Consider the following 114882-nt stretch of genomic DNA (forward strand, 5'->3'; position numbering starts at 1 on the left):
CGACCGTCGAGGATGGCGGGCACTTCCTGCCGCTGGACAGGCCAGATGCGGTCATCGAGCATTTGTTCGCCTTTCAGGCGCCGCTTGTTGGAAAGGCTTCGTCGTGAAGACTTGCCTTTCGGCGCCGCCTTCGTCTGGGCTCGCTTCTCCGGGGCGCGCACGCCTGGGATTAGCAGTTGTATAAAAAGCAGCTCGGCTTGGGTGAGCCGCTTTTATTGGATGGTTCGGCGGGTTGATTGGGCTCGGGAAGTGAGGCGCCCTGCTCCCCTCGGCCTCTCGGCTCCTCCCGCCGCGAGCAGATCCGGCAATCGGACCGGATTATAGACGGTGAACGCCTTTGCACGGGGTCGGAACTGGAAAAAGAGCCGCAACAGTCTACCGATGACGTTCGGCACGGAAAGACCGATCCCTGCCCTCTTCTGCACTCTACAGCCGCCGTTTTTACTACCCCCTCACTCCCACTCGATCGTCCCCGGCGGCTTCGACGTCACGTCGTAGACAACCCTATTCACCCCCGTCACCTCATTGATGATCCGCGTCGCCGCACGGCCCAAAAACGCCATGTCGAAGGGGTAGAAATCCGCCGTCATGCCGTCGCTCGACGTCACGGCGCGCAACGCCAGCACGTAATCGTAAGTGCGGCCGTCGCCCATCACGCCGACGCTGCGCACAGGGAGCAGCGCGGCGAAGGCCTGCCAAATCTCGTCGTACAACCCCCCCTTGCGAATTTCGTCGAGATAGACGGCGTCGGCCTTGCGCAGAATATCGAGCTTCTCCCGCGTGATGAGGCCGGGGCAGCGGATCGCGAGGCCCGGACCCGGGAAGGGATGACGCCCCACGAAAGCTTCCGGCAGGCCGAGCTCGCGGCCGAGCGCCCGCACCTCGTCTTTGAAGAGCTCGCGCAGCGGCTCGACCAGCGCCATATTCATGCGCTCCGGCAAGCCGCCGACATTGTGATGGGATTTGATCGTCACCGACGGGCCGCCGGTGAAGGAGACGCTTTCGATCACATCCGGATAGAGCGTGCCCTGCGCCAGGAATTGCGGCGCGCCGCGGCCGTCCTGCGCGATCTTCTTGGCTTCCGCCTCGAAAGTCTCGATGAAGAGCCGGCCGATGGTCTTGCGCTTGACTTCCGGGTCATCGACGCCTTCCAGCGCGCCCAGAAACAGCTCCTCGGCCTCAACATGGTGCAGCGGGATGTTGTAATGGTCGCGGAAGAGGCTGACGACTTCCTCCGCCTCGCCGAGGCGCAGCAGGCCGTGGTCGACGAAGACGCAGGTGAGCCGGTCGCCGATCGCCTCGTGAATGAGCACCGCCGCGACGGCGCTGTCGACGCCGCCGGAAAGCCCGCAGAGCACGCGGCCGTCGCCAACCTGCTTGCGGATCGCCGCGATGGCTTCGCCGCGGAAGGCGGCCATGGTCCAGTCGGACCGAAGCCCCGCGACCTTATGCACGAAATTGGCGAGAAGCTTCGCGCCGTCCGGCGTATGCACGACCTCCGGGTGGAACTGCAGGCCGTAATAGCGGCGCGCCTCATTGGCGATCGCCGCCATGGGGGCGTTCTCGGAAGCGGCGATGACGCTGAAGCCCTCGGGGAGCCTCGTCACGCGGTCGCCGTGGCTCATCCAGACGGTGGCGGAGGCCCCCTTCTCCCAGACGCCATCGAGGAGCGCGCTCTGCGCCAAAGCGGTGATCTCGGCGCGGCCGAATTCGCGATGATGGCCGCCCTCGACGTGACCGCCGAGCTGCACGGCCATTGCCTGTTCGCCATAGCAGATGCCAAGAACGGGAACGCCGGAGTCGAAGATCGCCTGCGGCGCGCGCGGCGAGCCGTCGTCCGTCACCGAGCACGGGCCACCGGAGAGGATCACCGCCTTGGGGCGGATGTCGGCGAAGGCGCGCTCGGCGTTCTGGAACGGCGCGATCTCGCAATAGACCCCCGCCTCGCGCACGCGCCGCGCAATGAGCTGCGTGACCTGCGAGCCGAAGTCGACAATGAGCACCTTGTCGTGGCGGTCGGCGATGTCGTGGTGGAAGGTCTCGGTGGCGGTCATGGTTTCACTTTGTAAGGCCCCCTCCCCAACCCTCCCCCGCCTTAGCCCGTCGAAAGACGGGCGTCTTTCGACGCCCTATGGCGGGAGAGGGGGGTAGATCGTCGCCTCCATCGAGTTCGCTGATCGCGAGCGTCCCCTCTCCCGCTTTAGCGGGGGAGGGACAAGGAGGGGGCAAATTCTCCTCTGCGCGCCGGTAGATCTTCTCCAGCACGCCCTCGAACTCTGCGTAAACCTCCGCATCGGTCACGCGCAAGACTGAAAAGCCGTTATTCGCAAACCACACGTCGCGGAGGCTGTCGCGGTGGAGCTCTGCGGCGGAGCTCGGCGACGGAGCCTACCCCCGCCGCATCACGCAAACATAGAACCCATCCGTCCCGCTCGTCGCCGGCGAGAGGCGCAACCCCGCCCCAAGTGGCGAAGCAAAGCGGGCAAGGTCGGACAACCCCGCCCGCTCCGCCATCTCCTCCCCGGACAGCGCCGCAAACTCGGAGTGCGACGCCAGAAACGCCGCCGCCTGCCCCTCATTCTCATCCCGCAACAGCGAGCATGTCACATAAGCGAGCCGCCCCCCGAGCTTCACGAAGCGCATGGCCTGCTCCAGCAGAGCCGCCTGCTCTTTCAGCCGCAGCTCCAGCGCGCCGGGGGCGAGGCGCCATTTGGCGTCGGGGTGGCGCCGCCAGGTGCCCGTCCCCGTGCAGGGCGCGTCGATCAGCACGAGGTCGCAGCGCCCCTCGAGATCGGCGAGCACATCGGCCTGCCCCTTGGGCTGGCGCACCTGGATATTGCGCGCCCCCGCCCGCTCCAGCCGCTCGTGAATCGGCATGAGTCGGCGGCCGTCCGCGTCATAGGCGTAGAGCTGCCCCTTGTTGTGCATCTGCCCGGCGAGCGCCAGCGCCTTGCCGCCGCCGCCGGCGCAAAGGTCGAGAACCTGCTCGCCTGGCGCCGCCGCACAAAGAAGCGAGGCGAGCTGCGAGGCTTCGTCCTGCGGCTCGACGAAACCTTTCACATAAGCGGTTTCGGCGGAAAGCGCCGGCCCCCTGCCCTGACCCGCGTCGATGCGCAGGCCGATGGGCGACAGCAGCGTGGGCTGCGGATTCAAATGGGAGAGCTTCGCCAGCGCCTGCTCGCGCGAGCCCTTGAGGATGTTCACACGCAGATCGACCGGCGCGCGGGCGGCAAGAGCCGCGCCTTCTTCCGCCGCGCGGTCTCCGAAGGCGGCGGCAAAGCGCTCGGCGAGCCATTCGGGGTAATCCCCCCGCACATGGTCGGGCGCGCCGTCCAGCGTCGCCGTCTCCAGCCGCGCGCGCTCGTCGTCGGTAAGCGGGGGCGGCGCATGGCGTTCGCCCGTGCAGAGCGCAGCGATCGCCGCGGCGTCCATGCCGCGCGCCTCGCGTAGCGCGCCGAGCATGCGCGCGCGGGGGGAATCCGCGCCCATGATCCAGGCGGCGGAGGCGGCCTTGCGCAGCGCGTCGAAGACAAGGCTCGCGATCGCCGCGCGATCCTTCGAGCCGGCGAAGCGGTGCGACGCACCCCAATCCTTCAACGCCTCGGCGGCGGGGCGGCGGCGCTGCGCGAGATCGTCGAGAATCTCGATCGCGGCGGAAACATGGGCGGCAGGGATCATGGCGGAGGTTCGGCTTCCCGGGGATAAAGGAAATGGCGGCGCTTTTCGAGATAGGGCTTGCGCGCCATGGGGGCCTCTCCTCCCATGCGCGCCGGCCGATTGCAATGCGGCGAGCGCAAGCGCCACAATTCGGACTTTATGGCCAAGTTGACTTCGCTGCGGCGCAACATGCGCCTGTCATCGGATTGCAATCATGAAATCGCAAAAGAAAAGCGCCCTGCCGCTTCTGGCTTCGCTTCTTGCTTTGTCGCTCGCCGCCTGCGCGACGCAGCCGCCCCCGCCGCCGGATATTCCGCCGCCGCCCAAGCGCAAGCTGGACGCCAAGACGCAGCTCGAAACGGGCCGAACCTATTGAAGGCTTAAAAAGGCGCCCGGCCTCCGCCGGGCTCCGATCCGCCGGACGGTGCCGGTCGCCGAGCGGTAGACCAGCGTCTCGGTCTCGATCCCGCTTTTGTCTAAAACGACGCCGCCGACCAGCCTTCCGTCCGTGACGCCCGTGACGCAGACGACGACGTCGCCAGTGACCATGTCGGCCACGCCATATTTCTTGCGCAGGTCCGCCAGCCCATGGCGCAGCGCGCAGGCGCGTTGCTCGGCGGTCTCCAGCACGAGGCGCCCCTGCATCTGCCCGCCGGCGCAGCGCAGCGCCGCCGCCGCCAGCACACCCTGCGGCGCGCCGCCGGAGCCGAGATACATGTCGACGCCCGTCTCTTCCGGGTTTGTGACGAAGATGACCCCCGCCACGTCGCCGTCGGTGATCAGCCGCACGCAGGCGCCGGCCTTGCGGCATTTGGAGACGATCTGGGCGTGGCGCGGACGATCGAGCACGCAGACGGTGATCTCGCCCGTGGTCACGCCCTTGGCCTCGGCCAAGGCGCGGACATTCTCGGCCGGGTCGCGGTCGAGATCGACGACGCCCTCGGGATAGCCGGGGCCGATCGCGATCTTGTCCATATAGCAGTCGGGCGCATGGAGCAGGGCCCCGGACGAGGCGGCCGCGGCGATCGCAATCGCCCCCGCCTGGTCCTTGGCGCAGAGCGTCGCCCCTTCGAGCGGCGCCACGGCCAGCTCCACGCGCATGCCTGAGACGGCGCCAATCTCCAGACCGACGTGGAGCCCGGCGGAATCGCCGCTTTCCTCTTCGCCGATCACGACGCGGCCGCGCACAGGCAGGCGGGCCAGCTCTTCGCGCATCGCCGCGGCGGCGGCGCGGTCGGCGGCCATTTCATCGCCACGGCCGCGCCAACGCGCGGCGGCGACGGCGGCGCGCTCGGTGGCGCGCGCCAGCTCGATCGTCAGCAGACGCTCCACCGCCGCAGGGTCCAATCTGGAGGATTGTGACATTTGCGCTCTCCGCGCCGTGCTATTCCCGCTCGATGCGGATTACCTGGGCGCGCGACACGATCGTCCCGTCCTGGAAGATCAGGTCCAGCGCCTCGCGCACCAGATGTTCGCTCGTCGCATGGGTGATGAGGATGACGTCGACGCAGGCGCCGGGCGCGCCGCGGCTGCCACGCTGCATGATGCTGTCGAGCGAAATCTGCCGCTCGGCCATGCGCGTCGCGATCTTCGCGAAGGCGCCGGCGACATCCTTCACCGACATGCGGATGTAATAGCCGCCCTCGTGCCGGCGCATCGGCGTGCGTTTCAGCTCTGTGAGCTGGCTCGACGGCAGGCCGAAAGGCGCCGAGCGCACGCCCTTGGCGATGTCGGCGATGTCGGCGACCACGGCGGACGCAGTAGCGTCGCCGCCGGCGCCGGGACCGACAAGAGTGAGCTCATGTACGGCGTCGGCGTCGATGGTGACGGCGTTGAGCACGCCCATCACCTGGGCGATTGCGCTGTTCTTGCTCACCATTGTCGGATGCACGCGCTGCTCGATGCCCTCCGCCGTGCGCTGGGCGACGCCGAGAAGCTTGATGCGGAAGCCGAGCTCGTCCGCCGCCTCGATGTCGGCGAGCGTGACCCGCTCGATGCCCTCGATGTCGATCGACTGCGCCGAAATGCGCGTCCCGAAGGCGAGCGAGGTGAGGATCGCGAGTTTATGGGCGGTGTCGAAGCCGCCGATGTCGAAGGTCGGGTCCGCCTCGGCGTAGCCGAGCCTTTGCGCCTCGCTCAGGCACGCCTCGAAGGAAAGCTGCTCGCGCTCCATGCGCGATAATATGTAATTGCAAGTGCCGTTGAGAATGCCATAGACGCGCTCGATCGAATTGCCGGCGAGGCCCTCGCGCAGCGTCTTGACGATCGGAATGCCGCCAGCGACCGAGGCCTCGAAGGAGAGCGCGACGCGTTTCTCCTCGGCGAGCTGGGTCAGATGCAGCCCATGGGCGGCGAGCAGCGCCTTATTGGCGGTGACGACCGGCTTGCCATGGGCGAGCGCCGTCTCGACGCTGGCGCGCGCCGGGCCTTCCGAGCCGCCGATCAGCTCGACGAAAAGGTCGATCGTCTCCGAGGTTGCGAGCTTGACCGGATCGCTGAAAAATTCCGCGCCGGAGAAATCGGCGTCGCGCTTCTTGCCCGCGTCGCGCGCCGAAACGCCCGTGACGACGATGCGGCGGCCGGTGCGCGCCGTGAGCGCCTGCTCCTGACGCTGGAGAAGCCGCGCAACCGCCGCGCCGACGGTTCCGAGCCCCGCGATGCCGACGCGCAAAATCTCCGACATTTCGACCCTTCCGGGAAAGACTGAGCCGCCCGGAAAGACCGGGCCTTAGGGTGCAGCCTTGTGCACGATTCCGTAGAGGGGATCAAGGAAGCGCCGCAAAAAGGGCGCGCGAGCGCCCTAGCTTAAAGAGAAGCCAGCAAGCGGGATGACCACCGATGGCCGCCATCTACTGGAGCAACTTTCTAGCGGCTTTGGTAACGCTTGCGGTCGTCGTCGAGCCCGCCGGTCTCGCGCCCATCTTCCTCGCGGCGACGGCGCGTGAAACCCGGGCGGCGCGCGCACAAATCGCGCTGCGGGCCTGCCTTTACGCCTTTCTGATCCTCACGGGCGCGGCCTTGGGCGGCGAGGCGCTGCTGCGCGCGCTGGGCATCACCCTGCCCGCCTTCCGCATCGCCGGGGGGCTGCTGCTCTTTTCCATCGCCTCGGAGATGGTGATCGGCGTGCGGATCGGCCGCGACGCGGCGACGGCGGCCCAGGCGATCGATGAGAGCGCCCGCCACATCGCCGCCTTTCCACTGGCGATCCCGCTGATGGCTGGCCCCGGCGCGATTACCGCGACTCTGCTCATCGCTGGCGAAGCGCATGGCGACCCGCTCCAGCTCGCGACGCTCATCGGCGCGATTTCTGTGGTGTTGGCGCTGTGCTGGGCGGTCTGCCGCCTGGCGACGAGCGTGGAGCGCCTGATCGGCGCCTCGGTGAGCGTGGTGATGGAAAAGCTGATCGGCGTGCTTCTCGCATCGCTCGCCGTGCAATATGTCGTCGACGGGACCCGGAGTCTGTTGTCTTGATGGGCGCCCCGCGCCGTCATTGCGAGGCGCGAAGCGACGAAGCAATCCAGAGCCAGGATGACGCTCTGGATTGCTTCGCTTCGCTCGCAATGAACGGATGTCTTACGTGCTCAATGCGCCACGTTCGACCAGATCTTGCGCTTGGTGAAATAGAGCAGCACGGCGAATACGAACAGGAAGGCGAGCACTGCCTGCCCGATATGCTTGCGGGCGTCGAGATGCGGCTCGGCCACCCACATCATAAAGGCCGTGACGTCCTTGGCGTATTGGTCGACGGTCTGCGGCGCGCCGTCGTCATAGGTTACCGCGCCATCGGAGAGCGGCGGCGGCATGCCGATGCGGTTGCCGGGCATATAGGCGTTGTAGAATTGGCCGTCGGGGATTTTCATCCCATGCGGCGCCTCGCCATAGCCCTTCAGCAGCGAGGCGATGTAGTCGACGCCATGCTCCTGATAGGAGAAGCCCGGCAGCGCGTCGAAGAGGAAGGTCGGGAAGCCGCGCCCATATCCGCGCGCCTTGGCGAGGACCGACATATCCGGCGGATAGGCGCCCGACATCGCCGCGCGCGCCGCCTGCTCATTGGCGAAGGGCGGCGGGAAGCGGTCGCTCGGCCGCCCCGGGCGATCGAAATAATCCCCCGTGTCGTTCGGACCGTCCTTGACCTTGTAGGTCGCGGCGAGGTCGGCGACTTCCTTCTCGGAAAACTCTGGTCCGCCCGGCTGGCTCAGATTGCGGAAGGCCAGCATTTTGATCGAATGGCAGGTGGAGCAGACTTCCTTATAGACCTTGAAGCCGCGGCGCAGCTGCGCCTTGTCGTAGCTGCCGAAGACGCCCGCGAAGCTCCAGCTATGGACCTCCGGCTTCTTCTCGTGATGCCCGGACTCGGCGTAGGCAGGCGCGCCCGCCAGCGCCCCGGCAAGCAGGGCCGCGCCCGAAAGGAAAGACAGAAAACTGCGCTTCATCGAGGAGTCCTTGAGTGCAAAGAAGGATCGCGCGTCAAGCATGGGCGGTCTTCCCCGTGGCGACGGCGGCGTCGATCGACTCCGGCACGGGCTCGGTCGTTTCGACTTTGCCGAGCCAGGGCAGGATCACGATGAAATGCAGGAAATAGTAGAAGGAGAAGATGCGGGCGAGCCACAGATAGACGCCTTCCGCCGGCTGCGCGCCGAGATAGCCGAGTCCGACGCACACCGCGACGAAGACCCAGTAGAATTTGCGGAAGAGCGGCCGGAAGCTGCCCGACTTCACCTTCGACGTGTCGAGCCAGGGCAGAGCCATGGTGATCAGGATCGACAGGAACAGCGCAATGACGCCGAGGAGCTTGTTCGGGATGGCGCGCAGGATCGCGTAGAAGGGCAGGAAATACCACTCCGGCACGATATGCGGCGGCGTCACCAGCGGGTTAGCCTCGATGTAGTTGTCCGGATGGCCGAGATAATTCGGCACGAAGAACATCATCCAGGCGTACAGCACGAGGAAGGCGCCGATGGCGAAACCATCCTTCAGCGTCGCATAGGGCGTAAAGGGCACGGTGTCCTTCTTGAGGTCCTTCACCTCGACGCCGGTCGGATTGTTCTGTCCCGTCACATGCAGCGCCCAGACATGCAGCGCGACGATCGCCACGATGATGAAGGGCAAGAGATAATGCAGGGCGAAGAAGCGGTTCAGCGTCGGATTATCGACCGAATAGCCGCCGAGGAGCCAGGTGGTGATCGCGGTCCCCACCACCGGGATCGCCGAGAATAGGTTGGTGATCACCGTCGCGGCCCAGAAGGACATCTGGCCCCAGGGCAGGACATAGCCGAGGAAGCCCGTCGCCATCATCACCATGAAGATGAGGACGCCGAGGATCCACAGCACCTCGCGCGGCTCCTTGTAGGAGCCGTAATACATGCCGCGGAAGATGTGGAGATAGACGGCGAGGAAGAACATGGAGGCGCCATTGGCGTGCGCATAACGCAGCGCCCAGCCCCAGTTCACGTCGCGCATGATCTTTTCGACGGAGTCGAAGGCGAGCGTCGTCTCGCCCGTGTAGTGCATGGCGAGCACCACGCCCGTGACGATCTGCGCCACCAGCATGAAGGAGAGGATGGCGCCGAAGGTCCACATGTAGTTCAGGTTCTTCGGCGTCGGATAGGCGACGAAGGAGTCGTACATGAAGCTGATGATCGGCAGCCGGCGCTCCAGCCAACGGGCGAAGCCGCTTTTGGGCGTGTATTGGGAATGTCCGCTCATTGGAACTTTCTCGAATGGATCGATGGCGACGAAGGACGCGAGAAATGCGGAAAGGCGCTCGGCCTATCCGATCTTGATTTTCTTGTCGCTGACGAAAGCGTAGGGCGGCACCTCGAGGTTGGAGGGCGCCGGGCCGCTGCGGATACGGCCGGAGACGTCATAGGTCGAGCCGTGGCACGGGCAGAACCAGCCGTCGAATTCGCCGGCCTTGCCGGTCGGAATGCAGCCGAGATGGGTGCAGACGCCGATGACCACGAGCCATTCAGGCTTCTGGACGCGCTTGGAATCGGGCTGGGGATCGGGAAGTTCGGCGAGCGGCGTGTCCTCGGCGGCCTTGATTTCCTCCGGCGTGCGGCGACGCACGAAGACCGGCTTGCCGCGCCATTTGACGGTGACGATCTGGCCGACGGCGACGGAGGACAAATCCACTTCCGTGGAGGCCAGCGCCAGGGTCGAAGCGTCGGGATTCATCTGCGAGATCAGCGGCCAGACCATGCCGCCGGCGGCGACCGTCGCGGCCGCGCCCGTCGCGATATAGAGAATGTCTCGACGGCTCGGCTCGGCCGGCGTATTTTCGGTGACGTTCTTGCTGCTCACGCCCTGACCTCTTCCCAATCGCTGCGAATAAAGAGCGCTCGGCTGGCAAGCGCAAGCTCCACTCGCAGCAATCGTTCCACTTTTTCGCAGCTTGCGCTACCCCGTGGCGGCGGCGCCGGTGCGGCGCGCAACGGTTGAACCCCGTCCGCGCGCGGCTTATGTGGCGCCATTCCGCCATCATGTCCACAAGCGGAAGCCGGGATTTTTCGCCGTTTCCCTTCGCAGCGCACAATCGCGGCGATTTGCCGCAAAGCTTTGACTTTCCGCAGGATCGACCTTCATGCCGCCGCTCGCGCTCGCACTCTATCAACCGGATATCCCCCAAAACGCCGGAACGATGCTGCGCATGTGCGCCTGTCTGGGCGTCGAGGCCGCGATCATCGGCCCGCCGGGGTTTCCGGTGACGGACGCCGCCTTTCGGCGGGCCGGGATGGATTATCTCGACCTGGTGACAATTCTCCGGCACGCCTCCTTCGACGCCTTTCAGGCCTGGCGGGCCGCGCAGGCCGCCGAGGGTCGGCGCCGACGGCTCATTCTTCTCTCCACCCGCGCCGACCTGCCCTACACGGCCAGCAAATATGAGTCCGGCGACATTCTCATGGTCGGGCGCGAATCGGCCGGCGTGCCGGACGGCGTCTTCGCTGCGGCGGACCTTGCCGTCACGATCCCCATGAAGCCCCAGGCGAGGTCTCTCAATGTCGCGGTTTCCGCGGCCATGGTCGTCGGTGAGGCGCTGCGGCAGATCGGCGGCAACCAAACCGAGTGAACAGGCGTTATCTCCCTGTGCGCCGCCGCATGTCGGGCGGCGGCCCGCTGACCTAGATTGCCATCGACCGCCAATTTCAAAGCGACCTTCATGAGCGATCAGGGAGGAAAAAGTGATTGAAGAGAAAAAAGAAGAGGCTCCGAAGGTTCAGGCGACCCTGGATATTTTCGAGCGGCTGCTGAAATTTCTGAACGGCGTCCTCATGACGCTCCTTTTCGGCGCCGGCGTCGTGTTCCTCATCGTGGAGTTCCCCACGCTTAAATCGAGCGTGGACGACCTTTTGGGTCGCATCAATCAGGTTCAGTCCGTCGAATTCGTCAATCTGAAAGTCGTCTTCGGCGCGCCGGACGTGCTGGGCTCTTTATCGATCTACAAGACGCTCGAAAAAGACGACCGGGAGATGGCTGCGACGCTGAAAGCGGATCTGCGGGAATTGCGGCCCGAATGGTTCGCCCGGCTGCTCAACGTGGGCGCCCAGACCAAGCTTTGCGATTTCGAGCGCGCGACTGACGAGATGCAGGAGTCGCGGGTCATCGACAAGCAATTGGAGCGCATGGCCTTCGTCACGCTCTCCGCCTCTCCCGAGGACAAGGCCGCCGTCATGCGGGACATGGCGACGGCGAAGGCGGAAAAGAAGGAATGGACGATCGGCGCGCCGCGCTCCTGTTACCGGGCGACGCTCACCGGCCGCGGCTGGAACATTCGCACGGCGATCGTCGAATATCTGACGATCGGGCTGACGACCGTCGCCTTGCCTGCGGAAACTCCCGGCGGGCGCGCGAGGAATTTGAAAATCGCGACCGAGCAACCGCCTATTTGACAAGGCGCGGCGCGCGGCGTTTTTGAGCCTCAAAAAGGGAGAGGCCCATGAACGTCGCGCAAGATCAGCTCGAAACACGCAAGAAAGCCGCGCGCGAGTGGTTCGAGGCGTTGCAATTGCGCATTTGCGCGGCTTTCGAGGCGCTGGAAGAAGAGGCTACGGGCCCCTTCGCCGAGACGATCGCGCCAGGGCGCTTCCAGATCACCCCCTGGGAGCGGCAGAATCACGATGGCGCCCCTGGCGGCGGTGGTCGCATGGGCATGATCCGCGGGCGGGTGTTCGAAAAAGCCGGCGTCCATTGCTCGACGGTTTTCGGCACCTTCCAGCCGGAATTCGCCAAGCAGATTCCGGGCGCCGCCGAAGACCCGCGCTTCTACGCGACCGGCATTTCGCTCATCGCCCATCCCTGGAACCCGAATGTCCCCGCCGTGCATATGAACACGCGCTTTGTGGTGACGGCCAAAGCCTGGTTCGGCGGCGGGGCGGACCTCACCCCCGTGCTCGACGCGCGCCGTACGCAGGAAGACCCGGATTCGGTCGACTTCCACGCGGCCATGCGCGGGGCCTGCGAGCGCCACCCCATCGCCGACTACAAGCGCTTCAAGGAATGGTGCGACGACTATTTCTACCTCGCGCATCGCAAGGAGCCGCGCGGGATCGGCGGCATTTTCTATGATTATCTCAATAGCGCGGGCGATCCGGCCAACAGCGGCTGGGACAAGGATTTCGCTTTCACCCGGGACGTCGGCGAAAGCTTCCTGGCGATCTATCCCGAGCTGGTGCGGCGCAACTTCGCCTCGCCCTGGACGCCCGAGGAACGGGAAGAGCAGCTCATCCGGCGCGGCCGCTATGTGGAATACAACCTGCTCTACGACCGCGGGACGATTTTCGGACTGAAGACGGGGGGCAATGTGGATTCGATCCTCTCGTCCATGCCGCCGACCGTGAAGTGGCCCTGACCTAAGCCCTCACTCCGTCATGGCCGAGCTTGTCCCGGCCATCCACGCGGCAAACGCGCCGGCCTCGGTCAGTCGTCGTCATCGCCGCCCGGCGTGGATGCCCGGCACAAGGCCGGGCATGACGGCGTTGAGCCTGCCTCAGCTCACCCGAAACGTCCACGCCCGGTTGAGCGCATAGGTCACGAACATCGCCAGCACCGTCGTCACGGCCTGCGCCGGCAGATAGGGCGCGCCGAGCCGCTCCACGAAGAGGCTCATGAGCAGGTAAGTCACGCAGAACCCGACAAAGGCGACCAGCCCAAAGCGCCAGCCCGCCTCGGCATGGGGGCGGTCGCTCGCGAAAGTATGGCGGCGGTTCAGGACATAGGCCACGACCCCGCCGGCCACATAGCCGCACAGCGCCGCCGGCACCGGCGCCCAGCCGCCCGCCTCCACCAGCGCGATCAGGATCGCGTAATGAACGAGCGTCGCGCCGACGCCGACCGAAGCATAGGTTGCGAGCTGGCGGACCATCAGCGCGGAAGCTGGGAGTAATAGCGGGCGAGGTCCTGCATTTCGTCGTCCGTGAGATGGCGGCTTTCATAGCGCATCTCTTTGTGCGGCCGCCGGCCCGACTTGAAGTGCTGAAGCTGCAGGTAGAGATAGCGGTCGTGCTGACCCGCGAGATTGGGGATTTCCACGTCGTTGCCCACGCCGTCGGGGCCATGGCAGGCGGCGCATTCGGCGACGACCTTGGCGAGGTCGTATTTCTGCTCGGCGCGCGCCGGAGCGGCGAGAAGACATAAAAGCGCGGCGCAGACGGCGGTCGACCTCATGAAAACTTTCTCCGAATGGCTCTGCGCCGCTTATGAGCCGGAGGCGAGCGCCCGCGCAAGGCCCGCATAGCCGTCGGCGCCGACGCGGCCGCGCGGCGTCTGGCAGACGCTCAAGCCACACGACCAGGGTTTTCCACAGGCTTTGCGCTGAATAACCCGTCATTGCGAGGAGCAAAGCGACGAAGCAATCGAGAGCCGAGATGACGCTCTGGATTGCTTCGCTTCGCTCGCAATGACGGGCGTCCTTCCGGCCGCCGCGCCTTGCCTGCCCCTTCACACTCGCGTCATTCTCGTCTAGACAGACCTCGACTTTCGAGCCGGGCGCGCCCGCTCGCCGCCTGCAAGACAGGCATTCGGGACGCGTGCTGGTCCAAAAGGCCGGGAACGCGGCCTTTTTTTATGCGCGCCCTCTTCTGGCGCGAAGACGGGCGAAGGCTTGCTCAGCCTAAAGGCGGCCCCTTCAGGGGGCGTCCCGAGGGAGGAGGGAGCCGCAAGGACGAATCCCTCCCCGTCCGCATGTTTCGAGACGCCTGCGTCGCAGGCTCCTCAGCATGAGGGCGGGACTCGAGCGCGCGATCCCGCGCGAAACAAAGAAGCGACATGCCGAAAAGAACCGACATATCGACCATTCTGATCATCGGCGCCGGGCCCATCGTCATCGGCCAGGCCTGCGAATTCGACTATTCCGGCACGCAGGCTTGCAAGGCGTTGAAGGCCGAGGGCTACCGGATCGTGCTGGTCAATTCCAATCCGGCGACGATCATGACCGACCCGGATCTGGCCGATCGCACGTATGTCGAGCCGATCACGCCGGAGTTTGTCGCGAAGATCATCGAGAAGGAGCGCTACGCCGTTCCGGGCGGCTTCGCTCTGCTCCCCACAATGGGCGGCCAGACGGCCCTCAATTGCGCCCTCTCCCTCGAGAAGATGGGCGTGCTGGAAAAATTCGACGTCGAGATGGTCGGCGCCACGGCGCACGCCATCGACAAGGCGGAGGACCGCGAGCTCTTCCGCGAGGCCATGACCAAGATCGGCCTCGACACGCCGCGCTCGCACCACATCAAGACGCTCACCGCGGCGCTCGACGCGCTGGACGACATCGGCCTGCCCGCCATTATCCGCCCGTCCTTCACGCTGGGCGGCACAGGCGGCGGCATCGCTTATAACAAGGCGGAGTTCATCGAGATCGTCGAGCGCGGCATCGACGCCTCGCCAACCAATGAAGTGCTGATCGAGGAAAGCGTCCTCGGTTGGAAAGAATACGAGATGGAAGTTGTCCGCGACAAGGCGGACAATTGCATCATCGTCTGCTCGATCGAGAATATCGATCCGATGGGCGTGCATACCGGCGACTCCATCACAGTCGCCCCAGCGCTGACGCTCACCGACAAAGAATATCAGATCATGCGCGACGCCTCCCTCGCCGTTCTGCGCGAGATCGGTGTCGAGACCGGCGGATCGAACGTGCAATTCGCCGTCGATCCGCGCACCGGCCGTATGATCGTCATCGAGATGAATCCGCGCGTGTCGCGCTCCTCGGCGCTGGCCTCGAAAGCGACGGGCTTCCCCATCGCCAAGGTCGCCGCGCGGCTCGCCGTCGGCTACACGCTCGACGAAATCGCCAATGACATCACAGGGGGCGCGACGCCCGCCTCCTTCGAGCCGACGATCGATTATGTCGTCACCAAAATTCCGCGTTTCGCCTTCGAGAAATTCCCCGGCTCCGAGCCGATCCTCACGACCGCGATGAAGTCGGTCGGCGAAGCCATGGCGATCGGCCGCAACTTCGCCGAGTCGCTGCAAAAGGCGCTGCGCTCGCTGGAGACCGGCCTTTCGGGCCTCGACGAAATTGAGATCGACGCTCTCGGCAAGGGCGACGATATGAACGTCCTGCGCGGCGCGCTCGGCACGCCGACGCCGGATCGCCTGCTCGTCGTCGGCCAGGCGCTGCGTCTGGGCATGAGCCAGCTCGAAGTGCATGAGGCGAGCAAGATCGACCCCTGGTTCATCGCGCGCGTTGCAGAAATCGTGGCGCTCGAAGAGAAGGTAAAGAAATTCGGCCTGCCGAAGGACGCCGAGAATCTGCGCAAGCTGAAATTCGCCGGCTTCTCCGACACGCGCCTAGCGACGCTCACGAGGCTCGAAGAATCGGCCGTGCGCGCGGCGCGCCACGCGCTCGGCGTGCGGCCGGTCTATAAGCGCATCGATACTTGCGCGGCGGAATTCGCCTCGCCCACGGCCTATATGTATTCGACCTATGAGACGCCTTTCGCCGGCGTCCCGGCGAATGAGGCCAATCCCTCCGATCGCAAGAAGATCGTCATTCTCGGCGGCGGGCCGAACCGTATCGGCCAGGGCATCGAGTTCGACTATTGCTGCTGTCACGCCTGTTTCGCGCTGGCCGACGCCGGCTTCGAGACGATCATGATCAACTGCAATCCCGAGACGGTCTCGACCGACTACGACACCTCGGATCGCCTCTATTTCGAGCCGCTGACCAATGAGGACGTGTCGGAGATTCTCGACGTCGAGAAGTCGAACGGGACGCTGATCGGCCTCATCGTCCAATATGGCGGCCAGACGCCGCTGAAGCTTGCGCATGGCCTCGAAAAGACCGGTGCGCCCATCCTTGGCACGCCCGTTGACTCGATCGACCTCGCTGAGGACCGCGACCGCTTCAAGCGTCTGCTGGATAAGCTCGGCCTCAAACAGCCCAAGAACGGCATCGCTTATTCGGTCGAGCAGTCGCGCATCGTCGCGGGCGAACTCGGCCTGCCGCTCGTCGTGCGCCCGTCCTATGTGCTCGGCGGCCGCGCGATGGCGATCATCCGCGACAACAGCGATCTCGACGATTATCTGCTCGGCACGCTACCGAGCCTCGTGCCCTCCGAGATCAAGGCGCGTTACCCCAATGACAAGACCGGGCAGATCAATATGGTGCTCGGCAAGAATCCGCTGCTCTTCGACCGCTATCTGACCGACGCCATTGAAGTCGACGTCGATTGCATCGCCGACGGCGCGCAAGCGGCCATCGCCGGCGTCATGGAGCATATCGAGGAAGCCGGCATTCACTCGGGCGACTCGGCCTGCTCGCTGCCGCCGCGCTCGCTCACGCCGGAGACCATCGCTGCTCTTGAGGAGCAGACCAAGAGCCTCGCCATGGCGCTCGGCGTCGTGGGGCTCATGAATGTGCAATATGCGCTCAAGGACGGCGAGATCTATGTCCTCGAAGTGAACCCGCGCGCCTCGCGCACCGTGCCCTTCGTCGCCAAGGTCGTCGGCGCGCCCTTCGCCAAGATCGCCGCGCGCGTGATGGCGGGCGAAAAGCTTTCGGCCTTCACCCTGCCCTCCGCCCCGCCGAACCATATCGGCGTGAAGGAAGCGGTCTTCCCCTTCGCGCGCTTCCCCGGCGTCGACACGGTGCTCGGCCCGGAGATGCGCTCGACCGGCGAAGTCATCGGCCTCGACGTCTCCTTCGACGCGGCCTTTGTGAAGAGCCAGCTCGGCGGCGGCACCAAGGCGCCGCGCGGCGGCGTGCTGTTTGTCTCGGTGCGCGACGCCGACAAGCCACGCATCCTCCCGGCGATCCGCCTGCTGACGGACATCGGCTTCAGCGTGGTCGCGACCGGCGGCACCGCCCGCTACCTGCAGGAACAGGGCATCGCCGCGCAGAAGATCAACAAGGTCTCGGAAGGCCGGCCGCATATCGTCGACGCGATCAAGAACGGCGCGATCCAGCTCGTCTTCAACACGACGGAAGGCGCGCAGGCGCTCGCCGACTCGCGTTCCTTGCGCAGAGCGGCGCTTCTGCATAAGGTTCCCTATTATACGACTCTCGCCGGCGCGGTCGCGGCGGCGCAGGGCGTGAAGGCTTATGTGTCGGGAGACCTAGAGGCGCGGGCGCTGCAGGATTATTTCCGGCCCGTAACCGGCTGAAAACAAGGAAGATAAAAGGCGTGCGTCGCAAGCCGCCTTCGCGGGCGCTGGCGCGGCGGAAAGCCTGCCGAACCGCTCGGAAGGCATGGCGCGGCGACGCTTTCATGGCAAGACTATCGGACATATGATTCGGGGTTTCCCGCGCCGGCGCATTTGGCCCGCGGGGGCGAGAAGGACATTCCCCGACAATTGATCGGAAAGGCGAAGAGCGAGACCAATGGAGAAGGTGCCCATGACAGCCGCTGGCTATGCGGCGCTCGGAGAGGAATTGCGCCGTCGTCAGCAAGAAGAGCGCCCGCGCATCATCCAGCAGATTTCCGAGGCGCGCGCCCATGGCGACTTGTCGGAGAACGCGGAATATCACGCCGCGAAAGAGTCGCAGTCGCTGAACGAAGGCCGCATCGCGGAGCTCGAGGACAAGCTCTCCCGCGCCGAGGTCATCGACGTCTCCAAGCTCACGGGCTCGACGATTAAATTCGGCGCGACCGTCACGGTGGTCGACGAGGACACCGAAGAGGAGAAAGCCTATCAGATCGTCGGTGAGACCGAAGCCGACGTGAAGAGCGGCCGCGTCTCCATCTCGAGCCCGATCGCCCGCGCGCTGATCGGCAAGACGGTCGGCGACACCGTGGAAGTGAAGACCCCCGGCGGCGGCAAGAGCTACGAGATTCTGAAGGTCGCTTTCGGTTCGTAAAGCCTTCCTCGGGCCTCGTTCCTCGCGGCGTTTGGGACATAGTGGCGGGACCAGGAGAATTTGTGGCCGGCTTCGGCTCTCGCCCATCCCCTCTCGCCGCACCCGGAAAACTAGAAGCAGCGTCGACACAGCCGACGCTCCGCATCCTCGCGGACGGCCGCGCCGGACATGAGGCGCAGACGCTCGGCGTCGCCGAGGCGCTCGGCCTGACGCCCGACATCCGCCGCGTCGCTCCCCGCCGGCTCTATGAGCTCATTGCTCCTTTTGGCCCGCCGGACCCTTTGGATGCGGAAGCCTACGCGCCGCCCTACCCCGACATCGCCATCGCCGCCGGCCGGCGAACCATCCCTGCTCTGCGGCGCCTCAAGCGCTGCTCGGGCGGGCGAACCTTCACCGTCTATCTCAACGCGCCAGCCTCGGGCTTGAAGACGGCGGACCTCATCGTCGCCCCGCGTCACGACGGGCTCGCCGGTCCGAATGTCGTCGCGCCGATCACGCCCCCGAACCGGGTCACCCCGGAACGGCTCGCCGCAGCCCGCGCGGCGCCCGACCCGCGCATCGCCGCCTTGCCCCGCCCGCGCGTCGCCATGCTCGTCGGCAGCGCCGAGGGGCTTCTTTACGATCTCGATTTCATCGCAAGCACGCTTCTCGACGCCGGTTATGGCGTGATGGCGACCGCCTCCCGTCGGACGCCGCCAGAAATCGCCGCCGCGCTACGCCAAGCTCTCTCTGCGCCCGGCGGCTGGTTTTGGGACGGCGAGGGCGCTAATCCGTATTTTTCCATGCTGGCGAACGCCGACCGGATCGTCGTGACGGGCGACAGCGTGAATATGGTTGGAGAGTCGGCCGCGACCGGCGTTCCGGTCCACGTCCTCGAACCCTTTGTGATCCGGCGGAAAATCAAGGCCTATCTGACGGCGCTCGAAGGCGCGGGCGCGATCCGCATCTGGCGAGGGCCCTTCGAGAACTGGCCATATGCGCCCATCAATTCGACGCCGAGGATCGCGCGGCGGATCGCGGCGGACTATGCGGCGTTCAGGGCCTCATCCGCGTGAAGGAGCGCAGTTGCGGCGCGGCGCATAATCGCTAGATTGCCGCCCTCCCCTCTTTCCGCGACCGGGAAGAGAGAATTTGCTTCGCAACCCGAGAGTCCCCCATGTCCGCCCCCAACCATGCGCGCGTCATCATCATCGGCTCAGGGCCGGCCGGCTATACGGCGGCCATCTACACCGCGCGCGCCATGTTGGAGCCCCTGCTCATCGCCGGCTTCGAGCAGGGCGGCCAGCTCATGATCACGACGGAGGTCGAGAACTACCCCGGCTTCGCCGAGCCCATTCAGGGCCCCTGGCTGATGGAGCAGATGCGGCTGCAGGCCGAGCATGTCGGCACGAAGCTCATCTCCGACCATATCGTGGAAGCCCGCCTCGACAAGCGGCCCTTCACCCTCATCGGCGACAGCGGCGCGACCTACACTTGCGACGCGCTGATCATCGCGACGGGCGCCAAGGCGAAATGGCTTGGCATTCCGAGCGAAGAGAAATTCAAGGGCTTCGGCGTCTCTGCCTGCGCGACCTGCGACGGCTTCTTCTTCCGTGGCAAGAAGGTGATCGTCGTCGGCGGCGGCAATACGGCCGTCGAAGAGGCGCTCTACCTCTCCAACCTCGCTTCGCATGTCACCCTCGTGCATCGGCGCGATACACTGCGTTCCGAGCGGGTGCTGCAGGAACGGCTCCACAGGCAGGCGAATGTCACTGTGCTCTTCGATCATGTGATCGACGAGGTGGTCGGCACGGAGGGGCCGCTTTCCGTCACCGGCGCGCGCGTGAAACACGCCAAAACCGGTGAGACGCAGCTTCTCGAAGCCGACGGCCTTTTCGTCGCCATCGGCCATGCGCCGGCCTCTGAGCTCTTCAAGGGCCAGCTCGAATTGAAGCCCTCTGGCTATATCGCGGTCGAGCCGGGCTCGACCCGCACCAATATCCCGGGAGTCTTCGCGGCTGGCGACGTGGCCGATGAAGTCTATCGGCAGGCGGTGACCGCGGCGGGGCTCGGCTGCATGGCGGCGCTGGAGACGGAAAAGTTCCTGCTCGACGCCCCCGTCCTCGCCACAGAAGCCGTTTAGAGATCAAGCGAGAGACATGACCGAACGCGTCGTCTTCCAGAAGAAAGCCATGCCGGTCGAGGTCGAGGCCGGCAAGACCTACTACTGGTGCGCCTGCGGGCGCAGCGCCAAGCAGCCTTTCTGCGACGGCGCCCATCAGGGCACGGGGATCGAGCCCGTCTCCTACAAGGCCGAAGCGACCGGCAAGGCTTTCTTCTGTGGCTGCAAGGCCACGAAGAAGGAGCCGCTTTGCGACGGAACGCATAAAGAGTTGTGAGCATAAATCCCGCGCCGTGGCGCGAAGCGGCTTGCCGTCACCCATTCGTCCGCTACCTCCGGCCGCAACCGGCGGGAGTGAGACATGCGAACTGGGCGCGACTTCAAATATTTCGCACAGGCGGCGCTGATTGGTCTGATGCTCGTCGGCGCGGACGTCGCCTTCTACGAAGCGCTACGTCACATGATGCGCTGACCAGGGTCGACGCCATTTCAGTTTGAACAGCTCGCATCAGGGCTGTCATTCCCGTCATTGCGAGCAAAGCGAAGCAATCCACGGCCCCATCGCGGCGCTGGATTGCTTCGTCGCACGCTCCTCGCTATGACGGCGGGCGCTTCGGGCTGAAAGCCCGAGCGGGAATCCAGAGCCAAAGTAGCCTGAGTCTATTCTGGATTCCCGATCACTCAGTCTATTTCTGGGCGGCGATGTCGATCTTCTTCTCTTCGGACTTTGGCTGCGCGCTTTTCGGCAGCGTGACCCTCAGCACGCCCTTTTCGAAGTTCGCACAAATCTTATCCGGGTCGACATTGTCGGGCAGGCGGAAGCTACGCTTGAAGGCGCCGTAACGGCGTTCGGAGAAGAACCGGCCCTCGCCTTTCTCCTCGCGCTCCACCTTCTTTTCGCCGCTCATGACGAGGGCGCCGTTGACGAGCTTCACTTCGACGTCCTTCTCGTCGAGGCCGGGGAGCTCGGCGGTCATTTCATATTCATTGTCGTGCTCGACGAAGTCGACGGGGGGCGCGCCCCAGCCCATGAAGCGGTCGAAAGGCTCGACCTCGCCTGTCCGCCGCGCCAAGGGCGCCTCGTCGAAGAAGCGGTCGAGCTGGCGGCGCAGCGCCTCGATCGGGCGCCAGTCCCAAAAATCGGGAGAAACGAGAGAAGATCCGTCGTCTTTTTTCACGGGCGCGTTCTGCTCTTGAGCCATCACTGCCTCCGTAAGGTAAATGACCAATTCCAACGTTTTTGAGCGACGTTCGCACGTCTCGACGACAAAAAAATCGTGGGGTCGCCGACATCTTCAAGCGAAGCCGTAAGAACAAATTGTCGCGGGTCAAGGATGCGGGCCTGAAGGCCCGCGCGCCTTCGGGCGCGTAATTTAAAAGCGTCACTCTTCGAGTGACAAGAGACCCGCATCGCCGCCAAAGGAGGCCGTGTTGATGGTCACCGTCGTCTCCCGCAGGAAGCGGCGCAGATATTCCGGCCCGCCCGCCTTCGGCCCCGTGCCGGAAAGGCCAAAGCCGCCGAAAGGCTGGCTGCCGACGACGGCGCCGATCATATTGCGGTTCACATAGACGTTTCCCGCTGGCGCCCGCGTGGCCACGTGACGGATGCGCTCCTCGATGCGCGTCTCCAATCCGAAGGTCAGGCCATAGCCGCTCGCCTCGATCGCGCGCAGCAGCGCGTCGAAATCGCGCGCGCGCCAAGTAACGATATGCAGAACCGGGCCGAAGACCTCCTCGCGCAAATCCGCCACGCGATCGAGCCGCACAATATGCGGCGCGACATAGTATCCGGGCGTCGGCGCCTCGCCCGCATAAAGCAGGCGCCCGGCCTCCCTTTGAACCGCGAGATAGCGATCGAGCTTCTCCTTAGCCTCGGCGTCGATCACAGGGCCGACATGGACGCCGAGCCGGCGCGGATCGCCGACATGCAATTCCTTTGTTGCGCCGATGAGCGTCTCGATCGCCGTGGAGGCGATCTCCTCCTGAAGGCACAGCAATCTGAGCGCCGAGCAGCGCTGCCCTGCCGAACGAAAAGCGGAAGCGAGAACATCGTCGACCACCTGCTCGATCAGCGCCGTCGAGTCGACGATCATCGCATTGACGCCGCCCGTTTCGGCGATCAGCGGCGCAATGGCGCCCGCGCGCGCGGCGAGCGATTGGTTGATATGGCGCGCGACCTCCACTGAGCCTGTGAAGACGACGCCCGCCGTGCGCGGGTCGGCGACAAGCGCTGCGCCAACGTCTCCGGCGCCCGGCGCAAATTGCAGCGCGTCGCGCGGCACCCCCGCCTCGTAAAGAAGCGAGACGGCCAAAGCCGCGATAAGCTGCGTTTGCTCAGCGGGCTTGGCGACGACAGCGTTGCCTGTGACGAGCGCCGCCACAACCTGCCCCAGGAAGATCGCCAAAGGAAAGTTCCACGGCGAAATGCAGACGAAAACGCCGCGCCCGGAGTAACGTAGACGATTATCTTCGCCCGTCGGACCCGGAAGCCTGATCTCGCCGCTGATGCGCAGCGCCTCGGAAGCATAGTAGCGGCACATATCCGCCGCTTCGCGAATTTCGGCGAGCGCATCGTCGAGAGTCTTGCCGGCTTCACTTTGCAAAAGCGCGATTAAGGCGCCGCGCCGGGCCTCGATTAAATCCGCCGTGCGCTCCAGCTTTTGCGCGCGCTTCTCCACAGGCGTCGCATTCCATAGGGAAAACGCTTTCGTGGCGACGGCCATCATTGCGCGCGCGCCGTCGGCGTCCGTCTCGATCACTTGTCCGACTACAGCGCCGTCGATTGGAGACAGGACATCCCGAGGCGGATTTCTCCCTGCGACGCTCGGCCGCGCTTCCAGTGAAAGGCGCGCGGCGTCGCGCTCCTCGAACATAGCGGCGAGCGCCGCCCTGTCGCCGAATTCGACGCCCTTCGAATTGGCGCGCAAGGGCTCATATATTTGCGTCGGCAAGGGCAAGCGCGGATGGCGCGCCTGCGCGGCGTCGCCAATCCTCTCATGCGGATCTTCGATGAGCGCCGTTTCCGGCGTCTGCGGATCGGCCGCACGCGCGACGAAAGACGAATTGGCGCCGTTCTCGATCATTCGCCGCACGAGATAGGCCAGTAGATCGCGATGCGGACCGACAGGCGCATAAATGCGCACCGGCGCGTCGCTCATCTGCGCCAGCGCCGCATAGAGCGCGTCGCCCATGCCATGCAGGCGCTGAAATTCATAATCCTTGCGCGCGCCGGCGCGCACGAGGATCGCGGCGACGCTGCGGGCGTTGTGCGTGGCGAATTGCGGATAGAGGCGCGGCTGGGAGAGCAGCCCCGCTGCGAGCGCGTCGTAATTGAGGTCGGTCATCGCCTTGCGGGTGAAGACCGGATAATCGGCGAGGCCCCGCTCCTGCGCGCGTTTGATCTCGCTGTCCCAATAGGCGCCCTTCACCAAACGCAGCATGAAGCGTCGATCGTAGCTTTCCGCCAGCGCAGCAATGTAATCGATCACCGCGCCGGCGCGCTTTTGATAGGCCTGTACGGCAAGGCCGAACCCCTCCCAGCCGGCAAGAGAAGGATCAGCGACGATGCGCGCGATCACATCCAGCGATAGCTCGAGACGGTCGGCTTCTTCGGCGTCGATGGTGAAAGCAAGGTCGCGCGCTTTGGCGAGATTCGCGAGCGCCAGCACGCGTTGCGGCAATTCCTTCAGCACGCGCTCGCGCGAGATCGCCTCGTAACGCGGATGCAGCGCCGAGAGCTTGACCGATATGCCGGGGCGGTCAGGCAGCGCCCGATCGCCCGCGCGCGCGCCGATCGCATTGATGGCCGCCGCATAAGCCTCGAAATAGCGTTCCGCGTCTTTGGCGCTGCGCGCGCCTTCGCCCAGCATGTCGAAGGAAAATCTTTCGCGCCGCCCCTTCGCGCGCGACAGCGCATCGTCGATCGTCTCGCCGAAAACGAAATGCGCGCCCATGAGGCGCATCGCCTGCCGCGCGGCGACGCGTAGCGTGGGAAGGCCAAGGCGCCGCGCAAGATCGGCGACGAGGCTGCGCGGCTCGGCGCTCCCGTCTCTTCCAGGGCCCACGAGCCGCGCCGAGAAACCCAGCGCAAAGGCGCATGCCTGCACGAGCAACGTATCGGAAGCGGATTCGTGATGGGAGAAATCGCCGGCGGCGAGCTTATCGGCGAGGAGGCGATCTGCCGTGGCGTCGTCGGGCACGCGCAAGAGCGATTCGGCAAGCGCCATGACGGCGAGGCCCTCGCGCGAGGACAGCGAGAATTCATGGAGGAAATCCTCGACGCCGCCGAGCGCGCTATGCTCGGCGCGCATGCCGCGAACGAGAGCGAGCGCCTTGGTTCCGATCGCCGCGCGCAAAGCCGCATCCGGGCAATCTGCGAGAAAGGCGGCGGCGAAGGCTTCGTCCGGCGGCGCATAGGGCGCGGAGAAAGGCGGCGGCTCGACCATGGGCGGCTCCCTCATGCCTCTATCAGGGCATATGGGAGTCTCCCGCCGTCATTGCGAGAAGCGGAGCGTTGAAGCAACCCCGAGATAGCGGGACGGGCCTGGATTGCTTCGCTTCGCTCGCAATGACGGCCGGCTGCCTGGGTCATTCCCGGCAGCCCGAAGGCCCTGACCAGGAATCCAGAGCGACGGCGGCAATCGGGCCTAAATCTTATCCCCCTCGGCACCGGGCGTGACGCAGCGCCAGCGGGTGACTTGCACATTGGGATGCTCGCCCGACCACTGGGCGATGTACGGCATAGCCTGCATCATGCAATTACTGGTCGAACCAGTGGTGGATTCGAGCATCAGCCGACGCTCGTCGCACGCGTTCGGCTGCGCGAGCGTGCAGACAGTGAGGATGAGTTCGACGAAATTCATCGGCAACACCCCTTGCGTGAGCGCCGCCGAATTTGGCGGCGCACAATCTCAAAGCAAGGGTAATGCCGGTCAGGCGGGGGTCAAGATTTCGCCCTTGCCATAGACGGCCGTATCGCCGCCATAGCGCTGCAGCTTGGCCGACAGAACCGCCGCCGCCGCCTCGCTGTCCGCCTTCAGCCCGCGGGCGAAAAGCCGCGCGAAAGTAAGGACATGCGCGCCGCAGTCGATATAGGTCGGGCCAATCTCGGGGCGCTTGGCCAAAACCAGCGAGCCGCGCTTGTTGAGATAGCCGACGCGGCCCGAGGTCTTGCCCAGCGCCACGATCGTGCCGGCGATGAGGCGCGAGCCCAAATCCTCGCCGGCGTCCCCTTCGATGATCAGAATGCCCCGGCGAAGGCGGTCGCCCGCCCGCGCGCCGGCCTTGCCGCGCACCACCACGCGCCCGCCGGACATGCCGGCCAGCTCGCCGGCGAGCGGCGCCGCGAGCAGCTCGCCGACATCGCCCTTGATCTCGATATGGGCGCCCTCATTGCCCGAGGCCGCATAGGCGCCGGCGCTGCCCGAAACCGTGATCTTGCCGCCCTTGGCCAGCCGGCCGAGCTGAAGACCGACGTCGCCCTCGACGTGAATGCCGAACTCCGGCAGGAGCTTCGCGCCGATCAGATCGAAACGCGCCGAGCCGCCCTCGTAGCGGATGTTCTTGAGATCGCCCTCGGCGAGCTTGAACACGTCGCCAACCTTGGTCGAGGCGCGGGTGGTGCCGATCTCGATCTTCTCGATGTCGGCGAGCGATTTGCCGGCAAGGCGGTCGGGCGTGAGCGCCGAAAGGTCGACGCGCTGCGGCGGCTCCTGACGGAGCGTGAAGGTGAAGGGCTTCACGGCAGCAAATCCTTCAAATGATAGTGGAACGGACCGAGCTTGCCGCCATAGTTGCCGGCGCCGACGCGCTTGGCCCCATTCTCCGGGCCCATCTCGATGATGGCTTTCAACCCGGCGCGCATGGCGGCGGAAACCGCCGCGTCGGTCAGGCCGTCGATGACGATCTCGAGCACGCAACCGACGTCGGGATCGAGCGCGCTCTTGGTCACGCCGCGCAGCGTCGGGCAATAGGCGTCATTGGTGGAGGCGCCCATGCCCTTATATTGCGAGCCGACCTTGGAGCCCGACCGCACAATGCCGCCCGGGAAGGGCTGGATCACGTCCGGCACGGCGTCGATCGCGGCCACGGCGGCTTCCGTCGCGCGCATGGTCGATTCCCAGTCCGCGCCCATGACGAGCAGATTGCCGCCGCCGACGGACTTCTTCGTCAGCCCGACCTTGGACTCGCAGAAGAACTCGCCGTCCATCACCGGGATACGCCAGAAGCGGCGCCCGTCGATGGCCTTAGACATCTGCCATTTGTCGCCGAACTGGCGCACGGCGTCGCCGACCTTGATCTCGAACTCGCCCTTGACCGTCGAATAGACCGCCGAACCCGGACAGGTCAGCACGCATTGGCCGAGGCGGTTGACGAGCTGCTTCTCGGCGTCCTTCGACGACATGGCGAACAGCAGCGCGCGCACGCCGGGGCGCCCATCGGGCGTCTCTTCGGGCGAAACCTCGCAGTCGACGCCGGCCTCGCAGCCGCAGCCGATGACCGAGGTCGCGAAGCCCGTCATGGTCTTGGCGGCGGTCATGGCCCATTTGGCGTTCGGGCCGGTGATGAGAATGCCCGTCCCGCTCATCGGGAAGGCTTCGGCGAAACTCTCGTCGATGCGAACGCCGTTGCGAACTATTCCTTGCATGCGACCTCCGCAAAGGCGTCCTTGTGCGGCAAAGCGGCGGCCGGCACGTCGAAAATGCCGCGCGGCTGGCCGTAAAGCTCCTCGTAGTAGCTGTCGAGCCGCTTGTTGATGTTGTTGTCGAAGCGCGGGCTGATGTGCAGCGTCTTGCCGCGCTTGTAATGCGACACCTCGCCGTCCTTCACCACGAGGTCGCCGTCCTTGAAGACGTAAGCCGCGCGGCGGAACATGCCGGCCTTGTCGCGGCTCTCCTTATAGACCGCGACGTCGGCGACGGCGCCCGCCGCAAGCGTGCCGCGATCGGTAAAGCCGAACAGCTTTGCGGCGCCCGAGCGGCTCATCTGCGCGAGCTCATAATAAGTGTATTCGCGCTTGAGCGAAGGCAGAGTCGTGAACTGCAACGCCTCGGCGGGCAGCCGCGACATCACCTGCTCGCGCAGCTCGGCGCTCATCAGCAGCGCGAAAAGCTCCGGATACGCCGTGAAGGGGCCGCCGTTCGGATGGTCGGTGGTGAAGAAGACCTGCTCAGGGTTCTTGATGAGCAGGAACAGCTCGAGACCCGCCGCCCATTGAATGGCGTTGTAGTAGTTCGAGATCTTGTAGTTGTAGGGCACGATGCCGCCGCCATTGGCGTCGCCGTCGAAGATCGCGCCCTTCTTCGGGATCGCGCCCGACATGCTGTTGAACTGCTTCAGCACGTCGGAGGAGATCGTCACCGTCTGCGAGAACATCACCTGGCCGACGTCGACCGTGACGTTCGGATTGGCGTTGATCTTCTCGGCGAAAGTCGCGGCGGCGGAAGAGAAGGCGTTATTGCCCTCCTTGCCATAGGCGTAGAATTGAATATGGGCGAGATGCAGCGGCAGGCCCTGCGCCGCGTCGATCGTGTCGAGCGCCGTCTGGATATTGCCGGCGATGCCCAGATTGTTCATGTGCAGATGCAGCGGGTGGTGGATGCCCACCGCCTGCGTCGCCTTCTGCAACGACTGGAAGATCTTGCGCGAGGTGAGGCCGTAGAACGGCACCTCGTCGTCGAGCCCATAGGCCCGCATATTCTCCTTGAAGGCCTCGCAGCCGCCCGGATTGATGCATTTCAGGCCCAGCGACTTCGTGCCGGCGACCGTCGTCGCGACATAGTCGTTGATCGCGCTCTCGGGCTCGCCCGCGCGAATCTGGCGCAGCAGGAAGTCGTCGTTGCCGAGAACCGTCAGCGCGCCCTTGTCGAGGATCGGGACGTCGTTGAGCTCGAAATGCGTCTGCAGCGAGTGATGCGGCGCCATCGCCGGCTCGACGACCGTCGTGAAGCCCATCTGCGCATAGAGCCGGCCGGTCTCATAGGTCGACCATTTGGCGGTCGAGAGCGGCGTGTTGGCGAGACGCGCGCGAATGCCGCGATGCAGCTCGGGCAGCAGCAGGCGCGCAGTGTTCACATTGCCGCCGGCAATGTGCGAGTGAATGTCGATCGCGCCGGCCATGACGATATGGCCCGTGCAATCGATCTCCTGATCGGCCTTTCCCCCGGCCGGCGGCGCGACGATGCGGCCGTCTTGGAACCAGACGTCGCCGACGCCGTCCTTGCCCGTTGCCGGGTCGACGACATGGCCGCCACGCAAAACTGTCAGCAAGGCGCGACCTCCGAAACATTCGCCATGATGGCGTCGATGACGTGAGCGACCGTCGGCGCGTCGGACGACGCCGTGGCCGTGCGCAGCGTCAGGCCGCCGGTCTCCTGGGCCATGAGCACGGCGTCATGGGTGACGCCGGGCTGGCCGACTTCGATGTAAAGCCCGCGCGCCGGCGCCGCGCCAGCGGGGGCCAAAGTGACGAGCGGGATATCGGAGCGCGACCAGGACGGCGCCTCGCCGTCGAAAGCCGAGATCCACAGCGCGGCGTCGGCCTCGCCGCTGTCGACGAGACGGGACGCTTCGAAACGCCAGGGATCGTGCTCTGGATAGCCACGGCCGAAGCCCGTGCGGGGCGGGAAGCCGGTCATCCAGCCCGCCGCCTGCGTCACGCCGGAAGCGCCGGCGCGGGCGCCGATATGCACGCCCGTGAAGCGGGTCGTGACATTGAGGTCGGTGACGAGCGCCTGCATCATCTCGATCGTCAGCGCGTCGAGGCCAGCGGAGGCGGCCCAGACGAAGCAGCCGAACTTGGCGTTCTTCAACGTCTCGGCAAGACCATCCACCAATTCGAGCTTGGCGGCGTCGATCTTCTCGGCGTTGACCGGGCGGCCGCCGACGCGGGCGCGCCAGACGCCGAGGGCGCCGGGAATTTCCTGCAGAGTCGCCGGAATGACCGTTGCGCCGGCGATGGCGTTCGCCTCGCTTGCGTCCGGCCCCAGCCAGATGACCTTACGCGGCGTCCCGGCGTGCGAGCCATGGCACGGGGCCTGATCGAACGCGAGACGTTCCAGCATGCCGGGCCATTGTTTCGTCAGGCCGGGGCCGACGAGCACCACGACATCGGCGCGCACGCGCGCCTCATTGGCCGTGGTGGTGAACATGCCGAAAGAGCGCTTCACGTCGATGTCGGCCAGCAAGTCGCCCGAGGCCAGATGGTCAAACGCGCCGCGCAGCCGCTCGGCCAGGAGTATCGCCGCCCGCGCGCCGGGAACGTCCGCCCCGAGACCTGCGACGAGGGGAAAATTCGCGCGGCTCAATATGCGCGCAGCCTCTTTATAGGCGTCTTCGAGCGCAATCGCCTTGCCGTCGAGCGTCGCCTTGCTCATCCGATTCCCTGCCCCGTTCCGCTGGTCGCGGTTGTTGTCCTTGTCGCGCGGCCGGCGCCGCGCGGGCCCGAACGATTCACTCGTCGCCAATGGCGTGAGGAATGCTCTAAGGCTTATGAATGATGGCCCCCGGCCGGATTGCACGCGCCCGTTCCGAAAGCGCGCTATGCCTAGCAGCCGTCACGCGCCATGTCGAGACGCTTGGGCGTCACATCTCGGGAGAACCCAGCGACACGAGGCTTCCCGGCGCGCCGCGCCCTGCCGCAAGCAGAGCCATAAGGTCAATTGCACGACCCTATCGATCATGATAATGCTCTCGCCGAGCTCGAACCTGCCCCTCGCCCGGTCACCGGGCCCACAAGAGCAGGGAGCCGTCTGAGTTCCAATTCGGAGGATATCGACATGGCCTGGACCACCCCTGTGATCGTCGAAGTTTGCGTCGGCATGGAAGTCACCAGCTACTCTTCGGCTGAAATCTAAGATTTCGCGAGAATTGTCGCTTCGGCGACGATGCGCTCGATAAAAAAGCGAGCCGGTAGGATATACGTCGCGGTTGACGGCGTTTCTTACTCGGCTCGATTTTTTTGCCCAATTCGTTGAAACTGTAAAGTCTCTGAGGGCCATCATGCGCAAATCGGCGCTATTTATCGCTTCAACGGCAGCCATCCTGTCCCAGGCGGCGATCGCCGAAGCTCTCGACACGAAAAAGCTTCTCAGCGACGCGCATGCGTCCTTCCAGCCGCTTCCTTCGGTCCCTGTCGCCAAGGATTCGCTGCAGGCTGTCCGCGCCGATCTTGGCCGGCGGTTGTTCTTCGAGAATCGCGTCTCGATGGACGGCAACGTAAGCTGCTCTCACTGCCATTTGCCGGATAAGCAGGCGACCGATGGGCTTCCGAAGGCGGTTGGCGTGTTCGGCAAGGAAAATCCCCGCAACGCGCCGTCGATCTTCAACGCCGCGATGAATTTTAAGCAGCATTGGCGCGGCGACCGCGAATCGCTCGAGGAGCAGGCGGAAAAATCGCTGCTCGGCCCGGCGAGCTTCGGCAATCCCGACCAAGCGACCGCAATGGGCAAGCTGAAAGCCATTCCCGCCTATGCGGACGCTTTCACGAAAGCCTTTCCCGACGACAAGGATCCGATCAACTCCCGCAACTGGGGAATCGCCGTCGCCGCCTTCGAATGGACGCTGCTGACGCCGTCGCGATTCGACGCCTTCCTTTCCGGCGACGCCAAGGCGCTGTCCCCGCAGGAACAGGCGGGCCTGCGCAAATTCATCGATACCGGCTGCGCGACATGCCACAATGGCGTCGGCTTGGGCGGCAATTCTTTCCAGAAGTTCGGCGTCACTGAAGACTACTGGAAGGAAACCGGCTCCAAGACGCCCGACAAGGGCCGCGCGGACGTCACCAAAAACGACGACGATCTCTACGTCTTCAAGGTCCCGAGCCTGCGTAATGTCGCGAAGACCGCGCCTTATTTCCACGACGGATCGGTCGACGATCTGACCAAGGCCGTGAAGATCATGGGCAAGACGCAGCTCGACAAGACGCTTTCGGATAAGGACACCGCCGACATCGTCGCCTTTCTGGGAAGCCTGACGGGGCCCGTCCCGGCGAATTACTCGGCGCCGGAGCCTTATCCGGACGCGAAGTAAGCCCCTTCGCAGGGCGCACGCAACCGTCATGGCCGGGCTTGTCCCGGCCATCCACGCCGAGGGAAACGGCCCACGCCGGGACGCGCTATCCGACAAGGCTGGCTCTCGGCCGGCTGGTAAATTCGTCCGCCCCGCACGCTGTGGCATCTGCGCGGCGTGGATGGCCGGGACAAGCCCGGCCATGACGAGGCAGCGTCGGCTGGGTCGAGCAAAGCGCCACCACGGCCGTTGCGGCGCGAACCCCACCCGGCGGCCGTTGGCCCGCCGACCTCCCCGTAAAGGGGAGGTATGGGGATCGCTAAGCTACATTGCTATTCGCCCGATTGCCCTACCCCTCTCCCGCTCCGCCGGGGAGCCCAACTCACGCCAGCTTCTGCTCCAATGCGATTCGCATCAGCTCCATCGGCGTGCGGGCGCCGAGCTTGCGCTTCATGATCGAGCAGCTGTTGGCGATCGTCTTGTAGGAAACCTGCGTCGCCTCGGCGATCTCCGCCATGCCGAGGCCCGAGCCCAGCATGCGCAATATCTCCAGCTCCCGCGCCGTGAGCGCCGAGAGTGGACTGACCGCGCCAGCATTTTTCGCGAAAGCAAGCTGATTGGCGATCTTCGGCATTAAAAACACGCCGCCAGCGGCCACCTCGCGCACCGCTTTCAGCAACAAATAAGGGTCGTCGTTCTTTGTGACATAGCCCTTGGCCCCCGCCTCGATTGCGCGCGCCGCGAAGATCGGGTCGTCATTCATGCTGAACACGACGATGCGCGCTTGCGGATCCGCGTCGAGAATGCGACGCGTCAATTCGAGCCCGGAAACGCCTGGCATGGCGATGTCGACGACCGTCACATCCGGCTTGTTTGCGATAAAGGCGGCGAGGCCAGCCTCGGCGTCGCGCGCATCGAAGACCTCTATGTCGCCCTCGCCGGCGAGCATGGCCGAGCAACCCGCGACAATGATCGGATGATCGTCGACAATCAGAACCCGCATCTTTCCTCCCTTGAAACTGCTTCAAGATTGACCGGAAGCGGCGCCTTCGTAAAGTCACCGCTCCCGCGCTTGTCTCGACGCGCGGCCCTCGCTCGCCGCCGCGGGCGAGAGAGCGGGAGGAGAGAAGAAAGCCGCATGCTTCGAAAACTGACGTTACGCGCGCGGCTTTCGCTCCTGCTCGGCGCCGTCATGGTCGCCGGCCTAGCTTTTGGCATCGGCCTTTTGATCCTCCATGCGGGGACGCGCGTCAACGCGGAAGCCGAGGGCGCGACGCGACTTGCGCGCGAGCTCGTCCAAGCCACCCTGCCCCGCCTGTCGAGCGCGCAGAATCCACGAGCTGTCTTGGCGGAGCTGCTGGAAGACGCGCGGCGTCTCCGCCATGTGCGCGTGATTGTGGAGGGCGAAGCGCCATCATCCACGACGGCCGAAAAACATGCGCCCGGCTGGTTCAGCGCGTTGGTCTTTCACACTCCGGCGCCAACGCGCGTCGCAACGCCGCTCGGCTCCATCGAGATTGCGGCAAGCTCGGAAGACGAGATCGCGGAGGTCTGGGAAGAGATCGTCTGGCTCGCGATCGGCGCGGCCGCCGTCGCGACGATCGCTTTCACGCTCGTCTCCTATGCCGTTTCCCGCGCGCTCACCCCCATCGGCGCGCTTTCGGAAGCGCTGCGGCGGCTCGAGCAAGGCGATCACGCGGTCCGGGTTCCCGCCGACGGATCTCGGGAGTTCGTCGTGATCGCCGAACGTATCGACAGCCTCGCCGCCACTTTGCAGCGACTCGACGCGGAAAACCGCCGGCTTCTGCGCCACATGATCCACGTGCAGGACGAGGAACGCCGGGCCATCGCGCGCGACTTGCACGACGAGATCGGGCCTTTCCTTTTCGCCGTGCGTGCTGGCGTCGGAGCCCTGGCGCGCAAGGCGCAAACCCCCGACGCCGCCCCGGCGCGGCTGGCGGAAGACTGCACAAGAATCGACGGGCAGATCGCCGCCTTGCAGCAGGTGAACCGCCGCATTTTAGGAAGATTGCGGCCGGCAGCGCTGGAGGAGATGGGCCTCGCCGACGCCATCGAGGCGCTGGCGCGCGGCTGGCGCGAGACGCGGGCGGAAATCGCGATCGATCTCTCGCTCGAGGGCGCGCGGGGCAAGCTCGATGAAACGACCGCGATTACAGCCTATCGCGTCGTGCAGGAAGGGCTGACCAACGCCTTCAGACATTCGGGCGCGAGCCGAATCGCCGTCGCGATCGCGCGCGCCGGCCAGCGGCTGCGAGTCGAAGTCCGTGACGACGGAACGGGCCTTCCGGCTGCTTTCACGCCTGCGGGACTGGGGCTACGCGGCATGAGCGAGAGAGTGAGCGCGCTTGGCGGAACACTTTGGCTCGACAATGACGCGGCTGGCGGCGCGCGGCTTGTGGCCGAGCTGCCCATCGGCGCAACGCCCGTCAACAAAACTGGGGGCTGACGCCGCCGGCCCAAAGAGGCGCGCCGCCTGAGGCGCGCTCATGCCCAAAACGTCGGGAATTCTTCCCGGTTTCGACAGGATGAACTCCCTATAAAACCGTTATTTTTCAAACCTGTAGCGAAGGCGCAACAGATCGGGAATATTGTCGCGAAATTGTCTTGGCGACGGGACGGCGCGGCTCCCTCGACGATATAAACCCGCTCGACGAAAGCGCTCGGAAGAATCGGACTGGGGCCATGGTTTTGGATAAACGGATTTCCTTCATCGCTCTCACAGTGGCGCTCGCGCCGGGAGCGGCGTTGGCGCAGACCTCCTTGCCGACGATCGAGGTCGGCGGCGCGCCGTTGCGCTCGACCGCGCGTCTCGCCCCCGCGCAAGCGGCCCCGAGCCGCTCGACCGCCGCCCAGCCCGCGCGCGTCTCTTCCGCCCCAATCTCGCCAGCGCCCGCGGCTTCCCCGGTTGTCATCAAATACGCCGTTCCGGCCGCGACCTACACCTTCTCCTCCAAGGAACTGGCTCAGACCCGCCAGTTCGACGTCTCCGGCGCGCTTCAGCGCCAGGCGCCAGGCGTGATCATCAATGACGTCGCCGGCAATCCCTTTCAGCCGCAGATCGATTTTCGCGGCTTTGTCGCTTCGCCCATCTCCGGCACGCCGCAAGGGCTCGCGGTCTATCAGAACGGCATTCGCGTCAACGAGGCCTGGGGCGACGCGGTCAATTGGGACCTGATCCCGAGTATCGCCATGGATCGCCTGACGGTGGTCACCGGCAATCCGCTCTTCGGCCTCAACGCGATCGGCGGCGCGGTCACGGTCGATATGAAGAACGGCTTTACCTACCAAGGCTTCGAGCTCGACGCCCGCGCCGGCAGCTGGGCGCGGCGTCAGGCGGCGATGCAATACGGCATCCAGAAAGGCGCCTTCGCGAGCTACCTCGCCATGGAGGCCGCCGGCGACAATGGCTATCGCCATTTCTCGGGCTCGCACGTCAAGCGGCTCTACGGCGACGTCGGCTATCGCGGCGAGAGCGGCGAAATCCACGCCAATGTCACGGTGGCGCAGAACCGCTTCGGCGCCAGCGGCCCGGCGCCCGTCGAGCTGACGAACATCGATCCGGGCGCGGCCTATACGACGCCGCAAACCTATAAGAACACGCTGGCGATGTACGACATCAACGGCAATGTCGCGCCCAACGAGCATTGGAAACTCTTCGGCGACGTTCACTTCCGCGCCTTCGACCAAGCGCGCGTCGACGGCAACACCACCGAGTTCAATTCCTGCGGCGACGCCACGCTGTGCGACGGCAATGACAATCCGACGAGTCTTCCCGACTTCTTCGGCGGCGCCGCCTCGCTCGGCGTCGTCGACAAGACCTGGACTCGCTCGCGCACTATCGGCGGCACCGTCCAGGCCACGAACGACGACGTTTATTTCGGCTTCCACAACAAGATCACCTTCGGCGTCAGCTATGATCACGGCTGGACGGCCTTTTCGGCGAATGAGACGCTCGGCGTCATTCAGCCGAACCTCGTCGTCGGGATCACCGGCCCGATTGTGGAAGAGCCTGCGGGCAGCATTTCGAGCGTCTCGGTGCGCGCCGCGAACGACTATCTCGGCGTCTATGCGCTGGATACGCTCGACATCACCGACAAGCTCTCGGCGACCGCGGGGGCGCGCTTCAATCGCGCCGGCATTTCGCTTTATGATATGCGCGGAACGCAGATCAACGGCTCGGGCGTCTATACGCGCATCAATCCGGTCGCCGGCCTCACCTATAAAATCCTGCCGAATGTCTCGGCCTACGCCAGCTATTCGGAGGCCAATCGCGCGCCGACACCGCTCGAGCTCGCCTGCGCGGACCCGAGCCGTCCCTGCCTCATCGATAACTTCCTGGTCTCCGACCCGGCGCTGAAACAAGTGGTGTCGCATACGATCGAGACGGGCCTGCGCGGCAATGTGGCGGTCCCCTCGCTCGTTCCGGCGGCCGCGGATTACCTCCCCGGCGAAATCACCTGGAGCGCGGGCCTGTATCGCACCTATAATTTCAACGACATTCTGAGCGTCCCGAGCCAGGTCGGCGGTCGCGGCTATTTCACCAATGCCGGGACGACATTGCGTCAGGGCGTCGAAGCGTCGCTGCGCTACGCCGACGAAAGGCTCAGCGCCTGGCTCAGCTATACGCTGACCGACGCGACCTTCCAGTCGGCGATCCTGCTCGGCGCGCCGAACAATCCCCTGGCGATGGCATTCGGCAATGGCAACGAGCTGATTACGCCCGGCGCCAATCTGCCCTCCACCCCGCGCCACCGGCTGAAAGCCGGCGCGGATTACGCCGTGACGCCGCAATGGAAAGTCGGGGCGGATCTCGTCTATGCGTCAGGGGTTTGGCTGCGCGAAGACGAAATCAACGCCTTCGGCACGCTGTCTCCCTATGCGCTGGTCAATTTGCGCACGTCCTGGCAGGCGACGCCGAACCTGCAGTTCTACGGGATAATCGAAAACGCCGCCAATATGCGCTCGCGCAGCTTTGGGGTCTTCTTCGACAGGGCGGCGATTTCCTTCCTGCCGTTCACGAACCCGAAAATGGTCTCGCTCGGACCGCCGCTCGGCCTTTTCGGCGGTGTGAAGATCTCCTTCTGACCAGCCACGCTGGCGCCCGGCCGCCCGGCCGCCTATTTTAGCGCTGCTTCGGCGCTAACTTTGGAGATGGATATGAGAAAGACGTTTGTGGTCGGCGCGCTGGCGCTTGCCGGGCTGCTCATCGCCCCGGTCGCGCCCGCGCTGGCAAAAAAGGCCCCGCCGGTCGCCTCGCTCGATACCGACAAGGACGGCACGGTCGATGTGAACGAGGCGAATAAATCCGCCGAGGCGCTTTTCACCAAGCTCGACAAGGACAATGACGGCACCATCGAGCCCAAGGAGCTTCAGGGCCGCCTCTCCAAAAAAGAATTCAAGGCGGCTGACCCCGATAATGACGGCACGCTCAGCAAGGATGAATATCTCGCCGTCGTCGGCAAGCTCTTCAAAGACGCGGACGGCGACAATGAAGGGACGCTGGACGACAAGGAATTCGCGTCCAAGCAGGGCAAGGCGCTCCTGCGCGTCGTCCGCTAAACCAAGCCTGGGTGATTTGGGAAAGGATTTCCTCTTCCTGAGGAGCAGCCGAAGGCTGCGTCTCGAAGGACGAGGAAATCCTTTCAACCACGTTTTTTCCTCACCCTCGCGCTTCGAGACGCCGCCGTCGGCGGCTCCTCAGCATGAGGGAGAGGAAAAAGCTTCGTTCCTCAGCCTATGCGCGACTTGATCCCTCCCGCCGATCCGGCCATGTAGAAGGCCATGAAACGCCTCGCCGCCGCTTTATGCCTCATGCTCGCGACCGCCTCTGCGCGGGCCGAGACGCTCGATATCAAGGTCGGCGTGCTGCGCGAGCCGCATTCGCGCGAGACCCTCTCCATTCTCGACATTCCCGCCGCCGACGACACGCTCGCCGGCGCGCTGATGGGCGCGGTCGACAACAACACCACCGGCAAATTCACCCACCAAACCTTTGAAGCGATCGACGAGAAGCTCGACGACGGCGCCGATGTCGCGGCGGCGGTCGACACGCTTGTCGATAAGGGCGCGCTTCTCATCATCGCGGATCTCTCGCTCGACCGTCTTCTTGCGGCGAGCGAGCGCGCCAAGGCGAAGGGCGCGCTGCTCTTCAACGTGTCGGCGCCCGACGATCGGCTTCGCGAGGAAGACTGCCGCGCCAATGTCGTCCACGTAGTGCCCACGCGCTCCATGCTGGCCGACGGACTCACGCAATATCTTGTCTGGAAGCAGTGGCGGAAGTGGCTGCTCATCAAGGGCTCGCACGCTAATGACGAATTGCTCGCGCAGGCCTATCGCCGCGCGGCCAAGAAGTTCGGCGCGAAGATCGTGGAAGAGCGCCTCCATGAGGACACCGGCGGCGGACGGCGCAGCGACTCGGGCTCGGTGCAGACGCAGCGGCAAATGCCCGTCCTGACCCAGAATGCGCCCGCCTATGACGCGCTTGTCGCCGTTGACGAGAGCGAGGTTTTCGCGGGCTATCTCCCCTATCGCACATGGGACCCGCGCCCTGTCGCGGGCTCGGCCGGACTTTACCCCACCAATTGGGACCCCGCCCATGAGCAATGGGGCGCGCAGCAATTGCAGAACCGCTTCATGATGACCTATCGCCGTCTCATGAACGCGCGCGATAACGCCGCCTGGCTCGCCATGCGCATGATCGGCGAAGCGGCGACGCGCACAAATTCCAGCGCGCCCGATAAGCTCCGCGCGTTTATACTCAGCAAGGATTTCTCCATCGCCGCCTTCAAGGGCGTGCGTTTGACGCTGCGTCCCTGGAACCAGCAATTGCGCCAGCCGATCCTGCTTTCGGATGGCCGCATCACCGTTTCCGTCTCGCCGCAGGAAGGCTTCCTGCATCAGGTGAGCGAACTCGATACGCTGGGGCTCGATCAGCCCGAAACGAAGTGCAGGTTGAAATGAAGACCAAGGCTCTTGCGGTTTTCCGTCATGGCCGGGCTTGTCCCGGCCATCCACGCCAGGCAGCTGTAATCAACGGCGTGGATGCCCGCGACAAGCGCGGGCATGACGCGCGCGGCGTTGCAATTGCATTTCTCATAACAGCAGCGCTCGCCTTTCCCGCCCACGCCTACACGGCGTTCGTCAGCAATGAAAAAGGCAACTCCATCACCGTCATCGACACGGATAAGCTCGTAGCGACGGCAACCGTGAAAGTCGGCCGCCGTCCGCGCGGCATCGAGCTGAACAAGGACGGTTCCGAGCTTTTCATCTGCGCCGGCGACGACGACGCCATTCAGGTGCTCGACACCAAAAGCCTGAAGCTCACGGGCAAGCTCCCTTCCGGCCCGGACCCGGAGCTGCTCGTGCTCAGCCCCAAGGGCGACACGATCTACGTCTCCAACGAGAACGATAATCTCGTCACGCTCATCGATGTGAAGCGTAAGGAGCAGGTGGGCGACATTCCGGTCGGCGTCGAGCCGGAAGGCATGGCGATCAGTCCGGACGGCAAGCTCCTGGTCAATACGTCAGAGACGACCAATATGGCGCATCTGATCGATACGCAGACCAAGGAGATCGTCGCCAACATCCTTGTCGACAACCGCCCGCGCTTCGCCGAATTCAAGAAGGACGGCTCCGAGCTTTGGGTGTCGTCGGAGGTCGGCGGCACGGTGGCGGTGATCGATCCCAACAAGCGCGAATTGAAGCAGAAGATCAGCTTCGAGATTCCTGGAATGTCGAAGGAGGCGATCCAGCCGATCGGCATTTCGATCACCAAGGACGGCAAGCGCGCCTTTGTTGCGCTCGGTCCCGCGAACCGCGTGGCCGTGATCGACGCCGAGACGAAGAAAATCGAAAAGTATCTGCTCGTCGGCCAGCGTGTCTGGCACCTCGCCTTCACGCCCGACGAAAAATATCTGCTGACCGCGAATGGCGTGTCGAACGATGTGTCGGTGATCGACGTGGCGAGCCTCAAGGTGGTGAAGTCTATTCCGGTCGGCTCCTTCCCCTGGGGCGTGGTGGTGGCGCCGCAATGATCGATTCTTCGCAGCCTTGTCATTCCCGACGCGCAAAGCGCGATCGGGAATCCAGAGCCACAATCCCGATGTCTGCGGACGGCGGCTCTGGATTCCCGGTCGTTCGCTTCGCGAACGCCGGGAATGACAGATGCGCGCCTGAAGGCGCGCGGTCCGGACCGCGAGCCTTCAGGCTCGCCTGCAACGCAGCGCCGCTATGACCGACGCCCTCTCCATCCGCCATCTCTCGCATTCCTACGGCGCCCGCAAGGCGCTCGACGATGTGAGCTTCACTGTCGCGCCCGGCAGCTTCACCGTGCTGCTCGGCCTCAACGGCGCCGGCAAGAGCACGCTTTTCTCCCTCGTCACGCGGCTTTATGCGGCGCGGCAGGGCCGGATCGAGATCTTCGGCGCCGATGTCATGCAGAGCCCCGGCGCGGCGCTGCGGCGGCTCGGCGTCGTGTTTCAGGCGCGCACGCTCGATCTCGAATTGAGCCTGATGCAGAACCTCGTCTATCACGCGGCGCTGCACGGCATCGGCCCGTTCGAGGCGCGCCGCTTAGGGCAAGAGGCGTTGACTCGCGCCGGCCTCGCCGAGCGCGCCAATGACAAGGCCCGCGCACTCTCGGGCGGCCAGATGCGACGCGTCGAGATCGCGCGCGCTCTGCTGCACAAGCCGCGGCTTCTGCTTCTCGACGAGCCGACCGTCGGCCTCGACATCAAGGCGCGCGCCGATATTCTCGCCCATGTGCGCGGCCTCGTCCACGACGAGGGGCTCGGGGTCTTGTGGACGACCCATCTCATCGACGAGATCGACAGCGAGGATCAGGTGGTGATCCTGCATAAGGGCAAGGCGCTGGCGACCGGGCTGGCGCGCGAGATCGTCGCGCAAAACGGCGCGCCGGAGATCGGGGCGGCTTTCGCGAAGATCACAGGCGCTGACGCAGAGAGGATTTCGGCATGAGCTGTCGGGCGCGTATCGCCTTGGTCCGCGACTCCTTCTCCTGTTCGCGGGAGACGGCGGCCCGCGCGTCGACGAGGGTCGGATGACGTCCCTGCCCGACACGGCTTCGCCGGAAGCAAAAGCGCCTTTCACGCCGCGCCAATATCTCGTCTGTCTTTGGGGCGTTGTCTGGCGAGAAGGGCTGCGCTTCCTGCATCAGCGCGAGCGCTTCGTCTCCGCGCTTGTGCGGCCGCTCGTGTGGCTCTTCATCTTCGCGGCGGGGTTTAGGCAGGTGCTCGGCATCTCCATCATCCCGCCCTATGAGACCTATGTGCTCTACGAGGTCTATATCGCGCCGGGCCTCATGGCGATGATCCAGCTTTTCAACGGCATGCAGTCGTCGCTCTCCATGGTCTACGACCGCGAGACGGGCAATATGCGCACGCTGCTCGTCTCGCCCTTCCCGCGTTGGTTCCTACTCGGCGCCAAGCTTTTCGCCGGCGTCGCAGTTTCCATCCTGCAGGTCTATGCCTTCCTATTGATTGCTTATTTCTGGGAGATCGAGCCGCCGACCAAATGGGGCTATCTCACGGTCCTGCCGGCGCTCGCGCTCGGCGGGCTCATGCTCGGCGCGCTCGGCATGCTGCTCTCTTCGCTGATCAAGCAGCTGGAGAATTTCGCGGGGGTGATGAACTTCGTGATTTTCCCGATGTTCTTCGCCTCCTCGGCGCTCTATCCGCTCTGGCGCGTGAAGGAGTCGAGCCCTTGGCTCTATTTCGTCTGCCAGGCGAATCCCTTTACCCACGCCGTGGAGCTGATCCGCTTCGCCTTTTATCAGCAGGTCGAATGGGTCTCGCTGCTCGCGATCGCGGGCTATACGAGCGTCTTTCTCATCGGCGCCATCATCGCCTACGATCCCGCGCGGGGCATGCTGATGCGCCGGGGCGGCTAGCCGCTATAGCGGGTAAGCCACGCAGGCTCGGGCTTGCCTTACCTTTTCCCCTTGGCCTTCGTCGCCGCCTCTTCCGCCGCCGCGGCTTCGGCGTAGCCCTCCGGCAGCTTCACGCCGCTCGCGAGCTGGGCGCCGAGCGCAATGGTGCGGGCTTCCGTCAGGCGCAGCGCGCAATAGCCGAAGTCCGATTCCTTGGCGTAGGAGCGGCAAACCTCCTCCCGCCAGGAGGAGAAGCCCGCCTGCTCCTTCACCACGAAACTGCGGACCAGCTTGTCTTTCTTGTTGCGCTCGTAAAGCTCGCGGAAATCGGCGCGGACGTCTTTTTCGACCTTGGCGCGGGCGCCGAGCATGTCCTCGGCTTTCTTCGGATCAAATTCCGTCTCCGCCATGCCCCAAAGCCCGCTCGGATCGGCGCGGCAATCCGCCTCCCTGATCTCGCAGGCCTTTCCCTCATTGGTGACGAGAATGGCCCCGTCCAGCACGTCGAGCGTGAACGGACAGGCCGGGAGCGAGAGAAGCTGATAGCGGCGCAGCCCGGACCCGCTGTCGCGGCGCGTGAGCTTCAATGGCATGCCGGCGATCTCGACGCGGCATTCCTCGCCCGAGCGCGACAGGCGATCACCCGAAAGCGTCAGCTTCGCGACTTCCAGATCCGATCCGATCCGCGAGAATTCTATGGCGCTGCCCACGCCGTCGAGCTGCAGGGTCTTGCCGACGATTGTATCCTCTGAAGGGGCCTTGGGCATGACCACAGGTCCCCGCGCCTGCCCCATTTCGCCGCTACTGAGCTTTTTCTTCGGCTTTCCCCCCGGGGACGTCAGCGTCCCTTCCGGCGTCGGCGCAACCGCGCCGGGAAGCGCAAGCTGGGCGCCAGCAGGCGTAAGCGCAGCGCCCGACATCAACGCGCCGGACACAAGCCCAGCGGCCGCCCGAGAAAGAAATGTCCTGGACGGCGCAATCGACATCGGCCTGCCAACCCCCTCCCCACCCCGCCGGGAGCCCGGCGGGCGAAGCGCCTATTTCGGCGCCAGAACCATCACCATCTGCCGCCCTTCCATCGAGGGCTCCAGCTCGACCTTGGCGACCCCGGCGGTCTCGGCCTTCACGCGCGTCAGCAGACGATAGCCGATGTCCTGATGCGCAATCTCGCGCCCACGGAAGCGAAGGGTCACCTTGACCTTGTCGCCTTCCTCGAAGAAACGCTGAACCGCCTTCATCTTGACGTCGTAGTCATGCTCATCGATGCCGGGGCGGAGCTTGATTTCCTTGACCTCGACCACCTTCTGCTTCTTACGGGCCTCGGCGGCTTTCTTCTGCTCGGCGAAGCGGAAACGGCCGTAGTCGAGGATTTTGCAGACGGGAGGCGTCGAGTTCGGCGCGATCTCGACGAGATCGAGCCCGGCCTGCTCGGCCATGCCCAGCGCGTCCAGCAATTGGACGACGCCGTGATTCTTTCCTTCGGAATCGATCAACTGCACTTCACGGGCGCGAATTTCTCGGTTGGTGCGCGGGCCTTCTTTTTGCGGCGCCGCGGTGCTCTTCATTGGCCTGCGAATGGATCTTTACTCCTTTAAGGGGCCGAAACCTCGGCCGCGATTCAAAAACTGCGCATCTTGCGCGGGATAGATTTTCGGACGGATATCCGGAGCGGGGGAGATTCTCACGACTGCGCGGCAAGTCAACAGGTGAAATGGGCATTTGCGCCATTATTCACGCGGAAAAGCGCATTAAAGGAAATCATTGATGATTGAGGCGAGCTTTTGGGGCGCGTCTTCGGGCGAGAAATGGCTCACGCCCGGCAGGCGCTCAATGCGAAGATTCGCAACGTAACGATCTGTACCTTCGAGACACGCTCGGTCCAAAGCGACGTCGCGGAGGCCCCAGACGATCAGCGTCGGCGTCTCGATGGGCGCGGCGAGCGCGGCGCGCGCCGCAACCGCGTCCCATAGGGCGCGGCGATACCAGTTGAGCATGGCCGTCATTGCGCCGGGCGAAGCGGCGTTGTCGCGGTAGATGTCCATGGCGTCGTCGCAGATCGCGTCCGGCCGCCGCGCCGCATTGCGGATCAGCGCCGCCGTCAAATAGCCCCGTCCGAGCGACAACAGCCAGTCGGGAAGCACTGGGATCTGGAACAAGGCGACATAGAACGATTTCCGCCTTTGCCGGGGGCTCCGCTGCAAGGTCTGCCAGAAGCAGAGCGGGTGCGGGATGTTGATGAAAACGAGTCGCTCCAGGGGCCGAAGTCGACGGATGGCCGCCACCCAGGCGACGACGCCGCCCCAATCATGGGAAATCAAGGTAATCGACCGCGCGCCAGACGCGTCGATGAGGCCCGCGACGTCTCCGGTAAGAGCCGACAGCGAATAATGCTTCTTGCCCTTCGGCCGGCTCGTGGCGCCATAGCCGCGCTGATTGACGGCCCAGACGCGATAGCCCTTGGCGACGAGCGGCGCCACGAGATGGCGCCACATGACGGCGGTTTCGGGGAAGCCGTGCAGCAGAAGCGCGAGCCGCTCCCCCTCCCCCGCCTCGAAGACCTCGAAGATCACCCCGTTGGCGGGGACGAAAATGCGCCGAGCGCCGAGAAGGGCCTCGGCGTCCATCAACCGGCGAGCGCGGGGCAGCTCGGACAGGGCGCGCCGCCGGACAAGGCGCCGCAGCTCTGGCCCGCGCCCGTCTCGCCGCCAGCCGCGGGCTTGGCGATCAGCGACAGCTGCCGCTCGACATGCGCGCCGCCGCAGGCGGGGCATTCCGGCGTCTCCTCGAAACGCGCGAGCGTCTCGAACTCATGGGCGCAATCCTGGCAGCGAAAGGCGTAGAGGGGCATGGGGACTCGTGGGTTGGTAAGGTTCGCCGCATAATAGGCGTTGCCGACGCCGCGGAAAAGCCGACTAAAAAGCGCGGGCTCCTGATCCCGCCCCTGCACACACTTCGTCATGACCGGGCTTGTCCCGGCCATCCACGCCGAGGGATACGGCCGATGCCGGGCGCACTGTCCCACACGCGGGGTTTATGCCAGTAAACAATCGTCCCACAGGCTCTGGCGTCTGCACGGCGTGGATGGCCGGGACAAGCCCGGCCATGACGGTATGGGGTTGCCGTCTCGATCACGCACGACGCCGAGAGCGCTAAATGCACATTAACGATTCGCATCCCCAAGGCAGAACCAAATGACCTATCGCGCGCCGCTTTCGGACATTCTCTTTTCGCTCCGCCTCGCCGCGGGCCCCGACGCTGAGGCGCTCTACGCCGACATCGCCGACGGCGTGGCCGAGCAGACGCTGAACGAGGCCGCAAAATTTGCGGAAGGGCAGCTTCTGCCTCTCGATAGGATCGGCGACCGCGCCGGCGTCAAGTTCTCGGATGGCGCCGTGACCACCGCCCCCGGCTGGCGCGAGGCCTATGCCGGATGGCGGGAGGGCGGCTGGAACGCCATCGCTGCGAACCCCGATCACGGCGGGCTTGGCCTCCCCGCGCTGCTCAACGCAGCCTGCACGGAAATCTGGAACGCCGCCAATATCTCCTTCGCCCTTTGCCCGCTCCTCTCCCATGGCGCGATCGAGGCGCTGGAAGCGCACGCGAGCGCCGCGCTGAAGGAAACCTATCTCGCCAAGATCGTCAGCGGCGAATGGACCGGGACGATGAATCTCACCGAACCGCAGGCGGGCTCCGACCTCGCGCTTCTGCGCACCCGCGCCGAGCGCAACGCCGACGGCTCGTACCGCCTCACCGGCCAAAAGATCTTCATCACTTATGGCGAGCATGACCTCGCCGATAACATTGCGCATCTGGTTCTGGCGCGGCTCCCCGACGCGCCTTCGGGCACGAAGGGAATCTCGCTTTTCCTCGCGCCGAAATTCCTGCCCGATGAAACAGGCGCCTTCACGCGGCGCAACGCGCTGCATTGCGCTGGCGTCGAACATAAGCTCGGCATCCATGCCTCGCCGACCTGCACAATGGTCTATGAGGACGCCGTCGGCTTTCTGATCGGCGAAGAAAACAACGGCCTCGCCTGCATGTTCACCATGATGAACAACGCCCGGCTTTCGGTGGGCCTACAGGGCGTTGCGCTTGCCGAGCGCGCCACGCAGGCGGCGCTGGCTTATGCCAAGGAACGCAAGCAGGGCCGCGCGCCGGGCGCGCCGGAGACAAGTGCGATCATCGAGCACCCGGACGTCGCCCGCATGCTGCTCACCATGGCGAGCCTGACGACGGCGGCGCGCCTGATCTGCTTCGAGACGGCCGCCTCGCTCGACCGCGCGCATCGTGACGAGAACGCCGCTCACGCCAGGGAAGCCGAAGAACGCGCGAGCCTGCTGACTCCTGTCGCCAAGGCCTTCTCCACCGACATCGGCAATGAAGTGACGTCGCTCGCCGTGCAGGTGCACGGCGGCATGGGCTATATCGAAGAGACCGGCGTCGCCCAGCTTATGCGCGACGCGCGCATCTGCGCGATCTATGAAGGGACGAATGGCATTCAGGCGATCGACCTCGTCGGCCGCAAATTGCCGATGTCCGGCGGCGCGGCGCTGAACCGCGAGATCGCCGACATGCGCGCCATTTCTCAAGAGAGTAACGACGTAGCTGTGTACGAGGCGGTAGAAGCATTCGCGCAAGCAAGCAATCATCTCGCGCAGGCGATGAAAGAAGCGCCGGCCGAGGCCCTCGCTGGCGCGACGCCCTATCTACGCCTGTTTGCGCTGGCGCGCGGCGCGACGCTTCTGGAAAAAGCCGCGAAAGCCGCGCGCCGTGGAAATGATCACAACGCCGCGCGTTATGAAGCGCTCGCGCATTTCTTCGCCAAGAACATTGCTGTTGCGGCGCCGGGCTTGGCGAAGGCGGTAATGGAAGGCGCGCGCTCGGTGACGGAAGGAAGGGCCGCATTTGCGGGATGAGTGCGCAGGGCCGCGAGCGAATTCTCCCCCCTTTACAGGCTACCGCAGGCACACGCCTTCATGTCGCCGCCCTCGTCATGGCCGGCTTGTCCCGGCCACCCACGCCACGCAAACGGCAGCAAATGCTGGGCTACGTCTTCATGGAACGTTTGCGTCCGCGTGAGGAGAGAAACAGGGAGGCGCCTATGCGCCCATATATTCCCTTAAGCCCAGTTGCTCCTCCGCGCTCATATGCAGCCCCAGCTTCGAGCGCCGCCATAAAATATCGTCGGTTGTCCGCGCCCATTCGTTCTCGATCAGATAGTGCACTTCCGCCTCTGTGAGCCCGCAGCCAAAATCGCGGCCGAGATCCGCCATCGCATGCGCGTGCTTCAGAATGCGCTCGGCGCGCGTTCCATAGGCGCGCGCGAGCCGCCGCGCCAATGCGTCGCCAAGAAAGGGCTTCTCGCTTTTCAACCGCGCGAGAAGCGCTTCGAATTCCATATCGCCGCCGGGGAGAACGGCGCCCGCCGTCCAGGCCTCGCCATGCGCCGGCAGGAAGCGGCGTAGATCGTCGAGCGCATGTTCGGCGAGGCGCCGCGCGGTGGTAATCTTGCCGCCGAAAATCGACAGAACCGGCGCGGCGTCTTCGGGCGCGTCGAGATCGAAAGCATAGTCTCGCGTCACGACCGAAGCGTTGAGAGATCCATCGTCATAAAGCGGGCGCAGTCCCGAATAGCTCCAGACGATATCCGCGCGCGTGACCGGCTTGCGCAGAAAGTGGTTGATCGCTTCGAGAAGATATCCCGTTTCCGCATCGCTGATCGCAACCTCGCCCGGCGCGCCCTCATAAGCGACATCGGTTGTGCCGATGAGTGTGAAATCATGCTCGAAGGGGATCGCGAAGACGATGCGGCCGTCGGGGTTTTGCAGAATATAAGCCTGAGCGCCCTCGAAGAGCCTGCGCGTAACGAGATGCGAGCCCTTCACCAGTCGCACATGCTTGCGCGAATGCACATGCAGCGCGCCTTCGATCACTTGCGAAACCCAGGGCCCCGCCGCATTCACCAGCGCGCGCGCCTCGATCTCCATGCCGCCGTCGAGTTTTGCCGCCCAATGGGCGCCCTTGCGTTTTGCCTGGACAAGCCGCGTTCCAACGCTGATCGTGGCGCCCCGCTCCTTGGCGTCGAGCGCGTTGAGCGCAACGAGACGCGAATCCTCCACCCAGCAATCGGCATAAGTGAATCCGACATCATAGGTCTCGCGTAAAGGCGCGCCGAGCGCATTGCCTTTCAAAGCGACCAGATGCGAGCCTTCGAGGCGCGTGCGGCGCGCGAGATGATCGTAAAGAAAAAGGCCGAGCCGCAGCATCCACACGGGACGCAGGCCCTTTTCATAGGGCAACACGAATTTCAGCGGCCAGATGATATGCGGCGCGGCCGCCAGCAGACGCTCGCGCTCCTCCAGCGCTTCATGCACAAGACGAAACTCGTAAAGCTCGAGATAACGCAAGCCGCCGTGAATGAGCTTGGTCGAGGCGGACGACGTGCCGCTCGCGAGATCGCTCTGCTCGACGAGGCGAACCGAAAGCCCCCGCCCCGCCGCGTCGCGCGCAATGGCGCAGCCGTTGATCCCGCCGCCGATGATGAGAAGATCATAAAGCATGCGCGCCGCTCTCGGTTGGCTCATGCTCAATCTAAGGCGGATGCGGACCGACGCAAGGAAGAAGGCGGTCCGCAATGTCGCCAGCCGTCATTGCGAGCGTAGCGAAGCAATCCAGGCCCACATCACGGCCCTGAATTGCTTCCTCGCTTCGCTCCTCGCAATGACGCCGAGGCCGCGCCCGCCTCGTAATCACCGAGAAAAAAAGCAAAGCCGGCGACAGCCGGCTTTGCAGGAAGCGATGGTTTTTCTTATCAGGCCTGCGGCGCGCGCGATTGCGGGCGATTGCCGCCGCCATGCGCCCGCTGCTTCTGGCCATTGGCTGGCCGCGCCGGACGCTGGGCGTTCTGGCGTTCGCCCCCCGGCCGGCGTGCTTCGGCATGCTGGCCTTCGCGGCGGGGATGCTTATGCGCATTCCGCCCGGCGCCATTGCTCGTTTGAGGGCGGCGAGGTTGGGCGTCGTCGCGGCGCTGATCCTCGCTGCGGCGGTCGGTGAACGGCAGCGACTGGCGCGTCAGCTTTTCGATCTGCCGCAGCAACGGACGCTCGCCATTGTCGCACAAGGAAATCGCCCGGCCAGAGGCGCCGCCGCGCGCTGTGCGGCCGATGCGGTGGACATAAGCCTCCGGCACTTCCGGCAGCTCGAAATTGACGACATGCGTCACGCCATCGACATCGATGCCGCGCGCCGCGATATCCGTCGCGACCAGAACGCGGGTGCGTCCCTTGCGGAAAGAATCGAGCGCGCGGATGCGCTGGTTCTGGCTCTTGTTGCCGTGGATCGCCTCGGCGCCGACACCCGCCGCCTCGAGATGCTGCGCCACCCGATCGGCCCCGCGCTTGGTGCGAGTGAAGACGATGGCGCGGGAGATGTCCGTGTCTTTCATCAACTCGAGCAGCACGTCGCGCTTGGCGCCGCCGTCGACGAGAAACACATGCTGCTCGACGCGCTCGGCAGTAGTGGCGACCGGCGTCACCGACACCTGCGCGGGGTTGTTCAGCATATGCTGCGCAAGGCCGGCGATCTCCTTCGGCATGGTGGCCGAGAAGAACAAGGTCTGGCGGTTCTTGGAAAGCTTCGCCACGATCTGACGGATCGGGACGACGAAGCCGAGATCGAGCATATGATCGGCCTCGTCGAGGACGAGCACCTCGGTCGTCGCAGGCTTGAAGCGGCCCGAGGCGATATGGTCGAGAAGGCGGCCGGGCGTCGCGACGAGCACGTCGAGGCCGCGTGACAGCATCTCGATCTGCGGGCGATGCGACACGCCGCCGACGATCACGCCGACGCTCGGCCGCATGAATTGCCCATAGGCGCGGAAACTATCGGCGATCTGGGCCGCGAGCTCGCGCGTCGGCGCAAGCACCAGCGCGCGCGCCGTAAAGGGCGTGGGACGACGCCGGTCGGCGGCGAAGCGCTCCAAGATCGGTAAAGCGAAGGCCGCCGTCTTGCCGGTGCCGGTCTGGGCGATACCGAGAAGGTCGCGGCCCTGAAGCAAATAGGGAATGGACTGGGCCTGGATGGAGGTGGGCGCCTCGTAGCCTTCGCGGTCCAAGGCGCGAAGCAGAATCTCGGAGAGTCCGAGATCGGTAAATTTTGTCACTGAGCGTCTTTCATAAGGGAGTCGCGCGCCGCGGCCCGAAAGCGAGCGCGGCGATATCGATCCGGTAAAATGGGAGACTTGCCCCGCGTATCGGGCCGTCGATTGTGCGTGGGGAGGCTGACAAGCGGGCCCGACGCGCCCCTGCGGGTGACATCGGCTATACGCGGCTGGAGCGCCTCATGCTGCGGTGCAGCTTTTTATCTCGTACAAGAATAGGCGGCGCAGGTCAATGGGGCGGCAGCCCGACGCTCAGGGTGGGGGAGCAGGAAACAATCCCTCACCCGATTGCCCGCCAGCCTGACGCAAAGCAGCAATGCTCCAGAAACAGTGTTTTCAAAGCCAAGTATATAACATCCTTCGTGTCGGCCGGTCTCCATCCGCGGCCGACCCCCAGCGCCCGGCACGACTCCGCCAGCTGTGCCGGGCGCTCCCAAAAGCGCTGCGCCTCGAGAGCCAAGCATCGAAGAGCGAAGCCTCGAAGCTTGCCATGGCGCCCCAAGCAATTGCCCCGCCAACGGGCGCCGCCTCATAGAGCACGTTCCGCAAAGCGCCGCCTGGCCCTTGCCGAAGCCGCCCGTCCACTTTATCGGGGACCGGAAGCTCTACCAATCGAGGCGCTTATGACTTCCCCCCGCGCGCCCCGCCGAGAGGCGGCGTTTATCTTCATCCTCATCACCGTCGCGCTGGACATGCTAGCGCTCGGCGTCATCATCCCCGTGCTGCCGAAGCTGATTGTGCAGTTCGAGGGCGGGGACCTGGGCTCGGCGGCGCGCATTGTCGGGCTCTTCGGCTTCGCCTGGGCGGCGATGCAGTTCTTCTTCCAGCCCGTGCTCGGCGCCCTATCCGATCATTTTGGCCGACGCCCGGTCGTCCTGGCTTCCAATCTAGGGCTCGGCCTCGACTATATCTTCATGGCGCTCGCGCCCTCGCTGCCTTTTCTCTTCATCGGGCGGCTGATCTCCGGCGCCACAGCCGCAAGCGTCTCGACCGCCAACGCCTATATCGCGGACATTACGCCGCCTGAGAAACGCGCGGGCCGCTTCGGCCTCATCGGCGCCGCCTTCGGTCTCGGCTTCATCCTTGGTCCGGCGATCGGCGGCGCACTCGGCGAATATGATCTGCGCTTTCCCTTCTGGGCCGCGGCGGTTTTCAGCCTCGCCAATGCGCTTTACGGCTATTTCATCCTCCCGGAGTCACTAGCGCCCGAAAAGCGCACGGCTGGCATTGTCTGGCGCAGCGCCAATGTGGCGGGCTCGCTCGATTTCCTGCGGCGCGACCCCGCGCTGACGCTGCTTTCCGGCGCGCTCTTTCTTTCCTACCTCGCGCATGAATCGCTGCCGGCGCTTTTCGTGCTCTATACGCAGCAGCGCTATCATTGGGACGTCGCCGACACCGGCTGGGCGCTTGCGATCATCGGCGTGTCGCAGACCATCGTCTCTGGCGGGCTGGTTCGACCCGCGGTCGCGCGGCTCGGTGAAAAAGTGACGCTGACCATTGCGCTTGTCTCCGGCGCGCTCGGCTTTCTGGCTTTCGCCTTCGCGCCGACGGGCCTGGCCTTCATGGCGGGGGCGCCGCTGGTCGCCCTCTGGGGCATGGCCAATCCGTCTTTCCAAGGTCTGGCGACGCGGCTCGCGGGCTCTACCGAGCAAGGACGGCTGCAAGGCGCGCTCGGCAGCCTGCGCGGCGTCTCCGGCATGACGGGCCCGCTGATCTTCTCGCAGATTTTTGCCTTCTCGCTGTCGATCGATCTTTTCACTGGCGCGAGCTATTTCATCGCCGCCGCGCTCCTCGCGGCCAGTCTTGCTCTGGGGCTGAAAGCGGCGAAACAAAAATCGCTCTGAGATAATATACATTTACACAGAAGATGACGGAAAGAAGACAGTGAGCGCATTGGACGCTTGCACGCAGGCGCTGCTGATTATTTCGGACTTGCCGGGAGACTAGATTATTCTCGGAAGAGTTCGTCAATGATTCCGGAATATATGCATCGCGATTACATGACGTATCGCGAGGCGCATGATGCGGACTCCCGGCTTCTCCGATTTTTCGCGTAAGATTTGCATGACCTTCCGCGCCGCTGCACGGGAGGACGACGGAATGGTTGCCGTTCTTTTTGGCCTGACCCTTTTGCCGATCATGCTTTTCGTGGGCGCAGGCATCGACTTCATGCGAGTCGGGCGCGCGCGATCGGAACTACAGCAGGCGCTCGACGCGGCGACTCTGGCCGCCACAACAAATGTGGCGAACGCCCCCACGATACTCTCCACCAACCAACCCGACGCCTCGCTGCTGAAAAGCGCGACGGTGTCCTGGACAAAGAACGTCGATGGCTCGATTACCGGCGCGGCCAATGCGAAGGTGCCGACGACATTCCTGCAGCTGGCGCACCTCGATTCGATTTCGATAAGCGCTTCGTCAACTGCGACAAATCAGACGGCCCGTACGGCATCGGATGTTAATTTCACGCTGACCGGCGCCTATGGCTGGTATTGGAAAGAAATCGACCTCTATGTCCATACGGCCGGCGCATCCAAGGACACGATTGTTGCATCTTACTTCTATCAGCCGGTCGACCTGAGCGCTCAAGGCGGCCGTGGAACCGGAACCACGACAGCGCAATTCCTGTCAGGCGGCGCAATGGTCGCCGGGCCTGTGAATACATCGATTTCGCTCGGCTCGAATTATGACAATGCTTACCTGACCATGACGGTCTATTCGGACGGCTGCGGCCCGGGAATGGCGCCGACAACGTCGCAATCGGGGTCCACCACTAACTATAAATGCGTGGCATCCGGAACAAAGATTTCTCGCACCACCTACACCAAGACGGCGGCGCCGGTCATTTACAGCACCTCGAACGCCAATCAATCCCGCAATCTCTTCGTCAATGGCGTCAATATGTATTCGACCACGACCGCGCCTTCGATCGTGCAGCTCTTGCCCTGTGCGAAAGGCGCGACGACGGCGACGAACACCCACGCCTGGGAAGATACGCCCTATAACGGCTCGTTGACCGGCGGCAGCTGGTCGAACCAAGACATTTTCTTCAGCATCCAAACGACCTGCGCCGCGAACGCCTATTACGACGGCGTCCCCAAATTGACCAAATGAACTGGCGCCGAAAATAGCTTTCTGGCAATAGCCTCAGGCAAAACCCGGCGCGCGCAGGCGCACGACGCTCACGCCGCCGCCGCGCCGCTCCACGCATATTTTCGTCGCGATGCGCGCCTGCATGGATTCGACATGGCTGATAACGCCGACCTTGCGCCCCTGCCCTTGCAGATTTTCGAGCGCGTCGATTGCGACGTCGAGCGTCGCCGAGTCGAGCGCGCCGAAGCCTTCGTCGATGAAAAGCGTGTCGACGAAGGAATCGCGGCCCTCCAATCCCGCCAGTGCGAGCGCCAACGCAAGAGACGCGAGAAAGCGCTCGCCGCCTGAAAGCGAGCGGGTCGAGCGCCGCTCGTCGCCGAGATCGCGGTCGACGATCTGAAGCCCGAGCGATCCGATATCGCCGGCGCGCTCCAGCCGATAGCGCGGGGAAAGCAGAGACAGGCGGCGATTGGCGAGCGCGACGAGCTGTTCGAGAGTCACGCTCTGCGCGAAGCGGCGGAATTTGTCGCCTTCCTTCGAGCCGATCGAGGCGTTGATCTCGCTCCAGATTTTGCAATCGCCCTGCGCCGCCTCGATCTCTTGTGACAGATCGCGCGCGCGGCTTCGGGCGTCGTCGTCGCGCGCAAGTGTCGCCTGCAACGCGCCCGATCGTGCAGCGAGAGTGTCCAGCGTCTGCGTCAGCTCCGCTTGGCGCGCGGCGAGAGTCTCGCGCGCGATGTCGATCGGCGCGCCGGCCTCGGCTTCAGCAAGGTCGCTGCGACGCTGCGCAACGGCCGCCTCCGCCGCATGAAGCCCCGATTGCGCATCCTCGACGCGCTGCCGCATCGCTGCAACTTCCTCTCGGGGGATCGCAAGAAGCCGCGTCGCCTCCTCTTCGGAGAAAGCTGAAGAAGTGAGCGCCTCGCCAAAGACCTTACGCGCCGTCGCCAGAGAGGCTTGCGCCTTTTCCAAATCCCGCGCGGCGCCGGCGCTGCGTTCGTCGCTTGCGGCTTTTGCCTTATCCGCGACCGATAACGTCTCGCGCTTCGCCTCATGCGCCCCGCGCGCGGCCTTGTGCTTTTCCTCGAAGCGCGTGCGATGGGCGGCGGTCGCTTCCCCGTCGAGCAGCGCGCCGCGCTCCTCCCGTGACTTGGCAAGGTCTGCCGCGCGCGCCAGATGGTCAGCCGCCGCGGCCTTCGCCTGCTCGGCGAGCGTGCGCGCCTCCGCGTCGAGCGCCGCGATTTGCGGTGTCAACGAATTGAGCCGCGCGAGGGCTCGGTCATGCGCCTCTTGCGTCTTCCGATAATGCGCGCCCGCCTCTTCCAGCCTTTTACGGGCGCCAGCGCCATCGCGGTCGAGATCGTCCGTCGAGAGATCGCAAAGCGTAAGGAACTCCGAGAGCGAGCGGTCGAGCGACTCGATGCGTTCGCAGGCGCCCGCGAGCTTTTCCGTAAGCTTCGCCTGCGCTTCGCCTGCCCGCCGCGCGAGCGCCTCCGCTTCCGCGCGCGCCGCCTTGCGTCCCTCGATCGCGTTTCGCTTGTCATCCGACGCCTTGCGCAGCCGCTCGACCTCCAAAGACAGTTCGCGCGTCGTTTCTTGTATTTTCACCAGCGCCGTGCGCTGCGCACGCAGGTCTTCGAGCAAAGCTGCGATTTTCTCTCCAGCCCCCGCTATTTCTTCCGGGGCGCCGCAATGTGAATTTGCCAAAACCAGCGCCGCATAAGCACGCGCGGCGGTTTCAACCGCCGCTTTCGCCACGCCAAGACGCCGCGTCGCCTCGTCATGCAAGGCGCGCGTCGCCGCTTCATCGGCTGACGTTTGCGAAATGGCCTTATTGGTTCGCGCCAGCGCCTGACGCGCGGCGTCTCGCTTGGCGCGCAGAGCGTCCACGAGTTCGCGAGCAGCGTCCTGCGAATGTGCGAATGGATGCTCCTTCGCCCCGCAGACGGGGCAAGGCGCGCCTTCGTCCAAGGAGGTGCGCAGCCTCAGCGCATGCTGACCGGCGGCGGCGTCCGCCAATTCGCCGAGCCGTTCCGCCTCCGCGTTCTGCGCGGCCTCGATATCGCGCGCCGCCTGCAAATTCTCCAACTGTTCGACAAGCACGCCGTGCGCCGCGCCAAGACGAGCAATGTCCCTCGTCGCGTTTTCGACTACCGCCATCGCCTCGGCGTGGTCGCTGGCGCAACGCGCCATCGAAACCAACGCCTCTTGTGCGCCGGACAATGCGTCCGCGCGCCTTTGCGCCGCAGGGGCGTCGAGGGCCTGAAGCGCCGCTTCTCTTTCGCGCGTCTGCTCCAGCAATGAGTCGAGCTGCTCGCGATCCGCTTTGTCGGCAGTGTCGCAGGCCGCTCGCATATCGTCGGCGCGTTTCAGCTCTTTCGCGGCGTCTTGCAACGCCCGTTGCGTCTCGACCTTTTCTTTCGATAGAAGCGAGCGTTTGGCGAGCCAGTCCTCGACCTCCGCCCATCGTTCGCTCAATGGCCGCGCCGGCGCGAGCGCTTTCAACCGCTCACGCGCCGTCTCGCTGTCAGCGGCTGCCGCTTGTTCGTCCGCCTGCGCCTTGACGAGGGCCTCTTGCTTATCGGCGAAACGGCGCGTTGCAGCCGTTTCCAGATCGCGCGCCTTCTCGGCTTCGCGTTGCTGCGCCGCGATTCTCGCGTCGAGGGCGCTTGCCTCCTGCCAGAGCGGTTCGAATTGCTCGATCTCGCGCCGCGCGGCGTCCAGCGCCTCCATCGCCGCGCGTTCCTGCGTCCTTGCGTCCGCCAATACGGCGTCCGCTTTTTGCGCCTGCTCCTGCGCGAGCAACGCAGACCCCTGCTTTTCCCCCAGCAATTCTTCCGCTTTGCGAAGCTCCTCTCGCGGCGCGCGCAAGGGTTCGGCGCGGGCGAGGCTCGCGAGCGTTTGTCGTTGATGCGAGAGCGCCGCGAGAGCCTCGTTTGCGGCGTCGCGCGCGCCTTCCGCCTCGGCGAGCTTCTGCAGCGCCTGCGTGCGCGCATCGATGCGGCGCAATGCGTCGAGCGTCTCCTTATGCTCAGCCGCGAGGACCGAACGCTGCGCGCCGATCTCTTCGCTCTGCGCGATGATCGCCGCGCGTTCTTCCTCCGGCATGACGCCGATGAGCGCGCGCTGCTGCTCCAGAGCTTTCACGGCGCGCGCGGCCTCGTCCCAACGCTCATAAGCGCGTTTCGACAGCCGGCCGTAGATTTCGGCGCCCGTTATTTTCTCGAGAAGGTCGGCGCGCTCCTTGGCGTCGGCGCGCAGAAAGGCGTCGAAATCGCCCTGCGCCAAAAGCGCCGTTCGCCGGAACTGCTCGAAGGTAAGATCGGTCAATTCGACAATGCGGCGATTGACAGGCTCGACGCCGGATTCCAGCGTCTCGATCTTTTCGCCATTCTCGTCGATGCGCCAGAGACTGCGGCCGCGATTTTGCAACTTCCCAGCGACCCTGCCGCGCGCGCGCATGAGATCGCAGCGCGCCCGGTAGCGCCTGCCGTCGCGCGCAACGAAGTCAGCTTCCGCGAAACCGCGCCCTGCCCCGCGCCGCAGGATCGCGCGCGGATCTCCGGAGCTGAGCGTCTCGCCGGAGGGGTCGGGCGCGCCCTCCGCGCCGCCCGACGCCGCGACGCGCGGAAATCTGTCGTAGAGCGCCAGACACAGCGCGTCGAGGATCGTCGATTTTCCCGCGCCCGTTTCTCCGGTGATGGCGAAAAGCCCGGCCGAGCGCAAAGGCTCGCTCTCGAACTCGATTGCGAAGGCTTCCGCGAGACTTGCAAGATTTTCACCGCGAATCGCGAGGATGCGCATTACGCTTCCTCGGCAAGCTGGTCGAAGCAGCGCAGATGTTCATCCGACGGCGCGACGCCATGCGTCGCTTCGAAGGCCTCGCGGAAGAGGTCGCGCGGCTGGCGTTCGGCCAACCGTAGCGGCGCAAGCTGAGGCGCCTCGATCCTTTGCGGCCGCTCGACGGCGAGCGAGACGAGCCGGACGGGGAATTTCTCGCAGACAGCGTCGATCTCGGCTTTGAGCCCGACCGAAGGGCCGTTGACCCTGACCGCAAGATGCACAAACGGCCGCGCCTCGTCTGGGGTTTGCGGATCGAGCGCGAGAGAAGCGAGCGCGCCTTCAATTTCGCTCACGGCCAGAGGGCCCTGCTGCGGCAGACGCAAATGCGCGACGCTGCGCGTAAAGGCCAGCGGCTCGGCTGTCGCGGCGCCCGCCCCGCTGATTTCCACAAGCGTTACGCCATGCGCATAACCGATTTCGGATTTCGACATCGGGATCAACGCGCCGGAATAGCGGATCGTCTCGCGGCCGACCTTCTGCGGCTTGTGCAAATGGCCGAGCGCGACATAAGCGGCGTCGGGGGGAAATATGTCGGGCGGCGCGGCGTGCTCGCCGCCGATCAGAATGCGCCGCTCGGCGCCCTCGGATTCGAGCCCGCCCGCGACATGGAGATGCCCCGTGAGAACCAGTGGCGCAGCGCCGATCTTTGCCCGCGCGGCGTCGACGGCCTCGCGGTAGAGCGCCCGCACGCCCCAAACGACGGGAGACCCCGTCACATCCGCCCCGGCAATCGGCAGATCGGCGGCGCGGGGATAGGGTAGCGCCAAAAGATAAGCGCCGACCGCACCCGAGGCGTCCCGGATCGGCAGAAGATGCGCCGATAGGTCGAGCGCGCCCTCTCGCCGCGCGATAACGCCCACCGAATGCACCCCGGCGATCTCGAACAGTGCTCTCGGCGCCTCCAGCCTGCCGGCGGGATCATGATTGCCGGCAAGAAGCGCGATGGTCGCGTGCGGACAGGCGGCGCGCAGGTCGCGCAGCGTGTCATAGAGGAGCCGCTGCGCCTCGGCGGACGGGTTGAGACTGTCGAAAATATCGCCCGCGACGATCACCGCGTCGACGACGCGGACGCGCGCCGTCTCGACGAGCTGCGCAAGCGCGGCGCGATGCTCGGGCTCTCGCGACCAGCCTTGCAGGGCGGCGCCAAGGTGCCAATCGGCGGTATGCAGAAGTCGAATCACAGCGACGATAGTAAGCAGCAAGCGGCGGACCCGAGGCAAGCGATACGCAACTTGCCTGCCCGGGCCCGCCGCCCAGCCCCCCAACTCGTCAAACCGCGTTACGATACGCCTGACGCGAAAAGACGGTGAGGAACACGATCCAGAGATCGAAGGGCAGCGACCAATTATCGATGTAATAAAGGTCGTGCTCGATTCTCTGTCGGATCTTCTCCGGCGAGTCGATTTCGCCGCGCAGGCCGTTGACTTGCGCCCAGCCGGTCATGCCCGGTTTGACATTGTGACGACGCGCATAAAGCGCGATGCGCCGCTCGAAGAGTTGATCATGCGCCAAAGCATGGGGGCGCGGTCCGACGAGCGACATCTCGCCGCGCAGGACGTTGAGGAGCTGCGGCAGCTCGTCGATATTGTAGCGGCGCAGAATGCGCCCGATGCGGGTCACGCGCGGATCGTTCGCCGTGGCCTGCTTCACGTCGCGCCCGTCCTCCATCGTCGTCATCGTGCGGAGTTTCACGATACGGAATGTCTCGCGATTGAAGCCGTACCGGCGCTGATAGAAGAGCGCCGGCCCCTTGCTTTCGAGCCGGATTGCGAACGCGCAGAGAAGCAGCACAGGCAACAGCGCGGTGAGCGCGAGCGCCGAAACGACGATGTCGAAAGCCCGCTTGGCCGCCACCTCGAAGAGATTGAGCGGATCGCCCGAGAGGCTCAGGCTCGAAATCGCGCCGACCTTGTCGATATGCGCATTTGCGAAACGATCGAGCACGCGCTCGGGACCGAGATGGATGCGGGCGGGCACGCGTAGGAAGGCCGTCACGCATTTGTCGATCACATCCGTGCGCGACCAAGGCGAGAGGATGAAAACATCGTCGGGCCGAAGCATGCGCGCCGAGGCCGCCGCAAGCGTGAGGTCGTCGTCGAACGTATGCTCGGTCTCGCGCAGCACGACCGCAGCGACAACCGTCATTCCGCAGGTCCAGGGCTTGTAGCGATAGGTAAAGGCCTCGATGTCTTTCTCGAAACCGACGAGAAACAGACGCCGCGCGGATACGCCGCCCGAGGCCGCGCTCGCCCGCACAAACCGGCTAAGCGTCGCCCGCGTCGCGAAAAGCGCGACGAAACCCAGGCTTGACGTCAGCACAAAGCCGGCCCGCGACGTCTCTCCTGTGGCGTCAGACAGAAATCCGATGGCGAGCGCGAGGAGGCTGACGACGCTCCACAGGCTGAAGCAGCGCCACGCATGGCCGCGAAGCAGGAGGTAGTTCGCGAAAGAATATTCGTCGCGGACGACGTTCCCGAGCAGGAAAATCGTCGCGGCGACCAGACTCAGCTCGAGATTGACGGCGGTGAGAGCGCCATAGGCGAATTGGGCGGCGACCGAAATCAGTACGAGCGCCAGAAAATCCAGAGAGGCGGCAAGGAGCGAAAACGAGGCCCTCACAAAGGCCGTGCTTTGTCGGGGGGCCCAATAGGCCGCGCCGCGATTCGTCCCCGAGAGAAGCCGCGGCCGGGCCTTGTGGGCCCGCGTTTCAAACTGCGACGGCCTTTTCAGGAAATCAGCCTGGTGAGACAATGGATCGGCCCCCGATCGGCTCGCCTGCCCCAAAACGGAACAAATGCGAGGCTATTGCCGAATAGGAGCAAGTAACGCGCCCTGGCTTCCGCCGGGATCTGCCCGCCAATTATCGGGCGCGAAAAAACACTGCCTCGCGCAGAAATTAACTATTTGAAATGGGCATATTTCTGCTCGCCCTATACTTCCTGGCTGCCCCCAACGGGCGGCGCCATTCCGCTGCACAAGGCGCCTTCACAAGCCCGTCATCCTCCCTGTAACATATAGAGAGTCGCAAAAGGCCGGTGTGGACCTTGGCGCGGTCCATCGGGCCCTTCTCGAAAACGAGAGGCTTGGCAAGGTGACCGCTCACTTCAGACACCAATATGTCTCGCCGCAAGCTTGTCCGGCGCTGGTGCTCAATGCCGACTATCGGCCGCTGAGCTACTATCCCCTTTCGCTATGGGGCTGGCAGGACGCCATCAAGGCGGTCGTCCTGGATCGGGTCAATATCGTCTCGGAATATGACAAGACCGTCAAAAGCCCGAGCTTCGAGATGCGCCTGCCTTCGGTGGTCTCGCTCAAGGAATATGTGCGGCCAGCGCGTCAGCCGGCCTTTACGCGATTCAACGTCTTCCTGCGCGACCGCTTCACCTGCCAATATTGCGGGGCGCATGACGAGCTGACCTTCGACCATGTGATCCCGCGCTCCAAGGGCGGCGCGACCACCTGGGAAAATGTCGTCGCGGCCTGCTCGCCCTGCAATCTGCGCAAGGGCGACCGGCTGCCGCTCGAGGCGCATATGACGCCGGCGCAGACGCCCTACCAACCGTCGGTCGTCGACCTGCATCGCAACGGCCGCCGCTTTCCGCCCAACTATCTGCATGAGAGCTGGATGGATTATCTTTACTGGGATTCGGTGCTCGAGCCGTAAGGCCGAGCGAAAGAGACGATATGCGCTTAGTGGTCATGGCTTTCGGCTTCGTCATCGCTGTTGGCGTTGGCGCTTTATTTCTCCTGATTTCCGCTTTCTTCGATCCCGTGACACGCGAGGCAGGCCTCGCCTCCGTCACTGCCGGGCTTTTTGCCGTGCTGGATGAAGCTTTCGGCGAGGGCGATCCCGGACAGGCCTTCGCCACGCTGGGTTTTGTCATATGGGCCGTCGTCGTCGCGGTCTGCTGCGCGCCGCTCGCGGTGGCGGCGCTTGTCGGTGAGGCTGCAGGCGCGCGATCCATCGTCTGGTATTCGGGCGTCAGCGGCGTCCTCGCGGGCGCCTCGCCCTGGATCGCGCGCGCGTCAAAAGGGCTGGAGCGCGCGCATAAGGTCAGCGAGGCGGAAGCGCGGCTCGCGCTTTTATTCTTCCTTACCGGCGCTCTGACCGGCGCGATTTATTGGCTGATCGCCGCGCCGGCGCGCAAGGAAGCGGCGCCCGCGCCGGCAAGCGACGGGCGCGGAGTTTAGAGCGAATTCCACAAGAGCCGACACCTTAGGCGCCTGGAATTTGCTCCAGCTTTATTGAATTCGATTTCTTATCGCTCGACCGCTCAGGTCGGGCGGAAAGCGCGCGAACTGCGATCGCGTTGCTTCTTTTCCTCTGTGTAGCGCCAATACAGAAAAGCTGCGCCGAAGATAAACACGCCCGAGAGCAGCGCCGTCGCGTAGAATTGCAACGGTCCGCCCACGTTGATCGCAAAACGCGTCGTGCGCTTCGTTCCGGAGTTTTCCGTCACGGTAATCAGCGCAGCATAGGCGCCGCTCTCTTCGAACACATGCTCCACCGGCACGGCGCCGCCCGGGTAAAGACGCGGCGCAACATAAGCCACGGTGAAAGGCGTCGGATCTTCCTCTAGGGAGATCGGCCCATTTTTCTCCCGTACGATCCGCACCTCGATCGGCAACTGGCGCAGGCGCTCGGCGATGAGATCGACCGTGAGGATGATTCGGCCTGTCGACGGAAAATCGCCGCAGAAGCGATCGCGGGAGCGGTCGGGCATATAGGAGACAACGCCGATGAGATCGGGGCCGATTGAAATTTCGCATTGGTCGCGAATGGTTGAGGCCTTATCCATGCTGATGGCGTGTGCGGCGGCGGGCGCGAAAAGCGCGACGATGACGACGCCGCGAAGCAGACGCGCCAATGATCTGAGCGATGACATGATCTTCCTCTCCGATTAGGCCCGGCCGGCGTCGTCGCGATCACGGACAAGCACGCTGGAATCCCTTGTTTTTCTCGCATTTGCAAGGGGTCAGGATTGACGCCCCCGGCAGGAAGTGCTCTTAACCGCCCATGGCTGATTACTATTCGTTGATCTCCCGCGCCATTGCCGCCCTTCCCCAGCAGACAGCCGATGCGAGACAGGCTGTCTATGAACGGGCGCGCAAGGCGCTGTTCAATCAATTGAGAAGCATTCAGCCGTCGGTTGCGGAGGCCGATATCTCAGCCGAAGGCCGCGCGCTCGAAGAAGCCATCGCGCGCCTCGAACAAGAGATCGCGGCCAAGAGCGCGGCGCAGCCGCCCGCGAAGCCATCTCCCGCAAAAACAACGCAGCCGAGCGCGGCGGCTCCCGCGAAGCCGGAGGCGCCGAAGCAGCAGCCTGCGGCGGAGCGCCAGCAGGCGCCCGAACCGACAAAGCCCCCGGCGCCGCCGGAACCGCCCCCGGCCGAACGCAGCGTCGAAGAGGCTTGGCGCGACACGCTCGCCGCCTCCGAGACGGAAACCCCGCCGCGCGAGGCGCAGCGCCCCGCCGCGCCGCTGCCATTGCCGCCGCGCGCGCAACGGCCGACTCAACGCATATGGGCGCTTGCGGGCGTGCTGGCGGCGCTGATCGCCGTCGTTGGCGGCCTCGCCTGGTATCTGCGCGAACGGCCAGAAGATCTCGCGAAGCTGCAGCCGGCCGAAACATCGACCTCCGAGGCGGCCGAGTCCGGTAAATTCGACGGACGCGTCGCTGGCGGCGCATCTGCGCCCGCGCCTGTTTCAGGAAAGCGCTCGGTCGTCGTGCCGGTGGCGCAAAAGGCGGAATTGTGGGTCGCCACCTTGCAGGCGCCCGACAAGGTCGACCGCATCTATAACGGCACGGTCGTTTGGCGCCTCGAGAATGTCGGCGGCGGCCCTGGAGAGCCGGTGAGCACGGCGATCCGAGGCGACCTGGACATCCCAGACGGCAAGATGAAGCTGACATTGCTGTTCCAGAAGAACAACGACTCGGCGCTCTCGGCCTCCCACACGGTCAACGTCTCATTCAAGCCAGCGCCGGGGAGCCCGCTCGGCGGCGTGAAGGCGATCGGCCCGATCCAGATGCGCCGCGCTGACGCGCAGGCGGGGGAAAAGGTCTTCGGCATTCCTGTGCCGATCACCGAGAATAATTTCCTCATCGGCCTGATGCGCGGCGATCATGAAGCGCGCAACGTCCAGCTCTTGCGTTCGCTCGCCGTAATCGATCTGCCGTTGCAATTCGCCGATGGACGGCCCGCGACGATCAATATGGAAAAGGGCCCATCGGGAGACCGCGTCTTCGCGGACGCCATCGACTCCTGGACGAAGTAGACTTACGCGTCCTAGCGTTTTCGCTTGAATAGCTCGCATTGGGGATTGTCGTTCCCGGCGGGCTGAAAGCCCGACCAGGAATCGAGAGTCACAAATACGCTGGTTTTGCGCTGGATTCCCCATCCGTGCTACGCGCGTCGGGAATGACAGCGAACCAATCGCGCGGGTTCCGTATCAGATGAAGACGAGGCGATAGACGAAGGAATTCGCGCCCTTCCGGCTCACCCAGTCGCATTCCGGCGGCGCCGCGCCTTGATGCTTCGCCGCGATGTCCCAGGGCCGTCCCATCAACGCCTGCTCTTCGCCATCCCAAACGATCCAACCGAAATCTGGGTCGCGCAAAATCCAGATATCTTTGTCGGCGCGTTTGAAGCGCGGAAGCCCGTCCTCGTCGGCTGGCGCGGGGAGGAAGCGATAGACAGCGCCGTCGGAAAGGCGGCGCATTTCAATCGCGCGCTCGGCCATGGTTCTCCTCTATTCTTGGGCGGCGGCCTCCACTTGCGCAGGACCGTGGCTCGGCTCCAGTAATGCGTCGCCGTCCGACGGCGGCAATCGCCCGGCCTGAAGGAAGATCTTGTTGTAGATAGAAAGATTCAAGAACGCCACTGCCGCGCCGAAAAGTCCAGGCGCGTAAAACAGGGCGATGAGCAAGGGGTTGTCGGCGCGCCGGTATTTCCGAATGAAATCGAACACTTTCAGCATTTTTGGCGCATCGTCCAAAGCCTTGACGATGGCGTATCCCGCCGCGCCGACAAGCGCCGCCGGCAAGGTGTAGTACAATATGTTTTCAACGAGCAGTTTGTAGAGCTCGACAACGAGATCGAAGCGCTCCCACAAGAAGAAAAGCACTGGCGCAAGCAGAATGAGAGTGACGCCCCACGCCCGCGTGGGATCGGCATAGAAGGGTTTGAAGAACAAGTATTTCCCTATCAGGAGATGCGAAAGCAGCTTTTGCTTGTCGGTCTTAATCATCGACCGAATAGCGAGGAAACGCCACGGCCGCCGGGGCGCGCCACCGGGCGACGGCGCGCCGAGCCCCGCGTTGCTCTCATCGTGCTGAAGAAAATAGTCGATCAGACAGTAGCCGTCGTACATCAGCGTATAGGCTTCGACGTTCGAAAAAGCGTCGAGGTCAGTTCTGATATTGGAAAGGGCATAGATATGCCCGTCGTTCACGCCGTTGCACCGATCGACCGGTCCCGGCAGAAGCGGATATGTTGGATTTCCAGGGAAATCGTCACGCAGATGGAAAAAGACAAAGTTTCCGTCGCCTGGGCAATTACGAAGATTATCATAGCACTCAGCGCGAACGCGCGTCGCCAATATGTCGTTCGAGCGCGTAGCGACAGGCAGCAGCTGAATGTCCGGCGTGCGATTCCCATCCAATTGTCCGGATGCATCGCTGCAAATCATCAAGTCGCAATTTTCAGAAAGCAACGCCTCGACGCCCTGATTGTCGTAAACGCCGCCATCAACCAGCTCGACCACAATCTCTTCGCCATTCGCGCCCCGCGGATAAAGATCGTGGATCGCGAGGGGCGTAAAGATCGCGGGGACGCAGGCTGACGCGGCGACCGCTTCAGAAAGGCCGATCTGCGCCAGTTTCTTTTGCTGCTCCGGCGTCAAAGTGGGGTCCGAGTAACTGATCCGCGGCAATGGCTTTATCGTGCCGATCGGATTTGCCGACGGGACCTCGCCCAGGTCCGTCGCGGTGAAAACCCACCGGCCGCCGGTGTTCAACGACGTCGCGTTGATGTTCAGGATCGGAATCTTGAAATCTGAGGTTGCATTATACTGCCGCACATTAAAGCCGCGCGGCATCCAGGCTGGGGTGATCAGCAAATCCGTAAGCGGGATTTTTTCACCCGGATGCTTTGAGAATCTGCTGTAAAAGCACTCCTCATAAACTTCTGCGATGCGGTCGCTTCTCGAATAATCATCCGAGAAAATCATTCGGGCGTTGGCGACAGGATCCAACAGCGCCTTCATTCTGACATTCGTCTGGACCGCCGCCAGAAATTCGCTCTCGATCTCCGCGACGATGTCCACATAGTCCTGCGAAGTCGGCAAAACGGGTTCGCCATTCGCGTCGAGTGGCCTCTCCTCGAGCCGTTTCTTGAGCTTGAGATAATAAAAGGCGCCGATGACGGAGCCGCCGGAAACGGTAGAGAGCACATCGACGCGCCGCAGCAGGTCGAGCTCGGCCAATCGCGCCAGGACGCCGATATGGAAGAGCGAGGCGCGGAAACCGCCGCCGGACAAAGCGAGTCCCAACTTCTGGCCGGGCGCAAGGCTCCATACAGTGGGGATATAGGCGCCGACATTCGGCACAATGGCTTGAATCTGCACGATGGTTTGAATCTGCACAGTGGTCACAAAAACCTCCGTCACTGAAATGAAATAGAAGATTAACGCTCGTATCCGCGTTTTGACAACGGGTCTATCTTTCTTCTCGAGCTGGAGGCGGAAGCGCGGGCGCTATATCCCGCCGCTCTTTTTCACATCACCAGCGTCAGCTTTCGCGCGGCGCGCGTGACCCCCGTATAGAGCCAGCGGGCGCGATGTTCGCGGAAGGCGAAAGATTCGTCGAAGAGAGTCACATTGTCCCATTGCGAGCCCTGCGACTTGTGCACGGTCAGCGCATAGCCGAAATCGAACTCGTCCGAATCCTTGCGCATCGCGTAAGGAATTTCGCCCTCGCCGCCCTCGAAGAATTGCGGAATGACGGCGACGCGCTGGAATTTGCCCGCCTCGCCCTCCTCCGGCATGACGAGCATCCGTATTTTCCCGCGCCGAAGCGCGCCGGCGCTTTTCACCGTGAACAGCGCGCCGTTGAGCAGACCCTTCTTGCGGTTGTTGCGCAGGCAGACGAGCTTTTCGCCCGATTGCGGAAACGGACCCGTAAAGCCGCGCAATTCGCGCAGCCGCCCGTTATAGGCGCGCCGCGTCTTGTTCATGCCCACCAGCACCTGATCGGCGCCGGTGACGAGCACTGGATCGAGTCCTTCGCGCGAGACGACGCGCGTCTCGCCATAGTCGCCGCGCGTCAGCGTCCCGCCCTCGCGAATCGTCATCGACAGGCGGATGATGGGATTGTCGGAGGCTTGGCGGTGCACCTGCGTCAGCATCACATCCGGCTCGGCCTCCGTGAAAAAGCCCCCGCCCTTCACCGGCGGCAATTGCGCCGGATCGCCGAGAACCAGAACCTTCTTGCCGAAGGAAAGCAAATCGCGCCCGAGCTCCTCGTCGACCATGGAGCATTCGTCGATGACGATGAGCTTGGCGCGCGCGGCGTCGCTCTCGTCGTTCAAAACAAAGGACGGCTCCTCGGTTTCGGAATCGGTCGCGCGATAGATCAGGCTGTGAATGGTGCGGGCGTCCTTGCAACCCTTCGAGCGCATCACCAGCGCGGCCTTGCCGGTGAAGGCGGCGAAGGCGACGTCGCCGTCGACATGTTCGGCAAGGTGAAGCGCAAGCGTCGATTTACCCGTGCCGGCATAGCCGAACAGGCGGAACACCTGCGGGCCGCGCGGCGTCGCAAGCCATTTCGCGACGCTGTTTAGCGCATTCTCCTGTTCGGGCGTCCAGACGGGCATGGGTTCATAGGGCTAGAATCGGGAAGGCGCACGATGCCGGAGACCGCTCCCGCTCACAAGCCGTCGCGCGCGGGCATCACGCAGTCAGGCCGCCGAGCAGCAACACCGCGCCGAGAAAGGCCGAAACAAGCGCGTAAGCGGGCAGCTTCTCCTTGAATTGCATCCAGTCGACCGATCTGCGCAAGAAGCCTGTCGGCAGGAACATCGTCGCGAGCCCGCTGAAAAGGCCGATCCAGCCGAGCGCCGAGACCAGCGCCTCCAGCCATCCGCCCCAGCGGTTATGAGCCGAGATGACAGCCAGGCCGAAGACGAGGCGGAGCACGCCGATCATCGATTCGAAGACGGGATCGTGGGAGATGCGCTCGATCAGCCCCACCGCGGCTTCGCGGCGGAAGTAGAGCCATGCGGCGGCAAACAGCGCATAGGCGCCGATGAACTTGGCGAAAAAGGCCGTCAGCGGCGTCATGCGCCTCTCCAGACAGCCCCCTGCCCGGCTTAGCTTCTCGGAGATTAAACGGCCGCGGAATGACGCGCCGCGCCGGCCTCCAGATAGGCGTCGAAAGCCGCAGCGGCAAGGCGCACAAACGGCCGCCCACGCTCGGTGACGCTCACGCGCCGGTCGCGCAGTTCCACCACGCCATCGCGCTCCAGCCCGCTCAGGGATAGGCGCGCCTGATCGAAGGCGTCGACCGCAAAGCCATGCTCCAGCGCGACGGCGCCGAAATCGACGGTAAAGTCGCACATCAGCCGCTCGATAATCTCGCTGCGCGCCAGATCCTCGACGGAAAAGGCGAGGCCACGCGTGACAGGAAATCGATCCGCCTCCACGGCCCGCCGCCAGCCGGCGAGATCGGTGGCGTTGCCGACGAAGCCCTGCGGCAGGCGGCCGATCGAGGAAACGCCGAAGGGCAGCAGAGCGGTTGCGCTGTCGATCGTATAGCCCTGGAAGTTGCGGCGCATGCGCCCCTGTCGCGCCGCGACGGCCAGCGGATCGCTCGGCCGCGCGAAGTGATCGAGGCCGATCGCCTCATAGCCCGCGCGCTCCAACGCCCGACGCACCGCCGCGGCCTGGGCGAGGCGTTCGGCCGCGCCGGGCAGCGCGGCGGCGTCGATGAGCTTCTGGTTCGCCTTGAACCAGGGCACATGCGCATAGCCGAAAACCGCAAGCCGCTGCGGATCGAGCGAAGCCGCCATGGAAGCCGTACGCTCGACGTCGGCGACGCTCTGCAGCGGCAGGCCATACATCAGGTCGAGATTGATCGCGCTGACGCCGACGCCGCGCATCAGGGCGACGGCGCGCTCCACGATCTCGAAGGGCTGCACGCGGCCGGCCGCCTCCTGAACATGAGCGTTCAGATCCTGCACGCCGAAAGAGACGCGGTTGACGCCGGCCCGCGCCAGCGCCTCGGCCATATCCGGCTCGAGGAGGCGCGGGTCGAGCTCGATCGCATGCTCCGTCTCATGGGTGACGTCGAAGAGGTCGCGCAGGCGCTCGACGATCTCGCCGAAGCGCGCGGGCCCCAAAATCCCCGGCGTGCCGCCGCCCCAATGGATGCTCGCTACATTGCGCGCCCTTGTCGCGCGCGCGGTCATCTCCACCTCGCGCAGCAGCGTTTCCTTATAGGCGGTGAGCGGCGCCTCCTGCCGGACGGCCTTGGTGTGGCAACCGCAATAGGCGCAGATTTCCCGGCAAAAGGGCACGTGGAAATAAAGCGACAGCGTCGCGCACGGATCGAGGGCGGCAAGCCAGTCGCGCATCTCGACATCGCCGATCTCTTTCGAGAAATGCGGCGCGGTCGGATAGCTCGTGTAGCGAGGCGCGGAGCGTTCGGCGAGCGCGAGTGCGGCCGGGTCCATGGCGCGGGGAACTCCTGGGGAACAATTCTTACGAATTTATCCTGTTCGATCGCGCTGCGCAAAAGCCTCCGCTGCTACAGATTATCGCGCCTCAGAGCAGCGCTCCGGGCGCATTGTTTTCGACGACATCGCCTAAGTTAGCGGAATCTGAGCAGGACGTGCGTTGGCGCATGTCCGCTGAGCGGAAATGCTGCGAAAGCCGCCGCAACCGCCTTGGCCCGGCCGCATGAAAAGGGCAGACTGCACGCGATTCACCCACTCTGGAGCATGCGTCGATGTCGACCTCTTCCCCGCGCGCGGACAAGCTGCGGCGCCTCGGCCTCGCCGCGGCCCTGTTCGCCGCTTTGCCGATCGCCAACGCCGTCGCCGCCGGCGATACGGCAGGCCGTTACGGCATTCTGCGTGACGATAAGGATACCGGCTGCATGCTGACCCTGATGGGCGGCGGCAGAGCGCAACTGGCGCCCGCCTGCCGCGACAACGGCATTGTGGTTTTCGATCCGGTGAGATGGTCGATCGACCATGGCCGCCTCGTGCTCGTCGCGCGCAAGGGCCACAAGGCCCATTTCGAACGCGACAGCGCCAGCATCTGGCGGCGCGATCCCGCCGAGGGCAAATCCTCGCTCGCCTTCAAGCCGATCTGAAAAAAGGAAGCCTCCCGGATCGCTCCGGGAGGCTCGTCTTCCGCCGCCGCGCGAGAGGGGCGGGGGAGGGGGCGGCGGAAACTCGTAGAGAACGCGGGACGCAACAAACCTGGGGAGGACGGAGAAGAATTGAAAACGCTAATCGCAGACCTGGGCCCTGCGATAGCCGACCACATTCCCCCAGCCGTCCATGACGGGGCGATCGACGGGGTAGCAGTCGCCGTAATAGCCGCCATAGGACCCGTAGCGGGGCTGGCTCATCGCCCCGGCGGCGACGCCCAGCGCCAGACCACCGATCGCCGCCGCGGCGACCGCGCCGCCATTGTTCCAGCCGCCGTGATGTCCCCAACCGCCGCGATAACCCCAGCCGGGGCCGCCATAGCCGCCATGCCAGCCCCAGCCATCGGCGGCGGCGGGCGAGACGGCGCTGGCGCCGAGCAACCCGGCGAGAACCGTAAGAGCGATTGTCTTTCTGACATTCAGGCGCATTGGAGGCTCCCTTTGCTCGAGGCGTTTCGTCAACCTCGGCCTCATGAAGCCACTATCGCGCCGCGCGCCTGAACCGGAGGTGTCCGCGCCATTCAGCTTCCAGTCATCTTTTTGCGAATAGCGCCGGTTGCGCTTATTGTATTGCCATACTCGTGGTTGGCGGGGAGAGGCCGATTGACCGCCGAAAAGCAGATACGCCTAATGATCGCCGAGGATCAGAGCGTGATCCGCAAGGCGTTGGCGGCGCTCCTGGCGCTCGAGAAGGATATTGCGGTTGTCGCCACGGCCGCCGACGGCGAGCAGGCGGTCAGCGCCGCCCTCGCCTATGCGCCCGACGTCGTCCTGATGGACCTCAAAATGCCGCGCATGGACGGCATTGCCGCGACCCGCGCCATTTTGGCGAAATCCCCCCTGATCCGCATCATCATGCTCACGACCTTCGACGCCGACGAGTTTGTCTTCGAGGCGGTGTCCGCCGGCGCACAGGGCTATCTGCTGAAGGACGCCGAAGAGGCCGAAATCCTCTCCGCCATCCGCGCGGCGGCGCGAGGCGAGCCACGTCTGTCGCCGAGCGTCGCGGCAAAGATCCTTGCCGAGTTCCGCCGCGTCAAAATGCCTGGCAAGCCGCTCACGGCGGCGGCCAACGACGGCCAGGAGCCGCTCACCGACCGCGAGAAGGACGTGCTCAACCATGTCGCCGCGGGGAAAGGCAACCGCGAAATCGCACGCGAAATGGGCCTGGCCGAAGGCACAGTGAAAAATCACGTGTCGACCATTCTCGCCAAGCTGCATTTGCGCAGCCGGACAGAACTGGCGATACGCGCGCTATCGGAACGGTAAAGTCTGCCAGCTCGTTGCGGAACAAAGTGGAAATGAATATGCCTCCTTATTCGCTTAAGGAGGAAAGCTTGGCGCTGCCCGACATTAGCTTCGAGACGATTCGCCCTCACGACGACAGCCGCAACTCCGGGTTCGAAGAGCTATGCGCTCAACTGGCTTCGCTGGAGCCGGCGGAACCGAATTCGGCATTCTTTCGAAAAGGGCGCGGGGGTGATGCTGGCGTCGAATGTTTCCTCCGCCAAGCGGACGGATCGGAACGTGGATGGCAGGCGAAATACCTCTTCACCTGGGACGCCTCTCTTTCGCAACAACTCAGCGAATCAATTGAAACGGCGCTGATCAAACACCCAAAGTTGACCGATTACATTGTCTGCCTGCCGTTTGACCTGCCGGACGTGAAGCCTGCGAAAGGATTGAGCGCGCTCGCCAAGTGGGAAACTTGGAAAGCGAAGTGGGAAAAAACCGCAAAGGAAGCTGAGCGGAAGCTGCAAATTTACCTCTGGGATAAGAGCGCCCTCAGCAGCCGATTGTCGCGCGATGACGCGATGTACGCCGGCCGTCTGATCTATTGGTTCGGGGTTCAGTCTCTGACCAAAGGTTGGTTTGAAGACCAGTTCGAGAAAGCTCGGGCGGGCCTGGGTTCGCGATACACACCCGAGAGCAATGTCGAACTCCCGGTTCGGCAAAAGTTCCTGTCGCTGGTTCGCGACCCGAAGTTTGGGAAGGCGCTGGCCCGATGGGCCACCGGGCTGAGAGAAAAAGGGAGTTCCACCCTCCGAGCGATCAAAGAAGCGGTTCCGGTGGGCGAAGAAGACAATCATACCCGGCCGCTGGAGCAGGCGCTGGATGATCTCACCGATCGTCTGCGAGCCAGACCTGTCGAAGCAGATACCCCGCTGCCGCTACAGGAATGGTCCGATAGCGCTTCGCGTTGTCTGGCGTGCGCGCGTTCAGCGCTGAGCTGGACGTTTGGAATACCGCCCGGAAAGCCAAGATCGTCGGGGATCGACCCGCAACGCTGGGCTCAGCACAATTTGCATCGGCTGCTCGATCTACTCAGCGAAGTTCGCGACTCGTTGGACTCTGACGTTTGGCATCTCGCCAACTGCCAGGCTGTGCTGCTGGAGGGACCCGCCGGTATCGGTAAATCGCACCTCCTTGCTGATGTCGTCGAACACCAAATTCACCTAGGCCGGCCGGCGCTTCTGGTACTCGGAAGTTCGCTCACTGACAGCGAGCCATGGCGACAGATCATGGCGGAGTTGGATCTTCCTTCTACTCAGCAGGTGAAGCATTTCCTCGGTAGCATGGATGCGGTTGCGCAGGCTGCTGGCGTGCGCGCCCTCATCTGCGTCGATGCTCTCAACGAGCGGCATGGTTTAGACATTTGGCCGACCCGTCTGGCCGCTTTTCTGAAGACCGTCGAACCGTTCAAAAACGTCGGCGTCGCACTGTCATGCCGATCGACGTTTGTCGCGCATGTCGTGCCTGAGGATGTCGATGAAGCGCACCTCGCCCGCATTGAGCACCCTGGATTTGGTGGGGAAAGCGGTGCCGCCGCGAAAATGTACTTGAGCAAACGCGGCGTCGTTCGACCCGGCGCACCCAACTTGGTGCCAGAGTTTGAGAACCCGCTTTTTCTAAAGACCTGTTGCGACTTCCTCGAGCGGGAAGGCCGGCGAGAATTGCCGCGCGGACTTCTTGGTGTCACGGCGATTTTCGGCTTCTACAACGAGGCGGTCGCCAAGCAGCTAAGCCGACGCATGAAGCTCGATCCGGCTTTAGGGATCGTGAAGTCCGCTATCGATGGCTTTGCCAAGCTGCTGCTGGACGCGCGGCAAAACTATGTAACCCGGGAAGACGCCATCAAACTTTTCGAACAGATATTGCCATCGGGAGGCCGCATCGAGCGCTGCCTTCTGACTCAACTCGAGAGCGAAGGCCTGCTGTCGGTCGAAATGGTGCGCCAGGACGACGACTCGCTTCGCGCGATGGTGCGCTTCACGTTCGAGCGCTTCAGCGATCACGCCATAGCCTCGCGCGTGCTCGATGAACATCTTGCACTCGGGGGTGTGGATAAGGCGTTTGCCGATGGCACGCGTCTACGCGAGATCGTTTTCGGCGAAGAGAGCTATCGTTACGCGGGGATCATCGAGGCCCTGGCCGTTCAGCTTCCTGAGCGTGCCGATGTCGAGCTACTCGACGTTGGGAAGCCTACCTGGGAAACGAGAAACGCGTTTGAAGAGAGCCTGCTTTGGCGTGACCAAGCTCATTTTTCGGATCGCACGTTTGAGCTGGTCCGCGAGTTTCTCGCACACCGCGAGAGCGATGTGCTGCTGTCGGTAGCGACGGAGCCAGCCAACAAGTTCAACGCCCTTTACCTAGATAAGCGCCTGCGTGATTACTCCATGCCGGAGCGCGATGGCAAATGGTCGCTTTACGTCGCTGATCATGGGGACAACGAGGGCGGTGCTATCGAGACACTCATCACCTGGGGACTGGAGAACGGCACCGAGGCGATCGAGGCTGATCGCGCGGAACTCGCTGCGATTGCGCTGGGATGGCTATTAAGCACCTCGAACCGTTGGGTGCGCGATCGCGCAACAAAGTCCCTGGCCGTCATATTCGCCAAACGTCTGGACCTTGCCGCGTCGATCCTTCGTCGCTTCAACAATGTGGACGACCTGTATGTTTTAGAGCGGCTATATGCGGGTGCGTACGGTGCAGTCCTGCAGGGCGTAGCGAGCAATTGCCGCGGCGAGCTTGCTGCCACCGTGTTTGATTTAGTGTTCGCCAAGGGAACGCCGCCAGCAAACATCCTGCTCCGAGACAACGCCTACGGTATCATCAAGTACGTAGAGATGCGGGGCGAGCTACCGGCCATAGTTGACCAAGCTCTCTTCGAACCGCCCTACAAAAGCCCTTGGCCGCCCGAGCGTGTGCCGGATCGGATCATCGAATCTTTCACGATGGACTATGGAAAAGGGCAGCGTTTCACTGACGCGATCGTCAGCTCTACGGTCCATGATGGCGACTTCGCTCGTTACGTCATCGACAGTCGCTTGCACGATTGGAGCCCAGAACCAATCGGGTCGACCGCTTACCCGACTTACAGAGAAGTGTGCCTATCCTGGGTGCGAGAGTTTGAGGAAAGCGCGACACCAGAACAGATCAGCGCGCTCAGCGCAATCCTCGATGCTGCAGCCACGATGGAGGGAACGCGTTTGTTACCTCGTGGCGAGAAGGACGCTCTCGACCTAGCGAACGACCACTTTCAATCCCTCCTCACTGAAGAACAGTGGGAGGACTACCGGGTCCGCGCAAAACATTTCATCGCCTTCACCCTTTTTGCCCCCCACCGGAGCGAGCAGCAAGCTCGCTTCAACACCCAATGGACGCGCCGATGGATCTGCAAGCGCGCTCATGATCTGGGCTGGACGGCTGAGCGTTTCGGACAAAGAGATCGTGGACGCGGTAGCGACCGCCATGACCATCGCGTCGAGCGAATCGGCAAGAAATACCAATGGCTGGCCCTGTACGAACTCGCAGCCCGGATGTCCGACAATCTAGCGTTCCTAGGCGGTTACGGCGACTATCAGGAGGGCGAGGATCGGGGCTATGGGAGCGCGCGTGAGTTACGCATGCGCGACATCGACCCCTCCCTCCTCGTCACACGAACAAATTACGATAGTTGGGCGCAATGGGAGCGAACTTGGTGGGTACCAATGGAGCCCAAGCTCCAGTCAGTGAGCCCCTCCGAACGGATTGCTTGGTTGAACAGTGACCAGGACGTCGTCAACGACGCTTCGCTGATCGACGTCTTGAATCCAAAAACCAAACAGCGATGGCTGTGTCTTCACGCCTTCGCCAGTTGGCGTCAGCAAGGAATGGTTGATGATCGCGAAGAGTTGGAGCGCGACACTTGGTTCCGTCTGCATTGCGTGGTCGTGAAAAAGGAAGACGAAAAGAAGCTCCTCCGCGACCTTTCAAAGAAGACGCTGACCGACCCTCACGGCCTGCCTCATATCGAGCTGCATGGTGACTACTTCCTGGGCGAGTACCCTTGGCATCCATCCGTCAATCGGTTCGGCGATTGGACTGTGCCTGGGGAATGGCGCGCGCGCGCAGTGCCTACGCGCGCGACGGTGGCCGACTACATGTGCGAGCGCGGTGGCTATGACTATTCGCTCGACGAGACGGTTCACGTCGAGTTGCCGGCGCCGTGGCTGGCCAGTGCACTACGCATTTGTCTTTCCGACGGGCGAAAGCTGAACTATGTCGACGTCAACGGAAACGTGGTTTTCTATGATCCCTCCGTTACCGAGATTGGGCCTCAAGCAGCCCTTGTCGATCGTAATGCATTCTTAGCGATGCTTGAACGAGAAGGGCTTGCAGCCGTTTGGGTCATCGCCGGCGAAAAGAGCGTATACGGAGGCCGCGATGCCTTCGGAGGACGGGCGCTTCACACCGCCGTCTACCATCTCGACAGTGAAGGATTTAAGCGCCAGATCCATCGGGAGCGGGAGGATCCATCACCAAGCCAACTTCAGGCGCTGTTCTGGCCAGAAAAGGTGCCGCTTGGCCTGACGGTTCGGTCATCGCCGAAGTCTCAAGCTCCCGCAAAGACGGGGGCCGCAAAGCCTAAGTCCGCAAAGCCGAAGGCTCGGCGGCAATCAAAAAAAAGCCCGGCGAGCGGCCCGGCTTCCTCCGGCCTCGCCATCCTGTGCAGCAAGACGCCCAAAAGATAAAGCGCCTCGAAATGCGTCGGGATCTTGTCGACGACTTTCCTCAGAAGGCGTTCGGCCGCTGCCGGGTTCCCCTCGCGGAAGAGGCGCTTGGCCTTCTCGATCTTCTCACTTTCGCGGTCCAAGGCTGCTCCGAAGGGTTTGCGCTCCGCGCACTACCTCGCCCGTCGCCAGATCGCATGGCCGAGCGACAGAAACATTTCCGCCACCCCCTGCCCCGTCTTGGCGCTCGTATAAACCGCGTCGAATTGCGATAAGGACGCGTCGGCTGCGAACTGGGGCGCGAGGTCGATCTTATTGACGATCGCCGCCACAGGACGGCCCGGAAATTTTTCTTCGAAACCGGTCGCGAGGCTCGCCATCTTTACGAGCGTCGCAGGACGCGTCACATCGGCGACGATAATTGCGGCCGAGGCGCCTGCGAGATAGACCGTCTCGAAAATCCGCAGGCCGAAATCCCCGTCCGTATCCCACAGGACGAAACGCAATGTTGCATTATCGGCTTCGGCGCCGAGGTCGACGTCATGGGTGAGCACGTCGACGCCAATCGTCGTCTTGTACTCGCTCTCGAACCGATCGAAGACGAAACGGCGCGCAAGCGATGATTTTCCGACGCCGATATCCCCGAGCAGCATGACTTTCGCCGACGTCACCTGGCAAACTCTCCCGCGAAGGGCAATTCGAAGGACACGCGACGGCTGTGCAGTTCCGCATTGGGGTCGCCGATCGGATTGTAGGTCGAGCGCGAAACGAGCGCCAGCCGGTTGCGCGCGACGCCGCGCTCGACGAGCATCGCTATGACCCTCTCCGCGCGCTTGCGCGAGACAAACCGATTTCGGCCCGTCGTGCCCACTTCGTCGGCATAGCCGACGACGCGGACGCCCTCGCCGCTCGTTTTGAGAAGCGACGCCAGCTCGTCGAGGCCGGCGGCGACGGCGGCGGGGTCGAGAAATGTATCGAGCTCTGCGAAGAAGATGGCGAAAGTGTCCGCGAAACGCCGGAGCTTGGCGCGCGGCTCTTCCTGTTCCGCCTTGAGGCGCTGCAGGGCCGCGCGCGCCTCGCCGAGCTCGCCGCGGAGCGTCTCCATCTGTGCGACAGGCGCTACCGCGGTGACGTCGCTGGCGACGCGATAGGGTTCGGCCGCTGCGACGAGCGCCGCGACGAGCGCCCGAGGCTCTGTCTCATCGGCGGCGAGCCCGCGCACAACGACGATTCCCACTTGATGGTCGATCTCGAGATGGAGCGGATACTTTCCTAAAGCAGGATGGCCGACCATCGCCACGCCGTAAGCCTCGCGGATGCGCCTTTCGCGCCATCCGTGCAGCATCGAATCCCAGGCGAGCCAAACGCCGAGAAACGCCAGCGCGGCGCTGAAAATGACCAACGGAGCCTTGCTCGTCCTCGATTTCTCAGCGGCGAGCGCTTCATTCAACATATCTCCCAGAGCGGTAGACGTGGACGAAGACGCGTCCGCCTCGTGCCGCTCGACGATCGAGAGAAAGGTTTCGTCGAGACGGCGCTCCATTCGGCGCGACAATTGGCCGCCGAATTCGCCCGCGACGATCACGCGCGGAGAGGCGCGCAAGAATACGATGCCCGAGCCGATGTCGAGCATGCGCAATTCACCGCCTTGATAGGCGTAAACATTCGCTGCGAATTCGGTGATCGCGGCAATCAGGCCGCTTTGAAGATCGGCGTTGCCGCCCTCCCCGCCTTCCTCCGCCGACCATATCGCGAGCAGGCGGCCGCTACCTCGCTCGAGCAGCAGCGCGCGCTTCAAACGACCGGCCTCGGCTTCGGCAAGCGCGACTTCCGCCATCGAGCGGCCGGTCAGCAGAGCGCGCAGCCGCAAACGCCACGAGTTTGCCGAAATGAGCGCTTCGATGCGCGCATTGAGGCTTTCGACGAGGTCACGGAAAGCGCTCGCGACCGTCACCGTCACGAGGCGGCCCATGATCGGGTACAGCGCCTCGATCATCATATCTTTGGAGCTGCGAATCTCGGCGCGGACGATTGATACGACCGAAGGCGCCAGCGCGGCGGTAAGGTCACGCGGACGTTTATGTTCCGCGCGCTTGAACGCCTCGACCATAACGTCGCCTGACGAAATGGCGAATTTCTTCTCGTCCCCGACGCGCGCGTCGATCCTGTCGAGGCGTGCGGTTGTCTCGTCGAGACGCTGGGCGGTCTCTCCAAGTAAAAGCGACTTTACTTTCTCGAAGGCCTCGACCCCACTAGGCGCCGGCATCGCCTCAAGCCTTCCGCTTCTCGCTCATAGCCTTGATTATATAGCCCAATTCAACAATCGCGCCGCCGATGGCCTCAAACGACTCCAACCGGTTTTTCTCGGTTTCCTGAGAAAGTTCGAGGATGGCCGCGTCGAGCGCGTCGAAGCGCGCCAGGAATTCCTTGCGCGTCTCTTCTAACCTGGCTTCCAGAACGTTGAATTGGCGCTCGGTCTCCCGCTTCGTGGCGCCGAAAAGCAGCTCGCGCATCTGCTCCATCGGATCGAACATCAGACCGATGGAGGCCATATCAGGCAGCTGCTGCGGTTTTTCTTCGTAACTGCCGTTGTTCATTTTGTTTCTAAGACTCCCTGCACGCAACGAATGACAAGCAAGACGCCAATCTAGAGCCGTCCACAGACGCGGTTGTAACACGCGACGCGTAAAATGCGACACATCGTGACGAAAGTCATGGAGTTATAGTGACCAACAGCACTGTCGTGACGCGGGCAAAGCGCTCTAATTCGCAGCAAGTCAATGACGCTGCTTGTTTATGGACCTGCGGCGCAAGATGCTGGGGAAGGCTCCATGCTCATGTCGACCGCAGACGCATCCACCAAAAACCGGCCGACAACGGCGGCGAGCCCTTTGGAGGAGCAAGAACAAAGCATACGCGGCACGCTCACGCGACAAGACATCGCATTGGCGATCTTCGAACGCGTCAATGGGATTTCGAGACGCGAAGCCAAGCGCCTGACGGATTGCGTCATCGACGAGATAGTTTCGACGCTCATATCCGGCGAAACCCTTAAACTGCACGACTTTGGCTCATTCGTCGTGCGCGATAAGCACAAGCGCGCCGGCCGCAATCCGCGCACGGGCGCGCCTGTGCCGATCGAGGCGCGCCGGGTCGTCGTCTTCAAGGCCTCACCGACCATTAAAGCGGCCATCAACGACGCTCAGACGCGCCAAGGCGGCGCGAAGCCGTCGCGACAGCAATCGCGCGGCAGCGCCGGCGACATGCCGGTTTGCGCGCCGGCAATGGAAAAAGACTGATCCATCCGATCGCATTGCCCCGCGACGGATGATGGAGCCCGGCCGCGCCGACTTGCCCGAGGCGCGGTCGGGCCAATTCGCTTAAGCCGACAGTAATTGTCGCCATTCGGGGCGGCTTGGCCGCTTAGAGTAACGACGCCTCAAATGGGCAGCGCTTTCCGATTCAGCTTGCCGTTCGCGTTACGCGGCAAGGCTTCCAGAAAGACGACGGCGCGCGGCCGCTTGTAAGCGGCAAGATGCTCGTGGCAATGCGAAAGGATCGCCGCTTCGTCGCAGGACGCATTGTCGCGCATGACGACATAGGCCTTGATGATTGTCGCATCCGCATCGCGGCCGGGACGCTCCGCCGCGGCGGCTTCGGCGACGTGGGGAAAGGCGAGAAGGCATTTCTCCACTTCCGCCGGCGAAACGCGATAGCCGCCGGCGTTCATGACCTCATCGGCGCGGCCGTGATGATGCATGTAGCCCTCGGCGTCGAATTCGACGAGATCGCCCGATACGAACCAGTCGCCGCGAAACGCCTCGCGCTCTTCGTCCGGGCGGTTCCAGTAACCGAGCATCAGGCCCGGTTCGTCGCGGCGCACCGCGAGCACGCCGGTCTCGCCTGCCGGCAGCGGCGTTTCGCCGCCCTCAGGCGGCAGAGCCGCCACCATCCGGCTCGGCTGCGGACGGCCGGGAGAGCCAGGATGCACCGGGGTCGTCGGCCCGCTCGAAATGAAGGTCGAGCACTCGCTCATGCCGAAAGCTTCGTAAATGTCCTTGCCGGTGCGCGCGCGCCATTCCGCCAGGAGGCTCGGCGGCAGCGCGGCGCCGGCCGAGAGACAATGCCGCAGGTTCGTGAGATCGGCAGTCTCTGGCGCTGCGTATTTCAACATCTGCCGATAGACACCCGGCACGGCGGCGAAGACCGTGGCGCGGTGCTCGGCGATGAGACGCGGCCACACGGCCGGGTCGGGATGGCCGTTATAGAGGACGGCCGAGCCCCCCGCCGACAAGGGATCGACAATCCCGACGCCAAGCGTATAGGTCCAGTTGATCGCGCCGGCATGCAGCATGACATCGCCAGGGCCGAGCCCCGTCCAATGCGCCCGCATCGGGCGGCGGCCCCAGGCGGCGCGATGGGCGTGAAGCACGCCTTTCGGCCGGCTCGTCGTGCCGGAGGTATAGACGAGATAGGCGGGGTCGTCCGCGCCGGTATCGGCGTAATCGTCGAGCGGCGCGCTTTCGGCAAGCTGCGCGAGATCGGCGCCGCGCAGCACGATGGCGCTCCCCTCATGCGCCTCCCCCTCGAAAGCGGCGCCGAGCGCCAGCGCGGCGGCGGCGCAATCCTTCAGCAGGAAATCCGCTTCTTCGAAAGTGAGCTGCGAGGAGGCGAGCAGCGGCACATAGCCCGCCGCGATCGCGGCGAAATAGGCCAACGCCGCATTGGCTTCATTGCCCATGCGGATCATGACGCGGGCGCCCGGCGCCAGCCCCAGCGCACGCAACCCGGCCGCAAGCCGGCGCACTTTCAGATCGAGTTCCGCATGGGTCCAGCGTAGCGCGCCTGCGTCGCCGACGACGGTGATGGCCGTCGCGTCCGGCCGCAGGCGGGCGTTTTCCGCCAGGCAGTAGCGGGCCAGATTGAAACGGGCGGGAACGGGTTCTCGAACGAAGGTCTGCGTCATCGGCGCCTTTTCGCACCAGCTGAGCCGCCTTCGCAAGCCTCGCGCATTGCCCTTCGGTCCGCGGCGGCGCGGCGGCGGCGCATGGGTCAATAATTCTTTGTTAGCGACCCCAATTCAAACTGGATCGACGGCAGCCTTTCGCTCGCCTTCAGGCATTTTTCCAGGACATCTCTTAACCATGACCGGGTCTTTTCGCTTTTTTCTCGCGGTCAGCGTGGTCCTTTCCCACCTCGCTGGCTCAAGTTATTGTCAACACATCGGATATTATTCTGTCAGCTGCTTTTTTATACTGTCGAGCTACGCCATGACCGCGGCGCTTCACGAGTGCTATCGTTTCGACGCCAAAAGCTTCTGGCTGAACCGCTTTTTGAGGCTGGGGCCGACATATCTGGCGGCCTGCCTGTTGACCTTCGTCGCCGTTGCGATTTTTCCCCTCCAGTCGGCGAGCTTCATGCCGCGGTGGGGCTTTCCCGCGACCTTCGCCGACATCGTTGAAAACCTTCTCGTCGTTCCGATCGTGTTTTTCAGGGCCAATCAGTTCATCTTCATCGAGCCAGCCTGGTCGCTCTCCGTCGAGATCATCATGTACGGGGTATTGTTTCTCCTTGTCGCGCGAAGCCCCGCTTTTGCGTTCTATGGTTTCGCGCTCGGCTTTTACTTGCATCTCGTCGCGACGCTGCGCGCCCTCTCCTTCGACCAAATCTACTTTTCCGTCGATGGCGCGGTGATGGGTTTCTCGATCGGCGCGCTCGCCTACTTCTGGCGCCGCCAAAGCGCATTGTGCATCCCGCCTCTCGCCGCCGTCCTTGCGCTCGGCCTATGGATGATCAATTTCTTCGCCGAAGGCGTTCTCGCGCCGGCGAATTACGCGATCGGCGCGGGCTTCTATTTCAATATCCTTCTCACCACGCCGGTCGTCGTAGCGCTCGCGGAAATGAAAACCGGGCCGATCCTCACCCGCGTCGACCGCCTGCACGGCGATTTGAGCTACCCGATCTATCTCGTGCAATGGCTGGGGGGCTTTGCCGGCTACATGCTGCTCGCCAGCCCGGCCATCCGCGGCTGGGAGCTGTTCTTCGCCTCGGTCGCGCCGATTCTCCTGATCGCCGGCGCGCTGTCCTGGCTGCAAGGCGTCTTCGTCGAGCCGCTCCGATCGACAATTCGCCAGGGGGCGACAGAGGCGCGGGCGGGCGCCGCCATGCAGCCGGCCGAATAACAAACCCGAGGGATCGCGTTCGTTAACCAATCAGCAAGCATGCCGAGAGGCGGTTCTTTCGCAACCGTGGGTTTGGCGCGCATTTTCATCAAAAGCGATTCATGCAGGAGCCGCGGCGTGGCGAAGAAGAAACCGCAAGCCTCGAAAACATCCTCCGCCGGATTGGCCGTGGCGGTCGGGCTCGCCTGCGGAACCGCGGGCTACTTCCTCGGGAAACATAGCGCCTCGGTCGAACAAAGCGTCTCGGCTTTGGTGAACGCCGAAAAGCCGGCCGCGCCGGCGGCAAAAACCGCGCCTGAGCAAAAACGCGCCGATGCGCCCGGCGCCATCAAAACGGCGGACAAGTCGGAGCTAGCGCGCCTGCTGAAGGGCGCGGCGACGAAGCCCGCCGAGCCCAAAGGCGCAGCGGAAGAAATCCCGACGCCGCCTGCGAAGCCCGACCTTGCCCTCAGAGCGGAGCCGCCGAAGCCCGACGACGCCGAGCCGGACTCCGCCAAGCCCGATCCCGTGAGGCCGGACTTCCCCCATCCGCCGGCCCCGATCGCTTTCACCTTTTTGAATAGGGAAATATCGCAAAGCGGCGACGCCGGCGCGCGGGTGACGCTTTCCCTCAACTTCGAGAATCTCGCCGGCAAAGCGATCCGCGCCTTCGAGGGCGTGATGAAGCTCACCGACCAGCAGGACAGGAACATCTACAGCACGAAGATCGCCGTGAGCGCGCTGATCTCGGAAGGAGGCGCCATCCGCTGGGACGAGCAAATCGACGCGGGCAAGCTCGACGAAAAGAGCCGGCGCCTCGTGAGCGAGGACCGGGACAATCTGAAGGCGGTCTTTCTGGTGAAGAAAGTGTTCTTCGTCGACGGCAGCGTGCGCAAATTCGACGCGCGGGGCTAACCTGGGAAGCGTGATACGAAGTCCGCGCGATTGGAGCGGTGTCATTCCCGACGCTCGCAAAGCGAGCGATCGGGAATCCAGAGCAAAAGCGCTATTTTGGCTCTGGATTCCCGGTCGGGCTTTCAGCCCGCCGGGAATGACAAAAGCCCACCGCGGGCGGTGCCGCTCAATCGAACAGGCTCGACACGCTCTCCTCGCGCGCCGTGCGGGCGATCGCCTCGCCGATCAGCGGGCCGATGGGGATCACGCGGATATTATGCGCCGCCTTCACGGCGTCGGTCTCGCGGATCGTATCGGTGATGACGAGCTCCTTGAGCTTCGAGGCGGTGATGCGATCGACCGCCGCGCCCGACAGCACGCCATGGGTGATGTAGGCGTGGACCGACTCCGCTCCCGCCGCGAGCAGCGCGTCGGCGGCGTTGCAAAGCGTGCCGCCCGAGTCGACGATGTCGTCGACCAGGATGCAGTTATGGCCGGCGACGTCGCCGATGATGTTCATCACTTCCGACTCGCCCGCCCGCTCGCGGCGCTTGTCGACGATCGCCAGCGGGGCGTCGATGCGCTTGGCGAGCGCCCGGGCGCGCACCACGCCGCCGACGTCCGGCGAAACGACCATGACGTTCTTCAAATGCCGATGCGCCTTGATGTCGGCCACCATCACCGGCGCGGCGAAGAGGTTGTCGGTCGGAATATCGAAGAAGCCCTGCACCTGGCCGGCGTGGAGGTCGACGGTGAGAACGCGGTCGGCGCCGGCGCGGGTGATGAGATTGCTGACAAGCTTGGCCGAGATCGGCGTGCGCCCGCCCTGCTTGCGATCCTGGCGGGCGTAACCAAAATAAGGGATCACCGCCGTGATGCGCCGGGCCGACGCGCGGCGGAGCGCGTCGATCATGATCAAGAGCTCCATCAGATGGTCATTCGCCGGAAAGGACGAGGACTGGATCACGAAAGTGTCCTGGCCGCGGACATTTTCCAAAACCTCGACCCAGATCTCCTGATCAGCGAAACGCCGCACATGGGCGCGGCAGAGCGGCATTGAGAGATGCGCCGCAATAGCCTCGGCGAGGGCCCGGTTCGAATTGCCCGCCAGAAGTTTCATCGCCGCCATGGACCTGTCCTTACACCCGCTACAGTTTGCGGCGTCTTAGCAGCCATGCGGCCAAGGAACAATATGACGCTGATATGGCGCACACCTTTCCCGGATGCGATTGCCTCGCGGCCGGGTAATGCTCTAAATGGCAGCATGCCGGACTTTTTGCCGCGGCGCGGCATGGGCGCCGGCCTTCGACAACTCCAAGGCATAGCCTCCAGAAGATGACGATTTGCACCAGCGCTGCGGATGAAATCTCGACCCTGCCCGCGTCGCCGGGTGGGGCGCGCGCCGTCGTCGCAATGTCCGGGGGCGTGGATTCCAGCGTCGTGGCGGCCCTTCTCAAGGAGCAGGGCTATGACGTCGTTGGCGTAACGCTCCAGCTTTATGACCACGGCGAGGCCACCCACCGCAAGGGCGCCTGCTGCGCCGGCCAGGACATTCAGGACGCCCGCGCCGTGGCGGCGCGCCTCGGCATCCCGCATTTCGTGCTCGATTACGAGCGGCGCTTCCACGAGAGGGTGATCGAGGAGTTCGCCGCCTCCTACGCCAGCGGCGAGACGCCGGTCCCCTGCATCGCCTGCAATCAATTCATCAAATTCGCGGACCTCTTCGAGACCGCGAAGGACCTCGGCGCGGATATTCTGGCGACCGGCCATTATATTTCCTCGCGCGACGATGGCGAGGGCGGGAGGGCGCTTTACCGCGCCAAGGACGCCTCCCGTGACCAGAGCTATTTCCTCTTCGCGACGACGCGCGAGCAGCTGAAGATGCTGCGCTTCCCGCTGGGCGACTACACCAAGACGGAGGTGCGCGACATGGCGCGCCGCTTCTCGCTCGATGTGGCCGATAAGCCGGATAGCCAGGACATCTGCTTCGTTCCGAGCGGGCGCTACACGGATATCGTGCAGAGGCTCGCCCCGCAGTCCGTGGTTCCGGGCGAGATCGTGCATATCGACGGGCGGGTGCTCGGCCGTCATGCCGGTGTCGTCCATTATACGATAGGTCAAAGACGGGGTCTCGGCCTCGGCGCCGCCGTCGCGGGGCGCGACGCCCAGCCGCTTTTCGTGGTGCGCATCGACGCGGCGAAAGCCCAAGTCGTCGTCGGCCCGCGCGAGGCGCTGGAAACGCGCGCGGTCGCCTTGCGCGATGTGAACTGGATCGGCCCTGGCGCGTTGTCTCAATTGCCGCCGCAGGGGATCGACATCATGGCCCGCGTTCGCTCCACCCGACCGCCCGTCCCTGCGCGGCTCGTCGCGCGTGAGGGCAAGGAGGCGACGGTCGTCTTCGCGACGGGCGAGTTCGGGGTGTCGCCGGGCCAGGCCTGCGTGTTCTACGACCCCGCCGATGACGGCGCGCGCGTGCTGGGAGGCGGCTTCATCGCTGCGGTCGAGCCGGCGAGACAGAGCGTTCCCGTCATGGCGCAGACGCCGCGCGCCGCAACCGCGCAAAGGGCGCCGAGATGACCGAAGCGAGAGAATCCAGCCGCGAGATCGAGTCGCTGGACACTGGCGACGTCGAGGCCGCTTACGCGCGCTGGGCGCCGATCTACGACCTCGCATTCACCGCCGTGTTTCGCCCCGGGCGCCGCGCCCTCGCGGCGGCGGCCTCCAAGGCGGACGGCCCGATCCTCGACGTCGGCGTCGGCACCGGGCTCGAGCTCCCGATGTTCGAGCCTCATAATCAGGTCTACGGCGTCGATCTCTGCGAGCCGATGCTGCGCCGCGCCAGCGAGCGCGTGCGCCGGCAGGGGCTGAGCCATGTGGTGGCCCTCTGCAAGATGGACGCGACGCGCATGGGCTTCGCGGATTCGACCTTCGCCTGCGTCTGCGCCCCCTTCGTGCTGACCGTGGCGCCTGAGCCCGAAGCCATGCTCGACGAATTGGGACGCGTCGTGCGGCCGGGCGGCGAGATCATCCTCGTCAACCATGTCAGCCGCAAGGACGATCCCTTCGCGATATTCGAGCATTGGCTCGACCGCCATGTCGCGCCCAAGCTCGGCTGGCGCCCGCAATTCCCCTGGGCGATCATCGGCGACTGGATCGACCGTCGCCCCGAGATGCGGCTGGTCGAGCGCCGGCGACTGGCGCCCTTCGGCCTCTTCACTTTCGTGCGCATCAAGCGCCTGCCGGTCGGCCAGATCGCCGAAACTCCTGAGACACAAGCCGAACTCGAATACGCCTGAGCACTGGCGCCAAGGCGCGAGGCGCGCTAAGTTGTGAAAGCGGCGCTGCGGGGTGCGTGCAGGACTATTATTCCCCGGGGCCTTATCGATCCTTAAGGGAGCTGTCCCTGGCCTTGCCCGTGGGCTTGGCCACACGGCGCCCACCTACGTTGTAGGTTCCCGGGATCGATGTCCCACGGCTCACGTGGCCCGCGCTTTCACTCTCGCTTTCCCGGCCCCTTCTCAATGACCGACGTGAAGACAGAATTGCGCCGGCGCTCGCTGGCGCGCCGCGACCTCGTGACTCACGAGGAAGCCCATGACGCCGCCCTGTCGGTCGCCCGCCGCGGCGTCTCGCTCGTCGAAGAGCTGTCAGCGAAATCCGGGCTCCAAACGCCCGTCGTCTCGGTCTATTGGCCGATTCGCAGCGAGCTCAACACCTGGCCGCTGATCGAAGCCCTCTCTCAAAAGGGCTATCGGGTCGTGCTGCCGGTGATGCACAAGGTGCGGCATCCGCTTGTATTTCGGGATTTCTCGCCCGGCGACGATCTCGTGAAAGGACCCTTCGGCCTCTCCGAGCCTGCCGAAGACAAGCCGGCGCGCGATCCAGACGTCATTTTCTCGCCGCTCGCAGCCTTCGACCGCAAGGGCTTCCGCCTCGGCTATGGCGGCGGAATTTACGACGCGACGCTCGCGCAGCTGCGCCCGAGGAAGGCTGTGAGCGTCGTTGGCCTCGCCTATTCCTGCCAGGAGGCCGACCATGTGCCGACCGAACCGCACGACGAGCGTCTCGATTATCTGATGACCGAGCGGGAATTGGTCATTCCAGCCTAAAGCCCTCGCCCGTCATTGCGAGCGAAGCGAAGCAATCCAGGGCCGCCACACGGCTCTGGATTGCTTCGTCGCTTTCGCTCCTCGCAATGACGGATAGTGGCCTCACCGCTTCGCTGGCGGCTCAGGCAGTTTGATCACCTGCCCTGCCTTGAGCTTTGCGCTCGGCTTGATTCCCGGGTTTGCGTCGGTGAGCGCGTGCAGCTTGTCCGTCTTTCCATAGAGCTTCTTGGCGATCGTCTTCAGTGTCTCGCCCGCCTTGGCGGTGTAGGTCGGCTCTGGCGCGGCCGGCGTTTCGGCCGGAGCGGCGTCGGGCGGAGTCGTCGCCTCGGGCGCCTGAGCCATCTCGCCGGGCTTGGACTCCTCGGAGGTCGCCGGCGCCTCCGCGGTCCGCTCGGGGGGCGCCGCCGTCTCGGAACTCTCGGACGGCTCAATGGCCGGCTGCTCGACAGCCGCCTGCTCTTCCGGCGCCGGGGCGACCGGCGCTTTGCCCGTGCCCATGGCGAAGACATAGGCCAGCGCCGCCGCAGCGCCCGCGAGAGCCAATTCCCGCGCGCCACGCACGCGCTTCGGGGGGAATAGCGGCGGGCGGCTATCCTTGGGGCCTCCGCCCGCCGTCGCGGCCGTCTCCTCGCGGCCCTTGAGCCAGCTGAAGACCTCGAGCAGGAAGTAGAGCAGCAACAGCGCGGCGAGCGGCGGCTTCCAATAGCTTCCCGGAGCGAAAATATAGGTCATCGCCGCCTGCTCGATCAGCAGGCCGATCCAGGGGATCTCCTCGCCCTTGCCGCGGCGCAGAAGCGCCACGCCGGCGACGGCGACGAAAAGCGCCGCAAAGACCGCCAGCAGGGCCTCGCGCGGGATGAAGTTCCAGCCTAGGGCCTTTGTACCGAAGAGATAAAGCAGACCCGCCGCGGTCGCGGCATAGACGCCGTGCAACAGCCGGCGTCGCGTCGCAAGCTGGGTCAGATGCGCGAGAAGCGCAGCCGCGACAATCGCCATAAAGGCGAGGGAGACATTTGCGGACAGAAGGTCCGGATTCATTGGGCGACGGGCTCCTATTTCACTGCCAAGCTGCGCACGTGTATGTGACAACAGTTTGTAAGCAGCCTATCCGTCCTTGCCGCTTACCCCGGCGCTTTCGAAGGTGGCCATGTCGCGATGGCAGGCAAGCGCCGTCTTGATGATGGCGATCGCAAGTCCGGCCCCAGATCCCTCGCCGAGCCGCATCGCCAGATCGAGCAACGGTTTTTTGCCCATCCGCGCCAAAACCTCGCGATGTCCGCCCTCGGGCGAAACATGGCCGGCGACGCAATGGGCGACGGCGTCCGGCGTCATGGCGTGAAGCAAGGCGGCGGCGGCGCAAACGACATAACCGTCGAGCACCACAGGCACATTATTGAGCCGCGCCGCGGTGATTGCGCCCATCATCGCCGCGATCTCGCGTCCGCCGAGGCGGCGCAAGATTTCCAACGGATCGGAGAGATGTGGCCCGTGCAGGGTCAGCGCCGCGTCGATCGCCGCATTCTTGCGCGCGAGGCCCTCTTCGTCGACCCCCGTGCCGCGCCCGGTCCAGCGCGAGGCAGGCCCGCCGTAGAGCGCCGCATAAATGGCGGCCGCGCTCGTCGTATTGCCGATGCCCATCTCGCCGGGCGCGAGCAGGTCGATCCCGCCCTCTATGGCTTCGAAACCATAGGCGAAAGTCGCCGCCGCCTCGCGCTCGTCCATGGCGGGCGCCTCAGTGAAATCCTGCGTCGGCCGCTCCAACGCCAGCTCATAGACCTTCAGGCCGATGTCATGCGCCTTGCAGATTTGATTGATCGCGGCGCCGCCGCTCATGAAATTCTGCACCATCTGCGCGGTGACGCTCGCTGGAAAGGCCGAGACCCCCTGCGCCACGACGCCATGATTGCCCGCATAGACGGCGACGAGCGGTCGCGCGATTGCGGGCTCGGCGACGCCCTGCCAGGCCGCGAGCCATTCGACGATTTCCTCGAGCCGGCCAAGCGCGCCTGGCGGCTTGGTGAGCTGCGCGTCGTGCGCCCGCACGGCGGCGACGGCCGCTTCGCTCGGCGCCGGAAGATTGGCGAAGAGCATGCGGATTTCTTCAAAGGGACGGATGTCGTGAGCCATGCGCGGGGTGTAGCGCCTCGAGAGGGAAATGGCGAGTTGAGAAAGCGCCTTCTCCAGATGACGCATTGACGCCGCGCCATCGCACTCCCTAATGGCGCGCGAACCATCGCAGAGGCTACGCCGTGCACGACATCGCTGCGCCCCACGACAAGACGTCCTTCCTCACGCATTTCAACAATGATCCCCGTCGCATCGGCGCGGCGATCATGCTCGGCTTCTCGACTGGCCTGCCCTTTCTTCTGGTCTATAGCACGCAATCCGCCTGGCTCTACGACGCCAAAGTGCCGATCGAGACCATCGGGCTCCTGAGCGAAATGACGCTCGCCTATAAGTTCAAATGGCTCTGGGCGCCTTTTCTCGACGAATATGACGCCCCGATCTTTTCCAGGCTGCTCGGGCGCCGGCGCGGCTGGGTCCTCGTCTCGCAAATTGCCGTCATCATCGCGCTGATCGGCGTCGCCTATGGCGATCCGGGAAGCTAGCTTGCCTGGACGGTTTTCTTTTCCTTCGCACTGGGCGTCGCCGGCGCGACGCAGGATATTACCGTCGACGGCTGGCGCATCACCGTTGCGCCGAAGGAAAAGCTGGCCTTCATGACTTCGGTCGCAGAAATGGGCTATCGCGTCGGCACGCTCGTCGCCGGCGCCGGCGCGCTTTATCTCGCCAATTTCTACGGCTGGCGGGCGGCCTATCTCGGCATGGCCGGGGTGATGACGCTCGGACTCGTCGCGACCTTCCTCGCGCCCGAGCCGCCTTCGGATATCGAGCCGCATCGCGCGCGGCCCAGCTTTGCTTTCACCGTCACCGAGCCGATCAAGGAGCTGTGGCGCCGGCTCGGGCCGATGGCGCTGGCGATCCTTCTGCTGGTCGCGGGCTTCCGCATGCCGGGCTATGTCTCCACCGCCATGGCCATGCCGCTGTTCAAGAGCCTGCATTTTTCGGAGGCCGACATCGCCACGGTCACCAAGGTTTTCGGCTTCTGGATCGCGCTCGGCGGGACGATTCTCGCCGGCCTCGTCGTGCGCAGGTTCGGCATGTTGAAGAGCCTCGTGATCGGCACGATCGCCGGCTCGGCCTCACATCTGTCCCTGGCGTGGCTCGCGGCGCATGGCCACGATTTCACCGATTTCGCGCTCGCCGTGGGCGTCGAGGGCTTCGCCTACGCCTTCGCGCAGGTGGTACTCATTATCTACATGTCGTCGCTCGTCTCGACGGAATTTGCGACGAGCCAATTGCGCTGCTCACCTCGCTTTGCGCCCTGCCCGGCAGCCTGCTGGCGGGAACGTCCGGCTTCATCATCAAGCACACCGGCTTCGAGACGTTCTTCGTTGGAACGTCGCTGATGGGGCTTCCGGTCGCCATCCTCGCCTGGTGGGTATGGCGCAAGCAGGAGCAGCTCGGAGAAGGCGCTCTGACGGAGACATCGGCGGAAAGAACCGCCGAGACGGACTGATAATTATGGCCTGCCCTTATGCACTATCGGCACTGCTAGCCCGCATCTCTTCAAAGGCGGCGAGCGCGCGCGCTGCGGCGTGATCCACGATGGGACGCGGGTAGGTCTCTCCCAATGTCACGCCCGCGGCCGCGAGCACATGCGCCGGCGCCTCCCACGGCCGGTGAATCCACCGCGATTCGAGCCCCGCCAGCTCGGGGACAAAGCGGCGCACATAAACGCCTTCGGGATCGAATTTCGCGCCCTGCAAAACCGGATTGAACACGCGGAAATAAGGCGCGGCGTCGGCGCCGCATCCAGCGATCCATTGCCAGTTTCCACTATTGTTGGCGAGGTCGGCGTCGACAAGCGTGTCCCAGAACCAGCGCGCGCCTTCCTGCCAGGGAAGCAGAAGATGCTTCACGAGAAAGCTCGCGGCCACCATGCGCGCGCGATTGTACATGAAGCCGGTGAGCCACAACTCGCGCATGGCGGCGTCGACGAGTGGGTAACCTGTGCGGCCCCTGCGCCAGGCTTCGAGCGCGGATGGATCGTCGCGCCAGGGAAAATCGTCGAAACGCCGATCGAGCGCGCGCTCAGGCATCTCCGGGTAAGAGACGAGCAGATGATGAAAGAACTCGCGCCAACCGAGCTCGCGTAAATAAGGCAGGCCCGCTTCGCCCGCCGACTGCATGATCTCCGCCCAGACGCGGCGCGGCGAGATTTCGCCAAAATGCAGATGCGGCGAGAGGCGCGACGCGCCCTGCCCCGCGATGTCGTCGCGCGCGAGCTTGTAATCCAGAGCGTGATTCTTCGCGAAAGCTGAGAGACATGCGCGAGCGCTCGCTTCACCGGGCCTCCAAGCGTCGCGCAGGCCCCGCGCCCAGTCAGGCTTTTTGGGCAAAAGGCCCCATTCGTCCAATGTATCGCTCGCCGGCGCCGGAGCCGCGTCGAGCTTTGCCGGTGCCGGCGAGGGAGCTTGCGGCCCTCCCGCAGCGAGACAAGCGCGCCAGAAGGGCGAGAAAACCTTGAAGGTCTCGCCCTGCCTATTGCGCATATGAGCGGGCTCGAAGAGCAGCGAGCCGTTGAAGCTCTCGACCGTAAGGCCGCGCCCACGCAGACTCGTCTTTATCTCATTGTCGCGTCGCATGGCCCAGGGTTCGTAAAGCCTGTTCCAATAGGCGGCGCATGTGCCCGTCTCAGCGATCACCTCTTCCAGCGCGAATTCCGCGCGGCCGCGCCGCAGGACCAACGGAACGCCGTGCTGCGCGAGATCATCAGCGAGCGAGGAGAGCGAATGGTGAAGCCACCAACGGCTCGCGTCGCCCATGCGCCACTGGCCGGCGCTGTCGTCGTCGAGCACATAAAGCGCAATGAGCGGCGCGCCAGAGCGCGCGGCCGTCATCAAGGCAGGATTGTCGTCGAGGCGAAGATCGTTGCGAAACCAGACGATCGCCGGCGCCATTGCGCCTCCTTTATCGCCGCGCGTGCGTGATCCCGTAGAAGGCGTAGATGGCGAGGCCGATGCCGGTCCAGACCAAGAGCCGCAGCCAGGTATCGAGCGGCAGAGCCACCATGAGCGCGATGCAGGACAAGATGCCCAGTATCGGCATCACCGGAATGCCGGGCGCCCGGAAGGGTCGGCGCAAATCCGGATGGGTCTTTCGCAGTTCGAGGACGGCGAAACAGACCAGCGCGAATGCGGCCAGCGTGCCGATGCTCACCATCTCTCCCAATATATCGATCGGAAACAGGCCGGCTGCGAGCGCGACAGTGACGCCGACAAGGATCTGGCTCGCCGCCGGCGTGCGATAGCGGCGATGGAGCTTTGCGAAGAACGCCGGCAGCAGGCCGTCGTGAGCCATGGTGAAGAATACGCGCGTCTGGCCATAGAGCAGCGCAAGAATGGCGGTGGTCAGCCCGGCGAGCGCGCCGAATTTCACGACCCAGGCAAGCCAGGCGACGCCCGTGCGATCCATCACAAGCGCCATCGGATCCGGCACGCCGAGATCCTTGTAGTTCACGACGCCCGTCGCCACAGCCGCGACCGCCACATAAAGCACCGAGCAGATGATAAGAGAGCCGATGATGCCGATCGGAATGTCGCGTTGCGGCGTATGCGCTTCCTGAGCCGCCGTCGAGACGGAGTCGAAACCGACATAGGCAAAGAAAACGACCGAGGCGCCGCGCGCCACGCCGCTCCATCCATAGACGCCGAACTCGCCGCTGTTCTGAGGAATGAGGGGCGACCAATTGGAGACATCGACATGCGCCGCGCCAACGGCGATCACCATCAGCACGACGGTGACCTTGATAGCGACGATCACATTGTTGAATTGCGACGACTCGCTCGTGCCGCGCACGAGTAGCATGGTCAAAAGAAGGACAATTCCTGCCGCGGGAAGATTGAAAAGCCCATGCACGGCGGGATCGCTCGGGGCAGCAAAATAGGCCGTGGTATATTGTGGCGGAACGCTGATCCCCAACCCATGCAGCACGCGGTTGAAATAGCCCGCCCAGCCGACAGCGACGGTCGCGGCGCCGGCGGCATATTCCAGCACGAGATTCCAGCCGATGATCCAGGCGAAAATCTCGCCCAACGTCACATAAGTATAGGTGTAGGCGCTGCCGCAGACCGGCAGAAGCGCAGCAAGCTCGGCGTAGCAGAAGGCGACGAAGGCGCAAGCAATCCCTGAGAGCGCGAAGGAGACCATGACGCCCGGCCCGGCGTAATTAGCCGCCGCCGTGCCAGTCAGCACGAAAATGCCCGCGCCGATGATGCCGCCGATGCCGAGCGCCATTAGCGACGCCCAGCCGAGCGCCCGCTTCAGCCCGTCGCCTTCCTTCTCGGCGTCATGCGCCGCGAGGATCGCAACCACGGATTTGCGCGTGAGATAGACCTTCCGCTCGACCTCGGACAATGCGCAGCCCTTTCGCAAATGCGCGGCATCCACTTGGCCGCTCGGGAGTTTGCGCCGATTATGGTTGCGGCGCCGTAAGATACAAGCGAAAATGCCCCGTTTCGCCTATGCGCCGCCGCACAGCGCTCAAGGGCGCCTTGCGCCGGCATATTCGAGGACAATCTCAGCTGCCCGCGCGCTCGGGCGCACGCCTGCTTCGGTAAGATGCGCGCGCACGCGCTCAAAAGCTGCCAATTGCGACGCGCGCGGCGCGCTTTCAGCAAGGAGCGGCGCAAGCGCCTCGGCCAGAGCGCGCGGCGTCGCGGCCTCCTGCAAAAATTCGGGAACCGCGTTCTCCCCGATCACAAGATTTGGCAGCACGATGGAATGCGCCTTCACGAGAAAGCGCAGATAGGATTCGAGCTGCGAAACGCGATAGGCGACAACCATGGGCGTTTGCGCCAGCGCGAGCTCCAGCGTGGCGACGCCGGAGGTCACGAGCGCGGCTCGCGCCTTTCTGAATGCAGCGAATTTCTCGGCCTGCGAAATAAGGCGCGGCACGATCGGCCAGCCGCGTAGCGCCTCCCGCAACGGCGCCTCCATATGCGGCGCGACGGGGATCGCAACATCAAGATGGGGGTGGTCGCACATGAGCAGTTCCAACGTCCGCCCATAAAGCGGCGTCATGCGCGCAATTTCAGCAAGCCGCGAGCCTGGTAAAACGAGGAGAAGCGGCGCGCGAGACGGCCCGCTCTCGCCCTCGGGCGTGAGCTCGCCGAGCGCTTCGACGAGCGGATGGCCGACATAGACGCAGCGCGGACCGCCGAGCTTCGCATGCGCCTGGGGCTCGAAGGGCAGCAGGGCGAGCACGCAATCGACATAGTCGCGCATTTTCCGGGCGCGGCCGGGGCGCCAGGCCCAGACCGTAGGGCTCACATAATCGACGATGGGCAGATCAGGCCGCGCCTGTCGCACCCGGCGCGCGACGCGGTGGGTGAAGTCGGGCGCATCGATGATCACCAGACAAGCCGGTTCGGCGGCGAGAACGGCGCGCGCCGTCTCGTCGATGCGCGCGAGTATTTTGGGGAGGCGCGCCAAGGGGGACAGAAGCCCCATGACGGCAATGTCGGTGATGGGGAAAAGCGAAGCGAGCCCTTCGCTGGACATCGCCTTACCGCCGACGCCGATGAATTCGACGTCCGGCCATCTTTCGCGCAAGGCGCGCATCAAGGCTGCGCCCAGCGCGTCGCCGGACGTTTCGCCGGCGATCAGGAAAATGCGCGGGGCCCTCACGCGCGCTCGACGCGCTGACGCGGCGCGCAGAGGGGACGTTGCGAGCTCGCGCGCAGGAAGGCGACGATTTCCCCGACGTCGTCGCTGACCGCATAGGCTGTGGCCACCTCGTCCACGCGTTCGCTCAAAGTTCCGAGCGTGTCGTCGCCTGCAAAAAGCCGTCGATAGACTTGCCGTAGCTGGGCGATGCGCTCCGCCGAAAAGCCGCGCCGGCGCAATCCGACGACATTCACGCCGAAGAGATGCGCGCGGTTGCCGCTCGCAAGCCCAAAGGGGATAACGTCGCCCTCGACGCCCGCAAGGCCGCCCACAAATGCATGCGCGCCGATGCGCACATTTTGGTGCACCGCCGTTCCGCCGCCGATGGACGCGTGATCGCCGACAGTGACATGGCCGCCAAGCAGCGCCTGATTGGCGAGGATGACGCCGTCGCCGAGGCGGCAATCATGCGCGACATGCGAATAGGCAAGAAATGCGCAGCCCGCTCCAATCCGCGTGCCGGCTCCGACGCCGGAGTTGATAGTGACGCCCTCGCGAATGATGCAATCATCGCCGATCGAAAGATCGCCTTCGGCAAGCGCCGCCTTGAGATCCTGAGACGGCGCGCCGAGCGAGACGAATGGAAAGACCCGCGCGCGGGCGCCGATCTTCGTGCGCCCTGCCACAGCGACGTGTGATTGCAGCACCGCGCCGGCGCCGATCTCGACTCCGGCCGCGATGTGACAAAAAGGACCGATGACAACGTCATCGTGCAAGCGCGCGCCCGATTCCAGGATGGCCGTCGGATGGATGATCGCCGTCATGGCGGTGCGCGCAAGCCTTATGTCAGACGCCCATCATGGCGCTGATCTGGGCCTCGCAGACGAGCACGCCATCGACCAGCGCTCTGCCCTGATACCACCAGATGTTGCGCTTTTGCGCGGTCTTGGTCATGTGGAATTCGACGCGGTCGCCGGGTGTCACCGGCTTGCGGAATTTGGCTGCGTCGATCGTCATGAAATAGACGAGCTTGGGTCGCTCGCCCTGCGCATTCGCGCGCATGACGATGACGCCTGCCGTTTGCGCCATGGCTTCGATGAGAAGAACGCCAGGCATGACGGGCCGTTCGGGGAAGTGCCCCGTGAATTGCGGCTCGTTGATCGTGACATTCTTGATGCCGACGCAAGACTCGTCGCCGCGAATATCCACGATGCGGTCAACGAGCAAAAACGGATAGCGATGGGGCAGGCTGCGCATGATTTCGAGAATGTCTGCGCTCTCGAGCGTCGCGCCGGCTTCCGTCCCTGACATAGTTTCCTTCCCCCTGATGACCGAGCGTCTGTCGCGCTCCTCGGGGTCTTTTATAACGGCTTCTCGGGCTTGTCGCGTCGCGCCTGCTTATCGAGCAGCGCTTCCGCTCGAAGGAAACGCCGAAGCGGCCGCGCGGGGGCGCCGCCGAAGCGCGCTCCCGGCGGCACGTCGCGCGCCACGCCGGATTTTGCCGCAATGGCGGCGCCCTCCCCGATGGTGATGTGGCCGGCGAGCGCGGATTGGCCGCCAAGCACCACATAATCGCCGATCTCGCAGGAGCCGGCGATCCCCGTCTGCGCGGCAATGGCGCAGAATCGACCGATGACGACATTGTGGGCGATCTGGACGAGATTATCGATCTTGGCGCCCTCGCCCACGATCGTGTCGCGCGTCGCGCCGCGGTCGATCGTCGTATTGGCGCCGATCTCGACGTCATCCTGGATGATGACGCGGCCGAGCTGCGGAGTCTTGAGCCAGCCCTTTTCTCCCCGCGCAAAGCCAAAACCGTCCTGCCCGAGACGGGCCCCCGGATGGATGATGACGCGGTCGCCGATAAGCGAGCAAATGATGCTGACTTGCGCGCCAATGGCGCAATCACGGCCAATGCGCACGTCGGGGCCGATCACGACCTGCGGACCGATGATGGACCCCGCGCCAATCTCGGCGCCCGGCCCGATGATCGCGCCGGGATCGACGGTCACGCCAGCCTCCAACCGCGCCTCGGGATGAATGATCGAGCTCGGGGAAACGCCGCTTGCGCGGAAAAGCGACTCCGGCCGCAAGGCCTGCGGAAAGAGCTTAGACGCTGCGAGAGTCATGGCGCGCTGGGGATCTTGGACGACAAGCCCGCTGATACGCTTCGGCAGGAGATGCGCGTCCCGTGCGCGAATAAAACAAGCCGTCGCGCGGCAAGCGGCAAGCGCATCGGCGTAGCGAGGCGAAGCGAAGAAGCAAAGATCGCCAAAATGACCCGCGGCGAGCGGCGCGACCCCGGTGATGAGCGCCGGCGGCGCTTCCAAGCCTTCCGCTTCCGCGATGGTCGCGCCGGTCAGCTCGGCAATTTCGGGGATCGTATAAGGACGCGAGAGATGGAAAAAGGCCGCAACGCTCATGTGCGCAGCCTGCCAGACTTCGGCGGCGCAAGATACAAAAAAGCGCGCCGGGCGGATGCCGCCCGGCGCGCTCTTGGGACGATTTAGAAGTTCGTGCCGCCGGAGAAGCGGAAGTTCTGCGTGATGTCGCTGTTCGCCTTCGAGGTAATGACCGCATAGTCGAAGCGGATCGGTCCCATCGGCGAATTCCACAGCACCGAGGCGCCGACCGACGAGCGAAGGCGGAACGCATTCGAGTTCGGCACCACGCAAGTTCCCTGGCCGAAACCCGCCGCCGGCGTATAGGCCGCCAGACAGGTCACGCCCGGAATGGTCGGAAGATTGTTGCTGTAGTTGGTGCGGCCGTCGAAGCTCCAAAGGCTGCCAGCGTCGGCGAAGAGCGCGCCCCTGAGGCCCAGATCCTTCGGAAGACCCCAAAGCGGGAACTGCACTTCGAGCGAGCCACCCACATATTCTGAGCCGCCGAGCGAGTTGCCGTAACGCGCATTGTACGTCGTGAAGATATTCGAGTCGCGGGGGCCTATGCCGCCCGGCGCGAAGCCGCGGACGAGGCTCGGACCAAGGTTGAAGTTGTCCTGAATGCGGGGCCGATAGCCGCCGAAGGGCAACAGATTACCGCCTTGCAGGCGCGCGATGCCGACCACGTCGTCGAGATAGGGAATCTCGTGGAAGTAGCGGACGTCGCCGGTCGTGCGGAGGTAGCGCGAGTAGCCTCCCAGCCCAGCCGCGTCCTGGCTCAAAGTCGCGAGCCAGCCGTTGTGCGGGTTCCGGAAGTCGTCGATCGTATTGTAGTTCAGCGAATAGCCGATCGACGACGTCACGATGGTGCCCTGCGATTCCTTGATCGCCAGCGACGCCTCGCCGTTCGATTGGCAGTTGTAGAAGAGGTTGGGATACCCCTGCCAGGACGGGAAGAAAGCCGAATAGCCGGGCGTGATCGCCGTGGGAACCGAGCAGTCGTTATAAGGCCGGGCGATCGTGTTCGGGATCGAGATCGTGGTCTGATAGATCGAATAGCGCGGCGAGAAGCTGAGCTCATCGGTGATCGGCACGCCGAGGCGTAGCGTGCCGCCGATCGAGGTCGAGGCGTAGATCGAGTAGTTATAGGCGTCCTGCCGGCGAGCGAAGACGTCGAAGCCCGCCGAGATACGCTGATCGAGGAAATAGGGTTCCGTGAAGCTGAAGTTCACGCCGCGCGCAATCTGGCCCGCCTGCACCGACAGACGAACGGCCTGACCGCGACCCATGAAGTTGCTCTCGGAAACCGAAACCTCGGCCAGGAAACCCTGGTTCGTCGAGTAGCCGCCGGAGACGCCGAAGTTGCCTGTCGGTTGATCCTCGACGTCGACGTTCAGGACCACGCGGTCAGGCGACGAGCCCGGCTCATTGGTGATCTTGACCTTCTTGAAGTAGCCAAGGCCGTTCAGGCGGCGTTCCGCACGATCGATCAGGACGCGGTTATAGGCGTCGCCCTCGCCGATATCGAACTCCCGGCGGATGACATAGTCGCGGGTGCGGGTGTTGCCGTGAATGTTGATTCGCTCGATGTAGACGCGCGGGCCTTCATCGAGAACGAAGCGGATCGCCACCGTCTGGGCGGCAGGATTACGCTCGCCGCGCGGACGCGCCTGCGTGAAGGCGTAGCCCTTCTTGGCGACTTCGCGGGTCAGCGCCTCGACCGTCTTCTCGACGGCGTCGCCGTTGTAAACATCGCCGGGCGAGAGCCGCAGCACGCCGTTCAGCGCATTGCCGTCAATATCGGGAAGATGCGATTCGACGCCGACGGAAGAGACCCGATACTGGGGACCTTCTTCGACCACGACGGTGATGACGTAACCCTGCTGCGCAGGATCATATTGCGCATCCGAGCTGACGACGCGGAAGTCGGCGTAGCCGTTCTTCAGGTAGAAGCGACGAACGAGTTCGAGGTCGGAAGCGATGCGATCGGGATCATAGACGTCGCTGGTCTTCAGGAAGGAGAGGAAATTCATCTCCGTCGTTTCCATCAGACCGACGAGGCGGCGCGTCGAATAGACATTATTGCCGACGAAGCGGATTTCCTTGACGCCGGTCTTGTCGCCCTCGACGATCGTGAACACGACGTCGATACGCCCATTCGGCAGCTCGACCGTGCGATAGGAAACCTTGGCGGCGGCGCGGCCGGCGCGGCGATAGATTTCGGTCAGGCGGGCGACATCGGCCTCCGCGATCTGCGGGCTGAAGGCTCCGCGGCCCTTGGTGCGCAATTCGGGCAGCAGGTTCTCGGTCTTGACCTTGCTATTGCCTTCGATGACCACGCGATTGACCTGATTGCCTTCGGTCACGCGGATGATAACAGTGCCGCCCTTGCGGCTCGCAGAAACAGTCGCAAAGCGCCCACTCTCACGAAGCGCCTCGAGTCCCTTCTCGACCTCTGCGGGGCTCGAGCCGGTGAAATAAGAGCGAATCGTCTCGGCGTCGGTGCGAGCGTTGCCCTGCACGACGATGTCCGCCGAAGCCGGCGCGGAAAACAGGAGAAGCACCGCAAGCGCGGCCATAAGCAGTGACGAAGATTTCCAAATGCCGCCAGTGGATTGCATGTAATGCTGGTCCTCGTCCGCAACTTCCGCCGCCCGGAGCGCGGCGAATGATAACCATTTGAGCAAGGCGAAACACGCCTTTCCGGGGTCCCGCCAAATCTTCTACAGGGTTTAACCACCCCTGCAAATCCAGAATGAAATCTGTTCGGGCATTTTGTCGAAGGCGTGACGTCAAAGCCACTATTCATGGCTAGCGGTAGGTTAACGGACCGCGAACGCGGTCAGTAAAAATGAAGAAACCGCGACTTGCGTCGCGGTTTCGCCACAGTCTCCCAGCCTCGCTCCGAGTCGCGTCAGGACGCCCCGCCGGCAAGCCGTTGGATAAGCCGCGCGATGTCATTGTAAGTCGAGAAGATCATCAACACCCCGACCATCGCGAGCCCGACTCGGAAGGCGAACTCCTGCGCGCGTTCGTTCAGCGCCTGGCCGCGGATGGCCTCGATCGAGAAGAACAGCAGATGGCCGCCGTCGAGCAAAGGAACCGGCGCCAGGTTCAGGAGGCCGATCGACACGGACAGGATAGCGATTAGATGGAGGAAGGGCGCCAGGCCGACCTTGGTCGCCGCCTGGGCCATTTGGCCGGAAATCTGCGCAATGCCGATCGGGCCCGAGAGCTGATCCGCGCTTTCTCGCCCGCTGACGAGGCCCCCGAGATAAGCGCCGGTGCGATAGACGATCTGCCAGGTCTCGGTGAGCGCCAGCTTGACCGAGTCGACCGGCCCATAGCGCTCTTCCCGGACGTCGCCCGGCGCGGTCGAAGCCTTGAGCCCGAGCATACCGATTCGCATCTTTCCAGCGGGGCTCTCGACCTGACGCCAGGCCGGCGTCGCCTCGACGGTCACGTCCTTGCCGGCGCGGCGCACCACGAAGACAAGCTTGGCGTCGGCGGAGACGGAAACGATTTCCTGCATTTTCGAGAAAGCGTCGATCGGCGTCCCGTCGATCGAGAGCACGAGGTCACCCGGCACGAAGCCGGCCGCGGCGCCCGCGCCGCCCTCGACGACCGAGCCGACGCGCGGCACCAGGATGGTGCGGCCGTAAAAGGCGAAAATGCCAGAGAAAATCGCGATGGCCAGGACGAAATTGGCAAAAGGCCCGGCGAAGACGATGGCCGACCGCTTCCAAACCGGCTGCGCCGTGAAGGTGACGGCGCGCTCAGCCGCCGGCATGGCCGCGACGGCGTCAGGGTCCGGAACGCTCGCCCCATTGGCGTCGCCATGGAATTTCACATAGCCACCCAAGGGGATCGCGGCGATACGCCAGCGCGTGCCATAGCGGTCCATTCTGGCCCAAAGCTCCGGACCGAAGCCAATCGAAAAGGCGTCGACCTGAACCCCGCACCAGCGGCCGATGATGAAGTGGCCAAACTCATGGAAGAAGACAACGATGCTCAGGATGAGCACGAAAGGGATGACGTAGGTTGCAAATGTCATCAACAGGTCCAGCACGGTCTTGCCTCCAACGCGTCACGCAGGCCAGAACCCGCGCCGCGTTGGGCTCGGGCTCTTGGTTACTGAAGCGTTAACATGCCTGAAGGCGCATCGACGGCCAAGACCGCCCGCGACCTTTCTCTGACAATATGGTCAACGGCGAGAGCTTCCTCCACATTCTCAGGCTCCCGAGCGTAGCCCTCGCGCAGCGCCGCGTCACAGGCCTCCGCGACGTGGCGGGAGATCCCCGAGAAAGGAATGCGGCTTTTCAGGAACGCCTCGACCGCGATCTCATTCGCCGCGTTGAGGACATTGGTTAAGCCGCCGCCATGCGCCAGGGCGTCGAGCGCGAGCCGGAGCGCCGGGAACCGCTCGAAGTCGGGCGCTTCGAACGTAAGGGTGGCGATTTTGGCGAAGTCGAGCCGATGCGCCGGCGTGGTCAGACGCTCCGGATAGGCCAGACAATGGGCGATCGGCACGCGCATATCCGGCGGCGCCATGCCGGCCGTGACCGAGCCGTCCGAGAAAGCGACGAGCCCGTGCACGATCGATTGCGGGTGAACGACGACCTCGAGCTTTTCCGCCGGCACGCCAAAAAGATGATGCGCCTCGATCAGTTCGAGGCCCTTGTTCATCAACCCCGCCGAGTCGACGGTGATCTTGGGGCCCATCGCCCAATTGGGATGGTTGAGCGCCTCCTCCACCGTCGCGCTGGCGATGCGCTCCCTGCTCCAGGTGCGGAACGGGCCGCCCGAGGCGGTGACGATCATGCGCTCGATGCGCGAGGGGTCCTCGCCGCCCAGCGCCTGGAAGATGGCGTTGTGCTCGCTGTCGACCGGGAGCAGCATCGCCTTCATCTTTTTGGCGGTGCGTATGAAAGGCGCGCCGGCGCAGACGAGACATTCCTTATTGGCGAGCGCGACGTCCCGGCCCAGAGACAGCGCGGCGTGCGTCGGCTCGACCCCCGCGGCGCCGACGATGGCCGACACGACGAGATCGGCGTCGCGCACGGCCGCCTCGATCACGGCGTCACGGCCCGCCGCGACCTGCGTGTTTGTGCCCGCGAGCGCGTCCTTCAGCTCCGCATAGGCGTTTTCGTCTCGAATCGCCGCGAATTCCGCCTTGGTTCGGCGGGCGATGTCGGCAAGCGCCTTGGCGTCGCGCCCCCCGGCGACGGCGGAAACCGAAAAACCCTCCGGTTCGCGTTCCAGGAGATCCACCGTCGAGCGGCCGACCGAGCCCGTCGCGCCAAGCAGGACGATCCGGCGCGGCGCCCGGGCGCCCCCGTTTGCATGTCCGTTCTTCAAACCCATGAGCGTTTCACCAGAAAAAGAGGTTGGCCGCCGCCGAGGGATCTCCCCGGACCAAGCCGATCGCCGCCGCGAAAACGCAGACGAAAATGAAACCGTCCAGACGATCCATCACGCCGCCATGACCGGGAATGAGCTGGCTCGAATCCTTGACGCCGAAGCGACGCTTCACGGAGGATTCGAACAGATCCCCCATTTGTGAAATGGCGGCCGCCGCCAATCCGACCAGAAAGACCTGAACGCTAGCAAGCGCCGGGCCGCCGCCGAGATAGGCTGTCACAAGGCCGAGCAAGGCGCCGCTGACGACGCCAGTAATCGTGCCCGACCAGGTTTTCCCCGCCGACACGCGTGGCCAAAGCTTGGGACCGCCGATCAGCCGCCCGCCGAAATAGGCGAAAACGTCGGTTCCCCAAACGATTGCGAAGAGGAAGGCGATCGCTAGAACGCCAAAGTCGAGCGAATCCCGCAGCCAGCAGACCGAAAAGGCCAGCGCCCCGGCGTAGACGACGCCTCCGGCCGCCCAGGCCCGCCGCGTCGGCCCGGCCAAAACGGCGGCGGTCGCCGCAAAAAAGAGGATGTCCAGAGCCGCCGCGCCCGCAAGCCCGTTCCGGCCGAGCGCCGCCGCCGCCGCCGCCGCCACGCCGCCGGCCACGACCCGCTCAACGCGGCGCTCGCCGCCAATCAGGCCCTGCCACTCCCAGTTCACGGCAAAAGCCGCTGCGAGCCAGAAGGCCGCAAAAACATTGCCCCCGAAATAGAGCGTGGCCACCGCGGCCGCGACAAGCACGACCGCGGAAGCGACGCGCGGCCCGAGATCGGCGAAGCCGCCGCTTTTTCCCGTCGTCTGTGGGCTGGTCATGACGCCGTCTTGGCGCTGCGCGGCGACTCGACCCGGCCAAACCGGCGCTCCCGATGGGCATATTCCTCCAGGGCGGCGACCATCGCCGCCTGGTCGAAATCGGGCCACAGGATCGGCAAGAACACGAATTCGGCGTAGGCCGCCTGCCACAAAAGGAAATTCGAGAGCCGCTGTTCGCCGGACGTGCGGATGATCAGGTCGGGATCCGGTATGTCGGCGGTGTCGAGGCGCGCGGAAATGGCGTCGGCGTCGATTTCATGCGGCGCAAGACGCCCCTCCGCCACCATCTCGGCGAGCGCGCGCGCCGCCGCCGCGATCTCCTGCCGCGCGCCGTAATTGAAAGCCACGACGAGCGTCAGCCCGGTATTGGCCGCGGTCACCTGCTCCGCCTCCTTGAGCAGGGCCAGGATTTCCGGCGCGAGATCCTCGCGCGCGCCGATGACGCGCACCCGCACGTTGTTTTCATGCAATTCGGAGAGGTCGTTGCGAATAAACCGATGCAGCAGGCCCAGCAGGCTCTGCACCTCTTCGCGCGGGCGCGACCAATTCTCGGCCGAAAAGGAATAGACCGTCAGATATGAGATGCGGAGCTCGATCGCGGCGCGCACGGCCCGACGAAGCGCCTCGACGCCACGGCGATGCCCCTCGAAGCGCGGCAGGCCGCGGGCCGCCGCCCAGCGACCATTGCCATCCATGATGAGCGCGACGTGGCGCGGGACAATTCTTATGTCGAGCGTGGTCGTCGCCATCTCCAAAAAATCGCCTTCCGCCATAATGTCGTTCCGAATCGCCGGCCGATCTTCGCAATGGAGGCAGGGATGCGCCGCCGCGCTCGCGTCTCCAATCTGACCCTCAGACCTGCATGATTTCCTTTTCCTTGGCGGCCAGGGCGGCGTCGATTTCCTTCACGGACTCGTCAGTCGCCTTCTGCACCTCGGTCTCGTGCCGTTTCCCATCGTCCTCTGGAATAGCGTGATCTTTCAATAACTTCTTCAGCATGTCGATGCCATCGCGCCGAACATGCCTCACCGAGACGCGGGCCTCTTCCGCATATTTGTGGGCGACCTTCACGAGCTCCTTGCGGCGCTGCTCATTGAGCTCCGGCATGCGGATGCGCAGGATCTGGCCCTCGACGGTCGGCTGCAGACCGAGATTTGCTTCGCGGATCGCCTTGTCGACAGCGATGACCAGCGCCTTGTCCCAGACCTGGACGGCGAGCATGCGCGGCTCCGGCACGCTGACAGTCGCCACCTGATTGAGCGGCGAAACCTGCCCATAGGCGTCGACATGCACCGGGTCGAGCAGGCTCGCGGCGGCGCGGCCCGTTCGCAGGCCGCCGAACTCATGTTTCAGAGTCGCAATCGCGCCCTGCATCCGGCGCTTCAAATCCGCGAGATCGAATTTATCCGTCATGATCTCCACAACCTGTCTTTCATCGCCAGCGGGCGCGAGGGCGCGTATCGGGCCGGCGCGGTATCTTAACTGGCCCGCGGGCGCCCGAGGTCCGCCATCGGAGCCCCTTATGGCATGTTTTTAGGCTTCACGCGCAAGTTAAAGACACGTGAGATTAGGGCGCGACGAGGGTCGAACGCCCGCCGCCGGCCAGCACCGAGGCGATAGCGCCGGGTTCGCCGATCGAAAAGACGATGATCGGAATTCGGTTTTCCCGCGCGAGCGCGAAGGCGGCCGTGTCCATCACCGCAAGATTTTGGGCGATCGCCTCGTCGTGGGTCAAGCGCTCATAACGCTTGGCGGCGGGATCGCGCTTGGGGTCGGCGGTATAGACGCCATCGACCTGGGTCGCCTTCAGCACCGCGTCGGCCGAGAGCTCGGCCGCGCGCAGCACGGCGCCCGTGTCGGTCGTGAAGAAGGGATTGCCGGTGCCGCCGGCCGCGATCATCACCCTCCCCTTGGCGAGATGATGCAGCGCCGCGCGGCGGGAGAAGGATTCGCAGAGCGAGGGCATCGGCACGGCGGAGAGGCAGCGGGCCGGACGCCCCTGCATCTCGATCGCCTGCTCGAGCGCCAGCCCATTCATGACGGTTGCGAGCATGCCGATCGAATCGGCGCGGGCGCGCTCGATGCCCGTATCGGCTCCCTTGATGCCACGGAAGAAATTGCCGCCGCCGACGACGACCGCGACCTCATGGCCATTCTCGGAGGCCGTGGCCAGGTCCTTGGCGATACGCTCCAGCGTCGTCGCATCTAGCCCGTAGGGCTGCGACCCCTGCAGCGCCTCGCCCGAAAGCTTCACGACCACGCGTTTATATCGCTTCGAGGCGTGATCGGACATGACGGGTCTCTCTGATTGGCTTGGGCGGGGGCGCGACTTAAATACGAATGGCGCGCTCTCGCCGCAAGTGACCCTTTAGAGAAACCTTACGGGCCAACCTCGCCGCCTGTCGCCCCGAACACCTGCCCCGTCGCGTAGCTCGATTCGGCCGAGGCGAGCAGAACGTAAAGCGGCGCAATCTCCACGGGCTGGCCGGGGCGCCCGAGCGGCGTGTCGCCGCCGAACTGGGTGAGATGCTCCTGCGTCTGTCCGCCCGTGGGCTGCAACGGCGTCCAGAAGGGGCCCGGCGCGACGGCGTTGACGCGGATGCCTTGCGCAGCGAGCTGCTTGGCCAGCGCCCAGGTGAAATTCAAAATGCCAGCCTTCGTCACTGCATAGTCGATGAGGTGCTGTGACGGCTGATAGGCGTTGATCGAGGTCGTGTTGATGATGGTCGAACCCGGCCGCATATGAGGAATGGCCGCTTTGGTGATCCAGAAAAGCGCATAGAGATTGGTGCGGAAGGTCCAGTCGAGATCGTCCGTGGTGATCTCCATGATCGATTCGTGCACATGCTGGCGGGCGGCGTTGTTGACCAGAATGTCGAGCCCGCCAAGTTCGTTCACGGCGTCGTCGACCAGGCGCTTGCAGAACATTTCGTCGCGAATATCACCGGGGATGGCCGCGGCCTTACAACCGGCGTCCTCGATCAACGCCATGACCTCCCGGGCGTCCTCCTCCTCTTCCGGAAGATAATTGATGGCGACATCAGCGCCCTCGCGCGCGAAGGCGATCGCCGCTGCGCGGCCAATGCCGGAATCGCCGCCCGTGAGCAGCGCCTTACGGCCCTTGAGCCTTCCCGACCCGCGATAGCTCTTCTCGCCGTGATCTGGCCGCGGATTCATCTTGCAAGCGAGGCCCGGCCAGGGCTGCGGCTGCTTCTCGAAAGGCGGCTTGGGGTAAAGCTCGCGGGGATTTTTGAGCCCGTCGGACTGCGTCTGCATCTCCGGCAGGGGGGCGGAGCTCTCTATGCCGGTTACCGAGATATTCTCCCGGATCGATTCCGTGATCGATTGTTCCTGCGCAGGCATTGAACCCTCCCGGCGCCCCGCCAGTGGGGCGAAACGCGGGGGGCGAGGGAATGTTTCAGATGTGGTTCGCTCGTGGCCGTCGAGCGCCTTCAGCCTCGAGGCGCCCAACAAAAAAGGCAGACGCAGTCTCCCGCGTCCACCCTCATCCGACCTTCGCTGACGCGAAGGCCACCTTCTCCCGCAGGCGGGAGAAGGAGAAATCCATTGCTTTGGCTCAGCCCTTCGCGGCAGCCGCGACTTCCGCGGCGAAATCGCTGGTCTGCTTCTCGATGCCTTCGCCGAGCGCATAGCGGACGAAGCCCTTGATGGCGATCGGCGCGCCGGCCTTGCCTTCGAGCTCCTTCACCGCCTGGGCGACAGTCTTGCCATTGTGCTCGGGGTGGTTCGAGGGCTGATCGAGCAGGCAGACTTCCTTGGCGTAAGTCTTGATGCCGGATTCGACGATCTTCGCCAGCACATTGTCGGGCTTGCCGGCGTTCTTCTCGCGCAGCAGATTGGCCTCGCGCTCGACAATCGCCGGGTCGAGGCCGGCTGCGTCCATCGCCTGCGGATTGGCCGAAGCGACATGCATGGCGATCTCGCGGGCGAGCTTGGCCAGCACTTCCTTGTCGCCGGTCGATTCCAGCGCGACGATCACCGCGATCTTGCCCTGGCCGTCGACAACCTGGCCGTGGACATAACGACCGACGACGCCGTCCGACACCGTCAGCGCGGCCGCACGGCGCAGCGTGAGGTTCTCGCCGATCGTGGCGATCGAGGACGTGATGTTCTCAGCAACCGTGCCGCCGCCCGGATAAGCCTCTCCGCCGAGCTCCGCGGCGTCGGTCTTGCCGGTGGCCAGCGCCACTTCGGCGATGTTCTTGACGAGCGTCTGGAAGTCGGCGTTGCGGGAAACGAAGTCGGTCTCGGAGTTCACCTCGACGACGACGCCCGTCTTGTCGCCGGTGAGCGCGGCGACAAGGCCCTCGGCCGCCACGCGGTCGGCCTTCTTAGCGGCCTTGGAGAGGCCCTTCTTGCGCAGCCAGTCGACAGCAGCCTCGAACTCGCCCTCGGTCGCGGTGAGCGCGGCCTTGCAATCCATCATGCCGGCGCCGGTGCTCTCACGCAGTTCCTTGACGAGGGCGGCGGTAATCGTGGCCATGGTCGAAATCCTTCTGTTGGGGCCGGCTGGAAGCCCGCGGCGACGGCTTCCCGGCTCTCGGGGGCTTTATGGCGACGGGCGCCGGCTCTGGATGAGCCGGCGCCCGAGGTAAAGACGAAAGATGACAGTCAGTCGTTAGGCGGCGAGAAGCGCGCGCGCCTGATCCACCCAGCCGTCGCGGGCGATGCGGCCGCTGAGCTTGAGATCGGCGTCGACCTTTTCGACGTCGGCCGGCGTCATCGCGGCGATCTGCCAGTAATGATAGATGCCGGCGTCGTTGAGCTTTTTGACAACCTGAGGGCCGACGCCATTCAGCTTGGCAAGATCGTCGGGCGCGCCGCGCGGCGCTGCGAGCAGCTCGAAGACCTCAGCCGACTCGTAAGCCTCGCCGCCTTCGGCGGCCGCCACGGCCGGCTCGACGGCCGGAGCCTCGGCTTCGCCGAGATCAACGCCCAGCGCGCCCTGGCTGCGGGAGATGCCGTCGATCGCGGCGCGGGCGATAAGGTCGCAGTAGAGCTGGATGGCGCGCCCGGCGTCGTCATTGGCCGGGATCGGATAGGTCACGCCGTCCGGATCGCAGTTGGTGTCGAGGATCGCCACCACCGGGATCTTCAGGCGGTTGGCCTCCTTGATCGCGAGCTGCTCCTTATTGGTGTCGATGACGAAGATCAGGTCGGGCGTGCCGCCCATATCCTTGATGCCGCCGAGCGCCTTTTCGAGCTTGTCGCGCTCGCGGGTGAGGAGCAGGCGCTCCTTCTTCGTCACGCCCTGGGCGCCGGCCGAGAGCATCTCGTCGAGCTTGCGCAGGCGGTTGATCGAACCCGAAATGGTCTTCCAGTTGGTCAGCGTGCCGCCGAGCCAGCGGGAGTTGATGTAGTATTGCGCGCTACGGCGGGCGGAGTCGGCGATCTGATCCTGCGCCTGGCGCTTGGTGCCGACGAAAAGCACGCGGCCGCCCTTGGCCACCGTGTCGGAGACAGTCTTCAGCGCCTGATGCAGCAGCGGAACGGTCTGGGCGAGATCGATGATGTGGATGTTATTGCGCACGCCGAAAATAAAGGGGGCCATCTTCGGGTTCCAGCGATGCGACTGGTGGCCGAAGTGAGCGCCCGCCTCGAGAAGGCCGCGCATGGTGAAATCAGGAAGCGCCATTTTACTTTTCTCCGGTTGAGCCTCGGCGAAAGCAAGGTGAAGAGGCCGGAAACCGGCCACCGGAAACGACGTCTTGGATCAGACGCCGCATAACCTTCGCCTGTGGGATGCGCGCGCTTATAGGGGAAGCGCCCGCAGGGAGCAATAGGAAACGCCGCAGAGTTTGCAAGGCGGTGCGGGCGCGCGAGTGAGAATAAGCTGCGGCGGCGTTCAAATGAGGCGTCTCGGAGAAGGTTCCACGCGCCGAAAATATTTTTTGTCCGCGACCAGTTGTCGCACATTAATACATTGATTTCATAGCGAAAATTCGTATTTTTTGCTCGGAAAATTACGCTCTTCGCGCAGATTGCCAAGCGGTTTGAATCGGGCTAGGGTTACCTCGATGCGGCAAGCATTCTGGTAAAAAAACAAACAGGGGGAAAACGCATGGCTGTCAACGTTCACAGCTCCGGCGACATCGGCAAGATGCTCATCTGGGTCGCCGCCTTCGTCGGCTTCGTCGTCGTCGCTCTCACGTGGGTTCCGGATTGGATCTCCCCCGAGGGCAGCAACGGCACGGGCAACAACCGCGAAGCTCTCGGCACCGCCGGCACCGGCGCTACCGCGCGCATGATTCAGTAATACCCCTGCTGAACGACTTGCCGGGGGTTGATCTCCCGGTCTTGTCGTTAGGGAGCGATCAGCCCGGCAACGGCGCAGATCGATTTGGAGCCGACGCTCTCGATTTATTCGGGCGTCGGCTTCCGCGTTTTTGGCTCCCGAAAGGAACTTTATGACCCGGATGCGCGCCGATTTATTGCTTATGGCGGTTTCGATCATCTGGGGAACGGCTTTTATCGCGCAGAAACACGCCAATGAGGCCATGGGGCCGATCAGTTTCGTCGGCGCGCGTTTTTTGGTGTCCTGGGTGGCGCTGGCGCCGCTGGCTTTCTACGAGCACAGTAAAAAGGCTCAACCGCCGTTGAGAAAAGAGGATCTGGGCCTCGCGGGCCTGATCGGCCTCTGCCTGTTCGTGGCCTCTGCTTTGCAACAATCCGGCCTCGTCACGACCACGGCGACCAATGGCGGGTTTTTGACCGCTCTCTATGTGATCTTCGTCCCCTTCATCGTCTGGATTATCACCGGAGCCAAGCCGAGACTCGTGGTCCTGACCGCAATCGTTGTCTGCGTCGCGGGCGCCTGGCTCCTGACGGAACAGGGACATTTTCAGGGGCTGACGGCTGGCGACGCCTTGGTTCTGATCGCCGATATCGCATGGGCGGCGGGGATCAGCCTGGTTCCGGTCTTCCTCGCGCGCGCCGACCGGCCTTTCTTTTTGGCTTTCGCGCAATATGGCCTCGCCGCTGTCTGCGGTGTCGTGGCCGGGCTCAGTTTCGAGCCCCTCTCGCAGGAAGGATTGGCCATGGCGTTCCCGGCCATTCTCTATGCCGGCGTCTGCTCCGGAGGAATCGCCTTCACGCTTCAGATCTTCGCGCAAAAATACACGCCCCCGGCGGAAGCCGCTCTCATCATGTCGCTCGAGAGCGTCTTCGCCGCCCTGTCGGGCGCGGCGCTGCTCGCCGAACGCCTGACGGGCCCGGCTATCCTGGGCTGCGTTCTCATCCTGCTTGGCGTCGTTTTGGTCGAAGCCGGGCCAGCCATGCGGAAAGTCCAGCTGCGCAGCTATCTGCGAAAGCTAGCCTGATGACTCCGTTGGGAAAACGCCTTGGCAACATAGCGCCTTGCGAATACGCTTCGCGCAAAAGAACTCTACCGACCAGACAGCTGCAATGGACCTGAACAGCGCGATCCGCTTCTCCATAAGGCAAGTTTCGTCGGAACTGTTTTCGGCAGGCTCGATTTTTTCGGTCTATTCGCTGGCGTCGTCCTTCGCTCTGGGGTTCGCCGCATTGGCCTATCGGCGCTTGAGGCGCCGGGGGCGCGCCAATCTGCGGGCAACCGCGCGCGCTGTTTTTTCCAAGAATTTTGCGGCGCGCGACTCTGTTCATGCGGACATCAAACTCTTCGTCCTGAGCGTCATCTTCATGCCGGCGGTCATCGGCGGCCTCGTCGTTTCCTCGAATACTATTGCGATGGGCGTCCATTCCCTTCTCGGCAAGGCGTTCGGCCCAGCGGGAGACACAGGACTTAGCGATTTGCAGATCAAGGCGATCACAACCGTCGTCTTGTTCCTGGCCTATGAGATTGGCTATTTCGTCGACCACTATCTCAAGCATCGGGTCGCTTTTTTGTGGGAGCTTCATAAGCTCCATCACACGGCCGACGTTCTGACGCCTCTGACGAACTTCAGAAATCATCCGATCGATAACGTCATCTTCGGATATATGCTCGCGACCTTCATCGGCGGCGCGTCGGGCGCGTTGCATTGGCTGTTCAACCGGCAGACGGAGATGTTTTCCGTCGACGGGAAAAACATCCTCTTCCTCTGCTTTCTTTGGACGATCGGACATCTCCAGCACTCGCAGTTCTGGATTCCGTTTCCGGGTGTTTGGGGACGCCTCATCTTGAGTCCCGCCCATCACCAAATCCATCACTCGACCGACCCGAGGCATTTCAACCGTAACCTTGGCAGTGTTCTGGCCGTATGGGACTGGATGTTCGGAACGCTGGAGATCCCCACGGAGAAAAACCCGCGCCTGACCTATGGCGTAGACGAAAAAGGCGTCAACCAACATTCGTCGGCGAGCATATTGCTGACGCCCGTGGCTAAATCAGCTTCCGCGCTCTGGCGCGCCCTCGTCTCAGCGCCGCAATTCCTTTTCAATGCGCGAGGCGTGGCGGTAGGCCGAATGCTGCGCCGCCACGGCTGAGCTTTTCAAAACTCGATGCCTTCCTGCGCCTTCACGCCCGCCGCGAAATGGTGCTTCACCAGGGTCATCTCCGTCACGAGATCGGCGGCGGCGATCATCTCCGGCTTGGCGTTGCGACCTGTCACGACGATATGGAGACCCTCCCGCCGCGCCGCCAATCTCTCGATCACCTCTTCTAACGGCAGGTGATCGTAACGCAGCGAAATATTCAGCTCGTCGAGCACCAGCAGGCGAATCTCGGGATCGTCCATCAGCGCGCAGGCCGTCTCCCAGGCGCGCCGCGCCGCCGCCTCGTCACGGGCGCGGTCCTGCGTCTCCCAGGTGAAGCCCTCGCCCAACGTATGCCACGAGACCTCCCCTAGCTTCTCCAGCATCTCACGCTCGCCCGTCCGCCAGGCGCCTTTGCCGAATTGCACGACGCCAACCTTCCAGCCATGGCCGAGCGCGCGCAGCGCCAGACCGAAGGCCGCCGTGGACTTGCCCTTGCCCGGCCCGGTGTGGACCATCAGCAGGCCCTTTTGCGCGATCGTCTTGCCGACGACCTCGGCGTCCTGCACGGCCTTGCGCTTTTCCATCTTCTCGCGATGGCGGCGCGCCGCGTCCTTTTCCTGCTCTTCTTTCAAAACGCGCTCCTTGGCGTTTGACGTAAACGTGACGCGCGCATATGACTGAGTGCGACGGTCCTTCGCAAGAAGGCGAAAAGGGAACGCGGTGCGGGAGTCCCCAAAACCGCGGCTGCCCCCGCAACTGTAACCGGGAAGGCCGCGCCTTCGGCCACTGAGCCAAAAGCTTGGGAAGGCGGCGCGGATGGAACCCGGAAGCCAGGAGACCTGCCGTCGCTTGTCTGAATAATGCGCCGCCGGTGGGGCGGCAGGGAGACCCTGATGACGACCAACACCGCCGCCATTCGTTCGATTTCCGTCTCCCGCGCGGAGACGCTGAAGGCTGCTTTCGTCGCTTTCATCATCGGCCTCGGCCTCGTCTATGGCGCGGGCTTCGCCAACTCCGAGACCGTGCACGACGCGGCGCATGATTCGCGCCACGCGCTCTCCTTCCCCTGCCACTGACCGCCCTTCACGCGACCCGTGATCGCGCGCCTGTTGGCGGCCGGCCTCGTCGCTGGCCTTGTTGCGGGCCTTGCGGTCGCGGGTCTGCAACACGTCACGACTACCCCGCTCATCCTCGCCGCCGAGGTTTATGAGGCAGCTCAGCACGCCCATGACGCGGCCGAAGCCGCGGGCCCGGCCTTCGAGGGCCTACGCCGCACGGTGGCGACAAGTCTCGCGACCATCGCCGTCTCCGCCGGCTATGCGCTGATCCTACTCGCCGGCATGCTGTTTTCGGGAGAGTCCATCGGCCCACGCCGCGCCGCGCTCTGGGGCGCCTGCGCCTTCGCCGCCACCGGATTGGCGACGAGCCTCGGCCTCGCGCCGCAATTGCCGGGCGCCGCCGAAACCGCCCTCGCAGGCCGCCAGATCTGGTGGCTCGCCACCGCCGCCTCGACGGGTGCCGGGCTTTTCGCTCTGCTGCGCCTCGACGCGCCCGCCGCCAAGGTCTTCGGCGCCGCGCTGATCGTCGCGCCGCATTTCTTCTGGCCGACGGCCGCCACGCCTGAAAGCACCGTCCCCGCGGAGCTTGCCGCGCGCTTCGCGGCGGCGTCGCTTACCGTGCAGGCGGCGAGCTGGGTGCTCGCCGGCGCGCTGGGGGGGCTAGCCTGGCGTCTCATCTCGCGCGACGAAACGGAGGCCGCATGAGCGCCGCCAAAATCCCCGCGACCATCGTCACCGGCTTTCTGGGCGCCGGCAAAACGACGCTCATCCGCCATGTGCTGGAGAACGCCCGCGACCGCCGGCTGGCGCTTGTCATCAACGAATTCGGCGACGTCGGCGTCGACGGCGACATTTTGCGCGCCTGCGGCGTCGAGAACTGCCCGGAGGAGAATATCGTCGAACTCGCGAACGGGTGCCTGTGCTGCACCGTCGCCGACGATTTCGTGCCGGCGATCGAAGCGCTGCTCGCGCATGAAAAGCGGCCTGATCATATCATCATCGAGACCTCCGGCCTCGCGCTGCCGAAGCCTTTGGTGAAAGCTTTCGACTGGCCCGCGATCCGCTCGAAGCTCACGGTCGACGGCGTGATCGCCGTCATCGACGGCAAGGCGGTTGCGGAAGGCCGTTTCGCCGACGATCTCGACGCCATCGCGCAAGAGCGCGCCGAGACCAAGACGATCGACCACGACAATCCGCTCGAAGAAGTCTTCGAGGATCAGCTCGCCTGCGCCGACCTCGTCATTCTGAACAAGACCGACCTGCTCGACGACGCTGAAGAGGCGGCTGTCGTCGCGCAACTCACGCAAGGCGCGCGCGAAAGCGTGAAAGTCGTGCGGGCGCGCGAAGGCCGCGTCGATCCGCTCGTGCTGCTCGGCCTCGCCGCGGCGGCGGAGGACGATCTCGCGAACCGCCCCTCGCATCACGACGCCGAGACCGAACACGATCACGACGATTTCGACAGTTTTGTCGTCAGCATTCCCGCGATCTCCGATCCCGCCACTCTTGTTACGAAACTCGTTGAAGCCGCCCGCATGCATGACGTGCTGCGCGTGAAGGGCTTCGTCGAGGTCGCGGGCAAGCCGATGCGTCTTCTCGTGCAAGGCGTCGGCGCCCGCGTTCAGCATCATTTCGACCGCCCTTGGAAAGCCGGCGAAGAACGCGCGAGCCGTCTCGTCGTCATCGGCGAAAAGGGACTCGATCGCGAGTCGATCGCCGCGATGCTCGCGCAGCCGTGAGGCGCCATGCATCTCCTGCCGCGCGATCTCCATAGTCTCGACGACGCCGGGGCGGCGACGGATCTCGGCCAGACTCCGGCCGACATAGTCTTCCTGTCTTTTTCCGACTCGGAGCTGCGCCTGCTGGCGCGGCTGCACGCGCGCGACGAGCACCTTGCAAGCCTGCGCTGTGCGTCGCTCGCACAATTGAAACACCCCTACTCCGTCGACCTCTATCTCGACACGGTCGCGCGCCACGCCAAGCTCATCGTCGTGCGGCTTCTGGGCGGCAAGGATTATTGGGCTTACGGCGTCGAGCAGCTCGAGGCTCTGGCCCGCACGCACAATATTGCGCTCGCGATCGTGCCGGGCGACACGGTCGAGGATTTGCGGCTCTCGCAAGCATCGACGCTCGACGCTGAGGCACTGAACCGAATCTGGCGTTACTTCCAGAACGGCGGCCCCGACAATTTCCGCTCGTTTCTGGCCTATGCGTCGACACTCGCCGGACGCCCCGCCGATTGGCGCGACAGCATGTCGGTCGCCAATGCCGGCCGTTTCGCCCAAGCCTGTCGCGCTGCCGAAGTCAGCGCCCCGCGCGCGACGATCGTCTTCTATCGCTCGCTCTATCTCGCCGACGACGTTGCGCCCATTGTCGCGCTCGCCGACGCGCTCAATGAACACGGCTTCGCGGTCGACGCCATCTATGTCGCGAGTCTGAAGGAGCATGAAAGCGAAGCCTTCGTGGCGCAAGCGCTCGACTCATTCGCGCCCGACGTCATTCTCAACGCAACCGCCTTCTCCGCGCGCCGCGACGCCGGCTGCGTGCTCGACGGCGCCGACGCGCCCGTCCTGCAAGTCGCGCTTGCCACCTGCACGCGCGACGCATGGGAAGCCTCCGCGCGCGGCGCCAACGCCGCCGACCTCGCGATGAATGTCGTGCTGCCGGAAGTCGACGGCCGCATCTTCACACGGGCCATCTCCTTCAAGGAAACCGCGCCGCGCGGCGCCGCAGAGTTGGACGAGCCCCGCCATGCGCCGGAGCCGTCGCGCATCGCTTTCGTCGCAGAACTCGCAGCGAATTGGGCGCGCCTGCGCCGCAAATCGAACGCCGAAAAAAGCTTAGCGCTCATTCTCTCCGATTACCCGGCAAGGCGCGGGCGCAGCGGCTATGCAATTGGCCTGGACGCCGAAGCGAGCGTCGTGGAGATTATTGCAACACTGCATGACGCCGGCTACGCGCTAAACGATCCTTCGTCATTGCGAGCCGAAGGCGAAGCAATCCAGAGCAACGCCACGAACGCCGCGGAAATCCCCTCTCCCGCCTGCGGGAGAGGGTGGCCCCTGCGTAAGCAGGGGTCGGGTGAGGGCCGCCCTCATCCGACCTTTGCTGACGCAAAGGCCACCTTCTCCCGCGAGCGGGAGAAGGAGGGATCGCGGTCGATCATTCGCGCGCTCGAAGAAGGCGCACCGACGATCACTGTTTCGCTCTCCGACTATTCGCGTTTGCTCGAAACGCTTCCTGCAAGCTTCATTGCGACTCTCAACGACGCGTGGGGCGCGCCACAAGACGACCCCGCCGTTACAGGCAACGCCTTCCGCTTCTCCTGCCTCATCAGCGGCAATCTCGTCATCGCCCTGCAGCCCGATCGCGGCGCGCGCGCCGA

Annotated in this window: 99 protein-coding genes, 1 other RNA gene, 3 pseudogenes and 1 riboswitch (2 of these 104 running past the window's edge); of the genes and pseudogenes, 44 read left to right on the forward strand and 59 right to left on the reverse strand. The window is 64.3% G+C overall.

Features of this window, described 5'->3' with window-relative positions:
* Nucleotides 1–107 carry the final stretch of an alpha/beta fold hydrolase gene (locus OGR47_RS12310; RefSeq protein WP_165051762.1) on the forward strand. 874 nt of this gene lie to the left of the window's left edge, so the window shows 107 of its 981 coding nt (coding positions 875–981); its start codon lies off the left edge, out of view; the stop codon is at nucleotides 105–107.
* Between the two features lie 345 nt (nucleotides 108–452).
* Here the strand turns inward: OGR47_RS12310 and guaA are convergent, their stop codons facing one another.
* The 3 genes from guaA to OGR47_RS12325 are packed head-to-tail and all read right to left on the reverse strand — an operon-like array spanning nucleotide 453 to nucleotide 3678.
* Nucleotides 453–2054 carry a glutamine-hydrolyzing GMP synthase gene (guaA, locus tag OGR47_RS12315; protein ID WP_165051764.1) on the reverse strand — a complete coding sequence of 534 codons (1602 nt, stop codon included), beginning with the start codon at nucleotides 2052–2054 and terminating at the stop codon, nucleotides 453–455.
* Nucleotides 2055–2058: 4 nt separating this feature from the next.
* A complete protein-coding gene (locus tag OGR47_RS12320) occupies nucleotides 2059–2337 on the reverse strand; it encodes a hypothetical protein (protein WP_165051766.1) in 279 nt (92 codons plus the stop codon).
* A gap of 51 nt (nucleotides 2338–2388) precedes the next feature.
* The gene (locus OGR47_RS12325; protein WP_165051769.1) at nucleotides 2389–3678 is read right to left on the reverse strand and encodes an RsmB/NOP family class I SAM-dependent RNA methyltransferase; all 1290 of its coding nucleotides are present in this window, start codon (nucleotides 3676–3678) and stop codon (nucleotides 2389–2391) included.
* Between the two features lie 193 nt (nucleotides 3679–3871).
* On the opposite strand from OGR47_RS12325, the gene OGR47_RS12330 reads away from it, so the two are divergent.
* Entirely contained in the window at nucleotides 3872–4033 is a 162-nt protein-coding gene (locus OGR47_RS12330; protein ID WP_165051771.1) for a hypothetical protein, read from the forward strand.
* Here the strand turns inward: OGR47_RS12330 and OGR47_RS12335 are convergent.
* Nucleotides 4027–5022, reverse strand: a complete 996-nt coding sequence (locus OGR47_RS12335; RefSeq protein ID WP_165051773.1) for a fructose-bisphosphatase class II family protein — start codon at nucleotides 5020–5022, stop codon at nucleotides 4027–4029. The genes OGR47_RS12330 and OGR47_RS12335 overlap by 7 nt on opposite strands.
* 19 nt (nucleotides 5023–5041) lie before the next feature.
* Nucleotides 5042–6340: a homoserine dehydrogenase gene (locus OGR47_RS12340; RefSeq protein ID WP_165051775.1), complete on the reverse strand. Its 1299-nt coding sequence runs from the start codon at nucleotides 6338–6340 to the stop codon at nucleotides 5042–5044.
* 155 nt (nucleotides 6341–6495) lie between these two features.
* Between OGR47_RS12340 and OGR47_RS12345 the strand changes: the two genes are divergently transcribed.
* Nucleotides 6496–7128: a MarC family protein gene (locus tag OGR47_RS12345; RefSeq protein WP_165051777.1), complete on the forward strand. Its 633-nt coding sequence runs from the start codon at nucleotides 6496–6498 to the stop codon at nucleotides 7126–7128.
* A gap of 110 nt (nucleotides 7129–7238) precedes the next feature.
* On the opposite strand, the gene OGR47_RS12350 is transcribed toward OGR47_RS12345, so the two are convergent.
* The 3 genes from OGR47_RS12350 to petA all read right to left on the reverse strand — a co-directional run bounded on the left by OGR47_RS12350 (nucleotide 7239) and on the right by petA (nucleotide 9960).
* Nucleotides 7239–8090, reverse strand: coding sequence for a cytochrome c1 (locus tag OGR47_RS12350; protein ID WP_165052016.1), 852 nt, complete (start codon nucleotides 8088–8090; stop codon nucleotides 7239–7241).
* Nucleotides 8091–8124: 34 nt separating this feature from the next.
* Nucleotides 8125–9363, reverse strand: coding sequence for a cytochrome b (locus OGR47_RS12355; RefSeq protein WP_165051779.1), 1239 nt, complete (start codon nucleotides 9361–9363; stop codon nucleotides 8125–8127).
* A gap of 63 nt (nucleotides 9364–9426) precedes the next feature.
* Nucleotides 9427–9960 carry a ubiquinol-cytochrome c reductase iron-sulfur subunit gene (gene petA / locus OGR47_RS12360; RefSeq protein ID WP_165051782.1) on the reverse strand — a complete coding sequence of 178 codons (534 nt, stop codon included), beginning with the start codon at nucleotides 9958–9960 and terminating at the stop codon, nucleotides 9427–9429.
* A 280-nt stretch (nucleotides 9961–10240) separates the two neighbouring features.
* Between petA and OGR47_RS12365 the strand changes: the two genes are divergently transcribed.
* The 3 genes from OGR47_RS12365 to hemF all read left to right on the forward strand — a co-directional run bounded on the left by OGR47_RS12365 (nucleotide 10241) and on the right by hemF (nucleotide 12505).
* Complete coding sequence (locus OGR47_RS12365) at nucleotides 10241–10726, forward strand: tRNA (cytidine(34)-2'-O)-methyltransferase (RefSeq protein ID WP_165051784.1); 486 nt, start codon at nucleotides 10241–10243, stop codon at nucleotides 10724–10726.
* A gap of 112 nt (nucleotides 10727–10838) precedes the next feature.
* Nucleotides 10839–11546 (forward strand): hypothetical protein, encoded by a 708-nt coding sequence (locus tag OGR47_RS12370; RefSeq protein ID WP_165051786.1) that lies wholly within the window; start codon nucleotides 10839–10841, stop codon nucleotides 11544–11546.
* Nucleotides 11547–11593: 47 nt separating this feature from the next.
* Entirely contained in the window at nucleotides 11594–12505 is a 912-nt protein-coding gene (hemF, locus tag OGR47_RS12375; protein ID WP_165051789.1) for an oxygen-dependent coproporphyrinogen oxidase, read from the forward strand.
* 138 nt (nucleotides 12506–12643) lie between these two features.
* Here hemF and OGR47_RS12380 read toward each other — a convergent pair whose 3' ends face one another.
* Nucleotides 12644–13018, reverse strand: coding sequence for a GtrA family protein (locus OGR47_RS12380; RefSeq protein WP_165051790.1), 375 nt, complete (start codon nucleotides 13016–13018; stop codon nucleotides 12644–12646).
* Nucleotides 13018–13320 (reverse strand): c-type cytochrome, encoded by a 303-nt coding sequence (locus OGR47_RS12385; RefSeq protein WP_165051792.1) that lies wholly within the window; start codon nucleotides 13318–13320, stop codon nucleotides 13018–13020. Before OGR47_RS12385 ends, OGR47_RS12380 begins: the two co-directional genes overlap by 1 nt.
* A gap of 600 nt (nucleotides 13321–13920) precedes the next feature.
* Between OGR47_RS12385 and carB the strand changes: the two genes are divergently transcribed.
* The 5 genes from carB (at nucleotide 13921) to OGR47_RS12410 (ending at nucleotide 20328) form a co-directional block, all read left to right on the forward strand.
* Nucleotides 13921–17256 (forward strand): carbamoyl-phosphate synthase large subunit, encoded by a 3336-nt coding sequence (gene carB / locus OGR47_RS12390; RefSeq protein WP_165051794.1) that lies wholly within the window; start codon nucleotides 13921–13923, stop codon nucleotides 17254–17256.
* 217 nt (nucleotides 17257–17473) lie between these two features.
* Nucleotides 17474–17950: a transcription elongation factor GreA gene (gene greA, locus OGR47_RS12395; protein WP_165051796.1), complete on the forward strand. Its 477-nt coding sequence runs from the start codon at nucleotides 17474–17476 to the stop codon at nucleotides 17948–17950.
* Nucleotides 17951–18012: 62 nt separating this feature from the next.
* Nucleotides 18013–19005, forward strand: a complete 993-nt coding sequence (locus tag OGR47_RS12400) for a mitochondrial fission ELM1 family protein (RefSeq protein ID WP_165051799.1) — start codon at nucleotides 18013–18015, stop codon at nucleotides 19003–19005.
* Nucleotides 19006–19106: 101 nt separating this feature from the next.
* Nucleotides 19107–20072 carry a thioredoxin-disulfide reductase gene (trxB, locus tag OGR47_RS12405; RefSeq protein ID WP_165051801.1) on the forward strand — a complete coding sequence of 322 codons (966 nt, stop codon included), beginning with the start codon at nucleotides 19107–19109 and terminating at the stop codon, nucleotides 20070–20072.
* 16 nt (nucleotides 20073–20088) lie between these two features.
* Entirely contained in the window at nucleotides 20089–20328 is a 240-nt protein-coding gene (locus OGR47_RS12410; RefSeq protein ID WP_165051803.1) for a CDGSH iron-sulfur domain-containing protein, read from the forward strand.
* A gap of 409 nt (nucleotides 20329–20737) precedes the next feature.
* Here the strand turns inward: OGR47_RS12410 and OGR47_RS12415 are convergent, their stop codons facing one another.
* From OGR47_RS12415 to OGR47_RS12445, 7 genes are all read right to left on the reverse strand, one after another.
* The gene (locus tag OGR47_RS12415) at nucleotides 20738–21253 is read right to left on the reverse strand and encodes an Hsp20/alpha crystallin family protein (protein ID WP_165051805.1); all 516 of its coding nucleotides are present in this window, start codon (nucleotides 21251–21253) and stop codon (nucleotides 20738–20740) included.
* Nucleotides 21254–21433: 180 nt separating this feature from the next.
* Nucleotides 21434–24496, reverse strand: a complete 3063-nt coding sequence (gene putA, locus OGR47_RS12420) for a bifunctional proline dehydrogenase/L-glutamate gamma-semialdehyde dehydrogenase PutA (protein ID WP_165051807.1) — start codon at nucleotides 24494–24496, stop codon at nucleotides 21434–21436.
* Nucleotides 24497–24697: 201 nt separating this feature from the next.
* A complete protein-coding gene (locus tag OGR47_RS12425) occupies nucleotides 24698–24913 on the reverse strand; it encodes a hypothetical protein (protein WP_165051810.1) in 216 nt (71 codons plus the stop codon).
* Nucleotides 24914–24982: 69 nt separating this feature from the next.
* Nucleotides 24983–25792 (reverse strand): formylmethanofuran dehydrogenase subunit C, encoded by an 810-nt coding sequence (locus OGR47_RS12430; RefSeq protein ID WP_165051812.1) that lies wholly within the window; start codon nucleotides 25790–25792, stop codon nucleotides 24983–24985.
* Complete coding sequence (gene fhcD / locus OGR47_RS12435; RefSeq protein WP_165051814.1) at nucleotides 25789–26697, reverse strand: formylmethanofuran--tetrahydromethanopterin N-formyltransferase; 909 nt, start codon at nucleotides 26695–26697, stop codon at nucleotides 25789–25791. Before fhcD ends, OGR47_RS12430 begins: the two co-directional genes overlap by 4 nt.
* Nucleotides 26685–28319: a formylmethanofuran dehydrogenase subunit A gene (locus tag OGR47_RS12440; protein WP_165051816.1), complete on the reverse strand. Its 1635-nt coding sequence runs from the start codon at nucleotides 28317–28319 to the stop codon at nucleotides 26685–26687. Before OGR47_RS12440 ends, fhcD begins: the two co-directional genes overlap by 13 nt.
* Entirely contained in the window at nucleotides 28313–29425 is a 1113-nt protein-coding gene (locus OGR47_RS12445; protein WP_165051819.1) for a formylmethanofuran dehydrogenase, read from the reverse strand. Before OGR47_RS12445 ends, OGR47_RS12440 begins: the two co-directional genes overlap by 7 nt.
* A 402-nt stretch (nucleotides 29426–29827) precedes the next feature.
* Here OGR47_RS12445 and pqqA point away from each other — a divergent pair, with 402 nt between their 5' ends.
* Both pqqA and OGR47_RS12450 read left to right on the forward strand, forming a co-directional pair.
* On the forward strand, nucleotides 29828–29905 hold the full coding sequence (pqqA, locus tag OGR47_RS21900) for a pyrroloquinoline quinone precursor peptide PqqA (RefSeq protein ID WP_165052019.1): 78 nt from the start codon (nucleotides 29828–29830) through the stop codon (nucleotides 29903–29905).
* A 145-nt stretch (nucleotides 29906–30050) separates the two neighbouring features.
* Complete coding sequence (locus tag OGR47_RS12450; protein WP_165051821.1) at nucleotides 30051–31079, forward strand: cytochrome-c peroxidase; 1029 nt, start codon at nucleotides 30051–30053, stop codon at nucleotides 31077–31079.
* A 361-nt stretch (nucleotides 31080–31440) separates the two neighbouring features.
* Here the strand turns inward: OGR47_RS12450 and OGR47_RS12455 are convergent, their stop codons facing one another.
* Nucleotides 31441–32061, reverse strand: a complete 621-nt coding sequence (locus OGR47_RS12455) for a response regulator transcription factor (RefSeq protein WP_165051823.1) — start codon at nucleotides 32059–32061, stop codon at nucleotides 31441–31443.
* Between the two features lie 135 nt (nucleotides 32062–32196).
* Here OGR47_RS12455 and OGR47_RS12460 point away from each other — a divergent pair, with 135 nt between their 5' ends.
* From OGR47_RS12460 to OGR47_RS12490, 7 genes are all read left to right on the forward strand, one after another.
* Nucleotides 32197–33525, forward strand: a complete 1329-nt coding sequence (locus OGR47_RS12460; RefSeq protein WP_165051825.1) for an ATP-binding protein — start codon at nucleotides 32197–32199, stop codon at nucleotides 33523–33525.
* A gap of 236 nt (nucleotides 33526–33761) precedes the next feature.
* Entirely contained in the window at nucleotides 33762–36164 is a 2403-nt protein-coding gene (locus OGR47_RS12465) for a TonB-dependent receptor (RefSeq protein ID WP_165051827.1), read from the forward strand.
* 72 nt (nucleotides 36165–36236) lie between these two features.
* On the forward strand, nucleotides 36237–36638 hold the full coding sequence (locus tag OGR47_RS12470) for an EF-hand domain-containing protein (protein ID WP_165051830.1): 402 nt from the start codon (nucleotides 36237–36239) through the stop codon (nucleotides 36636–36638).
* 222 nt (nucleotides 36639–36860) lie between these two features.
* On the forward strand, nucleotides 36861–38039 hold the full coding sequence (locus tag OGR47_RS12475) for an ABC transporter substrate-binding protein (protein ID WP_165051832.1): 1179 nt from the start codon (nucleotides 36861–36863) through the stop codon (nucleotides 38037–38039).
* Nucleotides 38036–39112 carry a YVTN family beta-propeller repeat protein gene (locus tag OGR47_RS12480; protein WP_371824424.1) on the forward strand — a complete coding sequence of 359 codons (1077 nt, stop codon included), beginning with the start codon at nucleotides 38036–38038 and terminating at the stop codon, nucleotides 39110–39112. Before OGR47_RS12475 ends, OGR47_RS12480 begins: the two co-directional genes overlap by 4 nt.
* A gap of 196 nt (nucleotides 39113–39308) precedes the next feature.
* On the forward strand, nucleotides 39309–40055 hold the full coding sequence (locus OGR47_RS12485; RefSeq protein WP_165051834.1) for an ABC transporter ATP-binding protein: 747 nt from the start codon (nucleotides 39309–39311) through the stop codon (nucleotides 40053–40055).
* 82 nt (nucleotides 40056–40137) lie between these two features.
* Entirely contained in the window at nucleotides 40138–40986 is an 849-nt protein-coding gene (locus OGR47_RS12490) for an ABC transporter permease (protein ID WP_165051836.1), read from the forward strand.
* A 38-nt stretch (nucleotides 40987–41024) separates the two neighbouring features.
* Here OGR47_RS12490 and OGR47_RS12495 read toward each other — a convergent pair whose 3' ends face one another.
* The 4 genes from OGR47_RS12495 to OGR47_RS12510 all read right to left on the reverse strand — a co-directional run bounded on the left by OGR47_RS12495 (nucleotide 41025) and on the right by OGR47_RS12510 (nucleotide 43924).
* Entirely contained in the window at nucleotides 41025–41885 is an 861-nt protein-coding gene (locus OGR47_RS12495) for a hypothetical protein (RefSeq protein ID WP_246729677.1), read from the reverse strand.
* A gap of 117 nt (nucleotides 41886–42002) precedes the next feature.
* Nucleotides 42003–42530 carry a translation initiation factor IF-3 gene (infC, locus tag OGR47_RS12500; RefSeq protein WP_165051863.1) on the reverse strand — a complete coding sequence of 176 codons (528 nt, stop codon included), beginning with the start codon at nucleotides 42528–42530 and terminating at the stop codon, nucleotides 42003–42005.
* 183 nt (nucleotides 42531–42713) lie between these two features.
* The gene (locus OGR47_RS12505; protein ID WP_165051866.1) at nucleotides 42714–43589 is read right to left on the reverse strand and encodes an alpha/beta fold hydrolase; all 876 of its coding nucleotides are present in this window, start codon (nucleotides 43587–43589) and stop codon (nucleotides 42714–42716) included.
* On the reverse strand, nucleotides 43589–43924 hold the full coding sequence (locus tag OGR47_RS12510) for an FmdB family zinc ribbon protein (protein ID WP_246729678.1): 336 nt from the start codon (nucleotides 43922–43924) through the stop codon (nucleotides 43589–43591). The genes OGR47_RS12505 and OGR47_RS12510 overlap by 1 nt, the downstream gene beginning before the upstream one ends.
* Nucleotides 43925–44156: 232 nt before the next feature.
* Between OGR47_RS12510 and OGR47_RS12515 the strand changes: the two genes are divergently transcribed.
* The gene (locus OGR47_RS12515) at nucleotides 44157–45881 is read left to right on the forward strand and encodes an acyl-CoA dehydrogenase (protein WP_165051868.1); all 1725 of its coding nucleotides are present in this window, start codon (nucleotides 44157–44159) and stop codon (nucleotides 45879–45881) included.
* Nucleotides 45882–46064: 183 nt separating this feature from the next.
* On the opposite strand, the gene glpD is transcribed toward OGR47_RS12515, so the two are convergent.
* On the reverse strand, nucleotides 46065–47525 hold the full coding sequence (glpD, locus tag OGR47_RS12520) for a glycerol-3-phosphate dehydrogenase (protein ID WP_165052026.1): 1461 nt from the start codon (nucleotides 47523–47525) through the stop codon (nucleotides 46065–46067).
* A gap of 251 nt (nucleotides 47526–47776) precedes the next feature.
* Nucleotides 47777–49126, reverse strand: coding sequence for a DEAD/DEAH box helicase (locus OGR47_RS12525; protein WP_165051870.1), 1350 nt, complete (start codon nucleotides 49124–49126; stop codon nucleotides 47777–47779).
* Nucleotides 49127–49746: 620 nt separating this feature from the next.
* Here OGR47_RS12525 and OGR47_RS12530 point away from each other — a divergent pair.
* Together OGR47_RS12530 and OGR47_RS12535 are read left to right on the forward strand one after the other, a co-directional pair.
* A complete protein-coding gene (locus OGR47_RS12530; protein ID WP_165051872.1) occupies nucleotides 49747–50967 on the forward strand; it encodes a TCR/Tet family MFS transporter in 1221 nt (406 codons plus the stop codon).
* A gap of 175 nt (nucleotides 50968–51142) precedes the next feature.
* A complete protein-coding gene (locus tag OGR47_RS12535) occupies nucleotides 51143–52237 on the forward strand; it encodes a TadE/TadG family type IV pilus assembly protein (RefSeq protein ID WP_165051874.1) in 1095 nt (364 codons plus the stop codon).
* Between the two features lie 33 nt (nucleotides 52238–52270).
* Here OGR47_RS12535 and OGR47_RS12540 read toward each other — a convergent pair whose 3' ends face one another.
* From OGR47_RS12540 to OGR47_RS12550, 3 genes are all read right to left on the reverse strand, one after another.
* Entirely contained in the window at nucleotides 52271–56020 is a 3750-nt protein-coding gene (locus OGR47_RS12540; protein ID WP_165051877.1) for an AAA family ATPase, read from the reverse strand.
* A complete protein-coding gene (locus tag OGR47_RS12545) occupies nucleotides 56020–57240 on the reverse strand; it encodes an exonuclease SbcCD subunit D (protein WP_165052028.1) in 1221 nt (406 codons plus the stop codon). The genes OGR47_RS12540 and OGR47_RS12545 overlap by 1 nt, the downstream gene beginning before the upstream one ends.
* Before the next feature lie 88 nt (nucleotides 57241–57328).
* Entirely contained in the window at nucleotides 57329–58678 is a 1350-nt protein-coding gene (locus OGR47_RS12550) for an exopolysaccharide biosynthesis polyprenyl glycosylphosphotransferase (protein ID WP_246729680.1), read from the reverse strand.
* Between the two features lie 526 nt (nucleotides 58679–59204).
* Between OGR47_RS12550 and OGR47_RS12555 the strand changes: the two genes are divergently transcribed.
* On the forward strand, nucleotides 59205–59723 hold the full coding sequence (locus OGR47_RS12555) for an HNH endonuclease (protein ID WP_165052042.1): 519 nt from the start codon (nucleotides 59205–59207) through the stop codon (nucleotides 59721–59723).
* A 20-nt stretch (nucleotides 59724–59743) separates the two neighbouring features.
* Entirely contained in the window at nucleotides 59744–60250 is a 507-nt protein-coding gene (locus tag OGR47_RS12560) for a hypothetical protein (RefSeq protein ID WP_165051879.1), read from the forward strand.
* An 83-nt stretch (nucleotides 60251–60333) separates the two neighbouring features.
* Here the strand turns inward: OGR47_RS12560 and OGR47_RS12565 are convergent, their stop codons facing one another.
* Complete coding sequence (locus tag OGR47_RS12565) at nucleotides 60334–60945, reverse strand: hypothetical protein (RefSeq protein WP_165051881.1); 612 nt, start codon at nucleotides 60943–60945, stop codon at nucleotides 60334–60336.
* A 131-nt stretch (nucleotides 60946–61076) separates the two neighbouring features.
* On the opposite strand from OGR47_RS12565, the gene OGR47_RS12570 reads away from it, so the two are divergent.
* Complete coding sequence (locus OGR47_RS12570; protein WP_165051883.1) at nucleotides 61077–62336, forward strand: hypothetical protein; 1260 nt, start codon at nucleotides 61077–61079, stop codon at nucleotides 62334–62336.
* A gap of 174 nt (nucleotides 62337–62510) precedes the next feature.
* Here the strand turns inward: OGR47_RS12570 and OGR47_RS12575 are convergent, their stop codons facing one another.
* The 5 genes from OGR47_RS12575 to hemN form a co-directional block, all read right to left on the reverse strand.
* On the reverse strand, nucleotides 62511–62801 hold the full coding sequence (locus OGR47_RS12575; protein WP_165051886.1) for a hypothetical protein: 291 nt from the start codon (nucleotides 62799–62801) through the stop codon (nucleotides 62511–62513).
* Nucleotides 62802–62810: 9 nt separating this feature from the next.
* Entirely contained in the window at nucleotides 62811–64712 is a 1902-nt protein-coding gene (locus OGR47_RS12580) for a patatin-like phospholipase family protein (protein WP_165051889.1), read from the reverse strand.
* Nucleotides 64713–64834: 122 nt separating this feature from the next.
* Entirely contained in the window at nucleotides 64835–65932 is a 1098-nt protein-coding gene (locus tag OGR47_RS12585; RefSeq protein ID WP_165051891.1) for an ATP-dependent DNA helicase, read from the reverse strand.
* A gap of 76 nt (nucleotides 65933–66008) precedes the next feature.
* A complete protein-coding gene (locus OGR47_RS12590) occupies nucleotides 66009–66398 on the reverse strand; it encodes a hypothetical protein (RefSeq protein ID WP_165051893.1) in 390 nt (129 codons plus the stop codon).
* 44 nt (nucleotides 66399–66442) lie between these two features.
* Entirely contained in the window at nucleotides 66443–67789 is a 1347-nt protein-coding gene (gene hemN / locus OGR47_RS12595) for an oxygen-independent coproporphyrinogen III oxidase (RefSeq protein ID WP_165051895.1), read from the reverse strand.
* A 275-nt stretch (nucleotides 67790–68064) separates the two neighbouring features.
* Between hemN and OGR47_RS12600 the strand changes: the two genes are divergently transcribed.
* Complete coding sequence (locus OGR47_RS12600; RefSeq protein WP_165051898.1) at nucleotides 68065–68433, forward strand: hypothetical protein; 369 nt, start codon at nucleotides 68065–68067, stop codon at nucleotides 68431–68433.
* A 138-nt stretch (nucleotides 68434–68571) separates the two neighbouring features.
* Here the strand turns inward: OGR47_RS12600 and OGR47_RS12605 are convergent, their stop codons facing one another.
* Nucleotides 68572–68922, reverse strand: a complete 351-nt coding sequence (locus OGR47_RS12605) for a hypothetical protein (protein ID WP_165051900.1) — start codon at nucleotides 68920–68922, stop codon at nucleotides 68572–68574.
* A gap of 174 nt (nucleotides 68923–69096) precedes the next feature.
* Here OGR47_RS12605 and OGR47_RS12610 point away from each other — a divergent pair, with 174 nt between their 5' ends.
* Both OGR47_RS12610 and OGR47_RS12615 read left to right on the forward strand, forming a co-directional pair.
* Nucleotides 69097–69762 (forward strand): response regulator, encoded by a 666-nt coding sequence (locus tag OGR47_RS12610; protein WP_246729681.1) that lies wholly within the window; start codon nucleotides 69097–69099, stop codon nucleotides 69760–69762.
* A gap of 32 nt (nucleotides 69763–69794) precedes the next feature.
* A complete protein-coding gene (locus OGR47_RS12615) occupies nucleotides 69795–74510 on the forward strand; it encodes an ATP-binding protein (RefSeq protein WP_165051903.1) in 4716 nt (1571 codons plus the stop codon).
* An 11-nt stretch (nucleotides 74511–74521) separates the two neighbouring features.
* On the opposite strand, the pseudogene OGR47_RS21905 reads toward OGR47_RS12615, so the two are convergent.
* The 4 genes and pseudogenes from OGR47_RS21905 to OGR47_RS12630 all read right to left on the reverse strand — a co-directional run.
* Nucleotides 74522–74632: pseudogene (locus tag OGR47_RS21905) on the reverse strand (hypothetical protein); the annotation flags it as partial.
* A 30-nt stretch (nucleotides 74633–74662) separates the two neighbouring features.
* A complete protein-coding gene (locus OGR47_RS12620) occupies nucleotides 74663–75160 on the reverse strand; it encodes a Rab family GTPase (RefSeq protein ID WP_165051905.1) in 498 nt (165 codons plus the stop codon).
* Nucleotides 75157–76755 carry an OmpA family protein gene (locus OGR47_RS12625; protein ID WP_165051907.1) on the reverse strand — a complete coding sequence of 533 codons (1599 nt, stop codon included), beginning with the start codon at nucleotides 76753–76755 and terminating at the stop codon, nucleotides 75157–75159. The genes OGR47_RS12620 and OGR47_RS12625 overlap by 4 nt, the downstream gene beginning before the upstream one ends.
* A gap of 4 nt (nucleotides 76756–76759) precedes the next feature.
* On the reverse strand, nucleotides 76760–77188 hold the full coding sequence (locus OGR47_RS12630; RefSeq protein WP_165051910.1) for a hypothetical protein: 429 nt from the start codon (nucleotides 77186–77188) through the stop codon (nucleotides 76760–76762).
* 213 nt (nucleotides 77189–77401) lie between these two features.
* On the opposite strand from OGR47_RS12630, the pseudogene OGR47_RS21805 reads away from it, so the two are divergent.
* Nucleotides 77402–77686, forward strand: a pseudogene (locus OGR47_RS21805) (integration host factor subunit alpha); the annotation flags it as partial.
* Between the two features lie 242 nt (nucleotides 77687–77928).
* Here the strand turns inward: OGR47_RS21805 and OGR47_RS12640 are convergent.
* Nucleotides 77929–79455, reverse strand: a complete 1527-nt coding sequence (locus tag OGR47_RS12640) for an acyl-CoA synthetase (RefSeq protein WP_165051914.1) — start codon at nucleotides 79453–79455, stop codon at nucleotides 77929–77931.
* A gap of 178 nt (nucleotides 79456–79633) precedes the next feature.
* Here OGR47_RS12640 and OGR47_RS12645 point away from each other — a divergent pair, with 178 nt between their 5' ends.
* Both OGR47_RS12645 and OGR47_RS12650 read left to right on the forward strand, forming a co-directional pair.
* A complete protein-coding gene (locus OGR47_RS12645) occupies nucleotides 79634–80671 on the forward strand; it encodes an acyltransferase family protein (protein WP_323809327.1) in 1038 nt (345 codons plus the stop codon).
* A 117-nt stretch (nucleotides 80672–80788) separates the two neighbouring features.
* Complete coding sequence (locus tag OGR47_RS12650; RefSeq protein ID WP_165051919.1) at nucleotides 80789–81565, forward strand: hypothetical protein; 777 nt, start codon at nucleotides 80789–80791, stop codon at nucleotides 81563–81565.
* 166 nt (nucleotides 81566–81731) lie between these two features.
* Here OGR47_RS12650 and OGR47_RS12655 read toward each other — a convergent pair whose 3' ends face one another.
* Nucleotides 81732–82673 carry a ribose-phosphate pyrophosphokinase gene (locus tag OGR47_RS12655; protein WP_165051921.1) on the reverse strand — a complete coding sequence of 314 codons (942 nt, stop codon included), beginning with the start codon at nucleotides 82671–82673 and terminating at the stop codon, nucleotides 81732–81734.
* Between the two features lie 206 nt (nucleotides 82674–82879).
* Here OGR47_RS12655 and mnmA point away from each other — a divergent pair, with 206 nt between their 5' ends.
* The 4 genes from mnmA (at nucleotide 82880) to OGR47_RS12675 (ending at nucleotide 85653) form a co-directional block, all read left to right on the forward strand.
* Nucleotides 82880–84121, forward strand: coding sequence for a tRNA 2-thiouridine(34) synthase MnmA (mnmA, locus tag OGR47_RS12660; protein ID WP_165051924.1), 1242 nt, complete (start codon nucleotides 82880–82882; stop codon nucleotides 84119–84121).
* Nucleotides 84118–84840, forward strand: coding sequence for a class I SAM-dependent methyltransferase (locus OGR47_RS12665; RefSeq protein WP_165051927.1), 723 nt, complete (start codon nucleotides 84118–84120; stop codon nucleotides 84838–84840). Before mnmA ends, OGR47_RS12665 begins: the two co-directional genes overlap by 4 nt.
* 39 nt (nucleotides 84841–84879) lie before the next feature.
* A non-coding RNA gene (gene ssrS / locus OGR47_RS12670) (6S RNA) lies at nucleotides 84880–85034 on the forward strand.
* A 31-nt stretch (nucleotides 85035–85065) separates the two neighbouring features.
* Nucleotides 85066–85653 (forward strand): 5-formyltetrahydrofolate cyclo-ligase, encoded by a 588-nt coding sequence (locus tag OGR47_RS12675; RefSeq protein ID WP_165051929.1) that lies wholly within the window; start codon nucleotides 85066–85068, stop codon nucleotides 85651–85653.
* A gap of 102 nt (nucleotides 85654–85755) precedes the next feature.
* Here the strand turns inward: OGR47_RS12675 and OGR47_RS12680 are convergent, their stop codons facing one another.
* Both OGR47_RS12680 and cobT read right to left on the reverse strand, forming a co-directional pair.
* The gene (locus OGR47_RS12680) at nucleotides 85756–86691 is read right to left on the reverse strand and encodes a LysM peptidoglycan-binding domain-containing protein (RefSeq protein WP_165051932.1); all 936 of its coding nucleotides are present in this window, start codon (nucleotides 86689–86691) and stop codon (nucleotides 85756–85758) included.
* 66 nt (nucleotides 86692–86757) lie between these two features.
* A complete protein-coding gene (cobT, locus tag OGR47_RS12685; RefSeq protein ID WP_165052047.1) occupies nucleotides 86758–87780 on the reverse strand; it encodes a nicotinate-nucleotide--dimethylbenzimidazole phosphoribosyltransferase in 1023 nt (340 codons plus the stop codon).
* Nucleotides 87781–87902: 122 nt separating this feature from the next.
* Between cobT and OGR47_RS12690 the strand changes: the two are divergent.
* Nucleotides 87903–89233 (forward strand): annotated as a pseudogene (locus tag OGR47_RS12690) (AmpG family muropeptide MFS transporter).
* A gap of 16 nt (nucleotides 89234–89249) precedes the next feature.
* Here OGR47_RS12690 and OGR47_RS12695 read toward each other — a convergent pair.
* The 16 genes from OGR47_RS12695 to OGR47_RS12770 all read right to left on the reverse strand — a co-directional run bounded on the left by OGR47_RS12695 (nucleotide 89250) and on the right by OGR47_RS12770 (nucleotide 107641).
* On the reverse strand, nucleotides 89250–90677 hold the full coding sequence (locus tag OGR47_RS12695; RefSeq protein ID WP_165051934.1) for a cryptochrome/photolyase family protein: 1428 nt from the start codon (nucleotides 90675–90677) through the stop codon (nucleotides 89250–89252).
* A 10-nt stretch (nucleotides 90678–90687) separates the two neighbouring features.
* Complete coding sequence (locus tag OGR47_RS12700; RefSeq protein WP_165051937.1) at nucleotides 90688–92133, reverse strand: amino acid permease; 1446 nt, start codon at nucleotides 92131–92133, stop codon at nucleotides 90688–90690.
* A 126-nt stretch (nucleotides 92134–92259) separates the two neighbouring features.
* Complete coding sequence (gene lpxB, locus OGR47_RS12705; protein ID WP_165051939.1) at nucleotides 92260–93405, reverse strand: lipid-A-disaccharide synthase; 1146 nt, start codon at nucleotides 93403–93405, stop codon at nucleotides 92260–92262.
* Entirely contained in the window at nucleotides 93402–94208 is an 807-nt protein-coding gene (gene lpxA, locus OGR47_RS12710) for an acyl-ACP--UDP-N-acetylglucosamine O-acyltransferase (RefSeq protein ID WP_165051941.1), read from the reverse strand. The genes lpxB and lpxA overlap by 4 nt, the downstream gene beginning before the upstream one ends.
* Before the next feature lie 22 nt (nucleotides 94209–94230).
* Nucleotides 94231–94695 (reverse strand): 3-hydroxyacyl-ACP dehydratase FabZ, encoded by a 465-nt coding sequence (gene fabZ / locus OGR47_RS12715; protein WP_165051943.1) that lies wholly within the window; start codon nucleotides 94693–94695, stop codon nucleotides 94231–94233.
* A 50-nt stretch (nucleotides 94696–94745) separates the two neighbouring features.
* Nucleotides 94746–95807 carry a UDP-3-O-(3-hydroxymyristoyl)glucosamine N-acyltransferase gene (gene lpxD / locus OGR47_RS12720; RefSeq protein ID WP_165051946.1) on the reverse strand — a complete coding sequence of 354 codons (1062 nt, stop codon included), beginning with the start codon at nucleotides 95805–95807 and terminating at the stop codon, nucleotides 94746–94748.
* Nucleotides 95808–95890: 83 nt separating this feature from the next.
* Nucleotides 95891–98386: an outer membrane protein assembly factor BamA gene (gene bamA, locus OGR47_RS12725; RefSeq protein ID WP_165052049.1), complete on the reverse strand. Its 2496-nt coding sequence runs from the start codon at nucleotides 98384–98386 to the stop codon at nucleotides 95891–95893.
* Between the two features lie 293 nt (nucleotides 98387–98679).
* On the reverse strand, nucleotides 98680–99819 hold the full coding sequence (locus tag OGR47_RS12730; RefSeq protein WP_206527443.1) for a M50 family metallopeptidase: 1140 nt from the start codon (nucleotides 99817–99819) through the stop codon (nucleotides 98680–98682).
* A 77-nt stretch (nucleotides 99820–99896) separates the two neighbouring features.
* Nucleotides 99897–101129: a 1-deoxy-D-xylulose-5-phosphate reductoisomerase gene (dxr, locus tag OGR47_RS12735; RefSeq protein WP_165051950.1), complete on the reverse strand. Its 1233-nt coding sequence runs from the start codon at nucleotides 101127–101129 to the stop codon at nucleotides 99897–99899.
* Between the two features lie 7 nt (nucleotides 101130–101136).
* Nucleotides 101137–101985, reverse strand: coding sequence for a phosphatidate cytidylyltransferase (locus tag OGR47_RS12740; protein ID WP_165051953.1), 849 nt, complete (start codon nucleotides 101983–101985; stop codon nucleotides 101137–101139).
* The gene (locus tag OGR47_RS12745; protein ID WP_165051955.1) at nucleotides 101982–102758 is read right to left on the reverse strand and encodes an isoprenyl transferase; all 777 of its coding nucleotides are present in this window, start codon (nucleotides 102756–102758) and stop codon (nucleotides 101982–101984) included. The genes OGR47_RS12740 and OGR47_RS12745 overlap by 4 nt, the downstream gene beginning before the upstream one ends.
* A 79-nt stretch (nucleotides 102759–102837) precedes the next feature.
* The gene (gene frr / locus OGR47_RS12750) at nucleotides 102838–103398 is read right to left on the reverse strand and encodes a ribosome recycling factor (RefSeq protein ID WP_165051958.1); all 561 of its coding nucleotides are present in this window, start codon (nucleotides 103396–103398) and stop codon (nucleotides 102838–102840) included.
* A gap of 154 nt (nucleotides 103399–103552) precedes the next feature.
* Nucleotides 103553–104278: a UMP kinase gene (pyrH, locus tag OGR47_RS12755; protein ID WP_165051961.1), complete on the reverse strand. Its 726-nt coding sequence runs from the start codon at nucleotides 104276–104278 to the stop codon at nucleotides 103553–103555.
* 86 nt (nucleotides 104279–104364) lie between these two features.
* Nucleotides 104365–105261 carry an SDR family oxidoreductase gene (locus OGR47_RS12760; protein ID WP_246729686.1) on the reverse strand — a complete coding sequence of 299 codons (897 nt, stop codon included), beginning with the start codon at nucleotides 105259–105261 and terminating at the stop codon, nucleotides 104365–104367.
* A 301-nt stretch (nucleotides 105262–105562) separates the two neighbouring features.
* Nucleotides 105563–106489 (reverse strand): translation elongation factor Ts, encoded by a 927-nt coding sequence (tsf, locus tag OGR47_RS12765; protein ID WP_165051965.1) that lies wholly within the window; start codon nucleotides 106487–106489, stop codon nucleotides 105563–105565.
* 135 nt (nucleotides 106490–106624) lie between these two features.
* Nucleotides 106625–107641: a 30S ribosomal protein S2 gene (locus OGR47_RS12770; protein WP_165051968.1), complete on the reverse strand. Its 1017-nt coding sequence runs from the start codon at nucleotides 107639–107641 to the stop codon at nucleotides 106625–106627.
* Between the two features lie 426 nt (nucleotides 107642–108067).
* Here OGR47_RS12770 and OGR47_RS12775 point away from each other — a divergent pair, with 426 nt between their 5' ends.
* The 3 genes from OGR47_RS12775 (at nucleotide 108068) to OGR47_RS12785 (ending at nucleotide 110451) form a co-directional block, all read left to right on the forward strand.
* A complete protein-coding gene (locus OGR47_RS12775; protein ID WP_165051970.1) occupies nucleotides 108068–108262 on the forward strand; it encodes a hypothetical protein in 195 nt (64 codons plus the stop codon).
* Between the two features lie 151 nt (nucleotides 108263–108413).
* Entirely contained in the window at nucleotides 108414–109325 is a 912-nt protein-coding gene (locus OGR47_RS12780) for a DMT family transporter (RefSeq protein WP_165051971.1), read from the forward strand.
* 85 nt (nucleotides 109326–109410) lie between these two features.
* Complete coding sequence (locus tag OGR47_RS12785) at nucleotides 109411–110451, forward strand: sterol desaturase family protein (RefSeq protein WP_165051973.1); 1041 nt, start codon at nucleotides 109411–109413, stop codon at nucleotides 110449–110451.
* A 5-nt stretch (nucleotides 110452–110456) separates the two neighbouring features.
* Here the strand turns inward: OGR47_RS12785 and cobO are convergent, their stop codons facing one another.
* Nucleotides 110457–111026 (reverse strand): cob(I)yrinic acid a,c-diamide adenosyltransferase, encoded by a 570-nt coding sequence (cobO, locus tag OGR47_RS12790; protein ID WP_246729687.1) that lies wholly within the window; start codon nucleotides 111024–111026, stop codon nucleotides 110457–110459.
* Between the two features lie 86 nt (nucleotides 111027–111112).
* Nucleotides 111113–111304: riboswitch (cobalamin riboswitch) on the forward strand.
* A 31-nt stretch (nucleotides 111305–111335) separates the two neighbouring features.
* Between cobO and OGR47_RS12795 the strand changes: the two genes are divergently transcribed.
* The 4 genes in view from OGR47_RS12795 to cobN are tightly spaced (at most 18 nt apart) and all read left to right on the forward strand, a layout consistent with a single transcriptional unit that may run on beyond the window.
* Entirely contained in the window at nucleotides 111336–111518 is a 183-nt protein-coding gene (locus OGR47_RS12795) for a CbtB domain-containing protein (RefSeq protein ID WP_165051978.1), read from the forward strand.
* A gap of 18 nt (nucleotides 111519–111536) precedes the next feature.
* A complete protein-coding gene (locus OGR47_RS12800; protein WP_165051980.1) occupies nucleotides 111537–112205 on the forward strand; it encodes a CbtA family protein in 669 nt (222 codons plus the stop codon).
* Nucleotides 112202–113236, forward strand: coding sequence for a cobalamin biosynthesis protein CobW (gene cobW, locus OGR47_RS12805; RefSeq protein WP_165051982.1), 1035 nt, complete (start codon nucleotides 112202–112204; stop codon nucleotides 113234–113236). Before OGR47_RS12800 ends, cobW begins: the two co-directional genes overlap by 4 nt.
* A gap of 6 nt (nucleotides 113237–113242) precedes the next feature.
* Nucleotides 113243–114882 carry the 5' portion of a cobaltochelatase subunit CobN gene (cobN, locus tag OGR47_RS12810; protein ID WP_165051984.1) on the forward strand. Its footprint extends 1819 nt past the window's final position, so 1640 of the gene's 3459 nt are visible here — the first part of the coding sequence; its start codon is at nucleotides 113243–113245; the stop codon falls past the right edge of the window.

It is taken from the genome of Methylocystis sp. MJC1 (assembly GCF_026427715.1).
In the GTDB taxonomy this organism is placed as follows: domain Bacteria; phylum Pseudomonadota; class Alphaproteobacteria; order Rhizobiales; family Beijerinckiaceae; genus Methylocystis.

Coding starts and splice junctions, on each gene's coding strand:
- OGR47_RS12350 (WP_165052016.1), bottom strand. CDS start 8,090: ATGAAGCGCAGTTTTCTGTCTTTCCTTTCGGGCGCGGCCCTGCTTGCC.
- OGR47_RS12665 (WP_165051927.1), top strand. CDS start 84,118: ATGACCGAAGCGAGAGAATCCAGCCGCGAGATCGAGTCGCTGGACACT.
- OGR47_RS12575 (WP_165051886.1), bottom strand. CDS start 62,801: ATGGCCGAGCGCGCGATTGAAATGCGCCGCCTTTCCGACGGCGCTGTC.
- fhcD (WP_165051814.1), bottom strand. CDS start 26,697: ATGCAAGGAATAGTTCGCAACGGCGTTCGCATCGACGAGAGTTTCGCC.
- OGR47_RS12470 (WP_165051830.1), top strand. CDS start 36,237: ATGAGAAAGACGTTTGTGGTCGGCGCGCTGGCGCTTGCCGGGCTGCTC.
- OGR47_RS12340 (WP_165051775.1), bottom strand. CDS start 6,340: ATGTCGGAGATTTTGCGCGTCGGCATCGCGGGGCTCGGAACCGTCGGC.
- OGR47_RS12330 (WP_165051771.1), top strand. CDS start 3,872: ATGAAATCGCAAAAGAAAAGCGCCCTGCCGCTTCTGGCTTCGCTTCTT.
- pqqA (WP_165052019.1), top strand. CDS start 29,828: ATGGCCTGGACCACCCCTGTGATCGTCGAAGTTTGCGTCGGCATGGAA.
- hemN (WP_165051895.1), bottom strand. CDS start 67,789: ATGGACCCGGCCGCACTCGCGCTCGCCGAACGCTCCGCGCCTCGCTAC.
- OGR47_RS12450 (WP_165051821.1), top strand. CDS start 30,051: ATGCGCAAATCGGCGCTATTTATCGCTTCAACGGCAGCCATCCTGTCC.
- OGR47_RS12590 (WP_165051893.1), bottom strand. CDS start 66,398: ATGACGCCGCTGACGGCCTTTTTCGCCAAGTTCATCGGCGCCTATGCG.
- OGR47_RS12480 (WP_371824424.1), top strand. CDS start 38,036: ATGAAGACCAAGGCTCTTGCGGTTTTCCGTCATGGCCGGGCTTGTCCC.
- OGR47_RS12655 (WP_165051921.1), bottom strand. CDS start 82,673: ATGGCGGCGATGAAACTTCTGGCGGGCAATTCGAACCGGGCCCTCGCC.
- OGR47_RS12695 (WP_165051934.1), bottom strand. CDS start 90,677: ATGGCGCCGGCGATCGTCTGGTTTCGCAACGATCTTCGCCTCGACGAC.
- OGR47_RS12410 (WP_165051803.1), top strand. CDS start 20,089: ATGACCGAACGCGTCGTCTTCCAGAAGAAAGCCATGCCGGTCGAGGTC.
- OGR47_RS12510 (WP_246729678.1), bottom strand. CDS start 43,924: ATGACGAAGTGTGTGCAGGGGCGGGATCAGGAGCCCGCGCTTTTTAGT.
- OGR47_RS12645 (WP_323809327.1), top strand. CDS start 79,634: ATGACCGGGTCTTTTCGCTTTTTTCTCGCGGTCAGCGTGGTCCTTTCC.
- cobO (WP_246729687.1), bottom strand. CDS start 111,026: ATGGAAAAGCGCAAGGCCGTGCAGGACGCCGAGGTCGTCGGCAAGACG.
- OGR47_RS12780 (WP_165051971.1), top strand. CDS start 108,414: ATGACCCGGATGCGCGCCGATTTATTGCTTATGGCGGTTTCGATCATC.
- OGR47_RS12335 (WP_165051773.1), bottom strand. CDS start 5,022: ATGTCACAATCCTCCAGATTGGACCCTGCGGCGGTGGAGCGTCTGCTG.
- infC (WP_165051863.1), bottom strand. CDS start 42,530: ATGAAGAGCACCGCGGCGCCGCAAAAAGAAGGCCCGCGCACCAACCGA.
- OGR47_RS12530 (WP_165051872.1), top strand. CDS start 49,747: ATGACTTCCCCCCGCGCGCCCCGCCGAGAGGCGGCGTTTATCTTCATC.
- cobT (WP_165052047.1), bottom strand. CDS start 87,780: ATGGCTCACGACATCCGTCCCTTTGAAGAAATCCGCATGCTCTTCGCC.
- OGR47_RS12605 (WP_165051900.1), bottom strand. CDS start 68,922: ATGCGCCTGAATGTCAGAAAGACAATCGCTCTTACGGTTCTCGCCGGG.
- putA (WP_165051807.1), bottom strand. CDS start 24,496: ATGGTCGAGCCGCCGCCTTTCTCCGCGCCCTATGCGCCGCCGGACGAA.
- OGR47_RS12325 (WP_165051769.1), bottom strand. CDS start 3,678: ATGATCCCTGCCGCCCATGTTTCCGCCGCGATCGAGATTCTCGACGAT.
- OGR47_RS12600 (WP_165051898.1), top strand. CDS start 68,065: ATGTCGACCTCTTCCCCGCGCGCGGACAAGCTGCGGCGCCTCGGCCTC.
- OGR47_RS12415 (WP_165051805.1), bottom strand. CDS start 21,253: ATGGCTCAAGAGCAGAACGCGCCCGTGAAAAAAGACGACGGATCTTCT.
- OGR47_RS12740 (WP_165051953.1), bottom strand. CDS start 101,985: ATGACCAGCCCACAGACGACGGGAAAAAGCGGCGGCTTCGCCGATCTC.
- OGR47_RS12680 (WP_165051932.1), bottom strand. CDS start 86,691: ATGAATCCGGACCTTCTGTCCGCAAATGTCTCCCTCGCCTTTATGGCG.
- OGR47_RS12425 (WP_165051810.1), bottom strand. CDS start 24,913: ATGAATTTCGTCGAACTCATCCTCACTGTCTGCACGCTCGCGCAGCCG.
- OGR47_RS12540 (WP_165051877.1), bottom strand. CDS start 56,020: ATGCGCATCCTCGCGATTCGCGGTGAAAATCTTGCAAGTCTCGCGGAA.
- glpD (WP_165052026.1), bottom strand. CDS start 47,525: ATGCTTTATGATCTTCTCATCATCGGCGGCGGGATCAACGGCTGCGCC.
- OGR47_RS12495 (WP_246729677.1), bottom strand. CDS start 41,885: ATGTCGGGCGCTGCGCTTACGCCTGCTGGCGCCCAGCTTGCGCTTCCC.
- OGR47_RS12515 (WP_165051868.1), top strand. CDS start 44,157: ATGACCTATCGCGCGCCGCTTTCGGACATTCTCTTTTCGCTCCGCCTC.
- OGR47_RS12355 (WP_165051779.1), bottom strand. CDS start 9,363: ATGAGCGGACATTCCCAATACACGCCCAAAAGCGGCTTCGCCCGTTGG.
- OGR47_RS12585 (WP_165051891.1), bottom strand. CDS start 65,932: ATGCCCGTCTGGACGCCCGAACAGGAGAATGCGCTAAACAGCGTCGCG.
- OGR47_RS12730 (WP_206527443.1), bottom strand. CDS start 99,819: ATGACATTTGCAACCTACGTCATCCCTTTCGTGCTCATCCTGAGCATC.
- OGR47_RS12535 (WP_165051874.1), top strand. CDS start 51,143: ATGATGCGGACTCCCGGCTTCTCCGATTTTTCGCGTAAGATTTGCATG.
- OGR47_RS12380 (WP_165051790.1), bottom strand. CDS start 13,018: ATGGTCCGCCAGCTCGCAACCTATGCTTCGGTCGGCGTCGGCGCGACG.
- hemF (WP_165051789.1), top strand. CDS start 11,594: ATGAACGTCGCGCAAGATCAGCTCGAAACACGCAAGAAAGCCGCGCGC.
- OGR47_RS12485 (WP_165051834.1), top strand. CDS start 39,309: ATGACCGACGCCCTCTCCATCCGCCATCTCTCGCATTCCTACGGCGCC.
- OGR47_RS12760 (WP_246729686.1), bottom strand. CDS start 105,261: ATGCAGACGCAGTCCGACGGGCTCAAAAATCCCCGCGAGCTTTACCCC.
- OGR47_RS12640 (WP_165051914.1), bottom strand. CDS start 79,455: ATGACGCAGACCTTCGTTCGAGAACCCGTTCCCGCCCGTTTCAATCTG.
- OGR47_RS12490 (WP_165051836.1), top strand. CDS start 40,138: ATGACGTCCCTGCCCGACACGGCTTCGCCGGAAGCAAAAGCGCCTTTC.
- OGR47_RS12455 (WP_165051823.1), bottom strand. CDS start 32,061: ATGCGGGTTCTGATTGTCGACGATCATCCGATCATTGTCGCGGGTTGC.
- OGR47_RS12675 (WP_165051929.1), top strand. CDS start 85,066: ATGACCGACGTGAAGACAGAATTGCGCCGGCGCTCGCTGGCGCGCCGC.
- OGR47_RS12560 (WP_165051879.1), top strand. CDS start 59,744: ATGCGCTTAGTGGTCATGGCTTTCGGCTTCGTCATCGCTGTTGGCGTT.
- OGR47_RS12465 (WP_165051827.1), top strand. CDS start 33,762: ATGGTTTTGGATAAACGGATTTCCTTCATCGCTCTCACAGTGGCGCTC.
- fabZ (WP_165051943.1), bottom strand. CDS start 94,695: ATGTCAGGGACGGAAGCCGGCGCGACGCTCGAGAGCGCAGACATTCTC.
- OGR47_RS12345 (WP_165051777.1), top strand. CDS start 6,496: ATGGCCGCCATCTACTGGAGCAACTTTCTAGCGGCTTTGGTAACGCTT.
- OGR47_RS12775 (WP_165051970.1), top strand. CDS start 108,068: ATGGCTGTCAACGTTCACAGCTCCGGCGACATCGGCAAGATGCTCATC.
- frr (WP_165051958.1), bottom strand. CDS start 103,398: ATGACGGATAAATTCGATCTCGCGGATTTGAAGCGCCGGATGCAGGGC.
- OGR47_RS12570 (WP_165051883.1), top strand. CDS start 61,077: ATGGCTGATTACTATTCGTTGATCTCCCGCGCCATTGCCGCCCTTCCC.
- mnmA (WP_165051924.1), top strand. CDS start 82,880: ATGACGATTTGCACCAGCGCTGCGGATGAAATCTCGACCCTGCCCGCG.
- OGR47_RS12505 (WP_165051866.1), bottom strand. CDS start 43,589: ATGGACGCCGAGGCCCTTCTCGGCGCTCGGCGCATTTTCGTCCCCGCC.
- OGR47_RS12460 (WP_165051825.1), top strand. CDS start 32,197: ATGCTTCGAAAACTGACGTTACGCGCGCGGCTTTCGCTCCTGCTCGGC.
- OGR47_RS12475 (WP_165051832.1), top strand. CDS start 36,861: ATGAAACGCCTCGCCGCCGCTTTATGCCTCATGCTCGCGACCGCCTCT.
- bamA (WP_165052049.1), bottom strand. CDS start 98,386: ATGCAATCCACTGGCGGCATTTGGAAATCTTCGTCACTGCTTATGGCC.
- cobW (WP_165051982.1), top strand. CDS start 112,202: ATGAGCGCCGCCAAAATCCCCGCGACCATCGTCACCGGCTTTCTGGGC.
- OGR47_RS12785 (WP_165051973.1), top strand. CDS start 109,411: ATGGACCTGAACAGCGCGATCCGCTTCTCCATAAGGCAAGTTTCGTCG.
- OGR47_RS12365 (WP_165051784.1), top strand. CDS start 10,241: ATGCCGCCGCTCGCGCTCGCACTCTATCAACCGGATATCCCCCAAAAC.
- tsf (WP_165051965.1), bottom strand. CDS start 106,489: ATGGCCACGATTACCGCCGCCCTCGTCAAGGAACTGCGTGAGAGCACC.
- lpxA (WP_165051941.1), bottom strand. CDS start 94,208: ATGACGGCGATCATCCATCCGACGGCCATCCTGGAATCGGGCGCGCGC.
- OGR47_RS12770 (WP_165051968.1), bottom strand. CDS start 107,641: ATGGCGCTTCCTGATTTCACCATGCGCGGCCTTCTCGAGGCGGGCGCT.
- OGR47_RS12445 (WP_165051819.1), bottom strand. CDS start 29,425: ATGAGCAAGGCGACGCTCGACGGCAAGGCGATTGCGCTCGAAGACGCC.
- guaA (WP_165051764.1), bottom strand. CDS start 2,054: ATGACCGCCACCGAGACCTTCCACCACGACATCGCCGACCGCCACGAC.
- OGR47_RS12385 (WP_165051792.1), bottom strand. CDS start 13,320: ATGAGGTCGACCGCCGTCTGCGCCGCGCTTTTATGTCTTCTCGCCGCT.
- lpxD (WP_165051946.1), bottom strand. CDS start 95,807: ATGAGCGTTGCGGCCTTTTTCCATCTCTCGCGTCCTTATACGATCCCC.
- OGR47_RS12745 (WP_165051955.1), bottom strand. CDS start 102,758: ATGGCGGAAGGCGATTTTTTGGAGATGGCGACGACCACGCTCGACATA.
- carB (WP_165051794.1), top strand. CDS start 13,921: ATGCCGAAAAGAACCGACATATCGACCATTCTGATCATCGGCGCCGGG.
- pyrH (WP_165051961.1), bottom strand. CDS start 104,278: ATGTCCGATCACGCCTCGAAGCGATATAAACGCGTGGTCGTGAAGCTT.
- OGR47_RS12795 (WP_165051978.1), top strand. CDS start 111,336: ATGACGACCAACACCGCCGCCATTCGTTCGATTTCCGTCTCCCGCGCG.
- OGR47_RS12565 (WP_165051881.1), bottom strand. CDS start 60,945: ATGTCATCGCTCAGATCATTGGCGCGTCTGCTTCGCGGCGTCGTCATC.
- OGR47_RS12615 (WP_165051903.1), top strand. CDS start 69,795: ATGAATATGCCTCCTTATTCGCTTAAGGAGGAAAGCTTGGCGCTGCCC.
- greA (WP_165051796.1), top strand. CDS start 17,474: ATGGAGAAGGTGCCCATGACAGCCGCTGGCTATGCGGCGCTCGGAGAG.
- trxB (WP_165051801.1), top strand. CDS start 19,107: ATGTCCGCCCCCAACCATGCGCGCGTCATCATCATCGGCTCAGGGCCG.
- OGR47_RS12625 (WP_165051907.1), bottom strand. CDS start 76,755: ATGCCGGCGCCTAGTGGGGTCGAGGCCTTCGAGAAAGTAAAGTCGCTT.
- dxr (WP_165051950.1), bottom strand. CDS start 101,129: ATGGGTTTGAAGAACGGACATGCAAACGGGGGCGCCCGGGCGCCGCGC.